The following is a 112,614-nucleotide window of genomic DNA, read 5'->3' on the forward strand; positions in this document are numbered from 1 at the left end:
CCCCCCCCCCCCCACGCTCTAGGCCAAGGGAAGCCTAGAAACGAACTTTTGCACCGACCTGGAAATAGCGGCCGATCACATCGTAGATCGCCGACGTGTAGGTCACGTACGGCGGCGCACGATCGAACAGGTTGTTGACGGTGGCGTTCAGCGAGAAATTCTCGGCCACGTTGAACTGGGCGCCAAGATCCACATAGGTGCGGCTCTTGATGTCGTTGTTCGTGATCGCCTGGAGATGGTTGTATTTGCCGCCGCCGACATAGCGGACACGCAGGTCGACGTTCACGTCATTGCCCTGATAGGTGATGCTGCCGGTGCCGCGCCATTTCGGCGTGGTGAAGGCGGCATTGTCGCCGACATCGCCGGCACGATCATAGGTGCTGAGACCGTCATTGATGATCAGCTTGTCGACATAGGTCGCCAGCGCGCGGAAGCGCAGCGAGCCCGCATCGAGCGGCTGGACATAGGACGCTTCGAAATCGATGCCCTGCGTCTTGTAGCTCGCGAGGTTCAGGTTGGTCGCACGGACCTCCGTGATCTTGTTCGAGGAGTCACGGATGATCGCGGCGCACAGTATCTGATTGCCCTTGTCGCACTGGTTGATGATGTCCTGTGCGGTCAGCGATCCGATCACCTTGTCGATCTTGATCTTGTAGAAATCGACCGAGAAATTGAACCGGGGAATGAATTTCGGCGAGAAGGACGCGCCGATCGTCGTCGTTTCGGCGATTTCGGGCACCAGATCGGGATTGCCGCCGCCATAGCGGAAGACCTCGTAGACTTCCTTGTTCCGCTTCGGATCCGTGATCGTCTGGATGTTGGTGGTCCGCGTCGTGAAGAGTTCGCCGATGCTGGGCGAGCGGATATCGCGCGAGCGGACGGCGCGCAGCAGCACGCTGTCGAGCAGCTTGCTGGTCGCACCGATCTTCCACGACCAGATACCGCCGCTATTGCTGTAATCGCTGTAGCGCGCGGCACCGTTCAGATCGAGCGTCGCCGTACCTTCCGCATTGAGCAGCGGCAGCACGACCTCGGCAAAGCCTTCCTTGACGTTGAAACCGCCCTTCAGGCTGCTGAAGTTGAGCGTCGCGAAAGAGTTTGTCTTGGACAGAGGATCGACATCGCCGGTCACCTGGCTTTCCCAGCGTGCTTCGGCGCCGACCGCGATCGAGACCGGTCCGGCCCAGGTCGAGAAGATATCGCCGCGCAGGCTGACGCCCGTCGTGTCGAGCTTGGTTACGGTCCGGTTCGATCCGTTGCCGAAGGCGTAGGCGATCGCGTCGGCCGACGCATTGCCTTCGCCCAGGATATTGAGCGGGCGGCAGGGCGTGTTGGGATTGGTCAGCGCGATCCGGCAGATCGGCCCATTGGGACCGGCGACTGCATCGATCGCATTGGCGAAATTGGCGGTGATCCGCTGATTCTTCAGCGTCTGCCAATTGGTCGCTTCGCCATGGCCATAATAGGCGCTGTATTTCCAGCTACCGCCCAGATTGCCGTCGATGCCGATCGCGCCTTCCTTGTTCTCGCGCTCATAGCCATAGGTCAGCAGACCCATCGGACCGATATCGGCGAGGATGCGGCCGAGGCGGAAACTCGTCTCGCCCGCGGCGGTGAGCTGATTCCGGATTGTTTGCGAAAGATAGGCATTGTCGCGCTGGATGACGAAGCCGCCCGATGCCGCCGACGTCGCGGTCAAGGGATTCACCCGGGCGATATCTGGGAAGAAGCTGAAATTGGCCTGGATCTTCGTATAGCTGCCGTCGATCCAGATCTTGGCGGCGTCGCTGATTTCGTAGCTGGCCCGTGCGAAGACGTTGAAACGCTCATAGGGCGAAGACACGCTCAGATAGTCATATTGGCTGCGCCCGTTGCCGCCGATCGTGGTGGTGGGCAGTGTGCCCGGCAGGTTGGGTGCACTGGGGCTGCTGACCGCGCCATAGCCGAACCGGCTGAGCGTGCCGTCGGGATTGAACGCCTGGCCGCCGAGGATGCCGGTCATGATGATCCCGCCCGGCGTGGCGTTGGCGTAGTTCACATTGTTCTGGAGCGAGAGCTGGCCGTTGAGCGAGAACAGCGAAGCATCCAGATTCGGCCGCTCGCTGCCGTCACGACCCCAGGCGCCCTTGTCGTCGACATATTCGGCCGCGACCATGAAATGACCGCGATCGTCGGCGAACTTGGTGCCGAAACTGCCGTTGAAGGTGTAGCGATTGGCGTCGCCATGCCCCGAGACGCCCGCATTGGCGCCCAGTTCGACGCCCTCGAAATCGTCATTGAGGATGATGTTGACCACGCCCGCGACCGCGCCCGAACCCCAGGCGGCGGATGCGCCGCCGGTGACGACCTCGACGCGCTTGATCACGCTCATCGGGATGTTGTTGAGGTCGCCGCTGCCGGAGAAGCGGCGGCCGTTGAGCAGCGTCAGCGTGCGCACCGCGCCAAGACCGCGAAGGTCGGCGGTCGATGCGCTGGAATTGGTATTGCCCACCGTGCTGGCGGGGGTGGAGGTCGCGCGGAATTGCGGCTGGTCGTTCAGCACCGCGGCGATGCTCGGGCGCGCGCCCTGGCGCAGCTCGACTTCGCCGACCACGGTGGTCGGTGTCGGCGCATCGAAGCCGGCGCGATCGACGCGCGATCCGGTGACGACGATTTCGCTGCCGGCCTGGTCGGCATCGGCGGCTTCGGTCTGGTCGGGCGCGGTCTGTGCGAAGGCGGGCGCGGAGAATGCGATGGCGACGCCAAGCGCGATGGCACTACCGCCATGGGAAAGCGATCGCCAACGAGATTGGATTGCAGAAGTCATATACCGTCCCTTTGTTTTCTAATTTGCCGCGTGAGCCGAGCACATCTGTGTGCGGCTTCTGGCTCCGCGTCTGGTCAGCATCGGGCGTGGATTGCAATAAGTCTAGAAGAATATCCTGATCAGGATAAAAAATTTCTCTGTGGGCTATAATGTCTGGTTATGGGTGCGCCGTTTTCGAAATGGCATGTTCGGCCGAGACGACGGGCAGACTTGCTTGTGACAAGCCTGCCCGCGTCGCTCGCGGTCAGAAGTTCGCGCGAACCCCGAAGGTGAAGTAACGGCCGATCAGATCGTAATAGGGCGAGCTGACGGCGGCCAATGGCGGCTTGCGATCGAACAGGTTCTGGATGCTGCCATAAACCGTCAGGCGATTGCCGTCGCCATAGGGAATATAGGCACGTGCGCCCAGATCGACATAGGTGCGGGCACTGATGCGATTATGTTGCACATTGGCCACCACCTCGTTCGGCGCAAAACCGCTGCCGTTGATGTAACGAGCGCGGAGGTCCGCGCCGAACCGATCGCTCTCATAGTTCGCGGTCAGGGTGCCGCGCCATTTGGGAACCAGGAACACCGCCTGCGAACCCACATAGCCGGCGCCGTTGATCTTGATGACGCCGTTGTCGATGATCAGCGAATCGACATAGTTGGCCAATGCGCGGAGACGCAACTGGCCAGGCAGGCCGATGCCGTCTAGGCGCGTGCGGTAGGACGCTTCAAAATCGACGCCCGTGTTCTTGAACTTGGCGACGTTGATGTACGATGCATTGATCACGGTCAGCACGCCGTTTCCGTCGCGTTCGAGCTGCGCGCAGGCACCCTGGTTTTTCTGGCCATAGCAGCCGTTGACGATCTGCTGCGCGGTCAGGGTCGTGATGACGTCGTCGATCTTGATATTGTAGTAATCGACTGAGAAATCGAGACCGGACAGTGGCGATACGACACCACCCAGTGTGAGGGTATTGGCGATCTCAGGCTTCAGATTGGGGTTGCCGCCTGTGTACAGGATGACCGACGCTGACGGGTGTTTACCTGGTTCCCCGCGCCCCGTGTCTTGCACGGTGGTGAAAAGTGTCGAGCGCTGGCTGAACAATTCCGTCAGGTTCGCGGCACGGATGTCGCGCGAGCGGGTCGCACGCAGCTTGATGCCTTCGGTCACGTCCCAGACGCCGCCGACTTTCCACGACCAGATCGAACCGCCGGTGCTGTAGTCAGAAATACGCGCCGCGGCATTGAGCACCAGCTTGTCGACGAGCGGCAGGTTGGCGAGCAGCGGGACCGCGACTTCGGCGAATCCCTCCTTCACATTGTTGCCGATCTTCGGGATATTGACGCCGTTGATCGTGTTGAAGTTGCCGAGCAGCGAATTGGCGTCATACAAGGTCTGGAAGGATTCCTCGCGATATTCGCCGCCGATGGCGAACGAAACCGGCAGGTTCCACAGTTCGAACGGTTCGCCGCTGATGCTGGCGCCCGCGCTGTCGAGCCAGGTCTTGGTGACCGCATTCCAAACGCCCGTCGAATAGGCGATCGCGGCGGGGTCGGCGCGACCCGAACCGAACAGGTTGAGCGGACGGCACGCCGGATCGTCATTGGAGGTGATCGCATCGGCATTGACCGCGCAGACGATCTGCCCGCCGCTCGACACAGCGTTGATCGCCTTGGCGAACTCCGCCTTCTTGGTCAGGCCCAGTAGCTTCTGGTCTTCGGTGCGTTCGCCATGGCTGAAATACGCGTTGTAGCGCCACTTGCCGTCGCCGAAAGAGCCATCAAAGCCGATCGCTCCCTGGATCGTCTCGCGATCATAGCGATAACGCGCGAGTGACATATCGGTGAGTACGCGGCCCATCCGGAAGCTTGTCTCGCCCGCCGCGGCGAACGTCGCGCGTTGCGCCGCAGTCAGATAGGGGTTGGTCGTCGAGAAGTCGAGCTGACCGACGCCCAGATCGGGGAAGAAGACGCGCTCGTTCCAGACCTTGTTATAACCGCCTTCGACCCAGATCTTGAGCGTGTCGGTCAGATCGTAGCTGGCGCGGGCGAAGACGTTGCCGCGCTCGATCGGTGCCGCCAGCGAACGATATTGGTCGATATTATAACCTTCGCCGCCGATCATGGTCGTTGAATCGTTACGGACGATGCCGAATTGGAAGGGCCGCAGCGAACCGTCAGGATTGAAGGTCTGTCCGGCAAAAACACCAGAACGGATCAGGCCGCCTTCGCTGCGTTGCGATTCATGGATGTTCGCGGTCGGAAAGAGCAGCTTATTGTCGGGGCCGGCATACAGGGCGGTCGAGCCGATCAGCGGGCGCGCATTGCCCGGGATGATGCCCTTGTCCTTCAGATAGTCGCCGCCGATCATGAAGTGGCCGCGGCCGTCGGCGAATTTGAAGCCCGCCGAACCTTCGAACAGATATTTCTGACCGTCGCCGCGCGACGAGATGCCGGTCTGCGCGCCGAGCTCGAAGCCTTCCTTATTGTCGTCGAGCAGCAGGTTGACGACGCCGGCGACGGCGCCCGAACCATAGGCGGCCGAGGCGCCGCCGGTGACGACGTCGATCTGCTTGATCAGCGAATAGGGAACGGTCTGGAGATCGTTCGAGCTGACATAGCGGCGGTTGTTGATCAGCACGAGCGTGCGTGCCGCGCCCAGGCCGCGCAGGTCGGCCGGGGTCTGGCCGGACGACGTCACGGTGTTGGTCGAGGTTGCGCTCTGCGTCTGGCGGAATTGCGGAAGATCGGCGAGCGAAGCGCCGATGTCGGTGCGGCCGGCCTGCTGCAACTCGGTGACGCCGATCACCGTCGTCGGGGTCGGTGCGTCGAAGCCGGCGGTGCTGATGCGCGATCCGGTGATGACGATTTCACTGGAGCCTTCTTCGGCCTGTGCTTCCTGTGGCGCAGTCTGCGCGAAGGCCGGCGCGGCAAAGGCGAGGGCGACGCCCAGCGCGAGCGCGCTGCCGCCACGTGACAAGGTACACCAACGGGTCTGGGATGGGGAGGTCATGCTGTGGTTCCCTTTTGTATATGGCGTCGCGAGCCGGACTCGTCTTCGCGAGTTTGCGTGCTGTTTGACGCCTGTTTTGGCCGAAGCCGGTCGTCGGGTCTAAAACTGGACCCAATCAGGATATAAGTTTCTAAAAGAGAAAATCGATATCGACCACCCGCCTTACGGTTTCACCAACCGAAAGAGCACGTGCGGCTGTGAGCTGAACGACATTTTGCGGTCGCCGGCCGGGCCGTAGAATTGGAGCCGCTCATATGGGCCGCCCTGGCGTGCGCCGGTCACCTGCTCGTAGATCTCCGGGCCGATCTGTTCCCAATAGGTCTTGGTGCCGCCGGCGTCGGTGATCAGGCCGTGCGCGCCGTCCGCCGACACCTTGATGTCGAATTCGGGCCGCGGCGGATCGCTATAGGTGCGGCGATTGGTGCGATACGCCCCGACCGTCGGCGCGGCGGTGCCGGTCCAGCGCGGCGCGGGCGCCACGGGGAAGACCCGGCCGATCATCGCGTTCATCAGTTCGGTTCGGCCGCCATAGCTGCCCTGGCCGCCCGTGGTCGACACGAAGAAGCCGAAATCGGCTTCGGGCGCCAGCACCATATAGGAATGGAAATCGGCGGTGTTGCCACCATGGCCGATCAGGCGCGGGCCCTGTTCGCGCACGACCATATAGCCATGTGCCATCGGCTGCAGCGCCGGTGCGTTGCGGGTCAGGTCGGTGCGCATCAGGCGCATCGTCTCGGGCTTGAGGATCTGGACATTGCCCAGGCGTCCATTGCCGAGATGCGCGAGCATGAAGCGCGCCAGGTCCGGCCCCGTGGCAGAGACCGACCCCGCGGGCATGATGTTCGAATAGAGCTCGAAGGGCTTGGCGACGAGCTTGCCGTCGACCAGCTTGTAGCCGTTCGCCATGTTCGCGGCGCGATCGCCGGTCAGCGGCTCGCGGAACGTCGCGCTCTTCATGCCGAGCGGGCCGAAGATATGCTTGTCGATATAATCGGCGAATTTCTCGCCCGAGACGCGCTGGACGATATAGCCGGCGATCGCCGAGCCATAGTTGGAATAGGATGTTTCGACCCCCGGCTCGCGGACGCGCGTCGGGATATTCTTCGGATCCTTGAGGAAAGTGTCGAGCGGAATCAGCCCCGAAACATCGTCGGTGGTGATGCCGCCCAGATCCTCGAAGCCCGGCGAATGATCGAGCAGGTGCCTGACCAGGATCGGGCGGGTCTGCCCATTCGTCGGGATGGTGAAGTCGAGATATTTGTCGATCGGATCGTCGAGCTTCACCTTGCCCTGCTCGACCTGCTGCATCAGCGCGGTCCAGGTGAACAGCTTGGAGACCGAACCGGGGCGGAACAGCGTCTTTTCGCCGTCGACGGGGATTTTCCGGTCGATATCGGCATAGCCATAGCCGCGCGAGAACAGCACCTTGCCCTTCGACACCACCGTGACCACCGCGCCGGCGACTTCACGCGTCGCGATCTGCTGCGCCATGATTCCGTCGACGAACTCGGCCAGGCCGGCGAGGCGCGCCGGGTCGATCGTGACAGCCGCCGTCCTGGCAGCGGGGGCGCTCTGCGCGAATCCCGGCGAGACCGAGCCCAGCACGAGCGAAAGGCCGATCGCCGTTCCGGTCAGAAACTTCGACAGCCCGCCAGACCGCCCGCCAGACCGCGTTGCATCTCGCATCAGCCCATTCGTCACACGACTCTCCATTCACGCCGCAAGTTCGACCCTGCACGGCGCGGACGCTACACATTGGGATGTAATTTTCCTATTGGGATATTGCCAAATCAGTGAAAAAAATTCGAAATAGAATAGAAATATATATAATATCAATGAGTTAATATCGAATATTCTTTTTGTTGCATTCGAAAGTCGTTGGCGCGAATGTCCTGATCAGAGAATTTTCGGCGAGCCTGTCCGGCATGGCTTGCCTGTCACCCACCATATGCTCGCCGGATCTAGGGAGAGTTTTTCATGTTGAATCAAAAGCTTCGGCTTGCGCTTTTGCCGCTTTTGCTGGCTACGGCCGGAGTCGCGGCGCCCGTGATGGCGCAATCGGCGACTCAGTCGGCGTCGACCGCCGGTCTCGATCAGCAGATTGCGCGCCTTGCCCAGGGTTCGGGCGGCGTTGTCGGCGTCGCCGCCTGGCGGCTCGATGGAAAGGGGCCGCGCATCCTGCTCAACGGCAACGAGGCGTTTCCGATGGCCAGTACCTTCAAGGTTGCGGTGGCGGGCAGGATTTTCGAGCGCGTCGACAAGGGCGAACTGAAGCTCGACCAGATGCTCGATGTGCCGATGGACATGTTCTCGCCGTCTGAAGTGATCGCCGACCGGCTGATCCATCCCGGCGTGAGCCTGTCGGTCTACAATCTGCTCGAACTGATGCTGACGCAGAGCGACAACACCGCGACCGACGTGCTGACCAAGGCCGCGGGCGGCCCGGCCGTCGTCACCGCCTGGGTCCGCGCGCAGGGCGTGACCGGCCAGCGCATCGATCGCGACACCGCCGGCCTGCTGCGCGATTTCTTCGGTGTCGGCCCCGGCCCGTTGGCCGAAGCGTTCGAAGCGGCGGCGAAGGCCAATCCCGATATAGAGCGCAAGGGGAGCCTGCCCGATCCCGCCTTCGACAATGATCCGCGCGACACCAGCACGCCTGAGGCGATGGGCACGCTGCTCACCCGCATCTTCTCCGGCAAGGCGCTGTCTGCGGAAAGCACAAAGGCGCTGATCGGGATCATGGAACGCTGCCGCACGGGTGGGGCGCGACTGCGCGGCAAGATGCCACCGGGCACGAAGGTCGCCAACAAGACCGGCACGATCGGCGGCACAGTCAACGATACCGGCGTGCTCACCTTGCCCGGCGGCGCCGGCCAGATCGTCATTGCCGTCTATGTGAAGAAGAGCGCGGCGCCGGTCGCCGACCGCGAGCGCGCGATCGCCGAGATCGCACGCTCGGTGCATGACTATTTCCTCTTCTCGGCACCCGTGAAGTGAGAGGGCTGAGCATCAAGACGCGGTTTTTCGCTGCTGCGGGGCTTGCCGCGCTTGCGGTCGCAGCGCCGGCGGCCGCGCAGACCTACGACATCGTGATCGCCAATGGCCGCGTCATGGATCCCGAAAGCGGGCGTGATGAGGTGGCCAATATCGGCATCAATGGCCGCGGCATCGCGGCGATCACGACGGACGCGATCAAGGGGCGCCGGATGATCGACGCGAAGAACCTGGTGGTCGCGCCCGGTTTCGTCGATCTCCACGCCCATGGGCAGAATCCGAAGGGCGAATATTATCAGGTGCTCGACGGTGTCACGACCGCGATCGACGCGGAAGGCGGGGCGATGCCGATCGCGCCTTTCATCGCCGCGCTTTCGGGCAAGGCGCTGACCAATTTCGGCGCCACCGCATCGCATCAGTGCGCACGGATGGAAGTGATCGCCAATGCGCCTTGCCACGGCCATTTCGCGATCAATGATGGCGGCGAGACGAGCGATCGCAGGGCCTATACCGCGGCCGCGACACCGGAACAGCAACGCGCGATCGTCGCCGCGCTCGACCGCGAGGTGGCGGCCGGCGCGCTCGGCTATGGCCTGGGCATCGAATATACGCCCGGGGCGAGCCGCGGCGAGATCTACGACATCTTCAAGGCGGCGGCGGCGACGCGCGCGCCGGTCTTTGTCCATGTCCGCAGCCGTCCGCTCGATCCCGCGCCCGGCGTACCGATCGCGGTGGCGCAGGAAGTGATCGCCAATGCGGCGATCACCGGCGCTCCCCTGCAGATCGTGCATCTCCATTCGACGGGCCTGCGCGATACGCCAACCCTGATCGACATGGTCAAGCGCGCGCGCCAGCGCGGCATGGACATCACGTCGGAGGCCTATCCCTATACGGCGGGCAGCACTTCGATCGGCTCCGAGTTCTTCCGCGACGGCTGGCAGGAGCGTTCAGGCATCGGCTATGGCGACCTGCAATGGCCCGCGACGGGCGAACGGCTGACCAAGGACAGCTTCGAACGCTATCGCCGCGAACAGCCCAATGCGGCGGTCGTCATCCACATGATCCCGGAGGATGTGGTCGACGCGATCATCGCGGAGCCCGAAATCTCGATCGCGTCCGACGGCATGCCCTGGGTCACGTCGGGCGAGCATCCGCGCGGCGCCGGCACCTATGGCCGCGTGCTTGGCCGCTATGTCCGCGAACGCAAGACGCTGGATCTGATGGCGGCGCTGCGCAAGATGGCGCTGATGCCCGCGCAGCGGCTGGAGGCGGTTTCGCCGCAAATGGCGAAGAAGGGGCGGCTGAAGGTGGGCGCCGACGCGGACATCGCCATCTTCGACCCCGCCACCGTCAGCGATGTCGCGACTTTCCAGAAGCCGATGCAGGCCTCGGTCGGTTTCCGTCATGTGCTGGTCAACGGCCAGCCCGTGGTGCGCGACGGCAAGCTGGTGGAGAAGGTTTTCCCCGGCGAGGCGATCACGGGGACGGCGAAGGGGCAGTAAGGCTTCGCACGGGGCCGGTTCGCGGGCCCTGCCGAACCGGCACTCACATCGTTCGGGCTGAGCTTGTCGAAGCCCTGTCCTTCTACCTTGGGCCAGAAGAAAAGGCAGGGCTTCGACAAGCTCAGCCCGAACGGGGTGTTGGCGATAATAGCCGGGCTTGCTTGCCATGAGACACCCACAAAAAACCAGGGCGACCCCTTGCGGGACCGCCCTGGTCGCTGGGAGCTTTCGAAAGCTGTCAGCTACACGCGTGGCGCAGCACCGCTCCGGCCTTGACGTTGTCGAGCTTGCCCTGGTCGAGCGCGACCGCGCCGTTGACGATCACCGTGTCGATGCCCGTCGGATAATCGGTCGGATTCTTCCAGCTCGCGACGTCGTCGAGCTTGTCGTAATTGAACACCACGACGTCGGCGCGCATGCCCTGGCGGATCAGGCCGCGATCGCTCAGCCCCATGCGCTGTGCCGGCCAGCCGGTCATCTTGCGCACCGCCTGTTCGAGCGTCAGGATCGGGCGGCGCTTCACATATTCGGCGATGACGCGCGGGAAGGTGCCGTAGGAACGCGGATGGGGCAGGCCGAGCGTGTCGACCTTGCCCGGCGTGGCGGAGGCGCCGGCATCGCTGCCGATGCTGACCCAGGACTGGCGCAGGGCGGCCTCGATATCCTGCTCGCTCATCATGAAATAAAGCGCCATCGAGCGTTTGGGATATGCCGCGACCACAATGTCCCATGCCGCGTCGGCCGGGTCGATGCCCAGTGCCGCGCCGATTTCGGCGAAGCTCTTGCCGTTGAACTTCTCATATTTGGGGTTCTGCGGATTGGCGAGCACCACCTTGTCCCAGCCGCCCGAAGCCTCGACCAGATTCGACCAGTCGGACATCGATCCGGCGGCCACCTGCTGCTTCAGCTTGGCGCGGACCGCGGGATCCTTCAGCCGTTCGATGCCTTTTTCGACGCCGTCGGCCCAGACCCAGTTGGGCACGGTGATCTCGACCCCGGTTCCTCCGGCGGTATAGGGATACATGTCCGCCGCGATATCGACGCCGCGGGCGCGGGCGCTGTCGACCAGCGCGACCGCCTTGGGCATGCCCTTGCCCCATTGCGGCGCATAGGCGTTTTTGAGGTGGAAGATCTCGACCTTGACGCCGCCCTTCTCGCCGATCGCGATCGCTTCTTCGATCGCGGGGATCAGCTTGGAGCTCTCCTCGCGCATGTGCGTGGCGTAGAAGCCGTTGCACTGCGAGGCGACCTTGGCGAGCTTGATCAGGTCCTCGGTGGTCTGGAAGCTGCTCGGCGGATAGATGAGCGCGCTGGTGATGCCGAAGACGCCCGCGCGCATCGCGATGCCGACTTCCTTCTCCATCGCCGCCATCTGCGCCGGGGTGGGCGCGCCCGCCTTGTCGCCCATGATCTGCATGCGCGCCTGGTGGGTGGCGTAATAGGTGCCGAAATTGACGCCGATGCCCTGGGTTTCGAGCTGCTTGAAATAGTCGGGGATCTTCGCGGCCTCGACGGGGGTGCCGCCTTCGCCCGCGATCACGGTGGTCACGCCCTGGCGCAATTTGTTCTCGGCCGCGCCGTTTTCGAGCAGCACTTCGCCGGACTGGTCCATCATGTCGATGAAGCCGGGCGCGACATAGCGGCCCTGCGCATTGATCTCGCGCTTGCCGCGCGCGGTGATCGTGCCGACCTTCGCCACGCGGCCGTCCTTGATGCCGACATCGGCGCTCACCCAGGGATTGCCCGCGCCGTCGAGCACGCGCCCGCCACGGATGACGATGTCATATTCGGGCGCGCCGGATTGGGCCGAGGCATTGGAGGCGAGCAGCGCGGCGGTGCAACCGAGCAGCAGCGCGCGGCCCAGGGTGCGCGGAAAGAGCGTCATTGGGGAAACTCCTGGGGACGGGAGGCGGTGATCGGCATGAAGCCGGGGCCAGGTGGGCACGCTCGTCGCGCGTCCGCCATGGCCCCGGCCATGTTCATTTCAGGCAGTTCTCGACGAGCGCGGCGAACGCCTCGCCGCCGCGGATGGGATCGGCGACGGGCAGACCCAGCCGCTCGCTTTCGGCGGCCATCACGCGCTCGGCTTCCTCGGCGGTGAGCTTCGACGTGTTCATCGAGATGCCGCCGCATCGGATATTGGGATTGGTGCGCCGACCGAGGATCAGGTTGAGTTCGATCGTCTCTTCGATCGACGGGACCGCATATCCCGCCGTGCCGAGCATCTCGGTGCGGCCGGGCTCGTGGCAGACCACGATCACATCGGGCTGGCTGCCGTGGAGCAGGCCGAGCGAGACCGCGGCATAGGCGGGGTGGTAGAGCGAGCCTTGGCCCTCGACCACGTCCCAGTGATCGTCGGCGGCGTCGGGGCTGAGGATTTCAGCGGCGCCCGCCTCGAAATCGGAGACCACGGCGTCCATCGGCATGCCACCGCCGGCGATCATGATGCCGGTCTGGCCGGTCGCACGGAAATCGGCGGAAACCCCGCGCTCGGCGATGGCGCTGGCCAGCGCGAGCGCGGTGTATTTCTTGCCGAGCGCGCAATCGGTGCCCACCGTCAGGATGCGCTTGCCCGAACGCTTGCGGCCCGTGCCGACGGGCAGGCTGGCGGGGGGAACGCGGATGTCGATCAGGCGGCGACCGAGCCGCGTGGCGGCGTCGTCGAGCTGCGGAATGTCGCTCAGCCGGACGTGCATGCCGCTGACGATGTCGAGGCCTGCTTCGAGCGCCTCGACCAGCGAGGCGATCCAGTTCGGTGCGAGTACGCCGCCGCTATTGGCGACGCCGATGACGAGCGCGCGGGCGCCGGCCGCATAGGCCTGGGCCGGCGTCATGTGCGGCAGGCCGGTGGTGACCGTGGCACCGATGCTGAACTCGCCGACGCATTTGTCGCCCGCCCAGTCGCGCAGACCGAATGCCGTCTTGGCGAAGCCGGGCTCCACTGTGTCCGCGAGGAACAGCAGGTAGGGCTGGGGAAGTCGAATGGCTGATCCCTGCTCGGGATCGAATTGAGCGTTCATGCGAGTACTCTGTCTGTGGTCCGTTTTGGACCGTGTGGAAATGGAAGGGGTCAAACCCAGGTATCGCCCAGCAGGCGACGGAAATTGCCGCCGAGAATTGCTGAGATGTTGGCGTCGGAATAATTGCGGCGGATAAGCTCCTCGGTGAGGTCGAACATTTTCATCGGATGGTCGAAGCCGTCGGTGTCGAGCTTGTCGCGAAAGGCGTAGCTTTCCTTGTAGCCGCTCTTGAGCATCTTGTACTGATCGGCCGGCATGTCGTCATAGCCGTTGAGATCGGCATCGGAGCCGATGCCGACATGGTCGACGCCGATCAGCTTCACGACATGGTCGATATGATTGACCATCTCGACGATCGTCGTCGGTTCCTTGCCGCTGACGAAATTGCGAACGCCGGTGATGCCCATCACGCCGTTCTTCTTGCCGAGCGCCAGGATCGCCTCGTCGCGCTTCAGCCGGGGATGGTCGTTGAGCACGCGGCAATTGCTGTGCGTGATCGCGATCGGCTTGGTCGAGATGTCGATCGCGTCGAGCGTCGTCTTGTCGCCCGAATGCGAGACGTCGACGAGCATGCCGACTTCGTTCATCGCCTTGATGATCGCGGCGCCATAGTCGCTGATGCCGCCGTCGACCCGGTCGGTGCTGCCCGATCCCAGCCGGTTCTGGCTGTTATAGGTGAGCTGCGAGCAGCGCTGGCCGAGCTGGTAGAAGGTCTTCACGTCCGCGACGGTTTCGAAGTGATCCGAATTCTGCAGGCCCATGATCACCGCGCATTTGCCCTCGCGCTTGGCGCGGTCGAGATCGGTGCCGAGGCCGACCAGCGAGAAGACGTGCGAATTGCGGCCGGCAAAGCCCTGCCACGCGTTCATCCATTCCAGCACGCTGGAGCGGGCGTCCGCGCCGCCGACACCGACGGCGTTGTGGAAACCGGTGATGCCGCTGGCGCGGAATTCGGCGGCGTCCTTCTCGCTCAGCGGTGCCGCGAAATATTCGGGGCGGAAGTCGAGCTTGATCGGCGCCAGCATGTCGATCACCAGCGACTTGCGCACCAGGTCGATCGCCCGCTTCGAATAGGTCTTGGGCGACGCCGCGTTCAACCGGTACTGGCCCAGATTGATCATCGGAAAACCCGCGACTGCGGCAACTGCCGCCGCGCCGCCACCCAGCAGCCGGCGCCGCGACATTCTGACATCCTGCTGCATTGTCACTCCCCGATTCTACGATCCTGATCAGGATCATATTGTCCCAAGATGAAAAGTCAAACCTTCACTCGCCGACGGCGCGTGCGACCACGCCGCCCTTCATCACGAAAGCCATGGTTTCGAGCGTGCGGACGTCGTTCAGCGGATCGCCTTTCACCGCGACGATATCCGCGGCCTTGCCGGGCGCGATCGAGCCGATCTCGGCCGACAGCCGGGCATGATCGGCCGCCCAGACCGTCGCCGCGCGGATCGCGTCGAGCGGGGTGAAGCCCGCCTGCACGAGCAGCGCGAATTCCTTGGCATTCTCGCCATGCACCGAAACGCCGCTGTCGGTGCCGAACGCGATCTTGACGCCGCCGACGCGCGCGCGTCGGGCCATGTCGAGCATCTGCGGACCGACCTGCAGTGCCTTGGCGCGCACCGGCGCGGGCATCCATTCGGCCGTCTTGGCCTGGCGCGCCACGGTGTCGCCGGCAAGCTGGGTGGGGACGAGATAGGTGCCCTTGGCCTTCATCATGCGGATCGATTCGGCGTCGAGGAACGTGCCGTGCTCGATCGAATCGACGCCCGCGCGCAGCGCCGCGTTGACGCCGTCAGTGCCGTGCGCGTGTGCCGCGACCTGCCGGCCCAGCCGGTGCGCGGTCTCGACCAGCGAGGTCAGTTCGGCATCGCTCATCTGCTGGCCGACGCCGGCCGCCGTTGCCGACATCACCCCGCCGGTCGACGCCGTCTTGATGATGTCCGCGCCGCTCTGCACCGCCTGGCGCACCGCGCGCGCGCAATCGTCGGCGCCCGAACACAAGGTGGGCGAGCGGTACAGGTCGAGGATCTCCTGGCGATAACCCTGGATGTCGCCATGGCCGCCATGTGCCGCCACCCCGCCGGCGGCAATCATCCGCGGGCCGATGATCTTGCCCGCGGCGATCGCGTCGCGCATCGCGAAGGTCACTTCGGGCGTGCCGCCCAGGTCGATCACGGTGGTGAAGCCGGCACGGACGGTCCGCCTGGCATAGACGACGCCGTCGAGCAGCACGTCGGAATCGGACTTGGTCACCGCGTCGAGGCGCGCGTTCGGTCCGTTCTCCGAAGTGATGTGGACATGGCTGTCGATGAAGCCGGGCAGCACGAAGGCGTCGCGCAGGTCGATCACCTTGCCCTCGCCGACAAAGCCGTCGCGGATCTCGACGATGCGTCCGTCACGGACGACGACGGTCTTGTTGCTGTCCACCCGTCCGCTTGCCGGATCGGCGAGCAGCCGCCCGGCCTGGATATAGGTGGCGCCGTCCGCCTGCGCGGCGGCGGGTGCCGCGCCCCAGACGATCGCGGTGGCCGCGGCGGCGGTCGCCAGGCGGCGGAGGGTGCTCAGCGCGCTCATGCCGGCACCGCCATTTCGGCCGTGCGGCCCCAGATCGCTTCGTCGCACCAGGCGAGGCCGCCGCTATAGTCGATGGCGGGGGTCCGGTCGGACGCCAGGAAGATCGGCCCGTCGAGATCGACGATGTCGCAGAGCTGTCCGAGGATGAAGGCCGGCGCCATGGCGAGGCTCGACCCGACCATATTGCCGACCATCACGCTCAGCCCCGCTTCGCGCGCGGCATGCGCGATCATCAGCCCCTCGGTGAGGCCACCGCATTTGTCGAGCTTGATATTGACGACGTCGAAGCGGCGGACCAGTCCGGGCACATCGGCCAGCGACAAGGCGCTTTCGTCGGCGGCGATCGGGATCGGGCATTCGAACCCGTCGAGATCGGCCTCGCGTCCGCGCGGCAGCGGCTGTTCGAGCAATTTCACATCGGCGTCGACGAGCGCGCCGACCAGCGGCTCGAGCGCGTCGATCGCAAAGCCCTGATTGGCGTCCACGCCTATCCAGCATTCGGGGCGCGCCGCCCGGACGGCGCGAACGCGCGCGATATCGATGTCGAGATCGCCGGTCAGCTTGAGCTTCAGCGCGCGCGCAGAGGCATAGCCCAGCGCGCCTTCAGCCATCACCGCCGGATCGTCGGCGCCGAGCGTGAAGGTGGTGAGCAGCGGTCTGGGCGCTTCCAGCCCCGCCAGCGTCCAGACCGGTTGGTCGGTGCGGCGGGCTTCGAGTTCCCACAACGCGCAGTCGATGGCATTGCGTGCGCCGCCCGGGGGCAGCAGGTCGCGCAGCCCCTCTCGCGTGACGCCCTGTTCGATTTCGCCGCGGACCCGCTCGATCGCGGCCACCATCGCAGGAGCGTTCTCATAGAGATAATAGACGCCCGAGGCTTCGCCGCGTCCGCTGGCGGTGCCGTCGGAAAGCGTCACCACAACCACGTCCGACTGGGTGAAGACGTGTCCGGAGATCCGGAACGGCTTGGCCAGCGGCAGCGATTCGACCGTAACGGCCAGGGAAAGAGTCATTGTCGGGTCCTTCATAGTGAGATCAGAAATTGAGACCGAAGCCGATCAGGCCGTAGCCGACCGCGCCCCACAGGATGATCGCTCCCGAGAGCGCGACCAGAAGGCTCCAGATCCTGGCCGTCCAGCCGTGTTTGCCCCGCCAGATGCGCCACGCATTCCACAGCGCGATGACGACCAGGCCGACAAAACCGAGCAGGCCCGCCGACTGGAGCAGGATGATCAGCCAGTCGAGCCGGCCGTTGAGATTGGCGAAGCTCGCGCTCATCGCCGAGAAGGCATAGGCCCAGCCCGCCGGCACCAGCAGGGCGAGCAGCGCGAAGCCGCGGACGAGGTGATAGGCGTTGCGATCCTGCCCGGTCAGCGGCAGCGCGGCGCCATAGACGCGGCGGGCGATCGCGGCGGCGGGCCAGGACAAAGCGGTGATCAGCAGGATGGCGAAGGCGATCCAGGCCAGCGGATTGAGCCAGCTCTTGTCGGCATACCAGGGCGCGCGTTCGAAGAGCATGAACGGGGATGTCGAATCGAAGCTGAAGCGGACGACCTTGCCGTCGACCAGCTTCGCGGCAAGCCGCAGGTCGCCGCCGACCTCGCGCCAGACGAACGGCGCGATCTCCACCCATTTGCGCGGCGCGCCGCCGAGCGTGCGGTTGGCCTCGATCAGCAGCGATCCGTCGGGCGTGGCGCCGACGGTGACCTGGCCGAGCAGTGCGCCCGTAAACATGAAGCTCGATTGCGAGCGGCGGCTGACGATGTAGTTGCCCGCGATCATCCGGACATGTTCTGCGGCGGTCTTCGCGTCGACCCGGCTGTCGCGGGGCTGGCCGGGGAAATAGCGGTCGGCGAACTGCGTCAGCAATGCGCTGCGGATCGCGCCGGCCGCGCCTTCCTTGCCCGAACTGTTGAGCGAGACGAACATGCCGACATGGTCGTCGAGGAACAGCCAGAGCGCGCTGTGGAACAGGCGCGTGTCACCGCCATGCGCGATGATGCGATGGCCGTTCATGTCCTGCTCGTAAAAGCCCAGCGCCATGCGGTTGAGCGGCGGGATGACGTCGAGATGCGTGGTGTGCATCATGTTCGCGGTCTGCGGCGAAAGCAGCGGGCCGCCCTGCGCCAGATGCGCGATCATGAAGCGCGCCATATCGGTGCCGGTTGCCGACAGGCTGCCGGCGGGCGCCGCCTCCACCACTTCGAACGGCATCGGCTTGCCCGATCCCAGCATATAGCCTTTCGACATCAGCGACTGGAGATTGGCGGGCAGCGGCTGGCGGAAGGTGGAGCGCGCCATGCCGAGCCGGCCGAAGATGTTGCGTTCGACATAGTCGTCGAACGGCAGGCCGGAGACGCGCTGGACGATATAGCCGGCAAGCGCCGTGGCATAGTTGGAATAGGCCGGGGTCGTGCCCGGATCGAAGATACGCTTCGGCGTCCAGCGCTTGACCATGGTCGCGAGCGGGGCGGGGGCGGGCGTGTCCGCCACCAGCCCACGGGACGCCTCTTCGAAGCCGGCGGTGTGCGTCATGATGTTGCGCAGCGTGATCGGCTTGCCGTCGCGCGGCGGGATCCTGAAATCGAGATAGGTGTTCACATCGGCGTCGAGATCGAGCTTGCCCTGCTCGACGAGCTGCATGACCGAGGTCCAGGTGAACAGCTTGGACACCGATCCCGGACGGAACATCGTGGCGTCGGGGTCGACGGGCTTGCGCCCTGCGACGTCGGAGAAGCCATAGCCGCGCTGGGTCAGCACCTGGCCGTCCTTGACGATCACGACGACGCCGCCGGCGACGTCGCCGCGCTGAAGGGCGTAGGGGAAGAATCCGTCGAGCCAGGCGTCGGCATCGGCCTTGGTCAGCGCCCGCGCGCCGGCGACGGGTGTCGCGGGGATGGCCGCGGGTGGAGAAACGGCTCTGGGTGCGATCGGCGCGGGGGCCTGGGTAGCGCCCGGTGCCGCCGTCAGGCCGATCAATGCGGCGAACGCAAGTTTCAGGCGCTTCATTACCGACCCCCTTCCCAAAAAATACACCGCGATCCGTTCGGCAAGGCAATTGATTGCGCTCGGGCGGCCGCGGGGATATCGTGGATACCTAGGAACGACAGAATGTATCCTGATTGGACAATAATGATCCTGTTCGGAAAATTGTCAATTGGGGGATGATCGAATTTGGATTTTCTCGAGGGGGCTGAACGATGAAGGGGGAGCAACCCACGCTGGGTGCGTTGATACGGGGGTTGCGCACGCGCAACAGCTGGACGCTCAAGGAAATGAGCGACCATAGCGGCATTCCGATCTCCACTCTGTCGAAGGTCGAGCATGACCGGCTGACGCTGACCTATGACAAGCTTCTCCAACTGAGCCAGCGGCTCAACATCCGCATGTCGGAACTGTTTGCCGAGGATGCGCCGGGGACGGGTGAAACGCCGGTGACGGCGCGGCGCAGCGTCGGCGACCGCGATCGCGCGGTGCGTGTCCAGACCTCGAACTACGACTATTATTATCTGTGCACCGAATTGCGTCGGAAACGGATGATTCCGATCTATACGCGGATCCGTGCGGCATCGGCCGACGAGTTCGGCGAGTTCGTTCGGCATCCGGGCGAGGAATTCGTCTATGTCGTGAAAGGACGGATCGTCGTCCACACCGAATTCTACGACCCGATTCCGCTCGACGAAGGCCAGTCGATCTACATCGATTCGACGATGGGGCACGCCTATGTCGCCGGCAAGGATTGCAAGGAAGCGATCGTGATCGCGGTCTGCTCCAGTGCCGAGGACGGGCTGATGGATTCGCTGATGAACCTTCATGGCGAGGATGCGACGACCGAAGACCTGTCCTGATCCGACCGCTGCCGCACGGATTGCGGCGGGTGCCGGCCGGGCCGGTCACCGGCAGCTATGGCGCAGCACCTTTCCGGCGCGAGCGCCCGTTGCCTGCCCCTTGTCGATCGTGACGACGCCGTTGACGATCACATCGTCGAACCCGGTGGGAGAGGCGAGCGGCTTTTCATAGTTGGCGACATCGTCGACCCTGGCGAGATCGAAGACGAGCAGGTCGGCGCGCATGCCCTCTCGCACCAGTCCGCGATCGCTCAGCCCCATGCGTTCGGCGGGCCAGCTCGTCATCTTGCGCACCGCGTCCTCCAGCGTCAGGATCGGGCGCCGTTTGACATATTCGGCGATCACGCGCGCATGATTGCCATAGGCGCGGGGGTGGGGCAGCCCCAGCCCATCGACCTGGCCGTAATTTTCGGCCGCGCCGGCATCGCTGCCGATGGAGACCCAGGGCTGGCGCAGCGCCAGTTCGATATCCGGCTCCCCCATCATGAAATACAGCGCCATTGCGCGCTTGGGCAACGCGCCGATCATGATGTCCCACGCGGTATCGGCTGGATCCTTGCCGAGCGCCTTGGCGATCGCGGCGATGCTCTTGCCGTGATATTGCCGATAGGCGTCGGCATAGCCGTTCGCCAGGATGACATTCTCCCAGCCGCCCGACGCTTCGACGAAATTGGACCAGTCGGGCTGCGATCCGGCCATCACTTCCTTTTTCAGCCGGGCGCGAACCGCGGGATCCTTGAGCCGCTCGATCCCCTTGGCCTTGCCCTCGGCCCAGACCCAGGTGGGGACGGTGATGTCGAGCCCGGTTCCGCCGGCGGGATAGGGATACATGTCGGCGGCGACATCGACGCCGCGCGCCCGCGCTGCGGCGATGGTGGCGACCGCCTGCGGCATCAGCTTGCCCCAGCCGGGGCGGTAACCGGCCTTCAGGTGGAAGATCTCGACCTTGACCCCACCCTTTTCGCCGATCTCGATCGCTTCCTCGATCGCGGGCACCAGCTTTGCCGCTTCGTCGCGCATATGCGTAGCGTAATAGCCGCCGCAGCGCCCAGCGACCTTGGCCAGCGCGACGAGATCGGCGGTCGACTGGAAATTGCTCGGCGAATAGACGAGCGCGGTGCTGATGCCGAACACGCCGCCACGCATGGCGGTCTCGACTTCCTGCTCCATCACCTTCATCTGCTCGGGGCTAGGCGTGCCGGCGGTGTCGCCGAGCACTTTGGAGCGCGCCTGCATCGCCGAATAATAGGTGCCGAAATTGACGGCGATGCCCTGTTTCTCGAGCGTTTCGAAATAGGTCGGGATATCCTTGGCTTCGACCGGCGTGCCGCCTTCGCCCGCGATCACCGTCGTCACGCCCATGCGCAGCTTGTTCTCGGCGCCACCGTTTTTGAGCAGCACGCGGCCGGACTGGTCCATCATGTCGATGAAGCCGGGCGTGACATAGCGGTCGCGCGCGTCGATCTCCTTCGCGCCGCGGCCGGACACGTCACCGACGCGGACGATATAGCCGCCCTTGACCGCGACGTCGGCGCGTACCCAGGGATTGCCGGCACCGTCGAGCACGCGACCGCCGCGGATGACGATGTCATATTGCGGGGCGGGCGCATTGGACACCAGGAGCAGCGCGGCGGCGGAAAGCAGGAAGCGTTTCATGCGGATCACCTCGACGTTGACGGGTTCTTCGAGACGGATTCTTCGGGCGGGAAACCTCCTCACGCCAGCCGCATCATCTTTGGCGGGTTTTCCCGAGAACGCACGCAGTCATCGCACGGGATTTTCCGTGACGCAACATTTTTTCCGATATGGAAATGTCGGGCCTGACCATGTCGGTCCGCGTGCCGTTCAGGCCTGGTCGGACGTCTCGATCGGATTGAGCGCCGATTTCAGGTCGGCGTCGGTGGCCGAGCAGACCGAGAGGATCCGGCAGGGGCCGTCGCCGACCGCGACATAGGCATGGCCCATCAGCCCGTCGAAATAGATCGAATCCCCGGTCTCCATCAGCGCGGGAGCGTAGAGATCGCAGTGGAATTCGCACTGGCCCTCGAGCACCAGCGCATATTCTTCGCCGGGATGGCGCATCAGCTCGCCAAACTCCTCGATCGAGCGCACGCGGACGTCGATGATCATCGGGTTGAGCGTCTTGTTGAGCAGGTCGGCGGCCGGGTAGACATAGCCATAGGTCGCGGTGCGGATCGACGGGCCCACGCCCGCGCGCGTGATCGCGCGCCGGCCGGTCGCGGCATTGGGTATCGCGACAGGCGCGCTGGCGGCGAACAGCCGGGTGATGTCGATGCTGAGGCCGCGGCTGAGGCGCAGCAGCTTGTCATAGCTGAGCGACATCTTGCCGTTTTCCACCTTGGAAAGCGTCGAGACGGGCATGCCGGTCCGTTTGCTGACCTCGGCCAGTGTCCAGCCCCGCTCGGTACGGATTCCGCGGAGGACCGCGCCGGGATCGATCTCGGCGGCGGCTGGAACGAGCGCTGACGGCTCGCGATATTGTGCAGAAGACATTCTGGTCCTTTCCCGGCCTCGCCGAATAGCAGACCCCTGCCGAGCTGTCATCGTTCCCCGCATGCTGCGCGCCGAAGAGGCGGTGTGTGGCGCAGGATAGGCCGCTTTCGCCAAGTTGACAAATGTGAAAAATCTGAAACAACCATTTTGGTTGCAACTGCCGGAAGCGAGCGGTTCGCATCACCAGCGTGAAAGGATCATCGATGCGGCGTACGGCCTTCCTCTCCGTCATGGCGGCGCTGGCGATCGTCGCGACCGGCCCCGCCGCGCCATCGGCAATGGCGGCGCCCGCGACCGAGGCCGCCGCTTACAGTCGGCTGGAAGCGGCGTTCGCGCAGTTCGCGAAACAGACCGACGGCACCGTCGGCGTCGCCGTCCAGCGCGTTGACGGCAAGGGCATGGCGGTGCTCAACGCCGGCACGACCTTTCCGATGGCCAGCACCTTCAAGATCGCGGTCGCGGGCGCGATCTTCGCGCGGATCGACAAGGGCGAGCTGACGCTCGACCAGCTGGTGACGGTCGATCCGGCGGTCATCGTCAATTCCGCGGGCATTGCCGAGCAGACGCCGCATGCCGGCGTCGCGCTCTCGGTCCATAACCTGCTCGAACTGATGCTGACGCGCAGCGACAATACAGGCACCGACGTGCTGGTGACGCAGGCGGGCGGGCCGGCCGCGGTGACCGCGTGGCTCCGGCGCGTGGGCATCACCGGCCAGCAGGTCGATGGCGGCACGGGCGCGCTGATCCTGCGCGCGCTCGGCGTCGCGCCGGGGCCCGGCAATTTCCGCGAAAGGCGGGAGGCCGCGATGGCCGCCGATCCCTCGATCCGCGAGCGCAACCAGAAACGGATTCCGAACAAGGCGTTCAACGACGATCCACGCGACGCATCGACGCCCGAAGCGATGCTGAAGCTGCTGCTGACGATCCAGTCGGGCAAGGCGATGAGCGCGTCGAGCACCAGGACGCTGATCGAGATCATGGAGCGGTGCCATACCGGCGACAAGCGACTGAAGGGGCTGTTGCCGCTCGACACCGTCGTCGCCCACAAGACCGGCACGCTGATGAGCATCGCCAATGATGTCGGGCTGGTGACCCTGCCCGACGGCAGCAAGTTCGCGATCGCGGTGTTCGTCAAGGGCGATACCAAGGGCACAGAGGTGCAGGATCGGGTGATCGCCGACATTGCGCGCACCGCCTATGACTATTTCCTGCTTGGCGGTTGAAGGCGTTTCGCTGGCGGTATTTCGCATAACTGAAAAATTGTGCCGTTTTTGAAAATCCGCTTTGCCGGTCAGTCGTTCTGTCGTAGCCTCGCCGCGATATCGGGGAGCTTTTCGGGCATGAAGACGCGATTTGGAAAGATGCTGCTTGGGGCATGCGTTGCGGTCGGCAGCGTGGCGTTGCACGGCACCGCGCTGGCGAACGATCCGGGCAAGTGGGATTATCTGATCACCAATGCGCGGATCGTCGACGGGACCGGCGCGCCCTGGTTCCGGGGTGCCGTCGCGGTCGATGACGGCAAGATCGTCTGGATCGGCGCCGCCAAGCCCGACGAGAGCCGCGCCGAGAAAGTGATCGACGCGAAGGATCGCGTGCTTTCCCCCGGCTTCATGGATTTCATGGGGCAGAGCACCCTGGTCTATCTGACCAATCCCGCATCGGCCCAGTCGCGACTGACGCAGGGCATCACCGTGCATCTGAGCGGCGAGGGCGGATCGCCCGCGCCGCAGAATGACGAGACCCAGCCCAAGCCGGTGATGATCGCCGGCAAGCCCTATCGCTGGCGGACCTATGCCGAATATTTCAAGATCATGGACGATCTCGGCGTCCCGGTGAACGTCGTCCACAATGTCGGCGCCGCACAGGTGCGCCGCGTGGTGATGGGCGTCGAGGACCGGACGCCGACGCCGCAGGAAATGGAGAAGATGAAGACGCTCGTCGATCAGGCGATGCGCGACGGCGCCTCGGGCCTGTCGACCGCGCTCATCTATCCGCCGGGCAATTACCAGACCACCGGGGAATTGATCGAGCTCGCCAAGATGGTGAAGCCCTATGGCGGCTTCTATTCGACGCATATGCGCAACGAGAGCAACAAGTTGCTCGATTCGATCGATGAATCGATCGCGATCGGCAAGGGCGCCGGCATTCCCGTCCAGATCTATCACCTGAAGGCGGCGGGCGTGCGCAACTGGCCGCTGATGCAGAAGGCGGTCGACCGTATCGCGGCGGCGCGCGTCGCGGGCATCGACGTCACCGCCGACATCTATCCCTATATCCGCAACGGCATCGGGCTGGGCTCGTTCGTGCCGCCGCAATCCTATGCGCACGGGCCGGACGCGTTCTACAAGACATTGTCCGATCCCAAGGTGCGTGCGGCGCTGCGCAAGACGGTCGAGACCGACCGGTCGTGGGAGAATTGGTACGACCATGTCGGCCAGGACTGGAACAACGTCCAGATCACCGACGACGCGCTGGGCGCCGATCTGGTCGGGCTCAGCATCGCACAGGCGGCGAAGAAGCGCGGCAAGGACGAATGGACCTTCGTGTTCGACACGATCGCGGCGGGCGGCGTCGGCGTCGCCCCGCTCAGCATGAACGAGGAGCAGAAGCATATCGGCCTGCGCGCGCCGTTCATGATGATCAACACCGATACTTCGCCAGCCAGCCCCGATGTCGACGGGCTTGCCGTCCATCCGCGGGCCTATGGCACGATGCCGCGCGTGCTCGCCAAATATGTGCGCGAGGAGAAGGTGATCCCGCTGGAGGAAGCGATCCGGCGGATGACGTCGGCGTCCGCGAACCGCCTCGGCCTTTACGATCGCGGCCGCATCGGTGTCGGCTATGCCGCCGATCTGCTGCTGTTCGATCCGGACACGGTGCAGGATCACGCGACCTTCGAGAACCCGGCGCAATATTCGACGGGCATGGACTATGTCTGGGTCAATGGCGTGCTCGCGATCGACAATGGCAAGATGACGGGCGCGCGTGCGGGCAAGGTGATCCGTTTCAGCAAGCCGGCGCCCTGAGGCGCGATCACGGATTTTCGACAGGTTCATATGCGCCCCGCGATCGACGGCATCGGGGCGAGGGGGAGATGACAAGAGAATGACCGACAAGCAGCCAGCTGCCGCGCTCGACTGGCGTCTCAAGGGCATGCCTGCGAATTGCGAGGAAATCGCGGCGGAGGCGGTGGCCGATGCCGGCTGGCATGTGCTGCGCGAGGATCTGATGCTGCCCGTCGCGGTGCTGCGGGAATCGGCGATGCGCCACAACAGCGAATGGATGCGCAAGTTCACGCAATTGTCGGGCGCGCGGATCGCGCCGCACGGCAAGACGACGATGAGCCCCGACCTGTTCGCGCTGCAGATGGAGGATGGCGCCTGGGGGCTGACCGCCGCGACGATCGGGCATGTCCGCACCTATCGCAAGCACGGCATCGGCACGATCCTGCTCGCCAACCAGCTCGTCGGGCGGCAGAACATCGCCTATGTCGTGGCGGAGCTGCGCCGCGATCCTGATTTCGATTTCTACTGCCTGGTCGATTCCGCGGCGTCGGTCGATCTGCTCGAAGCGGCGCTGGCCGCCGATCCGCCCGGCCGGCCGCTCCAGGTGCTGATCGAGCTCGGCTTTCCCGGCGGCCGCGCCGGTTTCCGCGACAATGACGCGGCGCTTGCCGTCGCGCGGCGCGTGGCCGCGTCCCCGCTGCTTTCGCTCCGCGGCGTGGAGGCCTTTGAAGGCGTCTTTCAAGGCACGCCACCGGAAACCCGGGACGCGCAGGTCCGGGTGTTGCTCGACCGCGTCGTCGGGCTGGCCAATGCGTGCAGCGATGCGCATCTGTTCACGGGCAAGCCGATCATCACCGCCGGTGGATCCTCGCTGTTCGACATGGTGGCGGAAACCTTCGGCCGCGCGTCGGCGGATCGGCCCTATGCCGTGATCCTGCGCAGCGGCTGCTATCTCGTGCACGACAGCCATTTCTACAAACTGCTCGTCGAAGGGCTGATCCGGCGCTCGCCGGTCGCCGCCAGCCTGGGCGACGGCCTGCGCGGCGCGCTCGAGGTCTGGGCCTATGTCCATTCACGCCCCGAGCCGACCCGGTTGGTCGCGGGGCTGGGCAAGCGCGATATCGCCGACGATGTCGCGCCGCCGACGGTGCTCGGCTGGGCCCGGCCCGGCCCGGATGCGGAGATGCTGCCCATCCCCGCCGACCATCGCGTCGTCCGGCTCGACGATCAGCATGCCTATCTCGACATTCCCGCCGATTCCCCGCTCCAGCCCGGGGACATGGTAGCATTCGGGGTTTCGCACCCCTGCACCACCTTCGACAAATGGCAGGCGCTGTATCTGGTCGACGATGGCCTTCGCGTGACGGGGACGATACGGACATTCTTCTGACGCCCATCGGCAAGGGCGCGGGTTCAAGCAGGTTGTGAAGGGAAGACGCGTGAAGAAGCTCCTGGTCCTGTTGCTTTTCCTGGTTCCGGCGATGACGCCGACGATGGCCTCGGCCGATCCCGGCCTCGATCGCGCGGCGGCGCTGATCGCCGATGCCGCGAAATGGGAAGTCGAGAACAAGCGCGTGCCCTCGGTTGCGGTCGCGATCGTCGGGCCCGAGGGCGTCCGCTGGTCGGGCGCCTGGGGCAAGGCGGATGCGGAGGGCAAGGTGCCCGCGACGCCCGAGACGATCTATCGCGCCGGATCGGTCAGCAAGCTGTTCACAGATGTCGCGGTGATGCGGCTGGTCGAACAGGGCAAGCTGAACCTCGACGCGCCGGTCAGCACCTATCTGCCCAGCTTCAAGCCGCACAATCCCTTTGGCGGGCAGATCACGCTGCGCCAGTTGATGACGCATCGCAGCGGCCTGGTCCGCGAAGCGCCGCGCGGCAATTATTTCGACATCGCCGCCAAGGGGCAGGCCGATGCCGTGGCAAGCCTGAACGAAACCACGCTGGTCGCGGCGCCGGGCACGGTCACCAAATATTCCAATGCCGCGATCGCCGTGGTCGGAGAAGTCGTGGCCCGCGTCAGCGGCATGCCTTATGAAAAGGCAGTCGACACGCTGGTGTTCCGTCCGCTCGGCATGGCATCCAGCGGCATGACCGCCGCCCCTTTCCAGGGGCGTATCGCCTATAGCGAAATGGCGGCGTTCGACGGGCCACGCGTTCCGGCACCGCCGATCGAGCTCGGCACGCCGGCGGCCGGCAGCCTCTTCACGACGCTCGGCGATCTTGGTCGTTTCGCGCAGGCGATGCTCAATCGCGGCGCCTTGCCGAAGGGCACGCTGCTCAAGCCGGCGACGCTCGATGAGATGTGGCGCCGGCAGTTTCCGGGCGACGCCTCGACGCGCGGCTATGGGATCGGTTTCGCGCTGTCCCAGATCGACGGCCAGCGCGTCGTCGGCCATGGCGGGGCGATCTATGGCCATGTGACCGATGTGTTGATCATGCCCGACACCGGCATCGCGGTTGTCGCCTTTGCCACCGTCGATTCGAGCAACAGTGCCGGCAAGCTCGCGGACTATGCGCTGCGCACGATGGCTGCGCTCAAAAAGGGCGCCAATCCGCCGGCCTTCGAAACCGCGCCGCTGATCACGGGGCCGGAGGCGAAACGGCTTTCTGGCTGGTTCAGCAACGGCAAGGCCAGCGTCAGCACGCGCATCTACAACGAGCATCTCGTGATCGATGCGCCCGAACTGGTCGGCGATATCCGCCGGACGGCGAACGGCTTCCTTGTCGAGGACGCGCAGACGCGCTTCGACAAGCTCGCCATTGCCGATGACGGATCGTGGATCGAGCTGGCGGGCACGCGCTACACGCGCGGCACCATGCCGGAACCGCCACAGCCCGCCGCCGATTTCGCGGCGCTGGTCGGTAATTATGGCTGGGATCACAATGTGATCCGTATCTACGAGCGCGACGGTCGGCCCTTTGCCTGGGTCGAGTGGGTCGATCATATGCCGCTGACGCGCGTGGATGCGAACCGTTATGCCTTTCCCAAACAGGGCGGGCTCTATCCGCTCGAAGCCTTGACCTTCGAGCGCGATGCCTCGGGCGCGGTGACGGCGCTCAGCCTGAGCGGCATCCGCTTTCCCCGCCGCGACTTCGGCGCGGAGATCGAAGCGAAGGTGAGATCGGACATGCAGACGGGCGCGGCGGCGCTACGCGCGGAAGCGCTGAAGGCATCGCCGCCGCAGGAAACCAGGCCCAAGGCCAGTGATCTCGTCGCGCTGACCTCGGTCGACCCGACCATCCGGCTCGACGTCCGTTATGCGGGCACCAACAATTTCATGGGCATTCCAGTCTATGAAAGCGCCGCCGCATTTCTCCAGCGCCCGGCCGCCGAGGCGCTTGGCCGGGTCAACCAGGCACTGCGCAAGCGCGGTTACGGCCTGCTGATCCACGACGCCTATCGCCCCTGGTTCGTCACCAAGATGTTCTGGGACGCCAGCCCACCGTCGAGCCGGATGTTCGTCGCCGATCCCTCGCAGGGATCGCGCCACAATCGCGGCGCGGCGGTGGACCTCACCATGTTCGAGCTCAAGACCGGCAAGCCGATCGTGACCACCGGCCGCTATGACGAATTCTCGACGCGCTCCTATTCGAACTTCGTCGGCGGGACCGACCATCAGCGCTGGCTGCGCGAGCTGCTGCGCGGCGCGATCGAGGCCGAGGGCTTCGACGTCTATCCAGAGGAGTGGTGGCACTTCGATTACGGCGACTGGCGCGACTATCCGATCGGCAACCAGACCTTCGAGGAACTGGGCAAGAAGGGGAAGTGACGGGCCGGGGCGGGCGTTCATGACGCCCGCTGTTTCAGTAGGAAGCGGGGGCTGCCAGCCCGAACGGGGTGAGGGCTTGCCGGTGAGGGCTGCCATCCCCGGTGCGAGCGTCCAGATCCGGACCGAACCCTCACAATGTCATCCCCGCGAACGCGCACTGATGTCCGGGATTTTTATGACTGAGGTGGGCGTAAGCCAGGCAATCCGTTGGGATGAGCCCGTCATCCTGTTGTCGAGACAGGATCTGGGCCTGCCGCAACCCTCCCCTCCGCGTCTCCGCGCCTCGGCGTGAATCATCCCCGCTTGGGCGGCGCTTCAGCTTGACGGTTCACGCGGAGGCGCGGAGCCGCGGAGGGTTACTTGCCCCAAGCAATGGGGCTCTCTTTCCTGTCTTTTCTTTCGCGCTTTCGCGTCTTCGCGTGAAACCCGTTAGCTGCAGCGCTGCCCAGCCCGGAGATGATTCACGCGGAGCCGTAGGGGAGGGGGGGCGGCAGGTCCGGATCCTGTCGCGCGAAGAACATGACAGGCTCATCCCTGGGGTTATGCCCCGCTCGTCTTCTTTTGATGCTTCACGGAAAAGCTGGATCCCCGCGTTCGCGGGGATGACAAGTTCACAATTACGCAAAGACCCGGTTTGGCTTTGGGTCCTGCCATCCCGCCGGGCGCGGCGCGCTGTGGCGCCGCCCCCGGCCAATCGTCTTCAGGCTTCCGATCGTACCACCGCCGTCTCGACCGCCGGGCTGCGCAGCAGCCGGTAAAGGCCCAGGGTGAGGAGCGGGATCACGAAGACCGCGAGGAAGGTGTAGGCGAGCAGGCGGTAGCCATTGGCGATCAGGGCGACGAGGCCGAAGTGATTGGCGACGAAGATGCAGCCGATCAGCAGGCCGGCGGCGATCGACGCGCGCGCGACGGTGCCCAGCTCCGTGCCGCGGCGTGCGCGCCATACGCCGGCGATCCGTTCGTTGATGGCGTGGACCGAACCCGTGCCGCTTTCCAGCAGCGCCGCGAAGATCATGAACTGAAACAGCAGATGGAACAGCGGCATGTTGAGCTGCGTCAGCATGAAATCGGACGGCAGCGTCTCGTGCGCAATGCCCGGATAGAAAGCGATCATGCAGACGAAGAACAGGATCGCCGGCGCCATCGCGAGCGGACCGGCGATGAGGCCGGAAACGATCGCGTCGCGCTGGCTGGTCAGATGGCGCAGCACGGGCAGGACGATGACGGCACCGACGATATTGTAGCTGGCATAGGTGATGCCGCCCAAAGCCCAGCCGTCCGAGGCCGCGGGGATCGCGAAATTGGCGGCGATCTTGTCGCCGAACACGCCGAGCGCGAGGATCAGGAACAGCGCGTAGACGCCGTAGAGCAGGAAGGAGACATATTTGAACAGTTCCTCGACCGACGCGTTGCCGAACGCCGCGAAACCCGCGATCGAGGTCGCCAGCACCAATGTGCCGACGATCGGGGGCAGGCCGAACATGGCGGCGCCGATGGCGCCCGCCGCCGCGCCGAACACGGCCAGGATCAGGACGACGAACAGCACATAGGCGATCTCGAACGCGATCCAGCCCGGGCCGAGCAGCCGCGAGAAGAAGGTGCGATAATCATAAGCGCCGACATGCCGGGCAAAGGCGAAGGTGGCCGCCGCGATGATGCTCCACAGCACCGTCGCCAACAGCATCGCGCCCAGCCCGCCCCAGGGACCGCTGGGCATGAAGAATTCGGCAAGCTCGCGACCGGTCGCATAGCCGCCGCCGATGACGACGGCCTTGAAGGCGAAACCAGGCAGCAGAATCCGCTGGAACCAGCTCGGTTGAGCGTTTTCTGCCATGTCCTTGAACCCCTCTGTTGCCGAGCGACACACTGGCCGGCAATCTTGTTTTCACCAAAGGCAAAAATATATCCGATCAGGATGAAGTCAACCTAGTTGTAAATTCTTCCTGGTGAACTGATCCGGTTGAGGCGCAAACCGGGCGATCGAAACCGGCCGGCGGGCATCTCCGCGTCGCGGACGGTGTGTATCGGCACATCGATCCACAACGCAATGGTGCTTGCCGCACGCGCATCGCCCGATCATTCCGGCCCGATGAATCCGGATTGCGGACATCCGTGCTTCCTGTCACCGCTTCACCATGGATATGCATGACGCAGACGGCGCGCCTGGCCGCCCCGACCCCCATGCCCGGATTGCGGCGAGCTTTGCGAAACAGGGCCTGATGGAGACATTGGGCGCGGTTCTCGGCGATATCTCGCCGGGCGCCGTCGAGATCCTTCTGAAACCGCAAGCCGCCGTTTCGCAGCAGCATGGTTTCGTCCATGCGGGCGCGCTCAGCGCAATCGCGGATACCGCCGCCGGATATGCCGCGCTGAGCGTCATGCCGGCCGGCAGCGGCGTGCTGACCACCGAATTCAAGATCAACCTGCTGGCCCCCGCGACAGGCGATCTGATCCGCGCCAAGGGGCGCGTGGTGAAGGCGGGGCGAACGCTGACGCTCGCCCAGACCGAGATCTTCGCGGAAACCGACGGCAAGCAGAAGCTCGTCGCCTATCTGACCGCCACGTTGATGACGATCGTCGGGCGCGACGGCATCAGCGACTGAGCTGTGGTGCAATTCAGCGGGACGCTTCAGGCACGGTGCATCGGGCTGCCGGCCGCAACATTGTTCAGATAGCGGGTGACGCGGCGCCCCACCAGCCAGCGGTTCAACCCCCAGAACCAGGCGAAGGCCGCTCCACCGTAGAGAATTGCGCTTGTCGGCGATTCCTTCAGGACACCCGCTATCACTGCGAATGCGATGGACATGGCCAGGCATTCGCAGGTCATCCGGCTGATCGACAGGCAATAAGTCAGCATCCGTCCTTCGCCATCGATGCGCAGCAGCCCCTTGTCGACTCCCTCCATGGGGAGATCGCTGCGCCACCAGCGCTTCGAGGAGACGACAAAGGCAACAGCCCCGTCGGTCGTGCGGACTTCCGTTTTCGCCATCAGGCGAAGGTCGCTGGCCAACCGAGGCAAAATGGCCGGCGATGCATCCGTTCCGATCGGTATCGAACCGCGAATTTCCAACATCCGACGACCATCGGGCCGAAACGCGTCACAAGCAATGGTCGGCTGGCCAACCTCCCTTTCCTCAATCCCTGTCGATCCAGCGGATGCCGGTGGACCTTATGCGCAGAGTCCGCAGGATCAGCCGCTCGATCGGCGGAAAGGCGAAGAGCGCAATCGGAATGAGCAACACCCAGATCACCATGCCGATGTCGGATGGAGCGGCAATGCCGATCGACAGGGTGATCGCGATCAATGCGACGACGATGACGACGCGCAGCAGGATGATACCCAGGATTCTCGCCGTCGATGCTCTTTCGGATGCGCTCACCGCTCAAGCATGGCATGGATGAACCGAAAGCGGCAATGGCTGTCCGGCGACCGTTCGCCACGGGGCGAGCCATTGGCGTGCATGGGGATTGGAGACGCGATCATGACGGAGCCCGGCGATCCAGTCTTCCTCCCCATCAGCCGATCGATCGGCGCGATCGCGATGGGGGCATCGCTTGCGCTGGTGGGCTTCGTTGCCGGCTTCGCGCAGGGCATGTCCGCGGCACCGTCGAGTGCCGGCGGGATCGTCGCATTGGCGATCGTGGCGGTGGGTGCCGCACTGGGCTTGCTGGGGCTGGTTTCGATCTGGATGCCCCGCCTTCGATTGGCCGCGAGCGGAGGTACGATCGCCGTCGGCGTGCTGCTGGTCGTGGCGTTCGTGATTCACAGGGTGCTCTTGGCGCTCGCGATCATTTGAATCGAAGAGCGCGCGGAAGCATGCGTGGAATGACGGAAATCCGGTGGTGCCGGCTACAGGATTCGAACCCGTGGCCCCCTGATTACAAATCAGGTGCTCTACCAACTGAGCTAAGCCGGCGCTGAATCTCCCCATGCGTCAGACGACGCCGAAGGTCCAGCCCTCCGTTTGCCGAACATGATCGAGGCCGGCCGGAGCCCAGAGTTCGGGATCGTGCGCGACGCGGCGCAGCCAGGCGGCGGTCAGGATCGCGTCGCTGCTGTGATCGTCGATCGGGCCGGCGGCGGGATATGGCGCGCTGGCGATCGCGGGGGAAGCGAGCGCGGCGTTGAGCGCCTCCATCGTCCGCATCTTGGTGCGCCCGCGCGTGCGTCCGGCGGCCAGCGCGGCGAGGCTGGTATAGATTTCGACGAGCAGCGAACCCGTGCCGGGATCGGCGTCGAACGGCCAGATCGGCAGCCTGCCCTGCAAGCGGTGGAACATGCGCATGCCGGTCAGGCTCGATTTGCCGACCTGGGCGGCACCGACGAGATTGAGGTTGCTATAAGGGTTCAGCCCCTGTTCGCGCTGCGCGACTTCGGTCGCGCGCAGTCGGCCGCGGCCCGTACCGAACAGATCGCCGGTCCGCCCGCCATGGCGCCGGAAATGGCGCGCGGCCTGCGGGTGGTCGACAAAGCTGGTGGCCGCGAGATCCGCATCCTCGGCGCAAAGGCGATCGACCAATGCCCATAGCGCGCGTGCATCCGCCGGGCTTTCATCCCATGCGGGGAAGAAAGCGCCGCGATCGGCAAAGGGCAGTGAAGGACCGAGATCGAACCCGACCAGCGTGTCGGCGGGCATGTCCCCGACGATCCAGTCGAGTATCTCCGGACGCGACCAGATATGGCCGGGCCTGACGATTTGCGGCGCGGCGTCGCCCATTTCGCACAGCGCCACCGCAATGCCGCGCTGGCGCGCGCCCACCGCGCCCGACCAGTCGATCGCGGCGAAACGGCGGAAGCGGTCAGGGGCGGGTGGCGCCATGGCCCTCGCGCTGCCGGTGGGATGCCCGGTCCCACCAGGCGCGCTCGATCAGCAGCATGATCCGCTCCGGATCGGCAGCATCGGCATTGACCAGCACGGTCGGCCAGCCCTGATATTGCGGCGTCTGCCAGAAACAGTCGGGATCGGTGTCCTTGAGGATTTCGATCTCCTCGCGCGTGGCGCGCAGCACATAGCTGCCCGGCGCGCGGCCCTGCGAGATGATCTGCCGACCGCGGACCTGGGGGGAGGTGGAGCCTTTCGCACCCGCGCCCATCGTCACGCCGGGCAGGGTCAGCGCAAAGGCGACCGCTTCGTCCCAGCTAAAGCTCACGCCTTTTTCCGCGGCCTGGGTTTCGGCCGCGCCGCATTCCACGCATGCGCCTGCGCGATCATCGCCTTCACCCGCTCGGGGTCGTCGCTGGCATAGCGCACCAGCACTGCCGGCCAGCCTTCATAATGCGGGGTCTGCCAATAGGTGTCGGGATCGGTTTCCTTGAGGATCTCGACCGTGTCGAGATCGACCATCAGGCAGAAGGATCCCTCTTCACGCCCCGGTGCGACAAAGGCGCGGCCATTGGTCTTGACCGCCGGCTTGCCATAGCTGGTCGACAGCTCGGTATCGGGCAGCGCCAGCGCAAGCGCGACGACGCTGTCCCAATCCAGGTTCATTGCAGCGCGGCCAACACGTCTGCAGTGAGTTTCGCAACGTCGAAGGGCGCGCCCGGATCCTCGCCGCGCCGGACGATCACGATCTTCCGGCTCGGCACGATCACGACATATTGGCCGCGATTGCCGAAGGCGGCGAAGCTATCCGCCGGCACGCCGGGTGACCGGTTGAGCAGCCAGAAGGTCGCGCCATAGCCGTACGGCCCCTCGGGCTGCGGTCCCGACGGGGTGGTGACATATTTCACCCAGCCTTCGGGAAGGATGCGCTCTCCGTTCCAGACGCCGTCATTCTGGTAGAGCAGGCCGAAGCGCGCCAGGTCGCGCGCGGTCGACCAGACCTGGCTGGAAAGCACGAAATTGCCCTGGAAATCGGTCTCGGCGATCGTGCGGGTCATGCCGATCCGGTCGAACAGCTCGGTCTGCGGAAAACGGCCATAGACCGCATCGTTTCCGATCCGGGCGCGCAGCGCGCGGACGGCCAGGACGATGTCGTTATTGGCATAGCGGAACCGCGTGCCGGGCATTGCGTCGAGCGGCCATGCCGTCACTTCCTGCGTCACGCTGGTGCCGCCGAAATACAGCGCGTCGGTGCGGTTGCCAGCGGTTTCGCTGTGCAGCCCGCTCGCCATGCGCAGCAGCTGGTCGATCGCGATCTCGCCGCGCGGATCGCCCTGGCCCTGCCATTCGGGAATGACGCCCTTCTGGTCGGCGGCGAGCAGCCCCTTGCCGGCGCCGATGCCGACGACCGTGCCGGTTATGCTCTTGGCGACCGACCAGGTCCGCTGCGAGACATGCGGGCCGAAACCGTCGCGATATTTCTCGAAGACGATCCGGCCGTTCTGGACGACGATCGCGCCGGTCGTGCGCGTGCCCTTGCCGAAGCCTTCGGCGAAGACGCTCTCCATGACCGCCGCCAGCGCCTTTGCATCGCCGGTCGGCTTGCCCGTCGCCTTGGCGTCGCCGGCCGGCCAGGGTTTCGCGTCGGCGGCGGTGCGCGTCGATGCCGGCGGGACGTCGTCGGGCAGGGTGAGCCTGGCACCGATCGGTGCGACGGTGCAGCCGCGATCGACCGCCCAGGACGCCGCGCGCGGCGGCATCGACGGATCATAGGCCACACTGACGATCGCGACGCGGTCGTCGCGGCCCTTCACGATTTCGGCCTTCAGTGTCGGTACGATCGCATCATATTGCGGATAGATGCCGGTCAGCTCCAGCGCCTCGACCTGTGCCTGGGTGCGCCCGGCGTTGAACATGGCGCTGCACAGGGTGAGCGCCTTGTAGCCCGCGGCGATCGCGCGGTCGTAGCTTTTTGCGGGCTCCTGCAACTGCGCGGTTGCGGGTGTGGCGAGCAGGAGTGCGCTCAGGGCGAGTGTCCAGACACCGTCATTCCGGCGAAAGCAGGAAGCTCGCTTCCGCGGGAATGACGGTGAAGCGGTTTGGAGCGTCTCACCCATGCTGTTTCTTCGCACGCAAATCCCCCCAATAGGCCAGCCGCTCCGCGATCCGTTTCTCGAATCCGCGCTCGACGGGTGTGTAATAGGTTTCGGGCCGCATTTCCTCCGGCCAGTAATTATCGCCCGAAAACCCTTCGTCGGTATCATGGTCATAGCCATAATCCTTGCCATAGCCGATCTGCTTCATCAGCTTGGTGGGGGCGTTGAGGATGTTCTTGGGCGGCATCAGCGAGCCGGTTTCCCTGGCGGAGCGCCATGCCGCTTTCTGCGCCTTGTAGGCCGCGTTCGATTTGGGCGCGGTCGCGCAATAGAGGCAGGCCTGGGCGATGGCGAGTTCGCCCTCGGGTGACCCGAGAAATTCGTAGGCGTCCTTGGCTGCGAGGCACTGGATCAGCGCCTGGGGATCGGCCAGGCCGATATCCTCGCTGGCGAAGCGGACGATCCGGCGCAGCACGTAAAGCGGCTCCTCGCCCGCGGTCAGCATGCGCGCGAGATAATAGAGCGAGGCCTGCGGGTCCGATCCGCGCATCGCCTTGTGAAGCGCGGAGATGAGATTGTAATGCCCTTCGCGGTCCTTGTCGTACACCGCGACGCGGCGGTGAAGCAGCGCGGACAGGCCGGCCGGATCGAGCGGCGCGGGCAGGTCGACCGAGAACAGGGTCTCCGCCTGGTTGAGCAGGAAGCGCCCGTCGCCGTCCGCGCTGGCGACCAAGGCGGCGCGGGCATCGGCATTAAGGGGCAGGGGGCGTCCCTCCAATGCCTCGCCGCGCGCGAGCAAGGTTTCCAGCGCATTCGCGTCCAGTCGATTGAGGATCAGCACCTGGGAACGGCTGAGCAGAGCGGCGTTGAGTTCGAAGCTGGGATTCTCCGTGGTCGCGCCGACCAGCGTGACCGTGCCGTCCTCGACATAGGGCAGGAAACCGTCTTGCTGTGCGCGATTGAAGCGGTGGATCTCGTCGACGAAGAGCAATGTGCGATGCCCCATCCGCGCATGCTCGCGCGCCTCGGCGAACGCCTTTTTGAGATCGGCGACGCCCGAGAACACCGCGGAGATCGCGAGGAAGCGGAGGCCCACCGCATCGGCGAGCAGCCGTGCGATCGTGGTCTTGCCCGTGCCCGGCGGTCCCCAGAGGATCAGCGAGGAAAGCTTGCCCGCGCTCACCTGTCGCCCGATCGCGCCCTCGGGGCCGGTCAGATGTTCCTGTCCGACGACTTCGTCCAGCGTGCGCGGGCGCAGCCGGTCGGCGAGCGGCGCATTCGCGTCCAGCAATTTCTCTGAGTCGTCGGGTGCGAAAAGGTCGGCCATGCGGGCCCCTAGATAGGCAGCCGCGTCAGTCATGTCATGCCCGCGAGCGTCGTAATTCGGCGTCCCGGGCCGCCGGAATCGGTCCGTTTCGGATTTTCTGCATGCGTCGATCGATGTCGCTCTTGCAAAAAGATCGAATCAAGATATATCTTAAGCTATCTCGTAACAGACAAGGAACTACGAAATGCGTTTTGGAATGGGTTATGGCGCCTGGACAGGTGGCCATCATTCTCGCCGTGGTCATCACGGCATGGGCGAAGACGGCGAAGGGCGCCGCGGCCGCCGTCGCGTGTTCGATGGCGGAGAATTGCGGCTGGTGCTGCTGCGGCTGATCGCCGAACAGCCGCGCCACGGTTACGATCTGATCCGTGCGATCGAGGAGCGGACGAGCGGCGCCTATGCGCCCAGCCCCGGCGTCATCTATCCCACGCTCACTTTGCTCGACGACATGGGCCTGATCGGCGAACAACAGTCCGAGGGTTCGAAGAAGCTCTTCGCGGTCACCCCGGCGGGCGAGGCGCATCTCGCCGAGCGCGTCGATGAGATTGACGGCCTGTTCGCCAGGCTCGATGCGTTGGGCGAGCACCGCGCCCGTACCGAGGGCGGCTCGATCCGCCGCGCGATGGGCAATCTCCGCCAGGTGCTGGTCAACCGGATGAGCGAAGGCGATGTCGACGAAGACAGGCTGCATGCGATCGTCCAGGTGATCGACGATGCCGCGCGCAAGATCGAGCGGTTGAAATGAGCGGCTTCGCAGCGACGGCCAGCGTGCCGACCCAGTCGGGCAGCCGTTACCTCCAGCAATTGTGCAAGCATTGGCAGCATAATCTGGACGTCGCCTTCACGCCCGAGCACGGCACCGTGGTGTTTCCCAAGGATGCGCGCGGTGCCGATCACCCCGGCGAAGGGCTGGTGACGATGGATGCGCGGGCGGAGACGCTCGAGGTGCGCATCGACGCGACCTCGGACGAACAGCTCGAAGGCCTGAAAGGCGCGGTCGCGCGCCACCTCGACCGCTTCGCCTTTCGCGAAGCGCCGCTGGCGTTCGATTGGCGGGCGGTGACAGCGTAAGCCGCTTTTTCTCCTCCCTGTCGCGAAGCGGCGGGGTGGGGGACCGCCGGCCAAAGGCCGGTGGTGGAGGGGAAATGCGATGCATCCACCCACTCCTGATCAACGGCGATATCGTAGTTCCCCTCCACCACCTCGACTTGCGCCGAGGCGGTCCCCCTCCCCACGCTTCGCGTAGGGAGGAGAAAATGGATCAATCCGTATAGGGCAGCGGGCTCTGCCGGGGTGCGCGGCTGCCTGCCAGGCGCTGGCGGACGATGCGGAGATAGCCGTCGACCAGTGCCTGGTTGACTGCGTCCCAGCCGTAACGATCGGCGGCCTTGCGGCCCGCCTCGCCCGCGGCGGCGCGGGCATCGCCATCCTCGCAATAATGCTGGAGCGCGTCGGCGAAGCCGGCGATCGCGCCCGGGCGGACCAGATGTCCGCTGATGCCGTCCTTGACCAGGCTGTCGCTGCCCGTGGCCTTGGCGGCGACCACCGGCAGGCCCGAGGCCATCGCCTCGAGCGTGACATTGCCGAAGGTCTCGGTGACCGACGGATTGAACAGCATGTCCATCGAGGCAACGGCGCGCCCGAGATCGGGCCCCGCCTGGAAACCCGCAAAAACGGCCTGGGGCAGACGGTTGCGGAACCATTCGCCCGCAGGCCCTTCGCCGACGATCAACACGCGATGCTTCACGCCGCGACGGACGAGACGGTCGATCGCGTCCGAATAGACGTCGAGCCCCTTTTCCATCACCAGCCGGCCGACAAAGCCGATCGCGACCTCGTCATCGGCGATGCCGAGGCCACGGCGCCAGTCCAGGTCGCGGCGGTCGGGGCGGAAGATCTCCTGATCGATGCCGCGCGTCCAGATGCCGACATCGTAGCTCATCCGCTGTTCGCGCAGGAGTTGCGCCATCGATTCGGATGGCGCGAAGATCGCGTCGCAGCGCTGGTAGAAGCGCCGCATCGCCGCCAGCGCCAGCGGTTCCAGAAAGGCGAGGCCGTAATAGCGGAAATAGGTCTCGAACCGGGTATGGACCGACGCGATCACCGGCTTGTCCCAGCGCCGCGCCAGACTGACCGCGCGGTGGCCCAGGATTTCGGGGCTGGAGACATGGAAGATATTGGGGGCGAAGCGCTTGATGTCGCGCTTGATGCCGGGCGGGATCATCACCGGCGCGCGATATTCGGCGCGCCCCGGAATGGCGATCGCCGGCACGCCGACCAGATCGCCCGTCGCTGGAAAGGCGGGTTCCTTCACCACCGGCGCATAGACGCGCACCGACGCGCCCTGGCGCAGCAGATAGCCCACCAGCCGGTTGAGCGCCTGGTTCGCGCCGTCGCGGACATAATTATAATTGCCGCTGAACAATGCGATGCGAAGATCGGTGACGTCCATAAGCGGCAAGCCCCTAGAGATTGTTCGAGCAAGGGGAAAGTGTTTGTGATTCCGGCGAGGCTGTGGAGGTCGGTTCGACCAACAGGATCATGCGCTCGTCCAGGGTTATTTATCCGAACGGTACCACCATATTGGCCGCGTCATGGCCGATATCGGCGGCGCCCAGATGGGCGATGCCCGAGACATGGCACCAATGCGCCGCAATCTCCTCCACATCCTGGCCAAAGGCGCGGTCATTGGGCGTGACGTCGCTGATCCGGCCGAAACGGATGCCGGCGACCGCGCGGATGCCGGGGTTGCCGGTGATGTGGCACAAAGTCCGGTCGATCCGGTAATGATGCTCGGCCACTTCCTCCAGCAACAGCACATGGCCGGACAGATCGGGCTGGAGCGGCGTGCCGATCAGCATGCTGAGGATCGTCATGTTGAACGCCGCGTTCGGCGCGTCGCCGAGGCCGGGCTCGAGCGATCCGGGATCGCGCTCGACCAGCCAGCGCAGCGCCCTGTCGATGGCGGCCTCGCCACCGTCGCGGCGGATATCGACGGGCATCGGGCCGTGCGCGACCGTGCCGAGGCCGAGGCCGTAAAGTCCGCCAAGCAAGGTGCCGGCGTCGCTATAGCCGAGAAAGGCCTTGCCGCGTGCGGCGTCGGTCAACCGGCCGATCGCGCCGGGCGCGATGCGGCAGGCGCCATAGCCGCCGCGCGCGAACCAGATCGCATCGAGATGCGGATCGTTCGCGGCCTCGACAAAGGCGGCTTCGCGCACGCAGTCGCTGCCCGCAAAATGCCCCGCCTCGACGAAGCATTGCGGATGGAAGACGAGTTCGACCGTGGTGCCATAGAGCGCTTCGGCGCGCGCGATCACGCGTTCGGCGATCGATTCGTCGATCGGACAGCTCGGTGCGACGACGCCGATCCTGGTTTTCATCGCCTTCATCCCCGCGCGCTTGCCCAACCCGTCAAAAGCGTCAATAGCGCGCGCCCATGACCAGGGCCAAAAGCTATTTCTTCTGCGGGATCGGGGGGAGCGGAATGTTGCCGCTCGCCTGTATCGTCAAGGCGCGAGGCGCCATCGTGAAGGGATCCGACCGCGCGTTGGACCAGGGGCGCACCGCCGCCAAGTTCGACTTCCTCAAGGCGCAGGGCATCGCGCTCTTTGCGCAGAACGGCAGCGGCGTGACGCGGGCGGAGCAGATCTTCGTCACCTCGGCCGCGGTCGAGGACGATATCCCCGACGTGGTCAAGGCGCGCGCGCTCGGCGCCCCCGAAATGCGCCGTGCCGACCTGCTCGCGGAACTGTTCAATGGTTCGCGCACCAGCATCGGCGTGGCCGGCACCAGCGGCAAATCCACTGTCACCGGCATGATCGGATGGATATTGAGCGCCACGGGGCGCGATCCGACCGTCATGAACGGCGCGGTGATGAAGAATTTCATCGGCCCGGAAACCCCCTTTGCCAGCGCGCTGGTCGGGGCCGGCGAGAGTTTCGTGAGCGAGGTCGACGAAAGCGACGGATCGATCCAGCTCTACGATCCCGATATCGCGGTGCTCAACAATGTCTCGCTCGACCACAAGTCGATCGAGGAACTGCGCTCGCTGTTCGGCGGCTTTATCGGCCGTGCCGATTGCGCGGTGATCAATGCCGACAATGAGGAAGTGGCGAAGCTGGCGGCGATCCTGCCCGATGGTGTCGCGCTGACCTATGGCATCGATCGCGGCAGTGCCTATCTCCGCGCCGAATCGGTCGTCGAGGCGCCGGACGGCGTCGCCTTCACCGTGGTCGAGCGATCCGATGGCGGGCGCGCCGAGGTGCGGCTGAAGGTGCCGGGGCGCCACAATGTCTCCAATGCGCTGGCCGCGATCGGCGCGGTCCGGGCGTGCGGCGTGTCGCTGGTCGACGCGGCGACGGCGCTTGGCGATTTTGCGGGCCTGCGTCGTCGTCTGGAGGTGGTCGGTCAGGCGAACGGCGTGACCGTGATCGACGATTTCGCGCATAATCCCGACAAGATCGCGGCGACGCTCACGACGCTCCACGCCTTTCCCGGCCGGCTGCTCGTGATGTTCCAGCCGCATGGCTATGGTCCGCTTCGCACGATGCGTGACGAACTGGTCGCCGGTTTCGTCGAGCAGCTCGGGCCCGAGGATGTGCTGATCATGCCCGATCCGGTCTATTATGGCGGCACCACCGACCGCAGTGTTGGCGCCGCCGAGATCGTCGCGGGGGTGAGCGCGGGTGGGCGCCAGGCCGAATATCTTCCAGACCGTGTTGCATGTGGCGAACGACTGACCATCTTGGCGAGACCGGGCGACCGGATCGTGGTGATGGGCGCGCGTGACGACACGCTGAGCCAGTTCGCCGCCGATCTGCTGGCGCGAATGGAAGGATGACGAATATGCAGATGGCGCACTACACCGTGATCCGCGACGGCGACGTCTGGCGGATCAACCTGACCGGCAAGAATTACGGGCCCTATGCCACCCAGTCCGCCGCGATCCGCGATGCGATCGACACCGCGGAAAAGGCGGTGACCACGGGCTATCAGGCGCGCGTGATGGTGCAGGAACAGGATGGCAGCTTCCGCGAGGAATGGCGTTCGGCGCCGGCGGTGCCTTCGGTCTGATCGGAGGATGAGTCGCGATATCGTGCCCTCACGGTGTCATCCCCGCGGACGCGGGGATCCAGCTTCTTCTTCGTCTATCTGATGCTTCACGCAATAGCTGGATCCCCGCATTCGCGGGGATGACAGATTAGGTCGGGTGCCCCCCCTCAAACCCCCAGCGTCTTGTCCACCGTTCCGCGCGTCACCGAATGATAGCCGGGGCGTGCCTTCAGATAGATGGCGCGCGCGGCGGGGCCACCCCATTCGGCCTGGGCGTTGAGCGCTTCGAACAGCGGCGCCACGAATTTGCGTCGTCCCATGCTGGTGAGGAAGCGGTCGGCCGAGGCAAGTGCGGGATCGTAGCGATTGCCGATCGCGAGCATCAGCCAGGCGAAGCGGATCTCGCTGTTGCCGCTATCGGAGAGTTTCCACGCCGCATCGAGCGCGGCCAGCCGGTCGGCCGGCAGGGTGCGCGGCAGGCGGCCCAGGAAGCGCTGATAATGCTGGGTGGTCCAGCCCGTCCGGTCCACCGCCGCGGCATCGCCATTCGCCGCGAATGTGGCGGCGGCGCGGTCGACCGCGACAAAGGCGGTCGAACGGATATGGACGGCATTGTCGGGCAGGCCGGGCTGATAGACCCAGCGCTCGACGCCGATCTTCGCTTCCTCGTCATCCTTGAACAGATTGGCGCGCATGTCGGCGATCAGGCCGGCACTGGTCTGCGGCTTGAACGCCAGGCGATCGAAATAGCTTTTGAGATAGGCGTCCCAGCGCGCGCGGCCGACCGTCTGCTCGATCGTGCGCAGGAACACCGCGCCTTTCTCATACGCGACGTCGGTCATGCCGTCGTCGGGATCGCGTCCCTTCAGGTCGAGATGCAGCCGGCTGTCGGGCGCATTCTTGCCGCCGACTTCGGCGAAGGCGGTCTCCATGTCGCTCCAGCCGAGATCGGCGAGCATCGCCGCGCGATCGGGGCCATAAAGCGCTTCCATGATCCGGGTCTCGAAATAGACGGTGAAGCCCTCGTTGAGCCAGAAATCGTTCCAGGTCGCATTGGTGACGAGATTGCCCGACCAGCTATGCGCCAGTTCGTGCGCGATCAGGCTGACCAGCGATCGGTCTCCGGCGATGACGGTGGGAGTGACGAAGGTCAGCGTGGGATTCTCCATGCCGCCAAAGGGAAAGCTGGGCGGCAGCACGAGCAGGTCGTAGCGGCCCCAGTGATAGGGGCCGTAGAGGCCCTCGGCGGCGCTCACCATCTTCTCCAGGTCGGCGAACTCGCTGGCGCTGCGCTCGAGCATGGCGGGTTCGGTCCAGACGCCGGTGCGCGGGCCGATCTCCTTGAAGGCGAGATCGCCGACCGCGATCGCGATCAGATAGGGGGCGACGGGCTTGTCCATCCTGAAGCGGAAGGTGCGGCCGCCGTCGTTATTCTCGCCCTCCGGCGTCAGCCGGTCGCCGCTCATCACCGCGACCAGTTCCTCGGGCACGGTGATGCTCGCGTCCCAGCTTTGGCGGATGCCGGGGCTGTCCTGTGTCGGAATCCAGCTGCGGTTGAGGATCGCTTCGCCCTGGCTGAACAGATAGGGCGAGGTCTTGCCGGCGGTCTGGTCGGGCGACAGCCATTGCAATGCGGGCGCACCGGGCGCGGAGGCATAATGGATCACGATCTTCTTCGCGCCGCCGAGCTGGACGGTGAGCGGCTGGCCATGGATCGAATCGCCCTTGCCGAAAGCGAAGGGGAGCTGGCGCCCTTCGGCGTCGGTGACCTGCTTGACCGCGAGATTGCGGCTGTCGAGCACGACTTCCTTGGCGCCCGCCCTGGTCTGGAGATCGAGCGTCGCCGTGCCCGTCATCACCTTCGCGTCGAAATCGGCGGTCAGGTCGAGCGAGACATGGGTGACGCGCGCTTCCTCGGGCTTTGCGAAACTATGGCTGTCCTTCGCTTCATCGGTGGTGAGCACGGGGGCGACCTGGGGTGCGCCGGCATTCTCGCTGGCGGGTTGCGGATTGCACGCGGCGAGCGTGCAGACCAGCAAGGTGGGAAGGAGCGTGCGAAGATGCATGAAGGCGCGGCCCATATTGTGAGCGCGCAAGGCTAGAACAGGAAAGCCGGGCAGGGAAGGCCGGACGGCTGTGGTTCGCCGCAAGTGCGAATCCCCCTCTTCCCTGCCGAAGATGAGGAGGAGGGGGAGTCTGTCGCGTTTTCGATCAGCGCCGGGCGGTCTGGCCGAACAGCAGCGCGCGGGCCTTCTTTCCTTCTTCGGTGTCCGCCTCCAGCGGCTTGCGCAGCTCGGCGCCCACCGCCCGACCCTTGATGAAGGCCTCGCGCGCGCCGCAGCGTTCGATCCACGCCTTGGCATTGGGGAAATCGTTCAGGTCCTGGTCGACGCGCTCGGCGAGCACCGTCCATGGCCAGATCGCGAAATCGGCGATCGAAAGCGGCCCGGCGACGAATTCGCGATCGGCCAGCCGCGTGTCGAGCACGCCCAGCAGGCGATTCATTTCTTTGGTGTAGCGTTCCAGGCCATAGCGCAGCTTTTCGGGATCGGGCTCGATCGTGGGCGCATAATGGCGGAAATGATTGGCCTGGCCCGCCATCGGGCCGACGCCGCCCATCTGCCACATCAGCCAGCTTTCGACCTCGGCCTGCTCGCGGGCATTGGAACCGCCGAACAGGCCGGTCTTGCGCGCCAGATATTGCAGGATCGCGCCCGACTCGAAGATCGATATCGGCGCACCGTCGGGCCCGTCGGGATCGACGATCGCGGGCATGCGGTTGTTCGGGCTGATCTTCAGGAATTCGGGGGCGAACTGCTCGCCCGTGCCGATGTTCACCGGATGGACGGCATAGGGCAGGCCCATTTCCTCCAGCGCGATGGTGATCTTGTGGCCATTGGGGGTCGGCCAGTAATAAAGTTCGATCATTGGGATCTCCTTGCCCGTGCCACGCGGCGTGGAGATGGGGGCGGCCCGGCGGCGGGACAAGTCATCCGATGCGCCCGCCGCCGCCCCGCAAAACACTTGCGGACCGGCCACGCTCCATTCATGTCGTCCGGCGCAGGGATGGAACAAGATTCGATCGTGAGAGGGATGTTCATGAATAAAGCGTTTGGTTTTACCGCCGGGCTGGGTCTGCTCGTGCTCGCGTCGATCCCGGCGGCCGCCTCCGCCGCGCCGGGGCCGAAGCCGCCGGCATTCGCGATGTGCGCGGTCTGCCACAAGGTGAATGCGGGCGAGAAATCCGCAATGGGCCCCAATCTCTGGGGTGTCGGCGGCCGCAAGGCGGCGGTTTCCACCTTCGCCTATTCGCCTGCGTTGAAGCAGTCGAACATCACCTGGACGCGCGACAAGCTGATCGCCTTCGTCTCGGATCCGCGCAAGACGGTACCGGGCACCAAGATGGTCTATGCCGGGCAGAAGGATCCCAAGGTCGCGGCGCAGATCGCCGATTATCTGCTGTCGCTGAAATAGGCGGTTCCGCCCCGGATCATCGATCCGGGGTGCGACAATTTGCGACAAAATAGCGCTGGTCCGCGATACTTTCGGGACAGGTGTGCCGGATAAGCCGTCTCATCGGCGGCGATCCATGCGTGCCGAGTCTCGAAAGAAGGACCGTAGGATGAAGAAGTTGATCGCAATCTCCGGCCTGGGCGCGATAGCGCTGGCCGGCGGGATCGCCATGGCGCAGCCCGGTGACGGTCGGGCGCCCAATGCGCCGCTGACCCGCGCCGACGCCGCCGCGCGCGCCGATGCGCGTTTCGACCGGATGGACGCCGACAAGGACGGCAAGCTGACCGAGCAGGATCGTGCTGTCCGTGCCAAGGCGCGTTCGGACCGCATGTTCGCGGCACTCGATGCCGATGGCAACGGCCAGGTCAGCCGCGCCGAGTTCGACGGCGCGCGCGAGAAGCGGATGGAGCGCCGCGAGGCGCGCAGCGAGCGCGGTCCGCGTGGCAAGGGCCGGATGGGACATCGCGGCTTTGGTCGCGACCGGATGGGCGGCATGGGCGGCAAGATCGACGCCGACGGCGATGGCGTCGTCACCCGCGCCGAATTCCAGGCGCCCGCACTCGCCATGTTCGACCGCACCGATGCCAATAAGGATGGCACGGTGACGCTCGAGGAACGTCAGGCGGCGCGCGCCGCGTGGCGGGCAAAGCGCGCGGGAAGCTGATTTCGACGACCCGATCCCGGGCGGACGAGCGCCGTTGCGCATCGTCCGCCCCTCCGGCATGAACGAAGGCAGGCCATGAGCGACCGTCCCCACCTCCTCCTTGTCGACGACGAGCGCTCGATCCGCGAGCCGCTTGCCGCCTATCTCCAGAAGAACGGTTTCCGCGTGACTGCGGTCGGCGATGCCGCCGCGGCGCGCCAAAGGTTGGCGGGCTATGCGATCGATCTGGTCGTGCTCGACATCATGATGCCAGGTGAGGACGGGCTCAGCCTGTGCCGTCATATCCGCGAGACCGGTGAGATTCCGGTGATCCTGCTGACCGCGCGCAGCGAGGAGACCGACCGTATCGTCGGCCTGGAAATGGGCGCCGACGATTATGTGCTCAAGCCATTTTCGCCGCGCGAACTGATCGCGCGGATCAAGGTGATCCTGCGCCGCGCGGGCAATGGCGGCGCGCGCCACCGCGCGCCCGAAAGCGAAAGCTATGCCTTTGCGGGCTGGGTGCTGAAGGCGGGCGAGCGGACATTGGTCGACAGCGACGGCGTCTCGGTGCCGCTTTCCACGGGCGAATATAATCTGCTGCTCGCGCTGGTCAGCCGGCCCAACCAGGTGCTGAGCCGCGACCAGCTGCTCGACATCACCCAGGGGCGCGAGGCCAATCCCTTCGATCGCGCGATCGACAACCAGATCAGCCGCCTGCGCCGCAAGGTCGAGCCCGATCACCGCAACCCGGCATTGATCAAGACCGTCTGGGGCGGCGGATATACGCTGGCCGCCGACGTGACCCGGCTGGGATGATGGCGGTGCTGAACAGGCTCTGGCCCCGCAACATGTCGGGCCAGATCGCGCTAGTGGTGGGCATCGCCCTGCTCGTCGCGCAGGCGATCAATTTCGGGCTGCTGGTGCGCGCGCGCGATCGCCAGGAATTGATCCAGGTCGCGGCGCCCGCGATCGCGCGCCTTGCCGATGCGATCGAACGCAATGCCGCCGGCACCCCGATGGTGCGCGAACGCGGACCCTGGATGTCGCGCCGCGGCGTCTTCGTCGAACAGAAGAGCCGGGTGACGCCCGGCATGCCGGTTCGCGAGGATATCGCCGAGCGCGCGCGCGTCGCATTGCACGATCTGCGTGTTCCTGTGCTCCGGATCGAGGCGGCGCAGGCCGATGGTTCCACCGTGCAGCTTCCCGGTCATGACCGCATCGCCCAGCTGCGCGACACGATCGATCCCGAACGGCGCAACAAGCGCCCCTATCTGATCGTCGCGGCGGAAGTGGAGCCGGGCCGGTGGATCAATCTGGTCACCCGCCTGCCGTCCCGCGACCCCCGGTTCCTCGGCTGGCTCTTCCTCCAGACCATGATCCTCTATGGGGTGGTGCTGGCGGCGGTGCTCTGGAGCGTGCGCCGCGTGGCGCGCCCTTTGCGCGAGCTGACGGGCGCGGTCGAGGGCTTCCGCAGCGCGGAGAACAGCATCGCGGTGCCCGAAAGCGGCCCGTCCGACGTTCGCCGGCTGGTGGCGGCCTATAATGGCATGCGCACGCGCATTGCCGGGCTGCTCGACGAGAAGGACAGGATGCTGGGCGCGATCGGCCATGATCTGCGTACGCCGCTGGCCTCGTTGCGCGTGCGGGCCGAGGGCATGGAGGACGAGGCCGAACGCGACCGCATGGCCGCGACCATCGAGGAAATGAACCGGACGCTCGACGATATCCTGTCGCTGGCGCGGCTCGGCCGGCCGAGCGAGGCGGAGACGCGTGTCGATCTGTCCGCCTTGCTCGATCAGGTGGTCGACGATTTCCAGGCGCTGGGTGCGGAGGTTTCGCTTGCCGACACGCCGCGCACCACCGTGACGATCCGACCGACGCTCATCACCCGGGCATTGCGCAACCTGATCGACAATGCCGTCAAATATGGCGGCGTCGCCAAGGTCGATATCGTGTCCGAGGCAAAGGGCGTGGCGGTCACCATCGACGATGAAGGGCCGGGTATTCCTGAAGACAAGATCGAGGCGATGTTCGAGCCTTTCACCCGGCTCGAGCAGTCGCGCAGCCGCGAGACCGGGGGGACTGGCCTGGGGCTCGCGCTCGCCAAGGCGATCGCGCTCCAGCATGGCGGGCGGCTGACGCTCGAGAATCGTGCGGCGGGCGGCCTGCGCGCGACGCTCTGGCTGCCGAACTGAGCGCATATTTCATCGGCTGGGACGCACCGGCTTTATGAAAGATTTTACCACTTTTCCCTAGAGACCGAGGCATGAACGCTCATGCCATGATCGTCGCCGAAGCCGCGCCGGATGTCCGTCCGCGTTCCGCGGTCAGCACGGGCGTCGGGCTTGTCGGTCTTGCCGGTCTCTTCGGCTGGATCTTCGTTGCCCGCCATTTCGGCATGGACGGACCATTGTCCGCCCTGACCGGTGTCGTCTGTTGCGGCCTGCCGATGGTCCTGTGGTCGCTGCTCGTCGACAAGGTCCATCGCAACCCGTCGACCGGCATCGACTGGTCGATGGCCCCGCGTCCGATCAAGGACAGCATCGACATCAGCCTGGTCAAGATCGCCGGCCTCTGGGCGACATGGGGCGCGATCGCCGTCGTCTATTGCGTCGGCCGCTGGTATTGGAGCGGCAGCTATCTCTTCGCGATGGAAGTGCTCATCACCCTCGCGCCGACCCTCGCCATCGTATCGATTCCCTATGTGATCTGGATCGACCGGCGCCTGATCGAGCCGCGCGATGGCGCATATGCCTTCGGCCAGTTCCTGATCGGCCAGGGCGTAGCCGATCGCACCATTCTCCACGATCATTTCCGGGCCTGGGCGGTCAAGGGCTTCTTCTCCGCCTTCATGATCTCGATCGTTCCCGGCGGGTTCGGCGACCTCGTCCGCGAGCCGCTGGCCGCGATGATCGCAAGCCCGGTCATGCTGGTCGGCTGGCTGATCACCGCCATGTTCGTCGTCGACATCGCCTTTGCCACCGTCGGTTACGTGCTGACGATGAAGCCGCTCGATTCGCATATCCGATCGGCCAATCCCTACGCCGCGGGCTGGATGGCGGCGCTGATCTGCTATCCGCCCTTCATCATGATGGGTGACGGCGGCCCGCTCGACTATCATCCGGGCACCGGCGAATGGTCGGACTGGCTGGCCAGCTATCCCGCGGTCGTCATCGTGTTCGGCGCCGTGCTCGTCCTGCTCACCGCCATCTATGCCTGGGCGACGGTGGCGTTTGGCCTCCGTTTCTCCAACCTCACGCATCGCGGCATCCTGACCCATGGCCCCTATGCCTGGACCAAGCATCCCGCCTATCTGGCGAAGAACGCATTCTGGTGGCTGTCGACGCTGCCTTTTCTCGCCACCACCGGCAATCCGATCGACGCGGTCCGCAACACCCTGCTGATGGCGGCGGTCAGCGGCGTCTATTACTGGCGCGCGCGCACCGAAGAGAAGCATCTCGGCGCCGATCCCGCCTATCGCGCCTATGTCGAATGGATGGATCGCAATGCGCCGATCCCGCGCCTGATCCGCCGCATCACCGGAGCCTCGACTTGAACCGGATTGGGCGCCGCTATGTCGTGCCCTTGATGATCTCGCTCGGCATCACCGCACTCACCATCGCGGGCACGGCGGCGGGATTGTCCTGGCTTGCCCAAAAACCCACCGGGAACCAGGAAGCGGCCGAACGGCGTGCCGAGGCGGAGGCCGCCAGCAAGCGGGCCGCTATCATCGATGCGCCCCGCGCCGCGGTGGCGGCGCAGCCGGCGCCGGACGGTGGAACCGGTATTGCGGCGCCCAGGGTCGAAGCCGCGCCGCGAATGCCGCGGGTCGTGGCGGGGCCGGTGCCGCCGATCGATCCGGCCGCCGCGGCGCGGGTCGCCAGCTTTTCGTGCAGCGGCAGATTGAGCGCCGGTCGCGCGCTGGTCTGCTCCGACCTGGGCCTGGCGATCTCCGACTATAATCTCGCACTGCTCTACGATTCGGTGCTGGCGACGCATGCCGGCCGGGCCGGGCTGCGGCGTTCGCAGGATCAGTGGAAGGTCGGGCTCGATCGCATCGGCAACGACAGGCAACGGGTCGCCGACCATTACCGACGCCGTTTCGATGAACTTTCGAGGCTCCAGGCCGGCCTGCGCTGATCGGCGAACCCGATCGACTCCGCATTCCCTGGTTTACCGCGGTTCCCGAGCCGGCGGGCTATCCCGCGGCCAATCGCTTCACGACAAGTTTCTGAGAGGTGAGCGCATCGACATCGATGTGACGGTCGAACGCCACGCCCATCCTTTGGCCTTGCGACCAGCGCACCGTTGCCGCCATCTTGCCGCCATCGCCGAAATCGATCGCGACCACGCTGTCGACCGGCATCGGGCGATCGATGTCGATCTGTGCGCCCGATGACGAGATGTTGCGGATGCGCGCCGGGATCGAGCGCGATTCGTAGTGGAGCAGCGCCGTACGCAGCATGAGGATGCGCGGCGCGCGGCTGTGATCATAGCCGTCCGTGGTCAGGATGCGGGACGGGCTGGCAATCGTCTCGGCCGCCTCCCGCGCGGACATGGGCTTGCCGAAGATATAGCCCTGGATATGCGAGCAGCCGAGCGAGCGGATCAGTTCGAGTTCGTCCCTGGTCTCCGCACCTTCGGCGGTGGTGTCCATGCCGAGCCCTTCGGCGAGCGAGACGATCGCGCCGATGATCGCCGCATTGCGATTGCCGGGCACCGCCGCGCCCTCGACGAACGAGCGGTCGATCTTGATCTTGTCGAAGGGCGCCTTGCGCAGATAGCTGAGCGAGGAATAGCCGGTGCCGAAATCGTCGAGCGCCAGTCGTACGCCGAGCGCCTTGAGGCTGGCGAACATCGCGTCGGTATCGAGTCCCTCGTTCAGGAAGACGCTTTCGGTGATCTCGAGTTCGAGCTGGGCGGGGTCGAGCTGCGATGCGGCAAGCGCGCTCAGCACCACGCCGGGAAAGGCGGGGTTCGCGAATTGCACCGACGACACGTTCACCGCGACGCGGACATGCGACGGCCATTGCGCGGCCTCCATGCAGGCGGTGCGCAGCACCCATTCGCCGATCGCCTGGATCAGGCCGATCTCTTCGGCGATGGGCACGAACAGCTCGGGCGAGATCGGCCCGCGCGTCGGATGATGCCAGCGCAGCAGCGCCTCGAAACCGACGATCGATTCGGCGGCGGCGCAGACCACGGGCTGATAGGCCAGGTGCAGCGCATCGGTCGCGAGCGCATGGCGCAGATCGGTCTCGATCATGCGGCGCTCCTGGGCATTGGCATGCATCGACTGTTCGTAGAAGCGCAGCGCGCCGCGCCCGGCCGCCTTGGCGGCGTAGAGCGCGAGATCGGCGTTGCGCATCAGCGCGTCGGCGGTCGCGCCGTCCTGCGGCCCGATCGCGATGCCGATCGAGGCGCCGATCGAGATATGCGATCCTTCGACCATATAGGGTTCGGAGAGGTGGCGGATAACCTCGGCGGCCAGCGCCTCGATTCTGGACATCGCCGGCGCGACGGGAAGCACCACGGTGAATTCGTCGCCGCCCAGCCGGCCGACGCGGCCGACATCGCCGATCACCGCCTCGAGCCGCTTGGACACCAGTTTGAGCAACGCATCGCCCACGGGATGGCCGAGCGTGTCGTTGACGCTCTTGAACCGGTCCAGGTCGAGCATCATCAGCGCACATGGCGCCGGATTGACGCGCGCATTGCCCAGCGACTGTTCCAGCGTCTGGAACATCAGCGCGCGGTTGGGCAGGCCGGTCAGCGAATCGAAGCGGGCGAGCCGGCTGATCTCAGCTTCGGATTTGCGTTTTTCGGTATAGTCATTGCCGCTGCCGCGAAAGCCGCGAAACTGCCCGAGCGCATCGATGACGGGGCGTCCGGTCACCGACAGCCAGCGCCCTTCGCCGGGCGCCGCCGCGCGTACGGGAAGCTCGGAAAAGCCGAGCCGGCTGGTGAGATAGAATCCGATCGTCCGCTCGACATGCGGGGATGCGAGATCGTCGTCGCCGCCATTGACGATCAGGCTGGCCATTGGCTGGCCGATCAGGTCCGCCGGCTGCTTGCCGAAATATTCGGCGAGCTTGGGCGACGCATAGGTCAACTGGCCGTGACGGTCGGTCTCCCAGAACCAGACGCGCCCATTCTCCTCGAACATCGCGATCAGCGCGCTGGCCTTTGATGCGTCGTTGCGCGCGCGGGCACGCTTGCCGATCTCCGCCTGATCCGCGCGCACGAACGCGATCAGGACCGGCACGAAGATGCTGGCGAACAATGCGCTGACCGACAGATAGGCGGTGTCGCCGCTCGTCATGAGCATCGCGCCGATAAAGCCCGCCACAAAGGCGATGACGAGAACGGGCAGCGAAGAGAAGGCGACGATCGTCGCCAGCGCCGCGACTGCGGTCACGCCGCACAGCGTCTCGCCGAGGCGGGATCCGTCGCTCAGGTCGAGCGTGAATACCGCGCCGAGCGCGATGCCGATCAATGCGGCGAAGACGGTGAGAATCCGGACGCGGCGCGAGGGGGCGAGGCGCTTGCCCCGTGCCGAGCCGACGACACCGAATGCGGCGGGGGCGAGCAGGACCGGCAGCACCGCGAACAGCGCGTGACTGGCCGTATCGGCGTTCCCGAAGCCAAGGCGGAGCGCGGCCTGAAGCGCGCCCGTTGCCAGATAGATCGTTGCCAGCGCCGGGAACAGGCGGAGCGTCCGGCGGACGGCCGCCTGAATCTGCGCGGCTGCGCCCTCGTCACCCTCGACCAGACCCATCACCACGAGCGTCGCGGCGGGAAGGTCAGCCTCGCTGCCTCCAAACGCCCGCCTTGCTCGATTTGTGATTGTCATCGGTGCCCCACGTGATCGGGGCAGCTAGGCAGCAAGCCGTTTAACCTTTGTTAAGGCGACGGCCTAGAAACTCATTTCTTCATAGATTTTCGTGATATCGCCGCCCCAGACACCGTGGAACCGGTCGAGAAGCGCCTGGGCGGGCACGATGCGCGAGGCGGCGATTTCGCGCAGCGGATCGATGAAGCCGCTTTCATTGTCGCCCGAGCTGTTGAGCCGTGCCCGTGCGGTCAGGCCGGCGCTGGCGATCTCGACGATCTCCGGTGCGATGTCGCCGAGCGTGCGCCCGCCGGGGATCGGGGCGTCGAGGCCGAGCCTGGGCACCGCGTTGCGCAGATCCTCGCGCTCCTCCATCGTCCAATGCTTGACCACGTCCCATGCCGCGTCAAGCGCGGTGCCGTCATAGAGCAGGCCGACCCACAAGGCTGGCAATGCGCAGATCCGGTTCCACGGTCCGCCATCGGCGCCGCGCATCTCGAGAAAACTCTTCATCCGCACTTCGGGGAAAGCGGTGGAGAGATGGTCGGCCCAGTCGGATTCGGTCGGCTTCTCGCCCGGCAGCGCCGGCAGGCGGCCATCGAGGAAATCGCGGAAGCTCTGGCCCGCGGCATCGATATATTTGCCGTCGCGATAGACGAAGTACATCGGCACATCGAGCGCATAGTCGGCATAGCGTTCATAGCCGAAACCGTCCTCGAACACGAAGGGCAGCATGCCGGTGCGGTGCGGATCGGTGTCGGACCAGATATGGCTGCGATAGGAGAGGAAGCCGTTGGGCTTGCCCTCGGTGAAGGGCGAATTGGCGAAGAGCGCGGTGGCGAGCGGCTGGAGCGCCAGGCCTACGCGGAACTTCTTCGCCATGTCTGCCTCGGACGCATAGTCCAGATTGACCTGGATGGTGCAGGTGCGCAGCATCATGTCGAGCCCGAGCGAGCCGACGCGCGGCATGTGGCGCAGCATGATCTCGTACCGGCCCTTGGGCATGACCGGCAGTTCGTCGCGCCTTTTGTCGGGCCAGAAGCCCATGCCGAGAATGCCGAAGCCCAGTCGGTCGCCGACTTCCTTCACCTGCGCCAGATGGCGGCCGGTCTCGGCACAGGTCTGGTGGAGATTTTCGAGCGGCGCGCCCGATAGTTCGAGCTGCCCGGCAGGTTCGAGGCTGACATTGCCGTCCGGGCCGGCGAGCGCGATGACGTGCCCGCCTTCGTAGATCGGTTCCCAGCCGAATTTGGTGAGCGCGAGCAGCAGCGCGTGGATGCCGCCGGGTTCGGCATAGCTCGGCGCGCGATGATCGGCGTTCCAATAGACGAATTTCTCGTGCTCGGTGCCGATGCGCCAGCGCTCCGCCGGCTTCTCGCCCTTGGCGAATGCGGAAATGAGCTGCGACCGGTTTTCGATGACCGGATCGTTGCCATTTGAAACCGTCTTTGTGCTCATTGCGCGGCTCTAGCGGGCCAATGTCGCTTTTGAAAGCGGGTGCATAAAATTCCTCTCCACCGCCCGCAGGCGGCTATGCGGTCCAATCCCCCATTGTCGCCATCCAGACGCTGACGGCCGCGGCGGCCGCGGTTTCGGCCCGCAGGATACGCGGTCCCAGCGAGATGCCGACCGCTTGTGGCAATGCGCGGATCGCTTCGCGCTCCTGCGGGTCGAAGCCGCCTTCCGGACCGATCAGAATCGCCGCCGGGCCCGGATGTGTGCGCATCGCTTCGGATGCCGGCGCGCCACCGGTCTCATCGGCGAAGAACAGCGCGCGATTCTCCGGCCAGTCCCGCAGCAGCGCGCTCAGTTTCACCGGCTCCGCCAGCACGGGCAGCGCGGTGCGTCCGCATTGCTCGGCGGCCTCGATCATGTGCGCGCGCAGTCGATCGCCGTTAAGCCGGTCGACGACGGTGCGGCGGGTCAGCACCGGCACCAGCCGGTCGACACCCAGTTCGCACGCTTTCTCCGCCACCCAGTCGACGCGGCCTTTCTTGATCGGCGCGGCGCACAGCCACAGGTCGGGAACCGCCTCGCGCTCGCGCAGCCTGGCGGTCGCCTGCAGGATCAGGTCGCGCTTGCCGACCAGCGTCGCCTCGGCAAGCCATTCGCCGCTCCGGTCGTCGAACAGCTTGACCACGCCGCCGGGCTTCAGCCGCATGACCGAGAGCAGATAATGCGCCTGGCCCCCGTCGATTCGGATGTCGCGTCCGTCGACGATCTCCTCATCGACGAACAGGCGCGGTGTGCTGTCGGACGGCCAGGCGGGTGTCGCGGTCATGGCGCTATGTACCGCGGCTTGTCGCCGGGTACATAGGGGTGATGAGCAGCGATTCAGAGATTGTCCCCGATACCCAATATGGCGCGCTGATGCGTGCGTTGCCGGCGAAACTGCGCGGCTTCGCCCTGCTCGCGCGGTTCGATCGGCCGATCGGTTGGTGGCTGCTGTTCTGGCCGTGCGCATGGGGCGTGGCGCTTGCCGGCGGATTGCGGACGCAGTGGAGCCTGGTGTTCTGGCTGCTGCTCGGCGCCGTTGCGATGCGCGGGGCCGGATGCGTCTATAACGACATCGTCGACCGCGATCTCGACCGAAGCGTCGCGCGGACGCGCAGCCGGCCGCTTGCGAGCGGCGCGGTGTCGGTCAAGGCAGCCTGGATCTGGTTGCTGCTGCTATGCCTGATCGGGCTGATCGTGCTGCTGCGGCTCGATCGCGTCGCACAGGTCATCGCGCTGGGCAGCTTGGCGCCGGTCGCCGCCTATCCCTTCATGAAACGGATCACCTGGTGGCCCCAGGCCTGGCTCGGCCTTGTCTTTTCCTGGGGCGCGCTGGTCGGCTGGGCGGCGGTGCGTGGTGCGGTCGAACTGCCGATGTTGCTGCTCTATGCGGGCTCGATCTGCTGGGTGGTCGGTTATGATACGCTCTATGCGCTGCAGGATCGGGAGGATGACGCGCTGATCGGCATCCGGTCTTCGGCGCGGCGCATGGGCAATCATGTGCGCGCCGGTGTGCTCGGTTTCTACGTGGCCGCGCTGGCCTTCTGGGCAGTCGCGATCTGGCTGGTCAGGCCGGACTGGATCGCGCTGATCGCCCTGCTGCCGATGGCGGGGCATCTCATCTGGCAGGTCGCCGCACTCGATCCCGATGATGGCATAGACGGCCTCGTCAAGTTCCGTGCGAACCGCTTTGCCGGTTTTCTGATGTTCCTTGCCTGCGCGGCGGTGGGCACGGCCGGTTGATTGAGGGGTGGAAGCGGCGCCTCCTAACGCTTCGACCTTCATCACTTCAGGCTGATCCAGCCTGAAGTGATGAAGGTCTCAACCATGTGCGGGAGCCCGATTCACGTTCTCGGTGGAAGCATGAAGTGCTTCCACCTCAAACGATCAGGCTCTAGGTGCGAACCATGCTGAGCGTATCCCAAGCCGAATCCCGCACTGCCGATCTCGTGGCGCTTGCCCGCAAGGCCGGCGCCGATGCCGCCGACGCCCTGTATGTCGGGGGCGCGTCCACCCAGGTCCAGGTGCGGCTGGGCGCGCTCGAGGATGTCGAGCGTTCGGAAGGGGAAGAGATCGGGCTTCGCGCCTTTGTCGGTAGCCGGTCGGCCAGCGCTTCAACGTCGGATTTGTCGGCCGAGGCATTCGCTGCATTGGTCGAGCGCGTCGTCGCGATGGCGCGCGAGGCGCCGGAAGATCCCTGGGCCGGCCTTGCGCCGGAGGATCGGGTGATGCGCGGCGATCCGCCGACGCTCGATATCGACGATGGCGGCGCGGCCGAGCCCGCCGCGCTCAAGGCGCGCGCGCTGGAAGCGGAAGAGGCGGCGCGCGCGGTGGCGGGCGTCACCAACAGCGAAGGCGCCGGCGCGGGCGCCAGCCGTTCGATCGTCGCACTTGCCACCTCGGCGGGATTCGCGCGGGGCTATATCGGCAGTAGCCACGGGGTTTCCGCGAGCGTGCTTGCGGGCACGGGGGCTGGCATGCAGCGCGATTATGCGCATCATTCGGCACGTTATATCGGCGATCTCGACGATCCCGTCGCGGTCGGCCGCCGCGCGGGCGAACGCGCCGTGGCCCGGCTCGATCCGGCGCGTCCGCGCAGCGGCGCGATGCCGGTGGTCTACGATCCGCGCGTCTCGCCGGGGCTGATCGGCCATCTGATGGGCGCGATCAACGGTGCCGCGATCGCGCGCAAGACCAGCTTCCTGCTCGATTCGCTCGGCCAGGCCGTCTTTGGACCGGATGTCACCATCATCGACGATCCGTTGCGCCCGCGTGGCCTGCGCTCGCGGCCTTTCGACGGAGAGGGGCTGGCGACGGGGCCGACGACGATCATCGATAATGGCGTGCTGACCGGCTGGCTGCTGACCGCCGCGGCCGCACGGCAGCTCGGCATGGCGCCCACCGGCCATGCCGTGCGCGGCATTGGCGGCCCGCCGGGTGCGGGCAGCACCAATCTCCATATGGCAGCGGGCAAGGTCAGCCCGGCCGAGCTGATCGCCGATATCGTCGAAGGCGTCTATGTCACCGAATTGATCGGCATGGGCGTGAATGGCGTGACCGGCGACTATAGCCGCGGCGCATCGGGCTATCTGATCGAAAATGGGCAGATCACGGGCCCGATCGCCGAGATGACGGTGGCGGGCAACCTCAAGGACATGTTCCGCATGCTCGTCCCTGCCGACGATCTCGAATTCCGCCATGCGGTCAACGCCCCGACGCTGCGCATCGAGGGCATGACGGTGGCCGGTGCCTGAGGCGCTGATCGACCGGGTCGCCGCCATTGCGGCAGAGGCGGGGGCGATGGCGCTCTCGCGCTGCGAGAGCGACTATAAGAGATGGGAAAAGGCGCCGGGCAATCCGGTGTGCGAGATCGACCATGCCGTCAACGACATGCTGCGCGAACGGCTTTACGCGCTCGACCCCGAGGCGGGTTGGCTGTCGGAGGAAACGGTGGACAGCGCCGAACGGCTGCTGGTCCCGCGTGTCTGGGTGGTCGATCCCATCGACGGTACGCGCGATTATATGCGCGGCCGGCCAGGCTGGGCGGTGAGCGTCGCCCTGGTTGAAGGCGGAACGGTGATGCTTGGCGTGCTCGATGCGCCGGCGCGCGGCGAACAATGGCGTGCCGTGGCGGGACAGGGGTCATGGCGCAACGGCGTCGCGCTTTCCGCCAGCCGCCGCGAAATATTTGCCGGCGCGCGCGTGCCGACCGATGCGCTGCCCCGGGTCGACAGCGACCTGACCGCGGTGTTCAAACCCAATTCGATCGCGTTGCGCATCGCCATGGTCGCCGCCGACGAAGCCGATCTGGTCGCGACGTTGCGCTGGGGCAATGAATGGGACATCGCCGCCGCGGTCCTGATCGCCAAGGAGGCCGGCGCCTGCGTCACCGATGCGTTCGGCGGCGCGCTGCGTTTCAACAGCACAAAGGGCGAAGCGTTCGGCGTGATCGCCTGCGCGCCAGGCATCCATGCCGATGCGGTCGAGCGGCTGCACGAACGGGCGGAAAAGGGCATCATCCGCTAGCGGATATCGACCTCATAGGTCATGCCAGCGGGACGTTTGCATAAGTCACGCTCTACCTGTCATCCTCGCGAAAGCGGGGATCCCGCTATTCCGTGAAGTCTCAGAAAAAGAAGAAGAAGTTGGATCCCCGCTTTCGCGGGGATGACATTGTGGGGGCACCGTTGAGGCTGCGATCTCTCGATGAACGAAGCGCGATCCGGTTGGAAGATCCGATCGCTTCCATTTCGGATCGATCTCCTGAGCGGTCTTAACGATGCCTCAACCCGGCGCCGTCGAAGCATTGCATCGAAACCAGGGGGGGCTGCCATGCTGACACTGCGCAGATTGTTGACCGAAACGCGCGGCGCGACTGCGATCGAATATGCGCTGATCGCCTCGCTGATCTCGCTGGCCTGCATCATCGCGTTCGTGAATCTCGGCCTGTCATTGACCGGCACGCTGAACTTTTTGACCAACGCCATGCGCGGCGCCGGATAGGGTCAGCCGATCTTCGGCAATCCCAATCTCGGGATGTCGATCGCCGGGCAACGGTCCATCACCACCTTGAGCCCCGCCGCTTCGGCGCGCGCGGCGGCGTCTTCGTTGATCACGCCCAATTGCATCCAGACCGCTTTGACGCCGGCGGCGATCGCCCGATCGACCGCATCGCCGGCGGCCTCGGGGCGGCGGAAGATGTCGACCATGTCGATCGGCTCGCCGATCTGGGCGAGTTCGCGCCAGACATATTCGCCATGGACATGCTCGCCGGTGATCTGCGGATTGACCGGGATCACGCGATAGCCGTGATTCTGCAGGAAGTGCATGACCCGGTAGCTCGGCCGGTCGGGACGGTCCGATGCGCCGACCAGAGCGATGGTGCGCGTTTCCGCAAGCAGTGCGGCGATATCTTCGTCTCGGGTCAGGGGCATCGGGTCATCCTTAAACAAGACCAACGAATCATCCCGCCGGCTGGTTCAACCATTCGGCGATCCGCGCGGCAATCGCATGGAAGGCGGTTGCGTCGGGCCCATTGCCCGCGGCCGGCGGTTCGCCCGCGTCGGATGCGGTCCGGATGCCCAGCGTCAGCGGGATACGGCCGAGGAAATCATGGCCCATCACATTTGCCGCGGCCTGAACCCCGCCGGTGCCGAACGGATCGGAGACTTCGCCGCAATGCGGGCATTCATAACCCGCCATATTCTCGATCAGGCCGATGATCGGCACACCGGACTGGGCGAACAGGTCGATCGCGCGGGTCGCGTCCATCAACGCCAGGTCCTGCGGCGTCGAGACGATCACCGCGCCCGCCGGCTTCTGCTTCTGGATCATCGAAAGCTGGATATCGCCGGTCCCGGGCGGCAGGTCGGCGATCAGCAGCTCGACATCGCCCCAGTCGGCATCGATGATCTGGCCCAGCGCATTGCCCGCCATCGGTCCGCGCCATGCGATCGCCTGGCCCGGCTTGGCGAGATGGCCCATCGACAGCATCGGAATGCCATAGGGGCTGTCGATGGGAATCAGTTTCTTGTCCTCGGCCTGCGGGCGGCGGCCCTCGGTGCCGAGCAGCCGGGGCTGCGACGGACCGTAGATATCGGCGTCGACCAGGCCGACCCTGAAGCCGAGCGCCTTGAGCGCCAGCGCCAGATTCGCGGCGACGGTCGATTTGCCGACGCCGCCCTTGCCGCTGCCCACCGCGATCAGGCGGCGTCCCTTTTTCTCGCTGGTCATGGCGACGCGGACTTCGGAAACGCCATCTTCCGCCAGCAGCGCGGCCTTGATCGCACCTTCCATCTTCAGCCGTTGGTCGCCCGAAAGCCCCGTCACGTCGAGGATCAGGCTGGCGCGTCCGTCGGCCAGGCGAATCCCGGCGGCACGGCCTTCGGCGATGGGAGCAATAGCGGCGAGCAGGCGATCTTGATCGGTCATGCGCGCCAGATAGGCAGAGTTTCGGCCAATGCCACTGTTTTTCCCGAAAGCGCTTCCTATAATGGCGGTCATGAACAAGAGATCGGGGTGGTTGGCGTCCATTGGCGCCGTGCTGAGCGAAAATGGCGGCCCATGGGGCGGCCGAGGCGGTGGCGATGGCGAAGGTTCGGGCGGCGGCGGCCGACCGAGCCCGTGGAGCCGTCCACCGGGCGATGGCTCTCGCGGACGCGGCGGCCGGCCTGGCCCCTCGGCGGTCGATCAGATCCTCGCCAAGCTCCGCGAGCTGTTTGGCGGCCCGGGCGGCGGCTTTCCGCGCCCTGGCGGGGTCGTCATCTGGCCCTATGTCGGGCTGGCCTTTCTGTGCCTGTGGCTTGCCATGACCTCGATCCATCGGATCGGCCCCGAACAGGCGGGCGTCATCACCACGCTCGGCAAATATTCGCGCACGCTGGGGCCGGGCGTCAGCTTTTCGCTGCCCGCGCCGATCGAGCGCGTGCAGAAGATCGATATCCAGGCGATCCGCACCATTCCGATCGGCCAGCCCGGCGGTGACGACAATCTGGTGCTGACCGGCGATCAGAATCTCGTCGACCTCGCCTATACCGTGCGCTGGAGCGTCAAGCCGGGCGCGGCGGAACAATATCTGTTCCAGCTCGCCGATCCCGAGCAGACCATCGGCGAGGTCGCCGAAAGCGCGATGCGCGCGGTGCTCGCCAATTTTACGCTGATCCAGGCGATCGGCCCCGGCCGCAACGAGGTGGAACAGCGCGTCAGCGAGACGATGCAGTCGATCCTCGACGATTATAAGGCGGGCGTGCAGATCCAGGGCGTCTCGATCAATCAGGCCGATCCGCCGAGTCTGGTCAACGACGCGTTCAAGGAAGTGACCGCCGCGCAGCAGCGCGTCCAGTCCAACCTGAACGAGGCGCGCACCTATGCGCAGCAGGTGGTCGCACGCGCGCAGGGTGAGGCCGAGTCGTTCAACAAGGTCTATGAACAGTATCGGCTCGCGCCCGAAGTGACGCGGCGACGCATGTATTACGAAACGATGGAACGGGTGCTTTCGAAAGTGGACAAGACGATCGTCGAGGCGCCGGGCGTGACACCCTATCTGCCGCTGCCCCAGCTTCAGCGCCGTCCGGCGGAAGGAGCGGCACAATGATCGATCGTATCGGCCGTCATCCCATCGCCGCGGCGCTGATCGCGATCGCGCTGCTGCTCGTCCTTGCGTCCACTCTGGTGGTGGTGCCGGAAACCAAGCAGGGCGTGGTGCTCCGCTTCGGTCAGCCTGTCGCGATCATCAACCAATATAATCCGAAGCAGAGCTTCGGCGGCGATGGCGCCGGCCTGATCGCCAAACTGCCGTTCGTCGACGACATCACCTGGATCGACAAGCGTATCCTGTCGATCACCATGGATCAGCAACAGGTGCTCTCGACCGACCAGCTCCGGCTTCAGGTGGACGCCTTTGCGCGTTTCCGCGTCGTCGATCCGCTGCGCATGGTGATCACCGCGAAGAATACCGAGAATGTCGCGGCGGCGCTGCGGCCGATCCTCGGTTCGGCGCTTCGCAACGAGCTCGGCAAGCGGCCGTTCGCGGCGCTGCTCAGCGCCGAGCGGGGCCAGGTGATGGACAATATCCAGGCGGGGCTCAACCGCACCGCCCGCCAATATGGCGCCGAGATCGTCGATGTCCGCATCAAGCGCGCCGACCTGCCCGAAGGCGCGCCGCTCGACAGCGCGCTGGAGCGGATGCGCACCGCGCGTGTTCAGGAAGCGCGCACGATCGAGGCTCAGGGGCTGAAACAGGCGCAGTTCGTTCGCGCCCAGGCCGATGCCGATGCGGCCAAGGCTTATGCGGAGGCGTTCAACAAGGATGCGGGCTTCTACGATTTCTATCGCGCGATGCAGTCCTATGAGCAGACCTTCATCCCCGGAGAGGGCAAAGGCGGTTCGTCGATCATCCTCTCGCCGGACAACAGCTATCTGCGCGAGTTTCGTGGCACTCGCTGAGCCGGGATTTGGACCCGGGACCATTCAAACTGCGTTAAGCCGTCGTGGAGCAGCCTGACGGCAAACCGCAGGCCCGCATGACGGGCAAGTGAAGGAAGTTGGAAGGAATATGACCGTGCGCTACGCTTACGCCATCACCACCGCTCTGCTCCTGGGTGGAGCCGCCATCACCATCGGCACCAATGTCGGCGCGCAGACCGCGCAGAATGACGATCGGTCGATGGCCGCCGCTGCGCCGCGCGGCGCGCCGATGAGCTTCGCCGCGCTCACCGAACGGCTGGCGCCCGCCGTGGTCAACATCTCGACCAAGCAGACCGTCCAGGTCCAGCAGCAGCAGAATCCGTTCGCCGGCACGCCCTTCGGCGATCTGTTCGGCCAGTTCGGCGGCCAGCAGGGCGGCCGCCCGATCACGCGTGAGGCGCAGTCGCTCGGCTCGGGCTTCATCATCTCGGCGGACGGCTATATCGTCACCAACAACCATGTCGTGGCGCCGGGCAACCGCAGCGCGGTGGTCGATTCGATCACCGTCACCTTGCCCGACCGCAAGGAATATTCGGCCAAGCTGATCGGCCGCGATGCAGCGTCGGATCTGGCGCTGCTCAAGATCGAGGCGAGCAACCTGCCCTTCGTGAAGTTCGGCGATTCGACCACCGCGCGCGTCGGCGACTGGGTGGTCGCGATCGGCAATCCCTTCGGCCTGGGCGGGACCGTGACCGCGGGCATCGTTTCCGCGCTCCACCGCAACACCGGCCAGGGCGGCGCGTTCGATCGCTACATCCAGACCGACGCATCGATCAACATGGGCAATTCGGGCGGCCCGATGTTCGACCTCAACGGCAATGTCATCGGCATCAATTCGGCGATCTTCTCGCCGACCGGCGGCAATGTCGGCATCGGTTTCGCCATTCCGGCGGAACAGGCCAAGCCGATCATCGACACGCTGCGTTCGGGCGCGAAGGTGCAGCGCGGCTATCTGGGCGTCGCGCTCCAGCCGCTCGACGAGTCGATCGCGGCATCGCTCGGCTTGCCCAAGAACACGGGCGAGCTGATCGCGCGCGTCGAGCCCGGCGAGGGCGCGGCCAAGGCGGGCATCCAGCAGGGTGACGTGATCACCAAGGTGAACGGCACCCCCGTTTCGCCCGACAGCACATTGTCCTATCTCGTTTCGAACCTGAAGCCCGGCACGCGCGTGCCGATCGAACTGGTGCGCAACGAGAAGCGGATGACGGTCAACGCCACGGTCGGCACCCGTCCGCCCGAAGAGCAGCTTGCCGCGTTCAACGGCGATGGCGAGGACGCCGCGCCGACGCCGGACACCCAGTCCGACGAACAGGCGACGCGCGATTCGATCGGTCTGGCGGTGCAGACGCTGACGCCGCAGATCACCCGCCAGCTCGGCCTGTCGCAGGACGTGCGCGGGCTTGTCGTCGGTGCGGTCGATCCGGCCAGCGACGCTGCCGCATCGGGCATCCAGCGCGGCGATATCATCGTGACCGCCAACCAGCGCCCGGTGGTGCAGCCGACCGACCTCGCCAATGCGGTGAAGGCGTCGGTCGCGGCCAACCGTCCGGTGTTGCTGCTCGTCCAGCGCGGCAACGCCCCGGCACGCTATGTCGGCGTGAAGACGACCAAGCGGAAATGATCCGAACGCCCTTTCCCGTCAGGGAGAGGGCGCTTCCCCGACACATGACAGGCCGCGCGATCCCCGGATCGCGCGGCCTGTCATGTGTCGGGGCGGTGGTAGGGGCGCCGATGCAGGTGGACGCCGCAGAAAACCGGTTCCCACTTTTCCGTGCAATGCGTTAAAGCAGATCCAACGAGTGGAGGACTGCATATGACTGACGAGACCGGCCTTTTCATCGGAACCGGTGGCGGCGAGCGGCAGATCCTCAATTTCAAACGTGCAAATCGCCATGGCCTGATCGCGGGCGCCACGGGCACCGGCAAAACCGTTACGCTCCAGGGCATTGCCGAGGGATTCTCGCGCGCCGGCGTCCCCACTTTCCTGGCCGATGTGAAGGGCGACCTGTCGGGCATGGCGATGGCGGGATCGCCCACCGCCAAGGTCCATGACGCCTTTGCCGCGCGCGCCGCCGAGATCGGCGAAACCGACTGGGCCTATAAGGACAATCCCGTCCAGTTCTGGGATCTGTTCGGCGAACAGGGCCATCCCATCCGCACCACCATTTCCGAGATGGGGCCGCTGCTGCTCAGCCGCCTGCTCGATCTGAACGAGGTCCAGGAAGGGGTGCTCACCATCGCCTTCCACGTCGCCGACAAGGAAGGGCTGTTGCTGCTCGACCTCGACGACCTGCAGGCGATGCTCAGCCATTGCGCGGGCCGGGCCGACGAACTGACGGTCACTTATGGCAATGTCTCCAAGGCGACCGTCGGCACGATCCAGCGCTCGCTGCTTCAGCTCCGCAGCCAGGGCGGCGACCATTTCTTCGGCGAACCCGCGCTCGAGATCGAGGATTTCTTCAAGCTCGACGATCAGGGCAGGGGGATCGTCAACATCCTGGCCGCCGACAAGCTGATGGCGAGCCCCAAACTCTATTCCACCTTCCTGCTCTGGCTGCTTTCCGAACTGTTCGAGACGCTTCCCGAAGTCGGCGACCCCGACAAGCCCAAGCTCGTCTTCTTCTTCGATGAGGCCCATCTGCTGTTCGACGAAGCGCCCAAGGCGTTGCTCGACAAGGTCGAACAGGTCGTCCGCCTGATCCGGTCCAAGGGTGTCGGCGTCTATTTCATCACGCAGAATCCGATCGATATCCCGGAGGATGTCGCGGGTCAGCTCGGCAACCGTGTCCAGCATGCGCTGCGCGCCTTCACGCCGCGCGACGAAAAGGCGATCCGCGCGGCCGCCGAAACCTTCCGCGCCAATCCCGGCGTCGACGTGGCGACCGCGATCACCGAGCTCAAGGTTGGCGAGGCCCTGGTGTCGCTGCTCCAGGCGGACGGTTCGCCGTCACCGGTGCAGCGTACCTTGATCAAGCCGGTCTGCTCACGTGTCGGACCGGTGACGCCGGTCGAACGCGGCGTGATCAAGGAAACCGATGCGGTCGGCGCGAAATACGACACGCTGATCGATCGCGAATCCGCCGAGGAACTGCTCTCGGCCAAGGCAAGCGAGGCGCAGGCCGCCGCCGCCGAGGCCAAGGCGTCGGCCGAGCAGGCCAAGCTCGACGCGGTCCAGGCCAAGGAAGACGAGAAGCAGCGCATCGCCGATGAAAGGGAAGCGGCGCGCCAGGCCAAGGAAACGGAACGCGCGCGTATCGTTGCCGAGCGCGAAGCGGCCCGTCAGGCGCGCGAGGACGCAAAGCCGAGCTTCGCGGAAAAGATGGTCCAGTCCGCGGCGCGCTCCGCGGCGACATCGGTCGGACGCCAGGTGGCCGGGCGGCTGGGCGGCCAGTTGCTGCGCGGTCTGCTCGGCGGCCTCTTCAAGGGCCGTTGATGCGCATGGCTATCGCCATGCTGAGGGGCCGTTGATGCGCACGGCATTCGCCGTGCTGATGGGGGTGGCGGCGTTCATCATGCCCGCCATGGCGCAGGATCGCGCCGCGCTTTCCGGTGGCTATCAGGCCGATCAGATGGAGGTGGGGGCGGCACTGCTGCTCGCGCCCGATGGCCGTTTTCGCTACGTGCTCGACTATGGCGCCGTCAGCGAGAGTGCGGAGGGGCGCTGGACCGCCGAGGGCGACACCGTGCGCCTGACCACCGAGCCCAAGGTGAAGCCCCCTGCCTTTGCGGTGGTGAAGGACGAGCCCGCACAAGCGGGCGAATTGCGGGTCGCGCTGGCCGATCCCGGCTTCGACTGGGGTGATCCGCTCGAGGTTGCGATCGAATTCGCGGGCGTGGCCGGGCGCCGGGTCCGCGTGGTCGGCAAGGATGGGCTGGTGCCGCTGGAAACCGGCGAAACCCCCGTCTCGGTCGTGCCCGTCATGCCAGTCTACGGCATCGCCGAACCGCCGCACCGGCTGACGCCCGGCGGGCACCACATCCTGTTCCGGTTCGACGCCAATGATTTCGGCCGCGCCGATTTCAGCGGCGAACCGCTCCGTATCGACGGCACCACCCTGGTGCTCAACCGCTATGACATCGCGATCCGCTTCAAGCGGGTGGACGATGCCGACGAATGATTGTGAAGGATTGTCCGTGACCCAAGCCACCGCACCGGCCCGCCCGATCGCCGAACTCACGATACGCGGCGTGCTGCTGGGCGGGCTGATCACGCTGCTGTTCACCGCCGCCAATGTCTATCTCGGGCTCAAGGTCGGGCTGACCTTCGCGACGTCGATCCCCGCTGCGGTGATCTCGATGGCGATCCTGCGTTACTTCAAGGATTCGACGATCCTCGAGAATAATATCGTCCAGACCGTCGCGTCGGCGGCCGGCACGCTGGCGGCGATCATCTTCGTGCTGCCAGGCCTCGTCATGATCGGATGGTGGACCGGTTTCCCTTATCTGCTGACCGCCGCGATCTGCGCGACGGGCGGGATATTGGGCGTCATGTTCTCCGTGCCGCTGCGCCGTGCGCTCGTCGTCGACGGCAATTTGCCCTACCCCGAAGGGCGTGCGGCGGCCGAAGTGCTGAAAGTGGGCGCGGAATCGCGCGCCGGCGCTGCGGAGAGCGGCAAGGGGCTGGCGATCATCGTCATCAATGCGCTGGTCTCCGCCGGCTTCGCGGCGTTTGCCAAGACGAAGCTGGTGGTCGAGGAAGCGGCGCTGTTCTTCCGCGCCGGTGCCGGTGCGACGGGCATTTCGGGCGGATTGTCCTTCGCGCTGTTCGGCGCCGGCCATCTGGTCGGCATTTCGGTCGGCATGGCGATGTTCACCGGGCTCGTCATCGGCTGGTGGATCCTACTGCCGATCCTGACCGCGCAGAACCCGATGCCGGGCGAAGTCGAGGTCTGGGCGGGCACGATCTTCCGCAACGATGTGCGCTTCTTCGGTGCCGGGGTGATCGGCGTGGCGGCGATCTGGAGCCTGATCCGCATCGCCGGGCCGGTGACGCGCGGCATCCGTGCGGCGATGGCGGCGTCGGGCGTGTCGCGCGGCGGCGACGCGCTGCCGATCGAGGAGCGCGACATTCCCTTCGGCATCGTCGTCGCCTGCGCGCTCGCCACGATGATCCCGATTGCGATCCTGCTCTGGTCGACGCTCACCGGCGGGCCGCTGGAGGGATCGGCATGGCTGCTGGTGGGCGGCGCGCTGCTGTTCGTGGCGGTCATCGGCCTCGTGATCGCGGCGGTCTGCGGCTATATGGCCGGGCTCATCGGTGCATCGAACAGCCCGGTTTCGGGAATCGGCATCCTGTCGGTGCTGGCGGCCTCGCTGCTGCTCGTCGGCCTGTTCGGCCGCGATATCGATCCGGGTTCGACCGATGCGCTGATCGCCTATGCGCTGATCGTCACCGGCGTCGTCTTCGGCGTCGCGACCATCTCCAACGACAATCTCCAGGATCTCAAGACCGGCCAACTCGTCGGCGCGACACCCTGGAAGCAGCAGGTGGCGCTCGTCTTCGGCGTGATCTTCGGATCGATCATCATCCCGCCCGTGCTCAACCTGCTCAACGAAACGCTCGGCTTCTCCGGCGCTCCCAATGCCGGCCCCAATGCGCTGGCGGCGCCGCAGGCCGCGTTGATCTCGGCGCTGGCGAAGGGCGTGCTGGGCGGTGGGGTCAATTGGCCGATGATCCAGCTCGGCATGCTGGTGGGCGTGGGTGTGATCATTATCGACGAACTGCTGGGCAAGGCGGGCAAGCTGCGGCTGCCGCCACTGGCGATCGGCATCGGCGTCTATCTGCCGATGGCGGTGACGCTGCCGGTGGTGCTCGGATCGGTGATCGGCATGGTCTATGACCGCTGGGCGGACCGGACGGCCGACCCCGAATTCGCGCGTCGCATGGGCGTGCTGACCGCGACCGGCCTGATCGTGGGCGAAAGCCTGTGGGGCGTGGGATTTGCCATGATCGTCTATGCGACCAACAGCGACGCGCCGATGGCGATCGCGCCCGAAGGCTTCGGCCCGGTGGCGCTGATCGCGGGCCCGGTGCTGGTGATCGCGCTGCTGGCCGCGCTGTATCGCTATACCCGGCGGCAGGTGCTGAGCCGGGGGATGTGAAAGGGGGGACGCGTAGTCCATTATCTGTCGCTCCAGCGAAAGCTGGAGCCCATACCATCTATGGACCGCAGTGCGGCTCGACGCACCGCATGGGCTCCAGCTTTCGCTGGAGCGACAGGGAAGTTGCTGCTTTCGAAGAGCTGGGGTGACGCTTTGGGATCGGTCCTTTTTGCACGGGGTCACCTTCCCATTCATGAGCGCAGCGGCTTTTGGCCCCGTCTGCCGTTCTCGCTCTAAACCGCAAGATCGGTCGAGCGCGCCAGCCACCCGAGCGACTAGCTGGGGCCGCCACGGAGGACGATGATGAAGGCGGACGCGCTCGAAAACTACCATGTACGGATGCGGCGAGTGCTCGATTATATCGACGCACATCTCGACGAGGATCTGGACCTGGAGACGGTGAGCGGGGTCGCGGCGCTTTCGAAATTCCATTTCCACCGGCAGTTCGCGGCGACCTTCGAACTGTCCGTCCATCGCTATATCCAGCTTGCCCGCATGAAGCGCGCTTCGAACCGGCTGACTTCGGACGACGCCGGCAGCGTCACCGATATCGCGATGGATTCGGGTTATGACGCACCCGACGCCTTCGCCCGCGCCTTTCGCCGCAGGCTGGGGCAATCGCCATCGTCGTTCCGGAAATCACCCGATTGGGTGCCGTGGCTTGCGGCCTTCGGGCCACTCGACAATGCCAGGAGCAAGCTGATGCAGATCATCTACACCCCGGACGATGTGACGATCCGGGATATGGCGCCGACCAAGGTGGCGGTGCTGGAACATCGCGGCGACCGCGAAACCCTGCCCGATACCATCCAGCGCTTCATCGCCTGGCGCAAGGCGGCGGGGCTTTCGCCCGACACCAGCCCGACCTTCAACATCTTCCGGTCCGAACGCATCCCCGAGAACCCGGACGATTACGCGATGGACCTCTGCGTGGGGACCGACCAGCCGGTGGCGCCCAACGACCAGGGCATGAAGCCCGGCACCATCCCCGGCGGGCGCTGCGCGGTGCTGCGCGTCGTCCACAATACGCATAATCTGGAGCCCGCCGCGCTCTATTTGTATCGCGACTGGTTGCCCGCCAGCGGCGAGGAAGCGCGCGATTTCCCGATCTATTGTCGGCGGCACTTCACCTTCTTCCCCAATGCGCCGGTGCATGACGTGGTGGTGGAGCTGTTTTTGCCGCTGAAATAGGGGGCCAGGCACCCCCGTTCAGATCGTCGCGATCGGTGAAGCGGCGCTGGCGGAACGGATCGGGAAGGGCGCGGTGGCGGAAGCCGATGGCGGCTCCAGGCCGGTGGATGCACCGGTGCTGTAAGGGGTATCGTCATGCTGAACTTGTTTCAGTATCCAGGTTTCAACCCACGCTGCGGCGCCAAGCCCGAGCATGGACACTGAAACAAGTTCAGGGTGACGGGGGTGAGGTCATGTCGCCGATCAGTCCGGCTTGCCGAAGAAGCGTTCGGCGATTTCGTTCGCGATGCGGGCAGGGCGGAGGGTTTCCGCGTCGACGCAGCACCAGCTCGAACGCACTTCGGCCAGCACCTCCTCGCCGCGCTTGATCAGCGTTTCGTAGAAAGCGCGGGCGCCATGGACCTTTTCGAGGATGACGGTGGCGACCACCTGATCGTCGAGAAAGGCGGGCTTGCGATAGGTGATCTCGTGCTTGAGCGCGACCCAGAGATGGCGCGCGACCGCTTCGGTCGGCGCCAGCTTGCGCCAGTGCGCGGTCACCGCTTCCTGCACCCAGGTCAGATAATGGGCGTTGTTGACATGACCCATGAAGTCGATGTCGCCGGGCAAGATCCGGATCGCGTGGTCATGGGGAAGTGCTGTCATTGGCTTACATTAGTGTAAGCAGGGTCGCGCTACAATCCTATGGGCGAAGAAGATTCGCTATCGGGCGCCGTCGCATTGCTTGCGCGATGTTTTATTCCATCAATTCGAGCAGCCTGGCGATCGGCACGAAGGCGAAGGCTACCGAACTGTCCGCCACGCCATAGGGCATGAAGATCAGATCGCCGTGCCGCATCGCCCCGCAGGTATAGACGACATTGGGCACATAGCCTTCGCGATCCTCGTCGGCGGCCGACAGGATCGGCTCGGGCGAGCGCGCCAGCACCTTTGAGGGATCGTCCTTGTCGAGCAGCACCGCGCCGATCGAATATTTGCGCATCGCGCCGACGCCATGGGTGAGCAGCAGCCAGCCTTCGTCGAGCTCGATCGGCGGTCCGCAATTGCCGATCTGGATCAGCTCCCACGGATAGCGCGGCTCGAGCAGCAAATCGCCATCCTCCCAGTGGAGCAGGTCGTCCGAGGTGATGATGAACAGGTTCTGCCCGTCCTGCCGGCCGATCATCATATATTGGCCACCGACCTTGCGGGGGAACAGCGCCATGCCCTTGTTGCGCGCGGCCGCGCCCCGGATCGGACAGAGGTCGAACGAGCGGAAATCGCGCGTGCGCAGCATCTCCGACTGGATCTCGCGCCCCGAATAGGCGGTATAGGTGCCGAGCCATTCGACCGATCCGTCGTCATGCGTGAAATGGACCAGCCGCAGATCCTCCAGCCCGTTCTTCTGCGCCGGGGTGATCGGGAAGATCACCGTGCCGGAGAGCGTGCTGTCCTGATGACGGAAGACCGTGACCGGACCGTCTTCGTAGACGCCGTCGGTGTCGGGCGAATCGGTCGCGGTGGCGAAGGGCGGTTCGGGCGCCAGCCTGAGTTCACCCTTGTCGGTGATGATGCCCTCGCGAAAGGCGACCGACGAGATATGCCCTTCGCCCACTGCGCGCAGCGACATCAGGATGCGCTGCGACCCCGCCGGCATGCCGGTCTGGTCGAAATGCGGCACCACGCTGGGGTTCATCAGCGCGGCGGCGGCATAGCTGTATTCATGGCAGAAATAGGCGCCGATCAGCTGTCGCTTCTCGTCGCCGATATCGCCGAGTTTCAGGTCTAGCAGTTCCTCCAGCTGTTCGTAGCGCGTCATGAACACGCGACGGGTCTGCCAGTGCCGTGCCTCGAAATCGCGCAGTACCGCTTCGAGCTGGTCACGGGCGGTCGCCATGTCCATGTCGACGACAAGCTGGATCAGCTTCTGCGCCCGGCCTGGCGCCGCACCGTTCGACTGCCAGGCGAGATGGAACGGGCGAACCACGACGCGGGAGGGGTCGGCATAGAGCCGCAGGTCGTGATTATAGACGTCGAGCATCTGCCTCCCCCGAGGTGGGATTACGCCCCTTGATCAGGATCAGGCCGCGCTGCGCTTCTCTGCCACGCCCACGGCGCCGATTGATAGTCCCGAAATCGTCGCGGATGCCAATTGCAGCGCCAGAATCGATTCGGCGCCCTGATTGCGGTTGAGCCCGGTCGGGCTCAACCCGTCATAGCAGCCGCCATCGCCCTGGCTCGCGAGCGGCATATCGAGATCGTTGATTCCCAGGAACCAGCGATAGGCGCGGTTGGCCTCTTCGATCCAGCGTGGGTCGCGGGAAACCGCCAGCGCTGCTTCGCACGCATCGATCGTCGCCTGCGCTTCGAGCGGTTGCTGATCGAAGGGCAAGGGCGGCGCGAAGGCGCGGCCGAAGCTTTCGGTGCCGACCGCGCGGAAATGGCCCTCGGGCGCGGTCTGTTGCCCGACGATCCAGTCGAGCGTGGCGAGGCCGCAATCGATATAATCCTGTCGCCCCAATGCGGCGCCGGCGCGCAACAGCGCTTCGGGCAGCCTGGCATTGTCATAGGCGAGCACGGCTTCGAACCATGGCCAGTCGGGCCGGCGCACCTCGGCAAGCAGGGTCAGCAACTGATCGCCGAATTGCTCGAGGATGCGCACGGACAGCGCATGGCCGGGATGCGCGCCGATCATTGCGGCCGCACCCAGCATCGCGAATGCCTGCGCTCGCGGTGAGCCCAGCGAAAAGGCGATGCCGGCGGACTGATCGAACAAAGGCGCCGCCCATTGGCGGAATTTCTGCATGCGTGCGTCGCGCGCGGTGACGCCCAGCGCCCAGAGCGTTCGGCCGTTGCTGTCTTCCGATCCCTCTTCCTCGCACCAGCTGCGGTCGAAGTTCATGAAATTGCGGAAGCGTTGGCGATCGGGATTCCAGGCATGCTGGACGAAGGCGGCATAGACGCTGGTCCAGCGCTCGCGTTCGGCCTCATCCATCTGGTCGATCCGGGACATCAGGATCAGCGCGCGGGCATTGTCGTCGATGCAATAGCCGTGGCGACGATCGGGCACCGAATAGATGCCGTGCTGGAGCATGCCGGTGGCGTCGCTCATGCGGATCACGGCCGCCATGTCGGGTTTGAGCGACTGGGGTGCGGGCGCCTTGCCCGGGATACGCACCGGCGCTTTGCGCTTCATTTCCGAAAGCAGCGTCACCGCGCGCTCGGCGACCCGGCTCCACAACATGGTCCGGCCACGTGCATAGGCTCTGCCGGCGAGCGCATCGCGTGCCCTGGTATCGCCCAGCAGGCAGGATATCTCGTGCGCCATCGCCGCGCTGTCGCGGAAATCGACGAGAATGCCGTGGTCCTCGGCGAGGATCTCGGTGGCGTGGATATAGGGGGTCGAGACCACGGGCTTGCCGACCGACACCGCATAGGACAGCGTGCCGGACGTGATCTGGTCGCGCTTCACATAGGGTGTCGCATAGATGTCGGCGGCCTGGAGATAATCGAGCAGTTCGTCCTGCTCGAGAAAGGCGTCGATGAAGCGGACATGGTCGGCCAGACCACGCTCCGCGGCCAGCGCCTGGAGCTGTTCGCGATAGGCCTCGCCCTGCTGGCGGACCATATTGGGGTGGGTCGCGCCCAGCACGACATAAAGCGCGCTCGGGTGATTGGCCACGATCGCCGGCATCGCCTCGATCAGATATTGGATGCCCTTGTCGGGCGCGAGCAGGCCGAAGGTCAGGATCACATCGCGACCCTCGAAGCCGAAGCGTGACTTCATCGTATCGGGCGCGACGAGTGGCCGATCGGGGACGCCGTGCGGAATGACCTCGATCTGCCGGTCGGAGATGCCATAGACCGTCCGCAGCAGCGCGCGGCCCTTTTCGGCCATCACGATCAGTTTCGATGCGCGTCGGGCCAGTGCCTCCAGCACGCGCCGCTCGTCGGCGCCGGGATGTTCGAGCACAGTGTGAAGCGTTACGAGCAGCGGCAAGGACACGCGGTCGAGCAGCTTCAATATATGGTCGCCGGCGATGCCGCCGAAGATGCCATATTCGTGCTGAAGCCAGATCGCCTCGGCACCGCTCGCCTCGATCCGGCGCGCCGCCGCGCGGTAGGCGGACGGATCGTCCTGCGCGATGGTATCGATATTGTCGGGATAGACGATGCCGGTGCCGTCATCCATCGCATAAAGATCGACGGTCAGGTCCGGAAAGCTGGCATCAAGTGCCTGCAGCGTGTGGGAAGTGAAAGTGGCAAGTCCGCAGCGGCGCGGAAGCGAATTTCCGATAAGCGCGATATGGCCGAGTGCGGTGCTTTTTCGTGCGCTATCGATCTTGAACATGCTCGTTCTTTCGCTCCTGCAACAATTACCTGCGCATAGAAATCCCAAGCCAGTCTAACGACTCCAGCATGGGATGGTTGCGTAAATTGTGCATTGCAGCAAGAAGAATCGTGGAATCGAAGCGAAACGGCGTTGAAGCGTGGCGGATCCGCGATCTGATGGCGGAGGCGCGTTGCACTCGTGAGCGGGAGGGATGGATCGGGGCTGCCATCCGCACCATCGTCATTGCGAGCGTAGCGAAGCAATCCAGGGATGCGTCCAACATTGGATTGCTTCGTCGCTACGCTCCTCGCAATGACGGCGAAGGGGTGACGGTCTGCGGGGGAGCAAAAGGGTCCTAACCCCGGCCCCTGTATCCCGGCACATCCTGGTCGGGCAGCCACAGCCCCTTGGGCGGCTCGCCCGATTGCCAGAAGACGTCGATCGGGATGCCGCCGCGCGGATACCAATAGCCGCCGATGCGCAGCCAGAGCGGCTTCATCTCGTCGAACAGCCGCTGGCCGATGCCGACGGTGCAATCCTCGTGAAAGGCGGCATGGTTGCGGAAGCTGCCCAGGAACAGCTTGAGCGACTTGGATTCGACGATGGTGTCTTGCGGCGCGTAATCGATCACCAGATGCGCGAAATCGGGCTGGCCGGTGACCGGGCACAGCGAGGTGAATTCCGGCGCGGCGAAGCGGACCAGATAGAGCGAGCCCGCGCGCGGGTTCGGCACATAGTCGAGGATCGCCTGTTCGGGAGAGGCGGGAAGCGGCGTCTGCCGGCCGAGATGGGTCGTCTGCATGGGCGCGTATCTAATCATTTGATCGCAAAACCCCAAGTCGTTCGGGCCGTGCTTGTCGAAGCGCTTGTGTTTTGCTCTTTACCGGCGCTTGAAACGAACGAGGGGCAAGGGCTTCGACAGGCTCGGCCCGAACGGGGGTGGATTTATGAGAAAGCTGATTCTTGGTCTTGCGCTGGCGAGCGCGTTCAGCCTGCCTGCAATGGCGCAGGACAAGGCCGATCCGCCGAAATCCAAGGCCGACGCGTCCGACATTCCGGCGCCGCAGGTGGCGGTGACGCGGCACAGCGGCACCTTTGGCGGCGTGAAGATGAATTATGTCGCGACGGCGGGCGAAACCTATCTGAAGGCGGAGGATGGCACCCCGCGCGCCAGCATCACGACCTATTCCTATGTGAAGGAGCCGCGCGATCCATCGCGCCCCGTCACCTTCCTGTTCAACGGCGGGCCGGGTTCGGGATCGGTGTGGCTGCACATGGGCGCGTTCGGGCCGAAGCGCGTCGCCATCCCCTCCGACGCGCGCGACGACGGCGCGCCGCCCTATCCGCTGGTCGACAATCCGGACAGCCTGCTCGACGTGACCGATATCGTCTTCATCGATCCCGTCGGCACCGGTTTCAGCCATGCGCTGGGCAAGACCGATCCCAAGGAATTCTGGGGCGTCACCAAGGATGCGCAATCGGTGGCCGAATTCATCCGCATCTGGCTGAACCAGAATGGCCGCTGGAATTCGCCCAAATTCCTGGGCGGCGAAAGCTATGGCACGACGCGTTCCGCCGCCGTGCTCAACCAGCTCGAGGGCCAGTATAACGACGTCGCGCTCAACGGCGTGATCCTGATCTCCACCGTGCTCGATTTCGCGGCCGGGGCGGATACGCCGGGCAACGAGCTGACCTTCATGCTCAACCTGCCCTCGATGGCGGTGACGGCCTTGTTCCACGGCAAGACGCAATTTGCCGGCACGCCCGAGCAGTTCGCGGAGGAAGCGCGCCGCTGGGCATCCGGCCCCTATATCGCCGCGCTGCTCAAGGGCGTGTCCCTGCCCGCCGAGGAGCGCGCCGCCGTGCGCCGCGATCTGGCGCGCTTCACCGGGCTTTCCGAAACCTATCTCGAACAGGCGGACCTGCGCGTCGAGCCCAGCCGCTTCTACAAGGAATTGCTGCGCGACCGGGGGCTGACGGTGGGGCGGCTCGACAGCCGCTATACCGGCAAGGATTTCGACAATGCCGGCGAGGCGCCCGACGACGACCCCAGCTTCTACGGCATCGACGGCGGCTATACCGCGGCGATCAACAGCTATGTACGCGAATCGCTCAATTTCCAGACCGACCGCCGCTATGTGACGATCGGCAGCGTCCAGCCCTGGGACTGGCGGCTGGGCGGTGGCCGCGACAACGACGTCTATGTCAATGTCGCGCCCTATATTGGCACCGCGTTGCGCAAGAACAGCGGGCTGCGCATCTTCGTCGGGCAGGGCTGGTATGATTTCGCGACGCCCTTCTACGCCGCCGAATATTCGCTGAGCCGCACGGGCTTCATGAAGGACCGTATCCAGTATCATTATTATGATGCCGGCCACATGATGTACGTCCGCGACGAGGACCGCGCCAAGCTGACGCGCGATATCCGGGGCTTCATCAAGAGCAGATAGGACGGCGCATGCCCACCATCGCCCTGCTGATCATCTCCAATCTGTTCATGACGATCGCCTGGTACTGGCATCTGAAGGGCGGGATGGAGAAGCCGATCCTGCTGGTGATCCTGATCAGCTGGGGCATCGCGCTCGTCGAATATTGCTTCGCGGTGCCCGCCAACCGCATCGGATATGCGGGGGGATGGACGCCGGGCCAGCTCAAGATCGCGCAGGAGGCGATCGCGCTGATCATCTTCGGCGGCTTCATGGTGTGGGTACTGGGCGAACCGCTGCACTGGCGCCATTTCGCGGCGTTCGCGTGCATCATGGCGGCGGTGGGGTTTCTGTTCGTCGGGCGGTGAGAACTACCCTCTCCCCCTGAAGAGGGAGAGGGAGTCTTTACAGATCCACGCCCGCCGCGATCGCTTCCAGCTTGCGGATGCGTTCCTTGAGGTTCGCGATCTCGATGCGCGATCCCGCCGATGGCATGGCTTCGCCGCCTTGCCGCTCGAGCTCGGCGCGCTTGAGTTCCAGCCAGCCGCGCCAGCCACGCAAGCCGCCAAAGGTCAGGATCGCGATCCCGGTGACACCCGAAAAAGCGAGGAGGAGATTGGGGTCGGTCATTGGTCCTTCCATCATGGAATCATTGCGCGAGGCTGGATGCGCGGTTCATTCTCCGTCGCCCCATCGCCATCCGCCGTCGGTCTTGATCCAGCTGATCGTCAAAAAGATCGCGATCAGCGCGAACGCCGCGGCGCCCTTCGCTACGTCGCCCGGCAGGAAATTCACCGCCAGCAGCAACAGGCCGACAAAGATCGCGGTGGCCAGCCAGCCCTGCCAGCTCGCCGGCTTGCCACCGATCCCCCAGCGCTTGCGCACGAACCAATAGCCCGGGCGCACCGTCCGGCGCGGCGGATCAGTCCTTCGCATCGCCGGGCTCCTTCGGTGGCCGTCCGCGTGCGCGCTGCTCGGGCGCGGCCAGCTTTACGCCGCGCCGTGCCAGCGCCTCGCGCAGCAGCACCTCGATCTGCGCATTCACGCTTCGCAGATCGGTCGCGGCCGAGCGTTCGAGCGCCGCATGGAGCGCGGGCTCGATGCGAAGCGCGAACGGCTTTTTGGGTGGCGCGGTCATCGGTCCGGGTTCTTACTGGTACAGCGAGCCCGTGTTGACCACCGGCTGGGTGTCCCGCTCCGAACAAAGCACCACCATCAGATTGGAGACCATCGCCGCGCGGCGTTCGTCATCCAGCTCGACGACATTCTTTTCGGAAAGCTGCTCGAGCGCGAGCTGCACCATCGAAACGGCGCCTTCCACCAGCCTGGAGCGTGCGGCGATCACCGCTTCGGCCTGCTGGCGGCGGAGCATCGCCTGGGCGATCTCCTGCGCATAAGCGAGGTGGGTCAGCCGGCATTCGTCGACGGTCACGCCGGCGAGCGCCACACGTTCCTGCAGTTCGACGCGCAATTCGTTGCTGACCTCGTCGGCATTGGACCGCAGCGTCACTTCCTTGTGCTCGATATCGTCATAGGGATAGCGCGATCCGATCGCGCGCACCGCGCTTTCGATCTGGATATGGACGAACTGCTTGTAATCGTCGACGTCGAACAGCGCCTGCGCGGTATCGGTCACCCGCCACACCACATTGGATGCGATCTCGATCGGATTGCCGCGCAGATCGTTCACCTTGAGCTTTTCCGAGGTGATATTGTGGACACGCACCGAGATCTTGGTGCGGGTCAGCCATGGCCAGCGCCAGCGCAGCCCGGTGGTCCGGTCGGTCCCCTGATAGTCGCCGAATAACAGGATCGCCGCCGCCTGGTTGGGCTGGATCATATAGAAGCCGATCGCGACGAAGCAGAACAGCAGCACGGTGCCGACGAAAAACAATACCGGCACCACCGGCGGCTGCTCGCTCCCGACCAGCAGCGAGAAGGTGTAGAAGCCGGACGCCGTCACCGCCAGCAGGACGAGCAGCATCAGATAGCCGCTGAACGTGCTGGCCGTCCGTTCGGCGGTGGCGTTGAGCGCGGCCGAATGCAAACCCTGTGTCATCTTGTCCTCCGTAATTATGATATCACAATAATATCGATTGAGCGGAGGAGGCAAGCGGATTCGGTTGGGACAAAGAAAAAGCCCTCCCCCGCGCGGGCGGGGAAGGGCTTTTCGGTTTCGGAACCGGCGGTTCGCCGGCCCCGCTTACTGCACCGTGACGGTCACCGCGCGGCGGTTGCGGGCCCAGGAGGCTTCGTCCGAGCCGAGGGCGTCGGGGCGTTCCTTGCCGAAGCTGATCGTCGAGAGGCGGCTCGAATCGATGCCGAGGCTCGCGAGATAGTTCTTGGCGGCATTGGCGCGGCGTTCGCCGAGCGCGAGGTTGTATTCGCGGGTGCCGCGTTCGTCGGCATGACCCTCGATCGTCACGCGCACGCGCGGATATTGCTTGAGCCAGGCGGCCTGGCTGTCGAGCGTCGCGCGGTCCTCCGCATCGACGTCGAACTGGTCGAGATCGAAGAACACGCGGTCCGACGAGACTTTCGCCAGGAAATCGGCCTGCGAGCCGGGCACCGGCGCGTCGGTGACGCCGCTATTGTCGCCGGGCTGCGAGGTTTCGGCGGGGCCGGGCGGCGGCGGGGTCTCCGCCGGCGGTTTCTTCGCGCACGCGGTGGCCATCAGCGCGAGGCTGGCGGCCAGTGCGAACTTCGTACCCAGACGGGCCATTTCGATCTCCTTCTTCACGTCAGACAATGATGCCCACCCTGTTGCCCGCCAGCGCGGCGGATCGTTACGATAGGGGAATCACTCGTTTCAGGGCAACAACGGTCCCCAGGCCGGATCGGATCCATTGACCGGGGTGGGAATCTTCCGCTCGTTGCGGCCGGTGAGGTCCACCTGCCACACGCTGGAGGTGCCGGAGCGCCCCTGGGTCGAGCGGAAGAACTGGATGACGCGGCCGTTGGGCGACCAGGTTGGCGCCTCGTCCTGCCAGCTATTGGTGAGCAGCCGTTCGCCGTCGCCATTGGGAGACATCACGCCGATGCGGAAATTGCCCGCCAGCTTGGTGAAGGCGATCAGGTCTCCGCGCGGGCTCCATTCCGGCGTCGCGTGGCGCCCGCCGCCAAAGCTGATGCGGCGCTGGTCGCTGCCATCGGCGTTCATCACATAGATTTGCTGGCCGCCCGAACGGTCGCTCTCGAACACGATCTTGGTGCCGTCGGGCGAGAAGCTGCCGCCGATATCGATGCCCGGCGTGTTGGTCAGCCGGCGCGGCGTGCCCCCGGCAGCGGGGATCGAGTAGATGTCGGTATTGCCGTTGACCGCCATCGAATAGAGGATGGTCTTGCCGTCAGGCGAGAAGCGTGGGGCGAACATCGAATTCTGCCCCTCCGTCACCAGCCGCTGCGTGCCGCTGCCGAGATCGTAGATGAAGATGCGCGGCCGGTTGTTGAGATAGCTCAGATAGACGATCTGTTTGTAATCGGGCGAAAAACGCGGGGTAAGCGCGATCGACTGGCCATTGGTGATGAAGCGGTGGTTCGCCCCGTCCGAATCCATGAGCGCGAGTTGCTTGCGCCGATTCCCCTTGGGGCCGGTTTCCGCGATATAGGCGATGCGGCTGTCGAAGAACGGGCTTTCGCCCGACAGCCGGGCATAGATGGCGTCGGCGCATTTGTGCGCGGCGCGGCGCCAGTCGCCGGGGGCGACCTCGAACCCCTTGCGCGTCAGCTCGCTGCCGAGCGCCACATCGTAGAGATAGCAGCCCACCGTCAGCTTGCCGTCGCCATTGGCGCGGACGAAACCCTGGACCAACGCCTGCGCGTCGCTGCCCCGCCAATAGGGGAATTGGGGTGCGGTCACTTCGGGAAACTGGATGTCGCGCACCGCGCCCGGCCCCTTGGGGCGGAACAGACCGGAATTGCGGAGATCGGCCACGATCACGTCCGCCACCTGGCGGCCCAGCGCATCGGTGCTGCCGGCGGGCGTGCCGATCGATTGCGGCGTCGGCAGTGCGGGGACGGCGATGATCAGATCGTCGCCGCTCTCGTCGGTCACGTCGACGCTGAGCCCTTCGCTCTGCGCGGGCTGGGCGCCGACGGGCGGCGGTGCCACCTGCGCGACAGCCGGGCCGGCCGCCGCAATGGCGAACAGCGATACGAGGGTATTTTTCAGGGTCTTCATTGTCCTAGCCTCTTGTCGAACGCCGGCTTGATGACTTTCCAGGCGTCATAAAATTCGGGCGGAAGTTTGAACGGCGCGGCGAGTTTCACCGCCTTGATCGCGCGTTCCTTGTGAAGATCGGCCTGGCTGCGATTGCTGTCGGTGACGCCGGTCTGGCCGATCACCCTTGGTTCACCCATGATCTCACCATCGCTCGACAGGCGAACCTCGACGATCGTGCGAAGCTGCTCGGCGTCCGCGCCGGTGGGCGCGCGCCAGTGCGGCTTGAGCTGACGGCGAATCTCGCCGGCAAGCGATGCCTGTACCGCTGGCCCCGCAACCGCCGCGGGCGGCGTGGTGACGCGGCTCTGCGTCGGTTTGTCGGTCAGCCCGTCGACCAGGCCGGCGAGCCGTCCGGTCGGGCGTGCCGGCTTGGCCTGTGGCTTCGCCGCCGGCTGCGGCTTGACGGGTGCGGGCTTCGCCGGAGCGGGTTTGGCCGGCGCCGGTTTTGGCGGCGCGGGCTTCGGTGGTGCCGGCTTGGCGGGAACCGGCTTCGGCACCGGCTTTGGCGCGGGCGCCGGAGGCGTCGGTGCCGGGCGCGGCACGGGCTGTGGCGCCGGGGCTGGCGTCGGCACGGGTGTGGGTGGCGGCGTCGGCTCGACCGGGCCTTCCTCTTCGGCCAGTTTCGCCGCGGGTTCTTCCTGGCTCGCCACCGGCGCCATGCTTTCGAGCGCGACTTCGTCGGCCAGCGTCACTTCGATCGGCTTCTGCTTCAGGTCGAGCGGGTTGGGCGTCGCGAGAAAGCCGACCGAAAGCAGGCCGAACAGCACGACATGGCCGACAACGGCGACGCCAAGGCCCGTCTGTTCGGCGCGATCCATCACTGCGCCTGTTCGGCGCCGGTGGTGACCAGCGACACCTTGTTCAGCCCGGCGCGGTTGAGCTCGCCCATCACGCGCATGACATGGCCGTAATCGAGCGCACGGTCGGCGCGCAGGAACACCTGCGGCCCCTCCGCACCCTCGGCGGGCGCCTTGGCGGTCAGGATCGTCGCCAGCTCGGCTTCCTGAACCTCGGCATCGTCGACGAAGATCTTGCCGTCGCCGTCGAGCGAGATCTGCAGCGGCTGCTTGTCCTGGTCGAGCGCGCCGGCGCGGCTGTCGGGCAGGTTCACCGGCACGCCGGTGACGAGCAGGGGGGCGGTGACCATGAAGATGATGAGCAGCACCAGCATCACGTCGACCAGCGGCGTGACGTTGATCTCCGCCATCGGCGCGCGCCGTCCGCGGCTGCGCTGGGAGGGAAGGGGACCCATCGTCATCAGCGCTCGGTCTCGAGTTCGCGGCTCAGCGTCGAGTGGAAGCCGTCGGCGAAGCGGTTGAGCCGGGCCTCGAAGCGGTTGATGCCGTGGCCGAAGCGGTTGAAGGCGATGACCGCCGGGATCGCGGCGAACAGGCCGAGCGCGGTGGCGAACAGCGCCTCCGCTATACCGGGCGCCACGACCGCGAGCGAGCTGTTCTGCTCCGCCGCGATCGCGGTGAAGCTGCGCATGATGCCCCAGACGGTGCCGAACAGGCCGACGAACGGCGCAACCGCGCCGACTGTCGCCAGGATGTTGAGCCGATCGGACAGCGTATCGATCTCGGCCGCGATCGCGGCGCCCATTGCGGTCGCGAGACGCGCGCGCGTGCCTTCGCGGTCGATCGCCTTGCGGCTCGTCGAGCGGCGCCATTCGGATACGCCCGCGGCGAATACCTTGGCACTGGGCAGATCCGAGCTGCTGTGGATCTTGTACAGCGTGTCGACATCCTCGGCCTTCCAGAATTCACGCTCGAATTTCTCGGAGGCGCGCGCGGTTTTCCGCAGCCGGGCGGCGAAGCCGATGATGATCGTCCAGGTCCAGATGCTGGCGAGCAGCAATCCGATCATGACGAACTTCACTACCCAGTCGGCCTGGACGAAGAGCGCGACCGGGGAGAGGGTCGCGGCGTCGGTATTCAATATGGCATTCATCGCGGTTTCGGGATCCTCACAACAGCCGCTGGAACGCGTCTACCCAGGTTTGCGGCTGCCGCCTGGGCCGTCCGGAAGGGGACAGGAAGGCTGCGACGACATCCGCGTCCGCCACAATCTCATCCCCGCGCATGACTCTCTGATGAATGCGGCACGATGCCGCGCGGATTTCCTTCACTTCGCTTATAACGAGGAGCGCGTCATCGAGTTTCGCCGGTGCTCGATATTTGATGCTGAGCTCGGTCACGGCATAGACGCCCAGCCCCTCGTCATGCGCGCTGCGCTGGTCGATGCCGGCACGCGCGAGCATGTCCGACCGCGCGCGTTCCATGTAGCGCAGATAATTGGCGTGATAGACCACGCCTGAAAAATCGGTGTCCTCGAAATAGACGCGCACCGCGAAACGATGCGCTTTGCCGACGAGGCGCCCTTGATAGGGCAGGTCGGGTTGCTGTGCCGCCATGGCGGCAGGGTCTAGCGGCTGGGGGAAAGCGTTCAACCCCTTTCGCCTCGCGGGCGTAACGATTGGTCCTAGCTTGAGGTGTGTTGGCTGTGGATACCAACCCCACACGTCATCCCAGCGCAGGCTGGGATCTGCCACAGGAGAAGGCGCGAACTGGTTGGAAGACCCCAGCCTGCGCTGGGGTGACGCGTTCGATGGGCAGGGAGCGGGTTCGCTACCCGCCTCACTTCACGTCGAACAGCCCATCCTGCCCCATCTCGGCGGGCGGATTGAGCCCGAGATGCTTCCAGCCGCGCGAATTCAGGCAACGGCCGCGCGCGGTGCGGGCGATCAGGCCGAGCTGGATCAGATAAGGCTCGATGACTTCCTCGATCGTGTCGCGCGGCTCCGAAAGGCCGGCGGCGAGCGTCTCCACGCCGACCGGTCCGCCGCGATAGATGTCGGCGATCATCATCAGATAGCGGCGATCCATCGCATCGAGGCCGAGCTGGTCGACTTCGAGCCGGTTGAGCGCGGCATCGGCCGCTCTGGCGTCGACGGTGGCGGTGCCCGCGACATTGGCGAAATCGCGGACGCGGCGCAGCAGCCGACCGGCGATGCGCGGCGTGCCGCGCGCGCGCTTGGCGATCTCGTGCGCGCCGTCCTCGGCAATGGCGAGGTCGAGCAGTCCGGCGGCGCGGGTCACGACGCGCTCCAGCTCGTCCACCGTGTAGAAATTGAGGCGGACGGGGATGCCGAAACGGTCGCGCAGCGGCGTTGTGAGCAGGCCCTGGCGCGTGGTGGCGCCGACCAGCGTGAATTTGGGCAGGTCGATCCTGACCGAGCGCGCCGATGGTCCCTCGCCGATCATCAGATCGAGCGCGCGATCCTCCATCGCCGGATAGAGCACTTCCTCGACTGCCGGATTGAGCCGGTGGATCTCGTCGATGAACAGGACGTCGCCGTCCTCCAAATTGGTCAGCAGCGCCGCGAGATCACCCGATTTGGCGATGACCGGGCCCGATGTGGCGCGGAATCCTACGCCGAGTTCGCGCGCGATGATCTGGGCGAGCGTGGTCTTGCCCAGTCCCGGCGGGCCGAAGAACAGGACATGGTCGAGTGCATCGCCGCGTGCGCGCGCCGCCGAGATGAACACGCGCAGATTCTCGCGCGCGGCCTTTTGCCCGACGAACTCATCCAGGGATTTGGGGCGTAGCGCGGCATCCACGTCCTCGGGACGGCGATCGCCGGAAATGATGCGCTGGGGCTGTTCCACGCGCCAGCCATAGCGCAAGCCCGGGCGCTGTCGAACCCCATCTCTGCATCGCTTGAGCAACCGTGGGCCGGTGCTACTATATTCCGATTCGAAAATCGGGGGGATTGCCATGGACCGTCGTCACTTCATGCTCGGGACCGGCGCTGCCGCGGCGACGCTTGCTCTTGGCGGTCCGGGTTTCGCCGCGCCGGCGGATGCGGGTATTCTCATCGACGGCATGTCGGGGCTGAGCGGTTTCGAAGAGAAGGATGGTCGGTCGGTGCCGACCAAGGCGCTTGTCGACGCGATCCGCGGCGGCAAGCTGACCGCGCTCAGCCAGACGATGGGCGAAGTCGGCAATGGCCCCGACCGCTTCCTGAAGGCGGTCAAGGAAATCGCCGACATGGACCGGCTGATCGCCGAAAATTCCGCATTGCTGGTGAAGGTCGACAGTGCGGCGGATCTGCGCGCGGCAAAGGCGAGCCGGCGACTGGGCATGATCTATAATTTCCAGGACACGACCGCGCTTGAAGGCGATGTTTCGCGCGTCGCGCTGTTCAAGACGCTTGGTCTGCGTATCCAGCAACTCACCTACAACAAGCGCAATCTGGCCGGCGACGGCTGTCTCGAGCCCGGCAATGGCGGCATCTCGGATTTCGGCCGGCAGGTGATCGCGGAGGTCAATGCCAACCGGCTGCTGCTCGATCTCAGCCATTCTAGCCAGCGGACGATCGCGGAAGGGATCGCGGCGAGCAAGGCACCGCCCGCGATCACGCACACCGGTTGTCGCGACCTCGTCGATTTTCCGCGCAACACTTTTGATCGCGAGATGCGCGCGGTGGCTGACAAGGGCGGCGTCGTCGGTATCTATCTGATGCCGTTCCTGCGGCCAAAGGGGCAGCCGGGTCGCGAGGATTTGCTGCGCCATCTCGATCATGCGGTGAAGGTGGCGGGTGAGGATCATGTGAGCATCGGTACCGACGGTCCGCTGACTGGCTTCGTCGTCGACGATGCGGCGCGCAAGGCGCAGCGCGAATTCTACGAGGATCGCGCCAAACGCGGCATCGCGGCGCCCGGTGAGGCGGCCGATGTGATGAACCTGGTCGAAGGCTATAACGATGTCGACCGGATGGAAAACATTGCGGCCGACCTCAAGGCGCGGGGCTGGACCGCGGCCCGGATCGACAAGGTGCTGGGCGGCAATCTCCTGCGATTGTTTGGAGATGTCTGGGGCGGGTAAGCCCACCGCCCCGTCATTCCGGCGAAAGCCGGAATCTCGGTTTTCTGATCACCGGCAAAAGAAGAAGTGAGATTCCGGTTTTCGCCGGAATGACGAAGTGTATGTTGTGCAAAGGTCTCCGCGCGGATCGAACCTCAGCGCGCCGCCTTTTTGAGTGCGAGGCGCACCAGCGCGTCGAGGCTGGCGCCGTCGCCGAGTTCGTCCTCGGCCGCCGCAACGGCATTGCCGGCTTCGGCGGGTTTGAAACCGAGATTGAGCAGCGCCGAAACCGCATCGGCGGCAGCGCCGCCGGGTGCCGCGCTGACACTTCCGGAAAAGCCGACTGCGATGCCGCCGGCCTTGTCCTTCAATTCCATGACGATGCGCTGCGCCAGCTTGGGCCCGACGCCATTGGCGCGCGCGACCATCGCCTTGTCGCCGCGCGCGACCGCCTGCGACAATTCGGCGGGGTCGAGCGTCGAGAGGATGGCGAGTGCGACGCGCGCGCCGACGCCCTGGACGCTCGTGAGCAGGCGGAACCAGTCGCGCTCGTCGGCCGTGGCGAAGCCCATCAACCGAATCGAATCCTCGGCGACGAGCATTTCGGTATGGATGGTCACGGTTCCGCCGGTCGGCCCGAGCGCCGTGAGCGTCCGCGACGATGCACCGACGAGATAGCCGACGCCGGCGACGTCGATCACGGCATGGTCGATGCTGGCGCTGATGAGCTGTCCGCGGAGTTGTGCAATCATATGTGCTGCTTAACCCGACCCGGTTCCGTCATTCCAGCGAAAGCTGGAATCCATCGGATTTTAGTGACGCGCGCCATGTCCTCCGCGCGGCTGCCATGGACGGGCCCGTCGATCAGGACTCCGCGTTGCGCGCTCGTGCCAGCGGATCGCAGCGGCGCTTGGCCGCTGGCATATCTGATTCTGCCGCCGCCCATTCCGCTGTTTCAGCACGCTTCTTCCGCCGGGCTGGCGCTGTCGGCCAGACCCTGCGTCCCACTAGGGCGGCGAGCAGCAACAGGCCGATCGCTTCAAAAAGGCCGACGCTGCTGCCCATCAAGGGCGTGCCATCGAAAATATGGGGCAACAGGCTGCCGATGACGCTGATGGCAAGGCCCGGGCCGACAAGGATGAGCGCGGCGATCTCGATCGTCTGAAAGATGATGGGGCGTCCGGTAGGTACGGGCGTGCTGGGCAGGCCCGCAAGCTGCGTATCGATCCGCCTGTTCAGGCGCCTTACAACCCATGCGTGACGCGCGATCATCAGCAACGGCCACCACATGACGAACAGTGCGGCGACGATGAGCCCCGCCTGCCCGCGCAGCGCGCCGAGCAGTGGGATCGTGCTGGGGGCAGGCATGAAGACCACGGTCAGAATGAAAATCGGCAAGGTGAGATTGAGTCCCACGCGCAACTGTCGGTTGACGGGGCGCATCGTCTCGGTGAAATCCTCGACGATCGCGTCCCACTGGCGCGGAGTGACGATGGCCGCCGAACGGCCGTCGCTCGACAGCAGGCACAAGGATCCGTCGGGCGTGCGAAAGTGGCGATGGCGCAATCGCCGTTCAGCCGCCGCGCCAAGCGGTTTTTCGCTAATCATCGATGGATTCTCGTCATTCCAGGGCACCCGCGATCGACCATGCGGGCAGTGCGATGAGAAATCGTTAAAATCCGCGCCGACCCGTCATCCGCCGCGCGCTGGCCATATGATGGGCATGGGTGATGGCGACGGCCAGTGCGTCGGCGGCGTCGGCGCCGGCGATCTTCGCGCCGGGCAGCAGGCGGGCGACCATGGCATGGACCTGCGCCTTTTCCGCCGCACCGGTTCCGACGATCGCCTTTTTCACCAGCCTTGCGGCATATTCGCCGACCACACAGCCCGAACGTGCCGCCGCGAGCAGGCAGATGCCGCGCGCTTGGCCCAGTTTGAGCGTCGATTGCGGATTGACGTTGACGAACACCTCCTCGACCGCCGCGCCGTCGGGACGGTGCCGGAGGATGAGATCGGTCAGCGCGGCATCGAGCGCGAGCAGCCGCTCGGGCAAGGGGGCCGCGCGATCGGTCTTGATCTGGCCATTGGCGATGTGGCTCAGCCGGTTGCCCTCCGCGGCGATGACACCCCAGCCGGTGATGGCCAGCCCGGGATCGAGGCCGAGCAGGACCATCGAAAACCCGCCCCCGGAACGGGGCGGCGCTGAAGGCAGATCAGCCAAGCTTTTCCATCACCTCGTCGGGCACTTCGTAATTGCCCCAGACGGTCTGGACGTCGTCGTCGTCGTCGAGCACGTCGATCAGCTTGAGCAGACTGCCCGCGGTGTCGGCATCGACGACGACCCTGGTCTGTGGACGCCAGGCAAGCTTGGCGCTTTCGGGTTCGCCCAGCACCGATTCGAGGGCCTTGGCGACTTCGTGCAGCATATCCTGCGCGGTCCAGATCTCATGGCCCTCGTCGGAGACGACGTCTTCGGCGCCTGCCTCCAGCGCGGCTTCGAACACCTTCTCCGCATCGCCCGCCTTTTCGGGATATTCGATCAGCCCCATCCGGTCGAAACCATGGCTCACCGATCCGCTGGCGCCCAGATTGCCGCCATTCTTCGAGAATGCGGTACGGACATTGGTCGCGGTGCGATTGCGATTGTCCGACAGCGCCTCGACGATCAGCGAGACGCCGCCCGGGCCGAAGCCCTCATAGCGGATCTCTTCATAATCCTCGCCGCCCGCCTGGCTCGCCTTGTCGATCGCGCGCTGGATATTGTCCTTGGGCATGGATTGCGCGCGCGCGGCGTTGATCGCGAGGCGCAGGCGCGGGTTCATGTCCGGATCGGGCATGCCCATCTTCGCCGCCACGGTGAGCTCGCGGCTCAGCTTGGAGAAGGACGCCGCGCGCTTCTTATCCTGCGCGCCCTTGCGGTGCATGATGTTCTTGAATTTGCTATGGCCTGCCATCGGAACCTGGATCTGCTGAGTGTTCGGTGGGCGAGGGCACTAGCGGAACGGGCAGGGTCAGGGCAACTGTTTGCTCGATCGGACGCGTTTCCCGCGGCGCAGTCTCATGATCGTGCGGACCATGATGGCCAATCCTCCTTTCGACATTCCGGACAGCCATCCTCCTGATATGATTGTCGCCGACATCGGCATCGCCGTCCCACTGCCCGGCATGATCGCCCTGCCAAGCTGGCCATTCGCGCTCTTGTAAAGCCGCTGGAGTCTGATAAATAAAATTGAGATCAATATCATATATGGATGCTCTTCTTGCGATCAGGCACCCGTCTCACCACGCAAATCATGACTTGTGACTCCGATGCTTCGACCGGGCCGGTGGCGGGACATAGCCGGTGCGCGGAACGCCGTCGATGAGCCGGTTGCGCCGTGCCGGGCGCTATGCGCTTTATGGCATGGGCGGCCTTGCCGCATTGGCGGCCGTCGCGATCGGTGGCGGATATGTCTGGCTGCGTGGCTCGCTTCCCGCCTATTCCGGCACGATCGCGCTCGACGGCATCGGCGCGGATGTGGAGATCGTGCGCGATCGCCAGGCGGTGCCGCATATCTTCGCGCGCTCGCGCGCCGACGCCTTTTTCGGGCTCGGCTATGTCCATGCGCAGGATCGGCTGTGGCAGCTCGAAATGGCTCGCCGCGCGGGCAGGGGGCGTCTCGCCGAGGCAGTGGGCGCCGATGGGCTCGCGACCGACATGCTGGTCGCCGCGCTCGATCTCGATCGCGTCGCGGCGCGCACCGATGCCCGCAACGATATCGGCACCAAAGCCGCGATCCGCGCCTATGTCGCCGGGATCAACAAGGCGATCGATACGCGCAAGGGGCCGCTGCCGCCCGAATTCCTGCTGCTCGGCATCAAGCCGGAGCATTGGAGCGAAAGCGATGTGAACCGGCTCGGCGGGCTCGCCGCGCTCGGCTTCGGCGACTGGCGCGACGAACTCATGCGTGCGCGCCTCGTCGCGCGGATCGGCTGTGGCCGGATCCGCGATCTTTACGCCTCGCCCGACGATCAGGGGCCCGTCACCTATGCAGGCGTGGCCGCCGACAATGGCAGCCGCGCCGAGACTTGTGGCGCGATCCGCTTCTCCGGCAAGGCGACGGCGGCGATCCCCGCTTTGCCTTTCGGCCGCGCGCTTCCCGCCTCGAACAGTTGGGCGATCGCCGGCGCGCGCACGGCGAGCGGCAAGCCGATGCTTGCCAACGATCCGCACGGCCCGCTCGGCGCGCCCGCCGACTATTATCCGGTCCGGATGATATGGCCGGGGTTCGAGCTGGTCGGTGCGTCGCGACCGGGATCGCCGGTGATCGCCAGCGGACGCAATCCCGATATCGCCTGGGGCGTCACCGACATGATGGCGGACCAGACCGATCTGTTCGTCGAGCGCGTCGATCCGGCCGATCCGCAACGCTATCTCACGCCATCGGGCTCGGCGCGGTTCGGCATGCGCCGCGCCCTCATCCCGGTGCGCGGCGCGGCGCCGAAGCAGGTCATGCTCAGATATACCCGCCACGGCATGGTGATTTCCGATCTCGACAAGGATGCCGCGGCTTTGCTCCGCGACCAGATCGGCCCAGGCCATGTCATCGCGCTGGCCGGTCTCGATTTCCCCGACGGCAATCCGCTCGTCAAGGCGTTCCTGGCTATGGCGGAAGCGCGCGACTGGGCGGGATTCCGGACGGCGGCGCGCGATTTCGGGCTACAGCACAATTTCGCCTATGCCGATCGCGCCGGCACGGTCGCGATGCTTTCGGCGGGCCATTTGCCGCTGCGCCGCGGCGACGGCTTCCTTCCGGTTCCCGGCTGGGATGCGCGCTTCGACTGGCAGGGTTTCGTCGCGCCCGACGCGTGGCCCGCCGAGCATATGCCGGCCGCCGGCTTCATCGCCAACGCCAATAACCGCCTGGTCGCGGGCAGGGGCGGATCGCTCGACAGCGCGAGCTTCGAACCCGGCTGGCGCGCGGCGCGGATCGGCGCGGTGCTCGCGCGGACGGCCAGGGCCGATGTCAGGAGCCAGGTCGCGCTCCAGACCGATATCGTCTCTGCGCAGGTTGCGGCGCTCCGCCCCATTCTTCTGGCAATGCGGCCGGGCCGCGACGCGGTCCGCGCGCGGACCATGCTCCTTGCCTGGAACGGCGCGATGGCCGCCGATCGCCCCGAACCGCTGATCTGGGCCGCATGGCAGCGCGCGCTCGGCCGCAAGCTGCTCCGGCCCGCGCTGGGACCGCTTGCCGAGACCTGGCTCGCAGACAAGCGCCCGCGCCTCGATCGGCTGCTGCGGCCCGGCAGCCCGTGGTGCGGCGATTGTACCGCGCTTGCGGCTTCGGCGCTGGACGAGGCGATCGCGGATCTCGGACGCGAACAGGGAAGCGACATGGCCGCGTGGCGCTGGGGCCGCGTCCACCGGGCGACCTTTCGTCACGACATCTTCGCCGGTCTGCCGCTGATCGGGCGGCTGGTCACGCCGCGCGTGCCGGCGGGTGGCGACGCCTTCACGGTCAATGCCGGGGAAGGCAAGCTGTGGAGCGACGATCCGTGGACCGATGTCTATGGCCCGCGCTACCGCCAGATCATCGATCTCGCCGCACCCGAGCGCAGCCTGTTCATGATCGCGCCCGGCATTTCGGGCAATCCGCTCTCGCCATGGTTCGGCCATCTCGCCGGATCGTGGAGCGAAGGACGCTATTTCACGCTGGCGGGCGACGCCGCGTCGCTGCGCAAGACTGGCGTGGGTGATCTGATCCTGCGGCGGAAGCGTTGAATGTCGATATTGATCTCGCTGGACACACCGTCGTCATGCTGAACTTGTTTCAGCATCCATGCTGCAACCTGCGCCATCGCGTTCGTTTCAACATGGACCCTGAAACAAGTTCAGGGTGACGATCGTCCAAGGGTGTAATCTCGCGGAATGTTCTGCGCCGGGCCTAGTCACGCCAGGGCCGCAGGTCGACCGACAGGCTGCTGGGGTAAAGTTCGCTCCGCTGCACCTGCCAGCTTTCGGCCCTGGCTTCGGAATAGCGCCGGAACGTGCCGGCATCCGCGCCGGCAAGGCTGAGGCGCAGCCGATGTCCGGCCTTGATCCGCGCCGCGACCGGGAAGGTCGGGAAGCTGACCTCGGCGACCTTGCCCGGCACCATCGGCATGGCATCGGCACGGGCGAAGCTCTTGGCCGGTTCCGGCTGGGAATAGGGAAGCCGATCCGCACGCGCCGGCTTGCGGTGGATCGCGCGGAACAGGCCCTCGGTGAGATAGGTCACCCGGCCATCGGGCGCGACGTCTTCGAGATAAGCGAAGAAGGCCGGATCGGCGGTGGCGGTTTCGACGAACAGTGTCACGGCGGGGGTGCCGACCAGCTCCATGTCCCGCGGGAACGGTTCCGAGCTATAGGTCAGCAACTTGCGATCGGCTTCGCGCCGGTCGCCATAGGCGGCCGGGGTGCCGATCTGGGTGGTCCAGCGCGTGGCGGTTCCGGTGGTCGCGGAAAAATCCACGCCGTAACGGTCAGCACCGTCGGGGCCGGAGCGTCCGCCGGACAGCGAACCGCCCGCGCCCAGGCGGAATTGGGTGCGCTTCACGTCCGCCGGTGGCCATTGGGCCGTGGTCCGGAATATGCCCGCGCCCAGCACATAATAATGGATCGCGCGCACCACTGGCTTGCCGGCCCGGACATTGGCGATGAACGCCGAGATTCTGGTCCATTGATCCTCGAACGACGGAAGCGGCGGGGCCGTGTCGGGAAAGAAGGGATCGGTCAGGCGGTTGCCGCCATGCGTGTTGGCGGTGATCCACACCTCCATCGGCACGTCCGGAAGCGACCGATAGCGCGCGAGCGTGCCCTCCGCGGTGCCGGCATCCATCCAGCTTGCCCAATATTGGACCGGCACGCGCCTGCGCGCGATCTCCGCCAGCCGGGAAGCCGGGCTCGACGAGAACATGGTGAAGCCGTTCGCGCCCTTGTCGTCGCGAAATTCCGCGCGGCGATAATCGTCGGGTTTCCAGTGGCGCCGCGATGCGATCGCCTGGCGCAGCAGCGCATGATCGGTATCCTTGTCGACCGGCTGGAGGCGGGGCCAGAGGCGCGCGCAATCCTCGACGCGCGCGCCGCAATCGAATCCCTCTTTCGGGTCGAGCGACTTGCCATAGTCGCGCAGCAGCGTGTCGCCGCCCCACAGGCGCATCATCATGTCGTTGGCGACCCCGCCGGGCGCGAAGAGGTGGAGATACGCATCGAAATCGCTCGCCCGGATGACCGCGCCGGTCAGCCCCGCGGGCGATCCGGTCGCCAGATCGGCGGTGTCCGCCATGTAGGAGACGCCCTGCGCGAATATCTGTCCGTTCGACCACGGCCGGGTCTTCAGGTGCCTGATGATCACATCCATGTCGCGGATCTCGTCGGGACCGATCTCGACCATCCGGTCGCCGAAGGATGCGGTCGAGCCGCGCGTGTCGACGATCGCGACGACATAGCCCTGGTCCACCAGCGCGCGATATTTGCCGCCTTCGCCGTGGATGAAGGTTCCCGCGCGGCCATAGCGGGTCTGGACGAGCAGCACGGGGTGCTTCCCCTCGGCACGGCCACCGGGAAACCAGAGACTGACGGCGACACGCACCCCGTCGGGCATTGCAAGATAATAGGAACGGTCGCTCCAGCCGGCAGGGCGCGCCGTGGCGGCGGCCGGCTGTGCGAGGGGCGGGGGCGCGGCCGTCCCCGTGCCGCCGACGCTCCCCGCGAGCAGCAGGGAGGTTAATAGCGCGCACCGGGCGAGCGTGCCGCTCACGCCTGCCTGTCCCCTCATCCATCCCAATCGCCGCATGTCAGTCTCCGGATATGTCGTGGTGCGTCGAATGCGCGTGCCGTATAATTGAGATTGACCTCAAGTTTATAAATTTGCAAGAGACGATGATGTCGACCAGCCCCTTCGGCGCGAGCATGCGCCGGATTGCCGAGGACAAGCGTATGAAACCGACCGATCCCGCAGCCACGGTAGATACCGGTTCGCCGGGCGCTCCGCACGCGCACGCGCTTTCCCGGCGTGGCTTGTTCGGCCTGTCGGGCGCGCTGGCCTTTTCCGGCGCCATCGCTGCCCGCGGGCAGGCGGCGTCCGCGAGCGACCCGATTGCCGGGATCGTTCAACATGCGATGGAGCAGGGCCCGTTTCCCGGCATCGTCGTTGCGGTCCAGAAGGGCGATCGGACACTCTATCGCCAGGGCTTCGGCTATATCGACCTGGAGAACCGGATCGCGGCGACGCCGGAGGCGGTGTTCCCGATCGGATCGGTGACCAAGACGATGACCGGCCTTGCGATCATGCAGCTCGTCGCACAGGGCAGGATCGCTCTCGACGACGTGGCGGGCCAATATATCGACGGCCTGCCGGCGCCGGTCGCCGCGCTGCGGATCCGCAATCTCGCGGATCATAGTGCGGGCCTGGTCGGCTATCTCGATGTGCCGGGCTTTCCGCGCACGAGCCAGGATCCGATTACCCGGCAACAGGTCGTAGGCTGGTTCGCGAAACAGCCGCTTCAATTCGAGCCCGGGACGCGCTGGAGCTACAGCAATTCGGGCATCTACCTGCTCGGCCTGATCATCGAGAAAGTGTCGGGTCTCGGCTACGACCGCTATCTGCAGGACAATGTCTTCGCGCCGTTCGGAATGGCGAACAGTTCGATCACCGGCTGGGCCCGGCTGCAGCCGGGCCGGGCGCATGGCTACAGGCTTGGCCGCAATGGGCTCGAAAATGCGCAGCGCTACGATCCGCTGGTCGCCTTTTCGGCGGGGGCGGTGCTCTCGACCGTCGACGACATGCTCCGATATCGCCGCGGCGTGTTTGGCGACGGGCCGACTACAAAGGCGGTTCGCGGGCTCATCCTTCAGCGCGACCGGTTGAAGAGCGGCACGCTGCTTCCCTATTCGCTCGGCTGCCTCGCCATCGCCGATTTCGAAGGACACCGGAAGATCGGGCATCCCGGCGACATTTTCGGCTTCAGCGCGCAATATGCCTATTATCCCGACGACGACGTCACGATCGTGCTGCTTTCCAACATCCAATATGGCGGCATCTCGATCGTTTCGCTCGAACAGAAGATCGCGCGCGTGGTGCTGGGATTGCCCCAGCCCGTCATCGTCGATGCGCCGCTTTCCGCAGCCGATGCTGCGCGCTTCTCCGGCAGTTACGCGCTTGGCGAGATACGCTTCGCGGTCGATGCGATGCGCTTCGCCGTCAAGGACGGCGGGCTGCAGGTCGGATTCGTCAAAGGCGGCGATAGCGGCCCCGGGATTCCGTTGCGCTATCAGGGCAGGGGCGAATTCGTGTCGCGTTACGACGACGAGCAGCGCTTCCGGTTCGAAGGTGCCGGCCGGCAGCGCAGGGTTTTCATGTCGTCCTACGGCTCGGTCTTCGAAGCGGTGGCGATTCCCTGAATGTCCTTATGGAGCGAGCCATGCGGCGAGCGCTGCGACGGGTTCGGCAAGGCCGTCCGGCGCCGGCTCGTCGGGATAGAAGATGCGCAGCCAGATCAGACTGCTGGCGTCGGCGACGACATCGTCGTCGGCGCCCATCTCCGTCAGCAGTTCGAGCAGGCTGGGATCGGGATAGACGATCAGCTTGCGCACCAGTTCGTCCATCATGCCGCCGAGCAGATAGGCGGCGAGCATGGGGACGCCGGGACCGGTGCCGCGACGACGGCGCACGCCCTCGGCGACGCGCTGATACCAGACCCGGTTGGCGTCCTGGCTGAGCCGGGCGAATTCCGGCGTCTCGTCCCCGACCTGGAGGATGCAGCGCATGAGTCCGGCATTGGCGCGGCATACCGAGATCCAGCGACGGTTGGTCAGCCGGATCGAATCATAGGCCGTCCGATCGCCGTCGCGCGGCGTTTCGAGATTGAAGAAGTTTTCCAGCAGGTCCGTAAGGACAGTGACCGCGGCGTCGGTCTTGTCCTTGAAGTAAACGTAAAAAGAACCCTCGGCCATTTCGGCGGTCTCGGTAACATCCGAGACACGCATCGCATGATAACCCTTCTTCTCAAGAACTTTTGCAGTCGCAATCTTGATGCGATCACGCGTTCTCAACCCCTTTTGCTTAGGAGGGTCGTTGCGATATGTGGCTTCGAGGTGCTCGATATAAGATAGATTCATGGATTCATCTTGAAAAAATGGGATGCGAGCATTCTTGCCGATTGACGTTGGTTATAAATGAGGCCAATCTCAAAAAATGCAACCCCTGATGGGAAATCAATGACTCACACAGCCGTCACTCAGCCAAGCGCCTCGCTGCAACCCGGCGACCAGCTTGGTCCCTCGGAGTGGATCGAGGTCACCCAGAGCATGATTAGCCAGTTCGGCGTCATCACAAAAGACCCCGATCCGATGCACATCGATCCCGAATGGGCGCGGTCGAACGGTCCTTATGGCGGGCCGATCGCTTTCGGCTTCCTCACGCTCGCGCTGCTGACCCATATGCTGCACGAAGCGGTCGGCACCGACCCGCAGGCGGAGCGGCGCGAGCCGGGGCATTTCCTCAACTATGGTTTCAACCGCGTGCGCTTCATCGCGCCTGTCCGGGCCGGCGATCGGGTGCGCGGACATTTCCAGGTGAGCGAGAAAGTCGCCGACGAACAGGATCGCTGCCTCACCACCTTCGCCTGCCGGATCGAGATCGAGGGTGGCGAGCGCCCGGCGCTGATCGCCGAGTGGCTGTCGATCGCCGTTCCGCCCGAAAAGGACTGAACGTGACGTCGCGCGGAGTGTTCAACGGCCGCGAAACGGGCTTGTACGCGATCGGATCCTTCGGCACGGGCGCTTTCTCGACGGTGCCGACCGTGCTGCTCCTTTATTTCTGTACCGAGATCGTCGGGATTCCCGCGGCCACCGCGGCGCTGATCGTCTTTGTCCCCAAATTATGGACCCTGTTCTGGGATCCGTTCGTCGGGGGATGGTCCGACCGCACGGTGAGCCGCTTCGGGCGGCGGCGGCCCTTTCTCGTCGCTGGTGCGGCCGGGACCGGCATCGCGTTCGCCCTGCTGTTCGCGCCGCCGCCGATGGCGCCGGCGGGCCTCTCGCTCTGGGTGGGGCTGAGCTATCTCGCGCTCGTGACCTTCTATGCCCTTTTTGCGGTTCCCTATGTCGCGCTCCCGGCCGAATTCGCCAGGACCGCGTCGGATCGGTCGCGCCTCGTGGGCTGGCGCATGGCCGCGGCCATGATCGGCGTGCTCGCGGGGGCCTCGCTTGCGCCCATGCTCGTCGCCGCGGCCGGCGGCGGGCGGACCGGCTATGCCGTCATGGCGCTTTGGCTCGGCGCGACGTGCGCGATATCGATGCTCGCGCCCCTGTTCGTCCTGAGCGGCCGCGACGGGCCCGTGGCGACGGCGACGGTCGAGCGTGGGGCGCTATGGCGCCAAATGCAGGCCGCCGTCCGCGACCGCGCGTTCCGATGGCTGGTGATCGCCTATATCCTCATGCTTGCCGCTGCCGGAATCATGTCGGCCTCGGCGCCTTATCTTGTCGTTCACGCGCTTTCGCGGAACGAGGCGGATATCGGCGTCGCGCTCGGAATCATGCTGGTCGCCACCAGCCTGACCGCGCCCGTGCTTGCATGGGCCGGCCGCCGTTGGGGCGAGGCTCCTGCGCTGACCGTATCGATCCTCGCTTATATCCTCGCCGCCGCGATCGTGGCACTCGCGGCGAGATACCATCATTGGCCGATGATGCTGGCCGGGTTCGCGCTGGCGGGGCCGGCATTCGCCGGGCTGCAGGTTCTCCCCTATACGATGGTGGCGCACCTGATCCATGCCCGTGCGGCCGCGGGAACCGCGGCGGAAGGGACGCTGACGGGCATGTGGACCGCTGCGGAGAAGATCGGCCTTGCCCTGGGGCCGCTCGCCACGGCGCTCGCGCTCGCGATGGTCCAACGGGATTATGCGGGCGGACTGGCGGGGTTCGTCATGCTGGCGACCGCGGCGCTCGGCATGCTTTCGATTCCCTTGCTGCGACTGGCGGGACAGTCATGACCGACCTGCCACCACCGCTGCCCCGGATCAGCGATTATGCCGGCTGGCACGCGAGGCTGCGGCCGGATGCGGTCGCGCTCAAGCTGGACGACCGCGCCTGGACCTATGCCGAGCTGTCGGCCGCTGTGGACCGGCTGGCATGCGCGCTGCTCGCCGCCGGCATCGGCAAGGGCGATCGCGTTGCCACGCTCCAGCCGCCGCATCCGGCCTATCTGGTCGATTTTCTGGCGACCGCCTCGATCGGCGCGATCTGGGTGGGGCTCAACCCGCGCTACCGGCTCGAGGAACTGTCGCATGTCCTCACGGATTCGGAGCCGGCCATCCTCTTGGGCCGAAGGCATATCGGCGATCGCTGTTACGACACCGAACTGGCGGCGCTCGCGGCCACCTGCCCCTCGCTTGGGCGTATCATCCTCCACGACAGTGTCGACGGTCCGCCGGGGACCGAGCCGATGGCGGCGTTCCTGCAGTCCGGCGACGGTATCGGGAAGGGCAGGCTGGACACCGCGCGTGCCGGCTGTGGCGGCCGCGATCCGTGCCTGATCGTCTACACGTCGGGATCGACGGGTGCGCCGAAGGGCGCGCTGCTGCATCATGCTGGCCTGAGCCAGTTCAGCCTTGCGCAGAACGACCTTTGGCCATTCCCGTCGCTTCGGGTGATCAATTATTTTCCGATCAACCATGTCGGTTCCGTCGTCGACTGCAGCCTGCCCTGCCTCGTCGCCGGCGGTACGACGATCTTCATGGAAAAATTCGATCCGGCCGAATGCCTGAGGCTCATGGCGCGGGAACGGGTGACATTATGGGGTTCGGTGCCGAGCACCTTTCCGATGATCCTCGATCTTCCCGACTTTGCGGATCACGATCTTTCGGCGGTCGAGCTGATCATATGGGGCGGGGCGGCGATGAGCGGGGATGTGATCGCGCGCCTGGCGGCACTGGGGCCGGCGCTCGCGACCAATTACGGGATGACCGAAACCACCAGCGCGATCACCGCCATAGCGCCGACGCGCGACCTGGAACGGCTTGCCAATTCCGTCGGCCCGGCGTTTCCGGGCGTCGAGATCAGGCTGTGCGGCGCGGACGGCGCGCCGGTCGGGCAGGGTGAGGTCGGTGAGGTCCAGGCGCGATCGGCGCTGAATTTCCTGGGATATTGGCGCAGGCCCGATGCGACGGTCGAGGCGTTCACCAGCGATGGCTATTTCCGCACCGGCGACCTGGCGGTGCTGCGGCCCGACGGATGCTATCGGATCGTCGGGCGCATCAAGGAGATGTACAAGTCCGGCGGCTACAACGTCTATCCGCGCGAAGTCGAAGCGGTGCTCGAATCGCATCCCGCGGTCGAGGCCGCAGCCGTGGTCGCCATGCCGGATCCGATATGGCAGGAAGTCGGCATCGCCTTCGTCACGCTCGGCGCGCCCGTCGACCCCGCCGATCTCTATGCCTGGTGCCGCGCGCGCCTCGCCAATTACAAACTTCCCAAGCGCATCGAGATCGAGCGCGTGCTGCCGCTGCTTCCGATCGGCAAGATCGACAAGGCGGCGCTTCGGCGGCGGCTGGGTTGAGCGGAGGGGGCTGATCCGCTGCACGTGAAGAAAAGCCTGACGAGATGATCGAGCCCCAAAACCCGCTCATCCCGAGCGAAGTCGAGGGACTAAGCCGAGCGCAGCCGAGGCTGATGGCGCAGTTGGTCCTCGGCTTCGCTCGGACGGCTCCCTCGACTTCGCTCGGGACAAACGGAGGGTGCCGCGGGGCCCCGCCATTGCGGCAGGCACTTGCGCCATCGATCAGAAGTTCACCCGATATTCGACGCCATAGGTGCGCGGTTCGCCCAGTGTGATCAGTTTCTGGCCGTTGAGTGTGTTGTCATAAAGGTCGAAGAGCCTGGTCATATAGGTCTTGTCGGTCACATTCTTGCCGAACAACGAGACGCGCCAGCGGTCGTTGCCGGATGCCAGCGTCATCCGCAGGTTGAGCAGCCCATAGGCGCCGACGCGACCGTCGGGATCGTTGTTGGTGGTCAGATAGCTGCGGCCACGAAGCTGATATTCCGCCTGGACCGTCAGCGGGCCGATGCCCGTCGGCACCGTATATTCCGCATGGATGTCGCCGGTATAGGCCGGGGCGAAGGGAATGAAGCGCAGCGGTTGCCCGTCCGGAAGCAGCCCTTCCTCATATTTCGCGCCCTGCACCGCGATATTGCCGCCCATCCGCAGCCGATCGCTGATACGCGCATCGACTTCGATCTCGACGCCCCGGCTATGGGCGCGGCCGGCATTGAGGATGATCGGATTGAAGAAGGTGGTCGCGGGATTCTGCGTGGTGATCTGGATGTCGTTCCAGCGCATCGCATAGACGGCCGCGTTGATCGAGAGGCGGCGGTCGAACAATTCGGCCTTCAATCCGGCCTCGTAGTTCCAGAGCGATTCGGGGCCGAATGCGATGCCGTTGGCGTCGCCCAGCGCGTCGTTGAAACCACCGCTCTTGAAGCCCTTCGACGCGGTGAGATAGGTCATCAGCGTCGGCGAGACACGGAAACGGATATTGGCGTTCGGCGTCAGCCGGCCCCAGCTGTCCTTCGCGACGATCGTCGCGCTGCCGCCGAGGATCGAGAGCGGATCCGTCTGGACATAGTGGATCCGCTTGCTGTCATGCGTGTATCGTGCGCCGAGCGTGACATCGATGCGGTCGCTCAGCGCCAGCGTGCCGCTGGCGAAGATTGCCTTGCTGATCGTCTTGAGACGCCCGGTCGATCCGATGATCGAACCGCTCAGGCTGGGATCGCCGAAAATGGCAGCGGTCGCGGAGCCGAGCTCGATGAAGCTCTGATTGTCGGTATCCTGGTCGAGATAATAGAGGCCGCCGAGCAGGCTGACCGGCCCGATGCTCCCGCTGATGCGAAGTTCGTTGGAGAAACGCTTCACCCGCTCGGGGTCGCCGTCATAGGTTATGGCGAGCTGGCACCGGCAGGTGTCGGTGCGACTGTAATAGTCGTGCTCGCGATAGGCGGCGATGTCGACGATATCGATCCCGCCCAGCCGGGTTCGGAAATTCGCCGACACGCCGGTGGAATGCAGCCGCTCCTTGCTGGGCGTGTTGGCGATCACGCGCCGATCGAACGGATCGGCGTTGAGGGCATATCCCTGCGCCTGAAGCAGTTGCGTAACCAGCGCCGCCGGGTTGTAGCGCAGCGTCTCGAACACCAGCGTCTCCTGATGCGCTTCGGCATGGTCGACGCTGAGCAGCAGCTCGGTATCGGCCGCGGGCGTGAAGAGGAGCTGCGCGCGGCCGGACCAGACATCGTGATCGTTGACGTCGCGGTTGAGGAAGATGTTGCGTTCATATCCGTCGCGGAAATCCCGGACCAACGCGATCTTGGCGCTGAGCAGGCCGTCCACCAGCGGTCCCGAGAGCGAGCCGGCGAGCCGCGTTCGGTCGTAATTCCCGAAGATTCCGCTGAATGAAGCCTTCAGCTCGTCGCTCGGCCTTTCGGTCGTGATGTTGATGACGCCGCCGATCGTGTTGCGGCCGTAAAGCGTGCCCTGTGGTCCGCGCAGCACTTCGACCTGCGCGATGTCGTAAAGGTCGAGATTCGCGCCCGCGCCCTGCCCGACAAAGACCTCGTCGACATAATAGCCCACCGCGGGATCGGCGCCCGCCGAGCCCGCCGAGCCGACGACGCCGCGCAGCGAGGTGGGGGAGAGTTTCATGTCGCCGAAATCGCCATAGTTCAGGCCCGGCGTGACCTTCGCCACGTCCGCGAGGCTGTCGATCCCGCGCCGCTGCAGTTCCGCTGCGGTCAGCGCGGTGATCGAGATCGGCGCATCCTGCAGCCGTTCGCGGGTCTTTCGCGCCGTGACGATGATGTCTTCGCTCGCATCGACCCCCGATGCCTGGTCGCGTGCCTCCTGCGCCGCTGCCGGTCCGCCGATTGCGCAGGTCGCGACGATGGCTGCGGTGGAAAACCAGAAGTGGCGCATGGTTATGATCCTCCCATTTATCGAAGTTGAGATCATACTCATTTTTCTCTTGACTGGAAGCGGTAATCGCCGTTCCATTGTGGCCATGCCGAGCAGGGTTTTTCCTACCGACCGGAAACGCCGGCGGCTGCCACTCGGATTGGGGGTCAGACAATGAAGATCGCGAACATGGTCCGTTTCGGGGGAAGCTGCCTCGTCCTGGCCACAGCCATGACATCCGGACTTGCGGTTGCGCAGGAGAGGCCGGGACAGGCCACCGGCGCGGACAATGAGCTGGAGGAGATATTGGTGACCGCCCAGCGGCGTACCCAGGGCCTTCAGGATACGCCGCTTTCGATCAGCGCGCTCACCGCGAAGACGCTTGAGAATGCGGGCGTGGGGCGTGTCGAGGATATTTCGAACGCGCTGCCCAACGTCTATGTCGCGCCCCGCGAACTGCGCACCACGTCGATCGCGATCCGCGGCATCTCGGCGGATCTCAACAATCCCGGGCTCGACCAGAGCGTCGGCGTCTATGTCGACGGCGTCTATATGGGGCGCGCCGCGACCATCAATTCCAACCTGTTCGATCTCGAGCGGATCGAGGTTCTGCGCGGGCCGCAGGGGACGCTCTACGGCCGCAACACCATCGCCGGCGCGGTCAATATCCTCACGCGCCGCCCGAATGCCGATGCGCGCGCCGCGGCCAGCCTCAGCTATGGCAATTACGATGCGATGCGCGCGAACGCGGTCGTCAGCGGCCCCCTGTCCGGCACGGTCTTCGCCAGTGCGGCAGTGTCGCTCGACCGCCGCGACGGCATGGTCCGGAATATCGCCACCGGCACGCGGCTCGACGATCTCGACGGCCTCGGCGGGCGGATGACTCTCGTCTATGATTCGGGCGGCGACTGGGATTTCGCGCTGCGTGGCGATATCTCGCGCGATCGCACCCATTCCGGCGCCTATGATATTTTCAACAATGGCGCCTTTACCGGCGCGCCCTTCGCCGATGCCGATCCCGATGACCGAACCGTCGCCCAATCGACCGACACCACGCAGAATCGCGACGTTTACGGCGCCTCGGGCGAGTTCAATCTGCGGACCGGCGGCGGCACGCTGACGTCGATCACCGCGATACGCGGCTATAAATGGAACAACATCCAGGACAATGACTATACGGTGCTCGACATGCTCGACACCGGTATCCGCGAGCGTCAGAGCCAGTTCTCGCAAGAGCTGCGCTTCGCGAGCGATGTCGCGGATCGTTTCAGCTATGTGGCGGGCCTCTATTATTATCATCAGTCGCTCGACACGACGTCGCTCGTGGTGATCGGCCCCGATCTCGGCATCTATCCGACACGCACGAACGCGACGATTCAGGCGAATGTCGATACCGACAGCTATGCCGCGTTCGGGCGTGCCGTCTATCGCTTCACTGACAGGCTGAGCCTGGCGGCGGGCCTCCGCTACACGCACGAACGCAAGACGCTCGACTTCGCGCAGACTGGCGATCCGTTCGGCATCATCGCGGCGACGATCGCGCCGCGCCATCTGAAGCGCAGCGAAGGCAAGGTTTCGCCGTCGGTCAGCATGGAATGGCGCCCCCGCGCCAAGCTGCTCGCCTATGCGACGTTCAGCCAGGGCTATAAATCGGGCGGCTTCAACGTCTTTTCCGTGACGCCCACCAACAGTGCCGAATACCGGCCCGAATCGGTCAATAATTACGAGCTCGGCCTGAAAAGCGAGTTTCTCGACAGCCGGCTGCGCATCAACGCTTCGATATTCTACATGGACTATACCGACCTGCAGCAGAATCAGCTCATCTCGACGGGCGGCGGGATCGCGCAATTCCAGACCTCGAACGCGGCCAAGGCACGCAGCAAGGGCTTCGAGATTGAGGTTTCGGCACTGCCGGTGCGGCAGCTCCAGCTGACCGCGAGCTATGGCTATGTCGACGCGGTCTTCGAATCCTATCCCAACGCCAATGCGGCCGGCGCCGACTATACCGGAAACAGGCTCCCGCTGGCGCCTCGGAGTACGCTCAGCGGCGCCTTCGAATGGACCCAGCCGCTTGGCGGCAGCCTCCAGCTCTTCCTGCGCGGCGAGGCGAGCCATCGCAGCCGGTTCTTCTTCGCATCGGACAACGCCTATGCATCCGGTGCGCTGACCCTGCTCAATGCGCGGATCGGCATCGGCCCCGAAAGCGGCGCGTGGCGCCTGTCGGCATGGGCGCGCAACCTGACCGACGAAACCTATGTGACCAACCGCTTCAGGGGGGCGGTGGTGCCCGGCCAGGTCGCGCAGTCGCTGGGGCCGCCGCGCACCTATGGCGCCGAAATGCTGGTCAAATTCTGAGGATCTACGAATGGACCGCACAGATATCGCCGGCCTGACGAGCGTCGCGGCCACATTGGCGGCGGGCGAGGCGCCGGACCGTTTCAGGGATCCGCTTGCCGAACTGCGCCGGCTGGGCCTCGATCATCATGCCGCGGAGCTCGACAGCTATGGCTTTACGATCGTCGAGCCGGAGCGCGTGGCACCCGCCGGTTTTGCCGAGGACCTGCTCCGCGCGGTGCTGGCGATCGCCGAGCGGCACTCCGGCCAGGCGCTCGACCCGGCCAATGCCGAAAGCCATGCCGGCGGGTCGGCCTGGGGCCAGCATCTCTTCTACCTGCTGCTCGAGGATCCGATCTTCGAACAGGCGATGATGAACGAAACGGTGCTCGCGCTGATCACCTATCTGCTCGGTGAAAGCTGCGTGCTGAGCAGCATGAACTCGATCCTCAAGGGGCCGGGCACGGACCACCTGATCCTGCATTCGGACAGCGCGATGGTGCCGGCGCCCTATCCGGCCTATGCGCAGGTCGCCAATGCCACCTGGCTGCTGACCGATTATGATCGCGACCGGGGCGCGCTCAGCTTCTGGCCCGGCAGCCACAAATTCTGCCGTCCGCCGACCACGCGGGAAACGACCGACATCGACCGATTCGTGCCGGTGACCGCGCCGGCCGGATCATTGGTCGTCTGGCACGGCAACACCTGGCATGGCGCCTTTCCGCGGCGGGTGCCCGGGTTGCGCGTCAACCTGATCCTCTATTTCTGCCGGATCTACATGCAGACCCAGGAATGGTATCGCGAACGGGTGAGCGACGAGGCGCTGGCGCGCAACACCGGGCGCTTCCGCCACCTGGTCGGGCTCGAAAATCCCTATCCCTTCGGGGCGGAGGGCGCTCCCATCGAACGGATCGGCCGTTTCAATTCGCTTGCCCGCACACAGGGGGGCTGAATGGGCGTGCTCGCAGGACAATTGTGCCTCGTCACCGGGGCGACGCGCGGTATCGGCCTGGCGATTGCTCGGGCGCTCGGACGCGAAGGCGCCCGCCTCGTCGTGACCGGACGATCCGCTCAGGGCGCCGCCGAGGCCGAACAGGCGCTGCGTGCCGACGGCATCGACGCGCTCGGCGTCGCCCATGATCTGGCGGACGTCGATGGTGCCGAAGCGTTCGTCGCCGATATCGGCCGCCGCTGCGGTCCGATCGACGTGCTGTTCAACAATGCCGGCACCAGCTGGGGCGCACCGGCCGAATCCTATCCGCTTGAGGGGTGGAACAAGGTCGTCCAGATCAACCTGACCGGAACCTGGGCGCTCACCCGCGCCGTCGCGGCCGGCGGGATGATCGATCGCGGCGCCGGCTCGATCGTCATGATCGGCTCGATTGCCGGCCTGGGCGGGGTATCGCCCGATGATGTGCCGACGGTCGCCTATAATGCGACGAAGGCCGCGCAGATCAATCTGGTCAAGAATCTCGCGGCCGAATGGGGGCCGTTGGGATTAAGGGTCAACGCGATCCTGCCGGGCTGGATGCCCACCAGGATGACCCGTGCCACGCTGACGGAGCGGGGCGATGTGCTCACCGCGCGCGTGCCGATGCGCCGGCTCGGTGATCCCGACCGCGATATCGCGGGTCCGGCGCTTTTCTTCGCGTCCGATGCGTCGCGTTATGTGACCGGCCAGGCGCTCTGCGTCGATGGCGGCCTGTCAGCGCTGGTCGGATGACATGTTCAGCCGAGCTTGACCGCGGTTCCTGAAACCGAGACCATCAGCATCGATCCGTTCTGGCCGATCACTTCGTAATCGATGTCGATGCCAATCACCGCGTCGGCGCCCAGATCGCGCGCTTCGGCCTGAAGTTCGCCGAACGCCTCGCGCCGGGCGTCGCGCAGCGCGCCTTCATAGGCGCCCGATCGGCCGCCGACGATATCGCGCACGCTGGCGAACAGATCCTTGAAGATATTGGCGCCGACGATGACCTCTCCGGTGACGATCCCGAGATAGGCGCTGACGGCCCGTCCCTCGATCGCGGTGGTGGTAGTAAGAATCATCGTCGGCTCCTGTTTCGTGCGGGAACTCAGTCGAGCCCCAGCGCCGCCTTGTAGGTATCGAGCAAAGCTTCCATTTCCTGACGGTCATGGGGCTGCATCTTCCTCAGGCGGACGATCTGGCGCATGATCTTGGCGTCATAGCCGCTGCCCTTGGCTTCGGCATAGACGTCGCGAATGTCGTCGGCGATGCCCTTCTTCTCTTCTTCGAGGCGCTCAACCCGTTCGATGAGCAGCCGCAACTGATCGGCTGCGACATTGTCGCTCATGTGATTCTCCGGTTCGATTGAAACGCGCTGTTAGGCGAGGCGAGGGCCGGGCTCAAGAGTCGTGCGACGGCATCGTCATCGATGGCGGGTCGCTGGCTGGAAAGCTCTCGTCGAGCGCTTCGTCGAGCATCGCCTCGCGATGGTTGCGCGTCATGCTTTCCTCCATCCGCGCAATCTGTTCGGGCGTCGCCTCGATCTGATGAGTCGCCTTCCACTGGGCATAGGGCATGCCATAGACCGCTTCGCGCCCGGCCGTCTTGTCGAACGCGCCGTCGCTTGCTTCGGCCAGCCAGTCGCCCAGGCAGTTGCGGCAGAATCCGCTCAGCCCCATCAGATCGACATTCTGCGCGTCGGTGCGATGCCGCAAATGGCGGACCAGCCGGCGAAATGCCTTGGCGGCCACCGTATCGTCGATCTCGTCGATCGTCATCGTCTTTTCTCCAGCCTGGCCCAACATGATGTCTGCCGAGATCGGCGCGACAAGGGCGTTGATCTATCGGACATAAGAGCTAAGCCCCGTAACGGACAATCCCGGAGCCCATGTGACGAGCATAATCGCCCCCCGCCAACGCAAAGTCCGTGTCCTTGCGACGCTTGGCCCCGCCAGCAACACGCCGGAGATGATCCGCAAGCTCTTCCTGGCGGGCGCGGACGCGTTCCGTATCAATATGAGCCATGGCAGCCATGAGGGTCATGCCAAGGTGATCGCGGCGATCCGCGACCTCGAGCGCGACCTCGGCCGGGCGATGACGGTGCTCGTCGATCTGCAGGGTCCCAAGCTGCGCGTCGGCCGCTTCGCCGGCGGATCGACCATGCTCGACACCGGCACGCGCTTCGTGCTCGACCGGGACAAGGCACCCGGCGATGCGACTCGCGTCAATCTGCCGCATCCCGAGATTTTCGCGGCGCTGGAGCCCGGCGCCCGGCTGCTGCTCGATGATGGCAAGCTTGTGCTGCGCGTCCGCGCGGTCGAGAAGGACCGGATCGAGACCGTGGTCGAGACCGGTGGAAAATTGTCCGACAACAAGGGATTGAACGTCCCCGACGTGATCGTGCCGATGGCGGCGCTCACCGAGAAGGATCGCAAGGATCTGAGCTTCGCGCTCGAACAGGGCGCCGACTGGATCGCGCTCAGCTTCGTCCAGCGGCCCGAGGATGTCGCGGAGGCGCGCCAGCTGATCGGCGGCAAGGCGGCGCTGCTTGCCAAGATCGAGAAGCCGGCCGCGATTGAGCGGCTCGACGGCATCCTCGAACTTGCCGATGCCGTGATGGTCGCCCGTGGCGACCTGGGTGTCGAGCTGCCGCCCGAGGAAGTGCCGCGTCTGCAGAAACGGATCGTCGAATCGGCGCGCCGTCTCGGACGCCCGGTGGTGGTGGCGACGCAGATGCTCGAATCGATGATCACGGCGCCGACCCCGACGCGCGCCGAGGTCTCGGATGTCGCCACCGCGGTCTATGACGGCGCGGATGCGGTGATGCTCTCCGCCGAATCGGCGGCGGGCGCCTGGCCCGAAGAATCGGTCGCGATGATGGACAAGATCGCGCGCGCGGTGGAGGCCGACCCCGCCTATACCGACCGCATCCATTTCACAGAGACCAGGCCCGATCCGACCACCGCCGATGCGCTCGCCGAGGCGGCCGGGCAGATCGCGGTCACCGTTTCGGCGTCCGCGGTGATCTGCTTCACCAGTTCGGGCTCGACGCCGCGCCGGATTGCGCGCGAACGGCCCAGCGTGCCGCTGCTCGTGCTGACGCCCAAGGTCTCGACCGCGCGGCGGCTGGGGCTGCTCTGGGGCGTGCATGCGGTGCGCACGCGCGACGTCGCCTCGTTCGAGGAAATGGTCGCCAAGTCGAAGCGCATGGCGCTGCGCCACGGCATTGCCGGCGCAGGGGATCGCGTGATCCTGATGGCGGGTGTCCCCTTCGGCACGCCGGGCTCGACCAATGTGCTCCACGTCGTCCGCCTGACCGGCGAGGAGCTCAAAAACTACAAACATGCGGATTGAAGCGATTTGTGATTCGATGTCGAACGATCTGTCGGCTTCGGTGAGGACGGGGGCATCGCATGGGCCGCAGCTTTCGCCGGGGTGATATGGGCTGGGCGTTGATCGGGATTCTGGGCCGGGCGCGTTACGGCAGTCGCGCGAGTGCCCGCCTGGCATCGGTGTCGTCGGGTTCCATGGCCAGATAGGCGGCATAGGCCTGTTTTGCCGCATCGCTCCGGCCCGCGACGCGATAGCCGGAAGCGAGGCTCAGCAGTGCGGCGGAAGACTCTGGAAACAGCGCGCGATTAAGCGACAACAGTGCCAGCGCGGTCGCATCCTGCCGGCGATGCAAGGCCTTCAGGCCCGCAAGGTCGATTACTATCTCGCGAAGCGCCTCGCCCCGCGTCCGCGCGGCTGCCAGCCCGGCCGCTTCGCCGTTCGCGATCGCGATGTCGACGACCGCTCTCGTCCGCCAATAGGCGCGCGTCGCGCCGCTTTCGCCGACCAGTTCGCGTTTCAGCCAGTTGGCGATATCGAAATAGGCGTCGACGTCGCAATTGGTGAGGATCACCGCGACGATGCCGAGATCCTCGAAGATCATCAGCTCGTTCGCGATGCCGTAATGGCCGCCCGAATGACCGATGATGCGGTGACCGTTCACCACGTCCTCGCTTACGCCATAGCCATAGCGCCCCTTGGCATAGTCGACCCGGCCCTGCGTCATCGCCTCGGTCGTCGCCTTGCCGAGCAGCCGATGCGACACCAGGGCTTCGGCAAAGCGGTGAAGATCGCCCGCCATGGCATAGCTTCCTCCCGCCGGACTGCCACGCCGCCCCATCATCAATATGTTGCTCTGCCATGCGCCGGGACGATCGAGCGAACGCATATAGCCGGTGGCGACGCGCGGCGCGGCCATGTCGAGTTCCAGGAAATCGGCCCCCGTCATTCCCAGCCGCGCAAAGATGGTGCGGCGGATATGATCATAATAATCCGCGCCGGTCACAGCCTCGATCACCAGCCCGAGCACGACATAGCCGGCGTTGCTGTAGGAGAAGCGCGTGCCGGGTGCGAAGTCCGGCGCCTTGCCGGCGAAGAGCGGTAGATGATCGGCGAGCCTGTCGAGCGGTACGCTGGCGGCGCGGCTATGGCCTTCCTCGTAGTTGCCGAGCCCGGACTGGTGGGTCAGGAGCTGCTCGATCGTCACGCTTTCCGCCACTGCACGGTTGGGATAATCCGGAAGATACCGGATCAGCCTGTCCCCGATCGCGATCTTGCCCGCCTCGACGAGTTGCATGATCGCGGTCGCGGTGAACATCTTGCCGATCGACGCGAGATTGAAGCGCGTGTCCGTCCGGTTGCGGGCGCCGGTGCCGCGCTCGGCGAACCCATAGGCCTTGTGGAAGAGGATCCTGCCGCGTTCCGCGAGCAGCACCGTGCCGGTGAAGTCATCCTCGGCGGCGAGTTTCGCGAGATGCGTGCCCAATTTGTCGGCGAGCGCCCCGCTGGCGGGTGCCGCCGCGAGGGGACGGGGAGCGAGCGCCAGCCCCGCCGCTCCGCCGATCAGGGCGCGCCGTCCGATGGCGAGGGCATGGCCGGGCGAGGCGAAGGAATCGCGCATTTCGAGGAACCTCGCAAACTTGACCTTCCAGCGAGAATAGGTAAGCACTTACATATGTCAACTGCCAAAGCCGGAACCCTTCCCGCCGATTATTCGCGAAGCTGTGGTGGCGCCGCGCTGGGCGCCCGCCTTCGCCGCCTCTCCGAGGCGATCGACCGGGATGCCGCGCTGGCGTATCGGGATGTCGGCATCGAATTCGAACAGCGCTGGTTCGGGCTTCTCAACCTGCTCGATCTCTATGGTCCGCTGGCGGTCGGCCAGATCGCGGCCGCTCTCGGCATCAGTCACGTCGCGGTGAGCCAGGCGCGGACGTCGCTCGAGGCGCGCCAGTTCGTCGCTGCGCAGCCGGATAGCAACGATGCCCGTCGGCGCCTGCTCAGCCTTACGGAAGAGGGCAATGCCCTGGTGGCGTCGCTCCGTCCTTTGTGGAACCGGATGGACCGAGCGGCGCGTGCGCTGAACGAGGAGGCCGGGGATGTCGTGAAGGCGCTCGACACCCTCGACAAGGCGCTTGCCCGACGCTCCTTGTTCGATCGCATTTCCGAACAGGTGGATTGACCTGCGCACCCCTCAACTCACTCCGCCGCCGCGGCGCGGGGGCGTTGACTCACATTGCGCTCGCGCCATTGTCGGGTGGTGACCCGATCCGAGCTTCTTGCCGCCATGGCCGTGATCGCCGAGCCGGCCGCCCATGATGACGAGTGGGTCGAAGCGCTTCGCAGCATCGGTTTCAGCGAAGCCCAGGCGTGTCGCGCCGTCTCGTTCATTCCGAGCGGCCTGAGCCGTCCCCTGCTCGAAAGACTGGGCGTCACCGTGTTGCCGGACATCGCGTCGATTCCGCTGGGTGGCGGAAAAAAGTGGATGGAGATTCGGCTGTCCGATCAGCCGGAATTTGTCGCGGCGGTTTCGGGCGCGCGCGAGCATTTCGAGAATGCCTGCCTGCCCCATCACCTGTTCGAGACGATAGTGCTCCGAAGCGCCGAAGTTGACGTCATCTCCAGAGCGCTGGATGCCGGCGTGGACGTTCGGGATGGAGCAGTCGCGTCGGCGTTTCAAGATATGAGCCTGGCGCGATATGTGGTGCGCCCGTCTCGGCTCTTCGCCATTTCGCGACTGTTCACGCGCGTGTGGCGTCGGAGCAGTTGAAGGGATTGATCGCCTTTCCCGTTCGGGCTGAGCCTGTGTCGGGATAGCGCGCCAGCTCTCGTATCCCATTCGGGCTGAGCCTGTCGAAGCCCTGTTCTTCTATTTCGGTGTCAAGGAAGGACGGGGGCTTCGACAGGTTCAGCCTGAACGGGTGTTGGCATTCGCCGGGATCACCCCCGTCGCTCCAGCGAAAGCTGGAGCCTATGCAATCTTTCCGCTTCGGTGGTGTTGGCGGCATCGCATGGACCCCAGCTTTCGCTGGGGTGACGTGGGTTTTGGAAGTGGTGGGAACTGGTCGGAGTCCGTTTCGCGCCGTCCAAATCCCGTCCCACACGTCGCCCCAGCCCTTCCACTGCCCGCCAGGGCGGGTGCTCAGGATGAACCTCGCCTTTGGCGAGGGCTGGGGTCTGCCAACCAGATCGTGCTGAATCGCGTTCGGGTCAGGCCGAGTCGAAAATGGTGCCGCCCGAGAACCGGCGCGCAGCGTACTCCAGTACGTGAGCACCGGAAGCGCAGGGCGGCGCCATTCGCAGCCCGGCCTCACCCGAATGCAGGACGCACAAACGCATCGAGCGCCCGACCCGGTGGGGTGGGGCGCTCGACGAGGATCAAGACCGGACGCCGAAGCGCCCGACCGATGCTTCAGCCCTGGCGGGCCTTGAAGCGGCGGTTGGTCTTGTTGATCACATAGGTACGGCCGCGACGACGAATCACGCGGTTGTCCCGGTGACGGTCTTTGAGCGACTTCAGTGAATTGCGGATCTTCATGGCGAAACGCTTCCGGCTTCTCGAATTGTCGGGAAAAACGAGGCGCCGCCCTATGTCGGGGTCAGGCGGAAGTCAAGTCTCGCGCGCCGCTTTTCGCCTCGGCAGCGCGGCTTTTCGAGAGTTTCGCTTCCCAGGCGAGGGCGTCGGCGACGATCCGGTCGAGCGACGCGAATCGGGGCTGCCATCCCGAGCGTTCGATCAGCGCGGCATTGTCCGCGACCATCATCGCGATGTCGCCGGGGCGGCGCGCGACGATGCGATGCGTGACCGGCCGCCCCGATGCGCGCTCGACCGCCTCGATCACCGCACGTACCGAATGGCCGCTGCCATAGCCGCAATTGAGCACATGGCTGGACGCGGGATCGTCGACCAGCAATTCGAGCGCGCGGACATGCGCATCGGCGAGATCGCTGACATGGATGAAGTCGCGTACGCCCGTGCCGTCGGGCGTCGGATAATCGTCGCCATAGACGTCGAGTCGTGCCCGGGCGCCCGCCGCGACCTCGGTCGCGACCTTGATCAGATTGGTGGCGCCTGCGGTCGACTGACCGGCGCGGCCCTGCGGATCGGCGCCCG

101 protein-coding genes and 1 tRNA gene (1 of these 102 running past the window's edge) are annotated in these 112,614 nt (G+C 65.5%); 45 read left to right on the top strand and 57 right to left on the bottom strand.

Annotated elements, in window-relative coordinates; all coding sequences use genetic code 11:
• Window positions 1-34: 34 nt before the first annotated feature.
• The 3 genes from AC3WN8_RS05790 to AC3WN8_RS05800 form a co-directional block, all read right to left on the bottom strand.
• Window positions 35-2,806 carry a TonB-dependent receptor domain-containing protein gene (locus AC3WN8_RS05790; RefSeq protein ID WP_492668447.1) on the bottom strand — a complete coding sequence of 924 codons (2,772 nt, stop codon included), beginning with the start codon at window positions 2,804-2,806 and terminating at the stop codon, window positions 35-37.
• Window positions 2,807-3,050: 244 nt separating this feature from the next.
• A complete protein-coding gene (locus AC3WN8_RS05795; protein WP_492668448.1) occupies window positions 3,051-5,807 on the bottom strand; it encodes a TonB-dependent receptor in 2,757 nt (918 codons plus the stop codon).
• 162 nt (window positions 5,808-5,969) lie between these two features.
• Complete coding sequence (locus AC3WN8_RS05800) at window positions 5,970-7,493, bottom strand: serine hydrolase domain-containing protein (RefSeq protein WP_492668449.1); 1,524 nt, start codon at window positions 7,491-7,493, stop codon at window positions 5,970-5,972.
• 291 nt (window positions 7,494-7,784) lie between these two features.
• On the opposite strand from AC3WN8_RS05800, the gene bla (AC3WN8_RS05805) reads away from it, so the two are divergent.
• Complete coding sequence (gene bla, locus AC3WN8_RS05805; RefSeq protein WP_492668450.1) at window positions 7,785-8,804, top strand: class A beta-lactamase; 1,020 nt, start codon at window positions 7,785-7,787, stop codon at window positions 8,802-8,804.
• On the top strand, window positions 8,801-10,303 hold the full coding sequence (locus AC3WN8_RS05810; protein WP_492668451.1) for an amidohydrolase family protein: 1,503 nt from the start codon (window positions 8,801-8,803) through the stop codon (window positions 10,301-10,303). Before bla (AC3WN8_RS05805) ends, AC3WN8_RS05810 begins: the two co-directional genes overlap by 4 nt.
• A gap of 238 nt (window positions 10,304-10,541) precedes the next feature.
• Here AC3WN8_RS05810 and AC3WN8_RS05815 read toward each other — a convergent pair whose 3' ends face one another.
• The 6 genes from AC3WN8_RS05815 to AC3WN8_RS05840 form a co-directional block, all read right to left on the bottom strand.
• On the bottom strand, window positions 10,542-12,188 hold the full coding sequence (locus AC3WN8_RS05815) for an N-acyl-D-amino-acid deacylase family protein (protein WP_492668452.1): 1,647 nt from the start codon (window positions 12,186-12,188) through the stop codon (window positions 10,542-10,544).
• A gap of 94 nt (window positions 12,189-12,282) precedes the next feature.
• Window positions 12,283-13,323 (bottom strand): N-acetyltransferase DgcN family protein, encoded by a 1,041-nt coding sequence (locus AC3WN8_RS05820; RefSeq protein ID WP_492668453.1) that lies wholly within the window; start codon window positions 13,321-13,323, stop codon window positions 12,283-12,285.
• 50 nt (window positions 13,324-13,373) lie between these two features.
• The gene (locus AC3WN8_RS05825) at window positions 13,374-14,507 is read right to left on the bottom strand and encodes a dipeptidase (protein WP_492668454.1); all 1,134 of its coding nucleotides are present in this window, start codon (window positions 14,505-14,507) and stop codon (window positions 13,374-13,376) included.
• 82 nt (window positions 14,508-14,589) lie between these two features.
• Window positions 14,590-15,900: a metal-dependent hydrolase family protein gene (locus tag AC3WN8_RS05830; RefSeq protein WP_492668455.1), complete on the bottom strand. Its 1,311-nt coding sequence runs from the start codon at window positions 15,898-15,900 to the stop codon at window positions 14,590-14,592.
• Window positions 15,897-16,910, bottom strand: coding sequence for a dipeptide epimerase (locus AC3WN8_RS05835; protein WP_492668456.1), 1,014 nt, complete (start codon window positions 16,908-16,910; stop codon window positions 15,897-15,899). The genes AC3WN8_RS05830 and AC3WN8_RS05835 overlap by 4 nt, the downstream gene beginning before the upstream one ends.
• Window positions 16,911-16,932: 22 nt before the next feature.
• Window positions 16,933-18,906 (bottom strand): serine hydrolase domain-containing protein, encoded by a 1,974-nt coding sequence (locus AC3WN8_RS05840; protein ID WP_492668457.1) that lies wholly within the window; start codon window positions 18,904-18,906, stop codon window positions 16,933-16,935.
• A gap of 191 nt (window positions 18,907-19,097) precedes the next feature.
• Between AC3WN8_RS05840 and AC3WN8_RS05845 the strand changes: the two genes are divergently transcribed.
• Window positions 19,098-19,745: a helix-turn-helix domain-containing protein gene (locus AC3WN8_RS05845; RefSeq protein ID WP_492668458.1), complete on the top strand. Its 648-nt coding sequence runs from the start codon at window positions 19,098-19,100 to the stop codon at window positions 19,743-19,745.
• A 45-nt stretch (window positions 19,746-19,790) separates the two neighbouring features.
• On the opposite strand, the gene AC3WN8_RS05850 is transcribed toward AC3WN8_RS05845, so the two are convergent.
• Both AC3WN8_RS05850 and AC3WN8_RS05855 read right to left on the bottom strand, forming a co-directional pair.
• Window positions 19,791-21,401: an N-acyl-D-amino-acid deacylase family protein gene (locus AC3WN8_RS05850; RefSeq protein ID WP_492668459.1), complete on the bottom strand. Its 1,611-nt coding sequence runs from the start codon at window positions 21,399-21,401 to the stop codon at window positions 19,791-19,793.
• Between the two features lie 189 nt (window positions 21,402-21,590).
• The gene (locus AC3WN8_RS05855) at window positions 21,591-22,259 is read right to left on the bottom strand and encodes a helix-turn-helix domain-containing protein (protein ID WP_492668460.1); all 669 of its coding nucleotides are present in this window, start codon (window positions 22,257-22,259) and stop codon (window positions 21,591-21,593) included.
• Window positions 22,260-22,462: 203 nt separating this feature from the next.
• Between AC3WN8_RS05855 and bla (AC3WN8_RS05860) the strand changes: the two genes are divergently transcribed.
• The 4 genes from bla (AC3WN8_RS05860) to AC3WN8_RS05875 all read left to right on the top strand — a co-directional run bounded on the left by bla (AC3WN8_RS05860) (window position 22,463) and on the right by AC3WN8_RS05875 (window position 29,037).
• The gene (gene bla / locus AC3WN8_RS05860) at window positions 22,463-23,482 is read left to right on the top strand and encodes a class A beta-lactamase (RefSeq protein WP_492668461.1); all 1,020 of its coding nucleotides are present in this window, start codon (window positions 22,463-22,465) and stop codon (window positions 23,480-23,482) included.
• A 117-nt stretch (window positions 23,483-23,599) separates the two neighbouring features.
• Window positions 23,600-25,285 (top strand): N-acyl-D-amino-acid deacylase family protein, encoded by a 1,686-nt coding sequence (locus AC3WN8_RS05865; protein WP_492668462.1) that lies wholly within the window; start codon window positions 23,600-23,602, stop codon window positions 25,283-25,285.
• A 79-nt stretch (window positions 25,286-25,364) separates the two neighbouring features.
• Entirely contained in the window at window positions 25,365-26,654 is a 1,290-nt protein-coding gene (locus AC3WN8_RS05870; RefSeq protein ID WP_492668463.1) for an alanine racemase, read from the top strand.
• Between the two features lie 49 nt (window positions 26,655-26,703).
• Entirely contained in the window at window positions 26,704-29,037 is a 2,334-nt protein-coding gene (locus AC3WN8_RS05875; RefSeq protein ID WP_492668464.1) for a serine hydrolase, read from the top strand.
• Window positions 29,038-29,737: 700 nt separating this feature from the next.
• On the opposite strand, the gene AC3WN8_RS05880 is transcribed toward AC3WN8_RS05875, so the two are convergent.
• On the bottom strand, window positions 29,738-30,871 hold the full coding sequence (locus AC3WN8_RS05880; RefSeq protein WP_492668465.1) for a YkvI family membrane protein: 1,134 nt from the start codon (window positions 30,869-30,871) through the stop codon (window positions 29,738-29,740).
• Window positions 30,872-31,178: 307 nt separating this feature from the next.
• On the opposite strand from AC3WN8_RS05880, the gene AC3WN8_RS05885 reads away from it, so the two are divergent.
• On the top strand, window positions 31,179-31,640 hold the full coding sequence (locus AC3WN8_RS05885; RefSeq protein WP_492668466.1) for a PaaI family thioesterase: 462 nt from the start codon (window positions 31,179-31,181) through the stop codon (window positions 31,638-31,640).
• A gap of 26 nt (window positions 31,641-31,666) precedes the next feature.
• Here the strand turns inward: AC3WN8_RS05885 and AC3WN8_RS05890 are convergent, their stop codons facing one another.
• Window positions 31,667-32,026 carry a hypothetical protein gene (locus tag AC3WN8_RS05890; protein ID WP_492668467.1) on the bottom strand — a complete coding sequence of 120 codons (360 nt, stop codon included), beginning with the start codon at window positions 32,024-32,026 and terminating at the stop codon, window positions 31,667-31,669.
• A gap of 145 nt (window positions 32,027-32,171) precedes the next feature.
• A complete protein-coding gene (locus AC3WN8_RS05895; protein ID WP_492668468.1) occupies window positions 32,172-32,417 on the bottom strand; it encodes a hypothetical protein in 246 nt (81 codons plus the stop codon).
• A 102-nt stretch (window positions 32,418-32,519) separates the two neighbouring features.
• Between AC3WN8_RS05895 and AC3WN8_RS05900 the strand changes: the two genes are divergently transcribed.
• Window positions 32,520-32,834, top strand: a complete 315-nt coding sequence (locus AC3WN8_RS05900) for a hypothetical protein (RefSeq protein WP_492668469.1) — start codon at window positions 32,520-32,522, stop codon at window positions 32,832-32,834.
• Window positions 32,835-32,878: 44 nt separating this feature from the next.
• Here the strand turns inward: AC3WN8_RS05900 and AC3WN8_RS05905 are convergent.
• The 6 genes from AC3WN8_RS05905 to AC3WN8_RS05930 form a co-directional block, all read right to left on the bottom strand.
• Window positions 32,879-32,954 (bottom strand) — tRNA-Thr (locus AC3WN8_RS05905).
• Window positions 32,955-32,972: 18 nt separating this feature from the next.
• Entirely contained in the window at window positions 32,973-33,857 is an 885-nt protein-coding gene (locus AC3WN8_RS05910; protein ID WP_492668470.1) for a hypothetical protein, read from the bottom strand.
• Window positions 33,838-34,188, bottom strand: a complete 351-nt coding sequence (locus tag AC3WN8_RS05915) for a hypothetical protein (RefSeq protein WP_492668471.1) — start codon at window positions 34,186-34,188, stop codon at window positions 33,838-33,840. Before AC3WN8_RS05915 ends, AC3WN8_RS05910 begins: the two co-directional genes overlap by 20 nt.
• Window positions 34,185-34,526: an MmcQ/YjbR family DNA-binding protein gene (locus tag AC3WN8_RS05920; protein WP_492668472.1), complete on the bottom strand. Its 342-nt coding sequence runs from the start codon at window positions 34,524-34,526 to the stop codon at window positions 34,185-34,187. Before AC3WN8_RS05920 ends, AC3WN8_RS05915 begins: the two co-directional genes overlap by 4 nt.
• Complete coding sequence (locus AC3WN8_RS05925; protein ID WP_492668473.1) at window positions 34,523-35,848, bottom strand: serine hydrolase domain-containing protein; 1,326 nt, start codon at window positions 35,846-35,848, stop codon at window positions 34,523-34,525. The genes AC3WN8_RS05920 and AC3WN8_RS05925 overlap by 4 nt, the downstream gene beginning before the upstream one ends.
• 121 nt (window positions 35,849-35,969) lie before the next feature.
• The gene (locus tag AC3WN8_RS05930; protein ID WP_492668474.1) at window positions 35,970-37,283 is read right to left on the bottom strand and encodes a replication-associated recombination protein A; all 1,314 of its coding nucleotides are present in this window, start codon (window positions 37,281-37,283) and stop codon (window positions 35,970-35,972) included.
• Between the two features lie 184 nt (window positions 37,284-37,467).
• Here AC3WN8_RS05930 and AC3WN8_RS05935 point away from each other — a divergent pair, with 184 nt between their 5' ends.
• Both AC3WN8_RS05935 and AC3WN8_RS05940 read left to right on the top strand, forming a co-directional pair.
• Window positions 37,468-38,028, top strand: coding sequence for a PadR family transcriptional regulator (locus AC3WN8_RS05935; protein ID WP_492668475.1), 561 nt, complete (start codon window positions 37,468-37,470; stop codon window positions 38,026-38,028).
• Window positions 38,025-38,354: a DUF2218 domain-containing protein gene (locus tag AC3WN8_RS05940; protein WP_492668476.1), complete on the top strand. Its 330-nt coding sequence runs from the start codon at window positions 38,025-38,027 to the stop codon at window positions 38,352-38,354. Before AC3WN8_RS05935 ends, AC3WN8_RS05940 begins: the two co-directional genes overlap by 4 nt.
• A gap of 190 nt (window positions 38,355-38,544) precedes the next feature.
• Here the strand turns inward: AC3WN8_RS05940 and AC3WN8_RS05945 are convergent, their stop codons facing one another.
• Entirely contained in the window at window positions 38,545-39,735 is a 1,191-nt protein-coding gene (locus AC3WN8_RS05945; RefSeq protein WP_492668477.1) for a glycosyltransferase family 4 protein, read from the bottom strand.
• A gap of 109 nt (window positions 39,736-39,844) precedes the next feature.
• Complete coding sequence (locus AC3WN8_RS05950) at window positions 39,845-40,663, bottom strand: LD-carboxypeptidase (protein WP_492668478.1); 819 nt, start codon at window positions 40,661-40,663, stop codon at window positions 39,845-39,847.
• 56 nt (window positions 40,664-40,719) lie between these two features.
• Here AC3WN8_RS05950 and AC3WN8_RS05955 point away from each other — a divergent pair, with 56 nt between their 5' ends.
• Both AC3WN8_RS05955 and AC3WN8_RS05960 read left to right on the top strand, forming a co-directional pair.
• The gene (locus AC3WN8_RS05955) at window positions 40,720-42,123 is read left to right on the top strand and encodes a UDP-N-acetylmuramate--L-alanine ligase (protein WP_492668479.1); all 1,404 of its coding nucleotides are present in this window, start codon (window positions 40,720-40,722) and stop codon (window positions 42,121-42,123) included.
• A 5-nt stretch (window positions 42,124-42,128) separates the two neighbouring features.
• Window positions 42,129-42,356: a DUF2188 domain-containing protein gene (locus AC3WN8_RS05960; RefSeq protein WP_492668480.1), complete on the top strand. Its 228-nt coding sequence runs from the start codon at window positions 42,129-42,131 to the stop codon at window positions 42,354-42,356.
• Between the two features lie 146 nt (window positions 42,357-42,502).
• Here AC3WN8_RS05960 and AC3WN8_RS05965 read toward each other — a convergent pair whose 3' ends face one another.
• The gene (locus tag AC3WN8_RS05965) at window positions 42,503-44,401 is read right to left on the bottom strand and encodes a M1 family metallopeptidase (protein WP_492668481.1); all 1,899 of its coding nucleotides are present in this window, start codon (window positions 44,399-44,401) and stop codon (window positions 42,503-42,505) included.
• A 145-nt stretch (window positions 44,402-44,546) separates the two neighbouring features.
• Window positions 44,547-45,263 (bottom strand): glutathione S-transferase family protein, encoded by a 717-nt coding sequence (locus tag AC3WN8_RS05970; protein ID WP_492668482.1) that lies wholly within the window; start codon window positions 45,261-45,263, stop codon window positions 44,547-44,549.
• 171 nt (window positions 45,264-45,434) lie between these two features.
• Here AC3WN8_RS05970 and AC3WN8_RS05975 point away from each other — a divergent pair, with 171 nt between their 5' ends.
• From AC3WN8_RS05975 to AC3WN8_RS06000, 6 genes are all read left to right on the top strand, one after another.
• Window positions 45,435-45,809, top strand: a complete 375-nt coding sequence (locus tag AC3WN8_RS05975; protein ID WP_492668483.1) for a c-type cytochrome — start codon at window positions 45,435-45,437, stop codon at window positions 45,807-45,809.
• A gap of 148 nt (window positions 45,810-45,957) precedes the next feature.
• The gene (locus tag AC3WN8_RS05980) at window positions 45,958-46,512 is read left to right on the top strand and encodes an EF-hand domain-containing protein (RefSeq protein WP_492668484.1); all 555 of its coding nucleotides are present in this window, start codon (window positions 45,958-45,960) and stop codon (window positions 46,510-46,512) included.
• A 75-nt stretch (window positions 46,513-46,587) separates the two neighbouring features.
• Entirely contained in the window at window positions 46,588-47,310 is a 723-nt protein-coding gene (locus AC3WN8_RS05985; protein WP_492668485.1) for a response regulator, read from the top strand.
• Window positions 47,310-48,689, top strand: a complete 1,380-nt coding sequence (locus AC3WN8_RS05990; RefSeq protein ID WP_492668486.1) for a sensor histidine kinase — start codon at window positions 47,310-47,312, stop codon at window positions 48,687-48,689. Before AC3WN8_RS05985 ends, AC3WN8_RS05990 begins: the two co-directional genes overlap by 1 nt.
• Window positions 48,690-48,760: 71 nt before the next feature.
• The gene (locus AC3WN8_RS05995; protein ID WP_492668487.1) at window positions 48,761-50,050 is read left to right on the top strand and encodes a methyltransferase family protein; all 1,290 of its coding nucleotides are present in this window, start codon (window positions 48,761-48,763) and stop codon (window positions 50,048-50,050) included.
• Window positions 50,047-50,634: a hypothetical protein gene (locus tag AC3WN8_RS06000; RefSeq protein WP_492668488.1), complete on the top strand. Its 588-nt coding sequence runs from the start codon at window positions 50,047-50,049 to the stop codon at window positions 50,632-50,634. The genes AC3WN8_RS05995 and AC3WN8_RS06000 overlap by 4 nt, the downstream gene beginning before the upstream one ends.
• Before the next feature lie 58 nt (window positions 50,635-50,692).
• Here the strand turns inward: AC3WN8_RS06000 and AC3WN8_RS06005 are convergent, their stop codons facing one another.
• The 3 genes from AC3WN8_RS06005 to AC3WN8_RS06015 form a co-directional block, all read right to left on the bottom strand.
• Window positions 50,693-53,347, bottom strand: a complete 2,655-nt coding sequence (locus tag AC3WN8_RS06005) for an EAL domain-containing protein (protein WP_492668489.1) — start codon at window positions 53,345-53,347, stop codon at window positions 50,693-50,695.
• A gap of 63 nt (window positions 53,348-53,410) precedes the next feature.
• Window positions 53,411-54,784 carry a glutamate--cysteine ligase gene (locus AC3WN8_RS06010; protein WP_492668490.1) on the bottom strand — a complete coding sequence of 458 codons (1,374 nt, stop codon included), beginning with the start codon at window positions 54,782-54,784 and terminating at the stop codon, window positions 53,411-53,413.
• Between the two features lie 73 nt (window positions 54,785-54,857).
• Entirely contained in the window at window positions 54,858-55,607 is a 750-nt protein-coding gene (locus tag AC3WN8_RS06015; protein ID WP_492668491.1) for a 16S rRNA (uracil(1498)-N(3))-methyltransferase, read from the bottom strand.
• 41 nt (window positions 55,608-55,648) lie between these two features.
• Between AC3WN8_RS06015 and ubiA the strand changes: the two genes are divergently transcribed.
• The 4 genes from ubiA to AC3WN8_RS06035 all read left to right on the top strand — a co-directional run bounded on the left by ubiA (window position 55,649) and on the right by AC3WN8_RS06035 (window position 59,323).
• The gene (gene ubiA / locus AC3WN8_RS06020; RefSeq protein ID WP_492668492.1) at window positions 55,649-56,563 is read left to right on the top strand and encodes a 4-hydroxybenzoate octaprenyltransferase; all 915 of its coding nucleotides are present in this window, start codon (window positions 55,649-55,651) and stop codon (window positions 56,561-56,563) included.
• A gap of 164 nt (window positions 56,564-56,727) precedes the next feature.
• Window positions 56,728-58,074, top strand: a complete 1,347-nt coding sequence (locus tag AC3WN8_RS06025) for a TldD/PmbA family protein (RefSeq protein ID WP_492668493.1) — start codon at window positions 56,728-56,730, stop codon at window positions 58,072-58,074.
• The gene (locus tag AC3WN8_RS06030) at window positions 58,067-58,846 is read left to right on the top strand and encodes a 3'(2'),5'-bisphosphate nucleotidase CysQ (RefSeq protein WP_492668494.1); all 780 of its coding nucleotides are present in this window, start codon (window positions 58,067-58,069) and stop codon (window positions 58,844-58,846) included. Before AC3WN8_RS06025 ends, AC3WN8_RS06030 begins: the two co-directional genes overlap by 8 nt.
• A 180-nt stretch (window positions 58,847-59,026) precedes the next feature.
• Window positions 59,027-59,323, top strand: a complete 297-nt coding sequence (locus AC3WN8_RS06035) for a Flp family type IVb pilin (protein WP_492668495.1) — start codon at window positions 59,027-59,029, stop codon at window positions 59,321-59,323.
• 2 nt (window positions 59,324-59,325) lie between these two features.
• Here the strand turns inward: AC3WN8_RS06035 and AC3WN8_RS06040 are convergent, their stop codons facing one another.
• Together AC3WN8_RS06040 and AC3WN8_RS06045 are read right to left on the bottom strand one after the other, a co-directional pair.
• On the bottom strand, window positions 59,326-59,754 hold the full coding sequence (locus tag AC3WN8_RS06040; RefSeq protein ID WP_492668496.1) for a CoA-binding protein: 429 nt from the start codon (window positions 59,752-59,754) through the stop codon (window positions 59,326-59,328).
• 28 nt (window positions 59,755-59,782) lie between these two features.
• Window positions 59,783-60,751 carry an Mrp/NBP35 family ATP-binding protein gene (locus AC3WN8_RS06045; RefSeq protein WP_492668497.1) on the bottom strand — a complete coding sequence of 323 codons (969 nt, stop codon included), beginning with the start codon at window positions 60,749-60,751 and terminating at the stop codon, window positions 59,783-59,785.
• Window positions 60,752-60,821: 70 nt separating this feature from the next.
• On the opposite strand from AC3WN8_RS06045, the gene hflK reads away from it, so the two are divergent.
• The 7 genes from hflK to AC3WN8_RS06080 all read left to right on the top strand — a co-directional run bounded on the left by hflK (window position 60,822) and on the right by AC3WN8_RS06080 (window position 70,078).
• Window positions 60,822-61,913 (top strand): protease modulator HflK, encoded by a 1,092-nt coding sequence (gene hflK / locus AC3WN8_RS06050; RefSeq protein WP_492668498.1) that lies wholly within the window; start codon window positions 60,822-60,824, stop codon window positions 61,911-61,913.
• Complete coding sequence (hflC, locus tag AC3WN8_RS06055) at window positions 61,910-62,764, top strand: protease modulator HflC (protein ID WP_492668499.1); 855 nt, start codon at window positions 61,910-61,912, stop codon at window positions 62,762-62,764. The genes hflK and hflC overlap by 4 nt, the downstream gene beginning before the upstream one ends.
• Before the next feature lie 115 nt (window positions 62,765-62,879).
• Window positions 62,880-64,406: a Do family serine endopeptidase gene (locus AC3WN8_RS06060; RefSeq protein ID WP_492668638.1), complete on the top strand. Its 1,527-nt coding sequence runs from the start codon at window positions 62,880-62,882 to the stop codon at window positions 64,404-64,406.
• A gap of 192 nt (window positions 64,407-64,598) precedes the next feature.
• A complete protein-coding gene (locus AC3WN8_RS06065) occupies window positions 64,599-66,218 on the top strand; it encodes a helicase HerA-like domain-containing protein (protein WP_492668500.1) in 1,620 nt (539 codons plus the stop codon).
• A gap of 34 nt (window positions 66,219-66,252) precedes the next feature.
• Window positions 66,253-66,903: a hypothetical protein gene (locus AC3WN8_RS06070; protein WP_492668501.1), complete on the top strand. Its 651-nt coding sequence runs from the start codon at window positions 66,253-66,255 to the stop codon at window positions 66,901-66,903.
• A 16-nt stretch (window positions 66,904-66,919) separates the two neighbouring features.
• Window positions 66,920-68,887, top strand: coding sequence for an OPT family oligopeptide transporter (locus tag AC3WN8_RS06075; RefSeq protein ID WP_492668502.1), 1,968 nt, complete (start codon window positions 66,920-66,922; stop codon window positions 68,885-68,887).
• Between the two features lie 303 nt (window positions 68,888-69,190).
• The gene (locus AC3WN8_RS06080; protein WP_492668503.1) at window positions 69,191-70,078 is read left to right on the top strand and encodes an AraC family transcriptional regulator; all 888 of its coding nucleotides are present in this window, start codon (window positions 69,191-69,193) and stop codon (window positions 70,076-70,078) included.
• 243 nt (window positions 70,079-70,321) lie between these two features.
• Here the strand turns inward: AC3WN8_RS06080 and AC3WN8_RS06085 are convergent, their stop codons facing one another.
• The 4 genes from AC3WN8_RS06085 to queF form a co-directional block, all read right to left on the bottom strand.
• The gene (locus AC3WN8_RS06085; RefSeq protein WP_492668504.1) at window positions 70,322-70,723 is read right to left on the bottom strand and encodes an acyl-CoA thioesterase; all 402 of its coding nucleotides are present in this window, start codon (window positions 70,721-70,723) and stop codon (window positions 70,322-70,324) included.
• Window positions 70,724-70,814: 91 nt separating this feature from the next.
• On the bottom strand, window positions 70,815-72,098 hold the full coding sequence (locus AC3WN8_RS06090) for a glycoside hydrolase family 130 protein (RefSeq protein ID WP_492668505.1): 1,284 nt from the start codon (window positions 72,096-72,098) through the stop codon (window positions 70,815-70,817).
• A gap of 39 nt (window positions 72,099-72,137) precedes the next feature.
• Window positions 72,138-74,408, bottom strand: coding sequence for a glycosyltransferase family 4 protein (locus tag AC3WN8_RS06095; RefSeq protein ID WP_492668506.1), 2,271 nt, complete (start codon window positions 74,406-74,408; stop codon window positions 72,138-72,140).
• A gap of 337 nt (window positions 74,409-74,745) precedes the next feature.
• Window positions 74,746-75,192: a preQ(1) synthase gene (gene queF, locus AC3WN8_RS06100; protein WP_492668507.1), complete on the bottom strand. Its 447-nt coding sequence runs from the start codon at window positions 75,190-75,192 to the stop codon at window positions 74,746-74,748.
• Between the two features lie 145 nt (window positions 75,193-75,337).
• Here queF and AC3WN8_RS06105 point away from each other — a divergent pair, with 145 nt between their 5' ends.
• A complete protein-coding gene (locus AC3WN8_RS06105) occupies window positions 75,338-76,840 on the top strand; it encodes a S10 family peptidase (RefSeq protein ID WP_492668508.1) in 1,503 nt (500 codons plus the stop codon).
• Window positions 76,841-76,848: 8 nt separating this feature from the next.
• On the top strand, window positions 76,849-77,184 hold the full coding sequence (locus AC3WN8_RS06110) for a DMT family protein (RefSeq protein WP_492668509.1): 336 nt from the start codon (window positions 76,849-76,851) through the stop codon (window positions 77,182-77,184).
• A gap of 37 nt (window positions 77,185-77,221) precedes the next feature.
• On the opposite strand, the gene AC3WN8_RS06115 is transcribed toward AC3WN8_RS06110, so the two are convergent.
• From AC3WN8_RS06115 to ruvB, 11 genes are all read right to left on the bottom strand, one after another.
• Window positions 77,222-77,446, bottom strand: coding sequence for a hypothetical protein (locus AC3WN8_RS06115; protein WP_492668510.1), 225 nt, complete (start codon window positions 77,444-77,446; stop codon window positions 77,222-77,224).
• Window positions 77,447-77,491: 45 nt separating this feature from the next.
• The gene (locus tag AC3WN8_RS06120) at window positions 77,492-77,752 is read right to left on the bottom strand and encodes a hypothetical protein (RefSeq protein ID WP_492668511.1); all 261 of its coding nucleotides are present in this window, start codon (window positions 77,750-77,752) and stop codon (window positions 77,492-77,494) included.
• On the bottom strand, window positions 77,739-77,954 hold the full coding sequence (locus AC3WN8_RS06125) for a type II toxin-antitoxin system antitoxin (protein WP_492668512.1): 216 nt from the start codon (window positions 77,952-77,954) through the stop codon (window positions 77,739-77,741). The genes AC3WN8_RS06120 and AC3WN8_RS06125 overlap by 14 nt, the downstream gene beginning before the upstream one ends.
• A 12-nt stretch (window positions 77,955-77,966) precedes the next feature.
• Complete coding sequence (locus AC3WN8_RS06130) at window positions 77,967-78,875, bottom strand: SPFH domain-containing protein (protein WP_492668513.1); 909 nt, start codon at window positions 78,873-78,875, stop codon at window positions 77,967-77,969.
• Between the two features lie 144 nt (window positions 78,876-79,019).
• On the bottom strand, window positions 79,020-79,538 hold the full coding sequence (gene pal, locus AC3WN8_RS06135) for a peptidoglycan-associated lipoprotein Pal (RefSeq protein ID WP_492668514.1): 519 nt from the start codon (window positions 79,536-79,538) through the stop codon (window positions 79,020-79,022).
• A gap of 87 nt (window positions 79,539-79,625) precedes the next feature.
• Complete coding sequence (gene tolB, locus AC3WN8_RS06140; RefSeq protein ID WP_492668515.1) at window positions 79,626-80,996, bottom strand: Tol-Pal system beta propeller repeat protein TolB; 1,371 nt, start codon at window positions 80,994-80,996, stop codon at window positions 79,626-79,628.
• Entirely contained in the window at window positions 80,993-81,856 is an 864-nt protein-coding gene (locus AC3WN8_RS06145) for a TonB C-terminal domain-containing protein (RefSeq protein ID WP_492668516.1), read from the bottom strand. The genes tolB and AC3WN8_RS06145 overlap by 4 nt, the downstream gene beginning before the upstream one ends.
• A complete protein-coding gene (gene tolR / locus AC3WN8_RS06150; RefSeq protein ID WP_492668517.1) occupies window positions 81,856-82,296 on the bottom strand; it encodes a protein TolR in 441 nt (146 codons plus the stop codon). The genes AC3WN8_RS06145 and tolR overlap by 1 nt, the downstream gene beginning before the upstream one ends.
• Window positions 82,296-82,988: a protein TolQ gene (gene tolQ / locus AC3WN8_RS06155; protein ID WP_492668518.1), complete on the bottom strand. Its 693-nt coding sequence runs from the start codon at window positions 82,986-82,988 to the stop codon at window positions 82,296-82,298. Before tolQ ends, tolR begins: the two co-directional genes overlap by 1 nt.
• A 16-nt stretch (window positions 82,989-83,004) precedes the next feature.
• A complete protein-coding gene (locus AC3WN8_RS06160; RefSeq protein WP_492668639.1) occupies window positions 83,005-83,451 on the bottom strand; it encodes a YbgC/FadM family acyl-CoA thioesterase in 447 nt (148 codons plus the stop codon).
• Between the two features lie 223 nt (window positions 83,452-83,674).
• On the bottom strand, window positions 83,675-84,706 hold the full coding sequence (gene ruvB / locus AC3WN8_RS06165) for a Holliday junction branch migration DNA helicase RuvB (RefSeq protein ID WP_492668519.1): 1,032 nt from the start codon (window positions 84,704-84,706) through the stop codon (window positions 83,675-83,677).
• A gap of 109 nt (window positions 84,707-84,815) precedes the next feature.
• Here ruvB and AC3WN8_RS06170 point away from each other — a divergent pair, with 109 nt between their 5' ends.
• Window positions 84,816-85,925, top strand: coding sequence for a dipeptidase (locus tag AC3WN8_RS06170; RefSeq protein WP_492668520.1), 1,110 nt, complete (start codon window positions 84,816-84,818; stop codon window positions 85,923-85,925).
• Window positions 85,926-86,059: 134 nt separating this feature from the next.
• On the opposite strand, the gene ruvA is transcribed toward AC3WN8_RS06170, so the two are convergent.
• From ruvA to AC3WN8_RS06190, 4 genes are all read right to left on the bottom strand, one after another.
• Window positions 86,060-86,656 carry a Holliday junction branch migration protein RuvA gene (gene ruvA / locus AC3WN8_RS06175; RefSeq protein WP_492668521.1) on the bottom strand — a complete coding sequence of 199 codons (597 nt, stop codon included), beginning with the start codon at window positions 86,654-86,656 and terminating at the stop codon, window positions 86,060-86,062.
• Between the two features lie 112 nt (window positions 86,657-86,768).
• On the bottom strand, window positions 86,769-87,512 hold the full coding sequence (locus AC3WN8_RS06180; protein ID WP_492668522.1) for a hypothetical protein: 744 nt from the start codon (window positions 87,510-87,512) through the stop codon (window positions 86,769-86,771).
• 64 nt (window positions 87,513-87,576) lie between these two features.
• Entirely contained in the window at window positions 87,577-88,077 is a 501-nt protein-coding gene (gene ruvC / locus AC3WN8_RS06185) for a crossover junction endodeoxyribonuclease RuvC (protein ID WP_492668523.1), read from the bottom strand.
• A 40-nt stretch (window positions 88,078-88,117) separates the two neighbouring features.
• The gene (locus AC3WN8_RS06190) at window positions 88,118-88,858 is read right to left on the bottom strand and encodes a YebC/PmpR family DNA-binding transcriptional regulator (protein ID WP_492668524.1); all 741 of its coding nucleotides are present in this window, start codon (window positions 88,856-88,858) and stop codon (window positions 88,118-88,120) included.
• A gap of 106 nt (window positions 88,859-88,964) precedes the next feature.
• Between AC3WN8_RS06190 and AC3WN8_RS06195 the strand changes: the two genes are divergently transcribed.
• Both AC3WN8_RS06195 and AC3WN8_RS06200 read left to right on the top strand, forming a co-directional pair.
• Window positions 88,965-89,108: a hypothetical protein gene (locus tag AC3WN8_RS06195; protein WP_492668525.1), complete on the top strand. Its 144-nt coding sequence runs from the start codon at window positions 88,965-88,967 to the stop codon at window positions 89,106-89,108.
• A 157-nt stretch (window positions 89,109-89,265) separates the two neighbouring features.
• Window positions 89,266-91,665, top strand: a complete 2,400-nt coding sequence (locus AC3WN8_RS06200) for a penicillin acylase family protein (RefSeq protein ID WP_492668526.1) — start codon at window positions 89,266-89,268, stop codon at window positions 91,663-91,665.
• A gap of 163 nt (window positions 91,666-91,828) precedes the next feature.
• Here AC3WN8_RS06200 and AC3WN8_RS06205 read toward each other — a convergent pair whose 3' ends face one another.
• Window positions 91,829-93,718 (bottom strand): CocE/NonD family hydrolase, encoded by a 1,890-nt coding sequence (locus AC3WN8_RS06205; protein ID WP_492668527.1) that lies wholly within the window; start codon window positions 93,716-93,718, stop codon window positions 91,829-91,831.
• A gap of 89 nt (window positions 93,719-93,807) precedes the next feature.
• Here AC3WN8_RS06205 and AC3WN8_RS06210 point away from each other — a divergent pair, with 89 nt between their 5' ends.
• Window positions 93,808-95,325, top strand: a complete 1,518-nt coding sequence (locus AC3WN8_RS06210; RefSeq protein WP_492668528.1) for a serine hydrolase domain-containing protein — start codon at window positions 93,808-93,810, stop codon at window positions 95,323-95,325.
• A 6-nt stretch (window positions 95,326-95,331) separates the two neighbouring features.
• Here the strand turns inward: AC3WN8_RS06210 and AC3WN8_RS06215 are convergent, their stop codons facing one another.
• Window positions 95,332-96,042: a TetR/AcrR family transcriptional regulator gene (locus AC3WN8_RS06215; protein ID WP_492668529.1), complete on the bottom strand. Its 711-nt coding sequence runs from the start codon at window positions 96,040-96,042 to the stop codon at window positions 95,332-95,334.
• Between the two features lie 99 nt (window positions 96,043-96,141).
• On the opposite strand from AC3WN8_RS06215, the gene AC3WN8_RS06220 reads away from it, so the two are divergent.
• From AC3WN8_RS06220 to AC3WN8_RS06230, 3 genes are read left to right on the top strand one after another with little or no spacing between them, the layout of a single operon-like run.
• Entirely contained in the window at window positions 96,142-96,633 is a 492-nt protein-coding gene (locus tag AC3WN8_RS06220) for a MaoC/PaaZ C-terminal domain-containing protein (RefSeq protein WP_492668530.1), read from the top strand.
• A 2-nt stretch (window positions 96,634-96,635) separates the two neighbouring features.
• Complete coding sequence (locus AC3WN8_RS06225; RefSeq protein ID WP_492668531.1) at window positions 96,636-97,913, top strand: MFS transporter; 1,278 nt, start codon at window positions 96,636-96,638, stop codon at window positions 97,911-97,913.
• On the top strand, window positions 97,910-99,478 hold the full coding sequence (locus tag AC3WN8_RS06230) for a class I adenylate-forming enzyme family protein (protein ID WP_492668532.1): 1,569 nt from the start codon (window positions 97,910-97,912) through the stop codon (window positions 99,476-99,478). The genes AC3WN8_RS06225 and AC3WN8_RS06230 overlap by 4 nt, the downstream gene beginning before the upstream one ends.
• A gap of 222 nt (window positions 99,479-99,700) precedes the next feature.
• Here AC3WN8_RS06230 and AC3WN8_RS06235 read toward each other — a convergent pair whose 3' ends face one another.
• Window positions 99,701-101,893, bottom strand: coding sequence for a TonB-dependent receptor (locus AC3WN8_RS06235; protein WP_492668533.1), 2,193 nt, complete (start codon window positions 101,891-101,893; stop codon window positions 99,701-99,703).
• A 210-nt stretch (window positions 101,894-102,103) separates the two neighbouring features.
• Between AC3WN8_RS06235 and AC3WN8_RS06240 the strand changes: the two genes are divergently transcribed.
• From AC3WN8_RS06240 to AC3WN8_RS06250, 3 genes are read left to right on the top strand one after another with little or no spacing between them, the layout of a single operon-like run.
• Window positions 102,104-104,227, top strand: coding sequence for a TonB-dependent receptor (locus tag AC3WN8_RS06240; protein ID WP_492668534.1), 2,124 nt, complete (start codon window positions 102,104-102,106; stop codon window positions 104,225-104,227).
• A 10-nt stretch (window positions 104,228-104,237) separates the two neighbouring features.
• Window positions 104,238-105,158: a phytanoyl-CoA dioxygenase family protein gene (locus AC3WN8_RS06245; protein ID WP_492668535.1), complete on the top strand. Its 921-nt coding sequence runs from the start codon at window positions 104,238-104,240 to the stop codon at window positions 105,156-105,158.
• A complete protein-coding gene (locus tag AC3WN8_RS06250; RefSeq protein WP_492668536.1) occupies window positions 105,159-105,929 on the top strand; it encodes an SDR family oxidoreductase in 771 nt (256 codons plus the stop codon).
• 5 nt (window positions 105,930-105,934) lie between these two features.
• On the opposite strand, the gene AC3WN8_RS06255 is transcribed toward AC3WN8_RS06250, so the two are convergent.
• Genes AC3WN8_RS06255 through AC3WN8_RS06265 form a run of 3 tightly spaced genes read right to left on the bottom strand, consistent with a single transcriptional unit; the run spans window position 105,935 to window position 106,951 of the window.
• Window positions 105,935-106,255 carry a heavy metal-binding domain-containing protein gene (locus AC3WN8_RS06255; protein ID WP_492668537.1) on the bottom strand — a complete coding sequence of 107 codons (321 nt, stop codon included), beginning with the start codon at window positions 106,253-106,255 and terminating at the stop codon, window positions 105,935-105,937.
• Between the two features lie 26 nt (window positions 106,256-106,281).
• On the bottom strand, window positions 106,282-106,521 hold the full coding sequence (locus AC3WN8_RS06260) for a DUF2312 domain-containing protein (RefSeq protein WP_492668538.1): 240 nt from the start codon (window positions 106,519-106,521) through the stop codon (window positions 106,282-106,284).
• 52 nt (window positions 106,522-106,573) lie between these two features.
• Window positions 106,574-106,951: a DUF1244 domain-containing protein gene (locus tag AC3WN8_RS06265; RefSeq protein WP_492668539.1), complete on the bottom strand. Its 378-nt coding sequence runs from the start codon at window positions 106,949-106,951 to the stop codon at window positions 106,574-106,576.
• Window positions 106,952-107,063: 112 nt separating this feature from the next.
• Between AC3WN8_RS06265 and pyk the strand changes: the two genes are divergently transcribed.
• Window positions 107,064-108,527 carry a pyruvate kinase gene (gene pyk / locus AC3WN8_RS06270; RefSeq protein WP_492668540.1) on the top strand — a complete coding sequence of 488 codons (1,464 nt, stop codon included), beginning with the start codon at window positions 107,064-107,066 and terminating at the stop codon, window positions 108,525-108,527.
• 124 nt (window positions 108,528-108,651) lie between these two features.
• On the opposite strand, the gene AC3WN8_RS06275 is transcribed toward pyk, so the two are convergent.
• A complete protein-coding gene (locus AC3WN8_RS06275; protein ID WP_492668541.1) occupies window positions 108,652-110,124 on the bottom strand; it encodes a serine hydrolase domain-containing protein in 1,473 nt (490 codons plus the stop codon).
• Between the two features lie 54 nt (window positions 110,125-110,178).
• Between AC3WN8_RS06275 and AC3WN8_RS06280 the strand changes: the two genes are divergently transcribed.
• Together AC3WN8_RS06280 and AC3WN8_RS06285 are read left to right on the top strand one after the other, a co-directional pair.
• Window positions 110,179-110,682: a MarR family winged helix-turn-helix transcriptional regulator gene (locus tag AC3WN8_RS06280; protein WP_492668542.1), complete on the top strand. Its 504-nt coding sequence runs from the start codon at window positions 110,179-110,181 to the stop codon at window positions 110,680-110,682.
• 105 nt (window positions 110,683-110,787) lie between these two features.
• Window positions 110,788-111,270: a hypothetical protein gene (locus AC3WN8_RS06285; RefSeq protein WP_492668543.1), complete on the top strand. Its 483-nt coding sequence runs from the start codon at window positions 110,788-110,790 to the stop codon at window positions 111,268-111,270.
• A gap of 642 nt (window positions 111,271-111,912) precedes the next feature.
• Here the strand turns inward: AC3WN8_RS06285 and ykgO are convergent.
• Window positions 111,913-112,038, bottom strand: a complete 126-nt coding sequence (gene ykgO / locus AC3WN8_RS06290) for a type B 50S ribosomal protein L36 (protein WP_003046794.1) — start codon at window positions 112,036-112,038, stop codon at window positions 111,913-111,915.
• 61 nt (window positions 112,039-112,099) lie between these two features.
• Window positions 112,100-112,614 carry the 3' portion of a UDP-glucose 4-epimerase GalE gene (galE, locus tag AC3WN8_RS06295; RefSeq protein ID WP_492668544.1) on the bottom strand. 556 nt of this gene lie beyond the right edge of the window, so the window shows 515 of its 1,071 coding nt (coding positions 557-1,071); its start codon lies beyond the right edge, outside the window; it ends in the stop codon at window positions 112,100-112,102.

It is taken from the genome of Sphingobium sp. FW305-3-2-15-F-TSA7, assembly GCF_058787155.1.

What these genes read in the sequence shown, in the direction of transcription:
- AC3WN8_RS05790 (WP_492668447.1), bottom strand. Translation starts at nt 2,806, where the DNA reads ATGACTTCTGCAATCCAATCTCGTTGGCGATCGCTTTCCCATGGCGGT.
- AC3WN8_RS05795 (WP_492668448.1), bottom strand. Translation starts at nt 5,807, where the DNA reads ATGACCTCCCCATCCCAGACCCGTTGGTGTACCTTGTCACGTGGCGGC.
- AC3WN8_RS05800 (WP_492668449.1), bottom strand. Translation starts at nt 7,493, where the DNA reads ATGCGAGATGCAACGCGGTCTGGCGGGCGGTCTGGCGGGCTGTCGAAG.
- bla (WP_492668450.1), top strand. Translation starts at nt 7,785, where the DNA reads ATGTTGAATCAAAAGCTTCGGCTTGCGCTTTTGCCGCTTTTGCTGGCT.
- AC3WN8_RS05815 (WP_492668452.1), bottom strand. Translation starts at nt 12,188, where the DNA reads ATGACGCTCTTTCCGCGCACCCTGGGCCGCGCGCTGCTGCTCGGTTGC.
- AC3WN8_RS05820 (WP_492668453.1), bottom strand. Translation starts at nt 13,323, where the DNA reads ATGAACGCTCAATTCGATCCCGAGCAGGGATCAGCCATTCGACTTCCC.
- AC3WN8_RS05825 (WP_492668454.1), bottom strand. Translation starts at nt 14,507, where the DNA reads ATGTCGCGGCGCCGGCTGCTGGGTGGCGGCGCGGCGGCAGTTGCCGCA.
- AC3WN8_RS05830 (WP_492668455.1), bottom strand. Translation starts at nt 15,900, where the DNA reads ATGAGCGCGCTGAGCACCCTCCGCCGCCTGGCGACCGCCGCCGCGGCC.
- AC3WN8_RS05835 (WP_492668456.1), bottom strand. Translation starts at nt 16,910, where the DNA reads ATGACTCTTTCCCTGGCCGTTACGGTCGAATCGCTGCCGCTGGCCAAG.
- AC3WN8_RS05840 (WP_492668457.1), bottom strand. Translation starts at nt 18,906, where the DNA reads ATGAAGCGCCTGAAACTTGCGTTCGCCGCATTGATCGGCCTGACGGCG.
- AC3WN8_RS05845 (WP_492668458.1), top strand. Translation starts at nt 19,098, where the DNA reads ATGAAGGGGGAGCAACCCACGCTGGGTGCGTTGATACGGGGGTTGCGC.
- AC3WN8_RS05850 (WP_492668459.1), bottom strand. Translation starts at nt 21,401, where the DNA reads ATGAAACGCTTCCTGCTTTCCGCCGCCGCGCTGCTCCTGGTGTCCAAT.
- AC3WN8_RS05855 (WP_492668460.1), bottom strand. Translation starts at nt 22,259, where the DNA reads ATGTCTTCTGCACAATATCGCGAGCCGTCAGCGCTCGTTCCAGCCGCC.
- bla (WP_492668461.1), top strand. Translation starts at nt 22,463, where the DNA reads ATGCGGCGTACGGCCTTCCTCTCCGTCATGGCGGCGCTGGCGATCGTC.
- AC3WN8_RS05865 (WP_492668462.1), top strand. Translation starts at nt 23,600, where the DNA reads ATGAAGACGCGATTTGGAAAGATGCTGCTTGGGGCATGCGTTGCGGTC.
- AC3WN8_RS05870 (WP_492668463.1), top strand. Translation starts at nt 25,365, where the DNA reads ATGACCGACAAGCAGCCAGCTGCCGCGCTCGACTGGCGTCTCAAGGGC.
- AC3WN8_RS05880 (WP_492668465.1), bottom strand. Translation starts at nt 30,871, where the DNA reads ATGGCAGAAAACGCTCAACCGAGCTGGTTCCAGCGGATTCTGCTGCCT.
- AC3WN8_RS05885 (WP_492668466.1), top strand. Translation starts at nt 31,179, where the DNA reads ATGCATGACGCAGACGGCGCGCCTGGCCGCCCCGACCCCCATGCCCGG.
- AC3WN8_RS05890 (WP_492668467.1), bottom strand. Translation starts at nt 32,026, where the DNA reads ATGGCGAAAACGGAAGTCCGCACGACCGACGGGGCTGTTGCCTTTGTC.
- AC3WN8_RS05900 (WP_492668469.1), top strand. Translation starts at nt 32,520, where the DNA reads ATGACGGAGCCCGGCGATCCAGTCTTCCTCCCCATCAGCCGATCGATC.
- AC3WN8_RS05910 (WP_492668470.1), bottom strand. Translation starts at nt 33,857, where the DNA reads ATGGCGCCACCCGCCCCTGACCGCTTCCGCCGTTTCGCCGCGATCGAC.
- AC3WN8_RS05920 (WP_492668472.1), bottom strand. Translation starts at nt 34,526, where the DNA reads ATGAACCTGGATTGGGACAGCGTCGTCGCGCTTGCGCTGGCGCTGCCC.
- AC3WN8_RS05930 (WP_492668474.1), bottom strand. Translation starts at nt 37,283, where the DNA reads ATGGCCGACCTTTTCGCACCCGACGACTCAGAGAAATTGCTGGACGCG.
- AC3WN8_RS05935 (WP_492668475.1), top strand. Translation starts at nt 37,468, where the DNA reads ATGCGTTTTGGAATGGGTTATGGCGCCTGGACAGGTGGCCATCATTCT.
- AC3WN8_RS05940 (WP_492668476.1), top strand. Translation starts at nt 38,025, where the DNA reads ATGAGCGGCTTCGCAGCGACGGCCAGCGTGCCGACCCAGTCGGGCAGC.
- AC3WN8_RS05945 (WP_492668477.1), bottom strand. Translation starts at nt 39,735, where the DNA reads ATGGACGTCACCGATCTTCGCATCGCATTGTTCAGCGGCAATTATAAT.
- AC3WN8_RS05950 (WP_492668478.1), bottom strand. Translation starts at nt 40,663, where the DNA reads ATGAAAACCAGGATCGGCGTCGTCGCACCGAGCTGTCCGATCGACGAA.
- AC3WN8_RS05955 (WP_492668479.1), top strand. Translation starts at nt 40,720, where the DNA reads ATGACCAGGGCCAAAAGCTATTTCTTCTGCGGGATCGGGGGGAGCGGA.
- AC3WN8_RS05960 (WP_492668480.1), top strand. Translation starts at nt 42,129, where the DNA reads ATGCAGATGGCGCACTACACCGTGATCCGCGACGGCGACGTCTGGCGG.
- AC3WN8_RS05965 (WP_492668481.1), bottom strand. Translation starts at nt 44,401, where the DNA reads ATGCATCTTCGCACGCTCCTTCCCACCTTGCTGGTCTGCACGCTCGCC.
- AC3WN8_RS05970 (WP_492668482.1), bottom strand. Translation starts at nt 45,263, where the DNA reads ATGATCGAACTTTATTACTGGCCGACCCCCAATGGCCACAAGATCACC.
- AC3WN8_RS05975 (WP_492668483.1), top strand. Translation starts at nt 45,435, where the DNA reads ATGAATAAAGCGTTTGGTTTTACCGCCGGGCTGGGTCTGCTCGTGCTC.
- AC3WN8_RS05980 (WP_492668484.1), top strand. Translation starts at nt 45,958, where the DNA reads ATGAAGAAGTTGATCGCAATCTCCGGCCTGGGCGCGATAGCGCTGGCC.
- AC3WN8_RS05985 (WP_492668485.1), top strand. Translation starts at nt 46,588, where the DNA reads ATGAGCGACCGTCCCCACCTCCTCCTTGTCGACGACGAGCGCTCGATC.
- AC3WN8_RS05990 (WP_492668486.1), top strand. Translation starts at nt 47,310, where the DNA reads ATGGCGGTGCTGAACAGGCTCTGGCCCCGCAACATGTCGGGCCAGATC.
- AC3WN8_RS05995 (WP_492668487.1), top strand. Translation starts at nt 48,761, where the DNA reads ATGAACGCTCATGCCATGATCGTCGCCGAAGCCGCGCCGGATGTCCGT.
- AC3WN8_RS06005 (WP_492668489.1), bottom strand. Translation starts at nt 53,347, where the DNA reads ATGACAATCACAAATCGAGCAAGGCGGGCGTTTGGAGGCAGCGAGGCT.
- AC3WN8_RS06010 (WP_492668490.1), bottom strand. Translation starts at nt 54,784, where the DNA reads ATGAGCACAAAGACGGTTTCAAATGGCAACGATCCGGTCATCGAAAAC.
- AC3WN8_RS06015 (WP_492668491.1), bottom strand. Translation starts at nt 55,607, where the DNA reads ATGACCGCGACACCCGCCTGGCCGTCCGACAGCACACCGCGCCTGTTC.
- ubiA (WP_492668492.1), top strand. Translation starts at nt 55,649, where the DNA reads ATGAGCAGCGATTCAGAGATTGTCCCCGATACCCAATATGGCGCGCTG.
- AC3WN8_RS06025 (WP_492668493.1), top strand. Translation starts at nt 56,728, where the DNA reads ATGCTGAGCGTATCCCAAGCCGAATCCCGCACTGCCGATCTCGTGGCG.
- AC3WN8_RS06035 (WP_492668495.1), top strand. Translation starts at nt 59,027, where the DNA reads ATGAACGAAGCGCGATCCGGTTGGAAGATCCGATCGCTTCCATTTCGG.
- AC3WN8_RS06040 (WP_492668496.1), bottom strand. Translation starts at nt 59,754, where the DNA reads ATGCCCCTGACCCGAGACGAAGATATCGCCGCACTGCTTGCGGAAACG.
- AC3WN8_RS06045 (WP_492668497.1), bottom strand. Translation starts at nt 60,751, where the DNA reads ATGACCGATCAAGATCGCCTGCTCGCCGCTATTGCTCCCATCGCCGAA.
- hflK (WP_492668498.1), top strand. Translation starts at nt 60,822, where the DNA reads ATGAACAAGAGATCGGGGTGGTTGGCGTCCATTGGCGCCGTGCTGAGC.
- hflC (WP_492668499.1), top strand. Translation starts at nt 61,910, where the DNA reads ATGATCGATCGTATCGGCCGTCATCCCATCGCCGCGGCGCTGATCGCG.
- AC3WN8_RS06065 (WP_492668500.1), top strand. Translation starts at nt 64,599, where the DNA reads ATGACTGACGAGACCGGCCTTTTCATCGGAACCGGTGGCGGCGAGCGG.
- AC3WN8_RS06070 (WP_492668501.1), top strand. Translation starts at nt 66,253, where the DNA reads ATGCGCACGGCATTCGCCGTGCTGATGGGGGTGGCGGCGTTCATCATG.
- AC3WN8_RS06080 (WP_492668503.1), top strand. Translation starts at nt 69,191, where the DNA reads ATGAAGGCGGACGCGCTCGAAAACTACCATGTACGGATGCGGCGAGTG.
- AC3WN8_RS06085 (WP_492668504.1), bottom strand. Translation starts at nt 70,723, where the DNA reads ATGACAGCACTTCCCCATGACCACGCGATCCGGATCTTGCCCGGCGAC.
- AC3WN8_RS06090 (WP_492668505.1), bottom strand. Translation starts at nt 72,098, where the DNA reads ATGCTCGACGTCTATAATCACGACCTGCGGCTCTATGCCGACCCCTCC.
- AC3WN8_RS06095 (WP_492668506.1), bottom strand. Translation starts at nt 74,408, where the DNA reads ATGTTCAAGATCGATAGCGCACGAAAAAGCACCGCACTCGGCCATATC.
- queF (WP_492668507.1), bottom strand. Translation starts at nt 75,192, where the DNA reads ATGCAGACGACCCATCTCGGCCGGCAGACGCCGCTTCCCGCCTCTCCC.
- AC3WN8_RS06105 (WP_492668508.1), top strand. Translation starts at nt 75,338, where the DNA reads ATGAGAAAGCTGATTCTTGGTCTTGCGCTGGCGAGCGCGTTCAGCCTG.
- AC3WN8_RS06110 (WP_492668509.1), top strand. Translation starts at nt 76,849, where the DNA reads ATGCCCACCATCGCCCTGCTGATCATCTCCAATCTGTTCATGACGATC.
- AC3WN8_RS06115 (WP_492668510.1), bottom strand. Translation starts at nt 77,446, where the DNA reads ATGACCGACCCCAATCTCCTCCTCGCTTTTTCGGGTGTCACCGGGATC.
- AC3WN8_RS06120 (WP_492668511.1), bottom strand. Translation starts at nt 77,752, where the DNA reads ATGCGAAGGACTGATCCGCCGCGCCGGACGGTGCGCCCGGGCTATTGG.
- AC3WN8_RS06125 (WP_492668512.1), bottom strand. Translation starts at nt 77,954, where the DNA reads ATGACCGCGCCACCCAAAAAGCCGTTCGCGCTTCGCATCGAGCCCGCG.
- AC3WN8_RS06130 (WP_492668513.1), bottom strand. Translation starts at nt 78,875, where the DNA reads ATGACACAGGGTTTGCATTCGGCCGCGCTCAACGCCACCGCCGAACGG.
- pal (WP_492668514.1), bottom strand. Translation starts at nt 79,538, where the DNA reads ATGGCCCGTCTGGGTACGAAGTTCGCACTGGCCGCCAGCCTCGCGCTG.
- tolB (WP_492668515.1), bottom strand. Translation starts at nt 80,996, where the DNA reads ATGAAGACCCTGAAAAATACCCTCGTATCGCTGTTCGCCATTGCGGCG.
- AC3WN8_RS06145 (WP_492668516.1), bottom strand. Translation starts at nt 81,856, where the DNA reads ATGGATCGCGCCGAACAGACGGGCCTTGGCGTCGCCGTTGTCGGCCAT.
- tolR (WP_492668517.1), bottom strand. Translation starts at nt 82,296, where the DNA reads ATGACGATGGGTCCCCTTCCCTCCCAGCGCAGCCGCGGACGGCGCGCG.
- tolQ (WP_492668518.1), bottom strand. Translation starts at nt 82,988, where the DNA reads ATGAATGCCATATTGAATACCGACGCCGCGACCCTCTCCCCGGTCGCG.
- AC3WN8_RS06160 (WP_492668639.1), bottom strand. Translation starts at nt 83,451, where the DNA reads ATGGCGGCACAGCAACCCGACCTGCCCTATCAAGGGCGCCTCGTCGGC.
- AC3WN8_RS06170 (WP_492668520.1), top strand. Translation starts at nt 84,816, where the DNA reads ATGGACCGTCGTCACTTCATGCTCGGGACCGGCGCTGCCGCGGCGACG.
- ruvA (WP_492668521.1), bottom strand. Translation starts at nt 86,656, where the DNA reads ATGATTGCACAACTCCGCGGACAGCTCATCAGCGCCAGCATCGACCAT.
- AC3WN8_RS06180 (WP_492668522.1), bottom strand. Translation starts at nt 87,512, where the DNA reads ATGATTAGCGAAAAACCGCTTGGCGCGGCGGCTGAACGGCGATTGCGC.
- ruvC (WP_492668523.1), bottom strand. Translation starts at nt 88,077, where the DNA reads ATGGTCCTGCTCGGCCTCGATCCCGGGCTGGCCATCACCGGCTGGGGT.
- AC3WN8_RS06190 (WP_492668524.1), bottom strand. Translation starts at nt 88,858, where the DNA reads ATGGCAGGCCATAGCAAATTCAAGAACATCATGCACCGCAAGGGCGCG.
- AC3WN8_RS06195 (WP_492668525.1), top strand. Translation starts at nt 88,965, where the DNA reads ATGATCGTGCGGACCATGATGGCCAATCCTCCTTTCGACATTCCGGAC.
- AC3WN8_RS06200 (WP_492668526.1), top strand. Translation starts at nt 89,266, where the DNA reads ATGAGCCGGTTGCGCCGTGCCGGGCGCTATGCGCTTTATGGCATGGGC.
- AC3WN8_RS06205 (WP_492668527.1), bottom strand. Translation starts at nt 93,718, where the DNA reads ATGCGGCGATTGGGATGGATGAGGGGACAGGCAGGCGTGAGCGGCACG.
- AC3WN8_RS06210 (WP_492668528.1), top strand. Translation starts at nt 93,808, where the DNA reads ATGTCGACCAGCCCCTTCGGCGCGAGCATGCGCCGGATTGCCGAGGAC.
- AC3WN8_RS06215 (WP_492668529.1), bottom strand. Translation starts at nt 96,042, where the DNA reads ATGAATCTATCTTATATCGAGCACCTCGAAGCCACATATCGCAACGAC.
- AC3WN8_RS06220 (WP_492668530.1), top strand. Translation starts at nt 96,142, where the DNA reads ATGACTCACACAGCCGTCACTCAGCCAAGCGCCTCGCTGCAACCCGGC.
- AC3WN8_RS06230 (WP_492668532.1), top strand. Translation starts at nt 97,910, where the DNA reads ATGACCGACCTGCCACCACCGCTGCCCCGGATCAGCGATTATGCCGGC.
- AC3WN8_RS06235 (WP_492668533.1), bottom strand. Translation starts at nt 101,893, where the DNA reads ATGCGCCACTTCTGGTTTTCCACCGCAGCCATCGTCGCGACCTGCGCA.
- AC3WN8_RS06240 (WP_492668534.1), top strand. Translation starts at nt 102,104, where the DNA reads ATGACATCCGGACTTGCGGTTGCGCAGGAGAGGCCGGGACAGGCCACC.
- AC3WN8_RS06245 (WP_492668535.1), top strand. Translation starts at nt 104,238, where the DNA reads ATGGACCGCACAGATATCGCCGGCCTGACGAGCGTCGCGGCCACATTG.
- AC3WN8_RS06250 (WP_492668536.1), top strand. Translation starts at nt 105,159, where the DNA reads ATGGGCGTGCTCGCAGGACAATTGTGCCTCGTCACCGGGGCGACGCGC.
- AC3WN8_RS06255 (WP_492668537.1), bottom strand. Translation starts at nt 106,255, where the DNA reads ATGATTCTTACTACCACCACCGCGATCGAGGGACGGGCCGTCAGCGCC.
- AC3WN8_RS06260 (WP_492668538.1), bottom strand. Translation starts at nt 106,521, where the DNA reads ATGAGCGACAATGTCGCAGCCGATCAGTTGCGGCTGCTCATCGAACGG.
- AC3WN8_RS06265 (WP_492668539.1), bottom strand. Translation starts at nt 106,951, where the DNA reads ATGACGATCGACGAGATCGACGATACGGTGGCCGCCAAGGCATTTCGC.
- AC3WN8_RS06275 (WP_492668541.1), bottom strand. Translation starts at nt 110,124, where the DNA reads ATGCGCGATTCCTTCGCCTCGCCCGGCCATGCCCTCGCCATCGGACGG.
- AC3WN8_RS06280 (WP_492668542.1), top strand. Translation starts at nt 110,179, where the DNA reads ATGTCAACTGCCAAAGCCGGAACCCTTCCCGCCGATTATTCGCGAAGC.
- AC3WN8_RS06285 (WP_492668543.1), top strand. Translation starts at nt 110,788, where the DNA reads ATGGCCGTGATCGCCGAGCCGGCCGCCCATGATGACGAGTGGGTCGAA.
- ykgO (WP_003046794.1), bottom strand. Translation starts at nt 112,038, where the DNA reads ATGAAGATCCGCAATTCACTGAAGTCGCTCAAAGACCGTCACCGGGAC.